Source organism: Enterobacter sp. WCHEn090032 (assembly GCF_003986875.1).
Classification (GTDB): Bacteria; Pseudomonadota; Gammaproteobacteria; order Enterobacterales; family Enterobacteriaceae; genus Enterobacter; species Enterobacter sichuanensis.
The window spans coordinates 1-92,688 of record NZ_RXRN01000016.1; the positions used below are offsets into that span (position 1 = coordinate 1).

A 92,688-nucleotide genomic window follows, 5' to 3' on the forward strand; every position below is an offset into this window, starting at 1 on the left:
AAGCAATGAATTTTGTAGGCCGGGTAAGGCAAAGCCGCCACCCGGCTAGTCAGGCCGCACTCCACGCCACAATAAATTCCGCAATCCCATCCACATCATTTAAATTCAGTACCGGAACCTCAAGCGGCAACATAACATCACTGGCGACGGCAATCACATGCTCATCAAGCGTTAATTCGCTGACATCATGCCCGGCGTCGCTTCTGAACAGCAGGATCTTTGGCACGGTCTCATGCTTAAACCCCTCAACCAGCACCAGATCCAGCGTAGAATGATCCATTCGACTCACCAGGTACGCGAGCTCCAGAGGCGGTTCATCCGGCGTTTCTGTCATTAATGCCCAGCGCTGAGAACTTGCCACCATCGTTTGCGCTGCACCCGCTTTACGCAACTCATAGCTATCTTTGCCCGGTTTATCGACATCCATATTATGGTGGGTGTGCTTAATCAGTCCGGGGCGGATACCTCTGGCACACAGCGCGGGAATGAGCTTTTTTAACAACGTGGTTTTCCCGGTGCCACTCCAGGCGGAAATAGCCAGAACAGGTCTCATCTTTTCTCCTGCATCATCTGCAACTCTTCACACGTATTCACGTTCACAAACGCTGCTTTCACATCGCTAAAATCAACGGAATGGCCGCCAGACTCGCGCATAAAGACCATCACTCTGCGTTCGCCTGCCGTGAGGTACTCCTGCAGGGCAGGTGCGAGCGATCGGTGCATCAATGCAATAGCAGGATGGTCACGCTCCCCGTCGTGTACCCAAACCACGGGTGCTGTACCACGAAGCCCGAACAGCCGCTCGACAAGACAGGACGGAATAAAGGGCGTATCGCAGGGGCAGAAGATAAACCACTCGCCCTGAGACTGTTGCATAACGGAAAGCATACCGGCCAGCGGTCCCGGATAATCTTTCAGGTTATCCGGGTAAACGGCATACCCGCTGCGCTGGTAAGTGTCGATATGCCTGTTCGCACTGATGACCATTGTTGTTACCTGGTCTGCGAGTGTATCTGCGACACATTGCCATAGAGGTTTGCCGTTCAGACATTGTAACCCCTTATCTTTCCCACCCATTCGTGTCGCCCGACCGCCAGCCAGAACGACCCCAATGATTTCCTGGTTAAGATTCACGAATATCGCCTCTTTTATTGTGGGATTGACCCTGCTAACGTGTCACTCTAAATGAAAGGAGCACCACCATGAAATGTAAACGTCTGAATGAAGTTATTGAACTCCTCCAGCCCGCCTGGCAAAAAGAGCCAGAGCTGAATCTGATGCAATTTTTACAGAAACTGGCGAAAGAGTCAGGTTTTGACGGCGAACTGGCAGACCTTTCTGACGACATCCTGATCTATCATCTTAAAATGCGTGACTCTGCCAAAGATGCTGTTATTCCTGGTATTCAGAAAGATTATGAGGAAGATTTTAAGACTGCGCTGTTGCGCGCCCGAGGCGTAATTAAAGAGTAAAAGCTTGTAAGCGGCGGCACCGAAATCGCCACAAGATGATATCCTGAATCATTCGTATAATTTCCGGATGATCGGATGAACGACCAGGCTTTTACTTTCCAGACATTACACCCGGACACCATTATGGATGCCCTGTTTGAACAGGGCATTCGGGTGGATTCCGGGCTAACACCGTTAAACAGCTACGAAAACCGCGTCTATCAATTCCAGGACGAGGATCGTCAGCGCTTCGTCGTAAAATTCTATCGTCCTGAACGCTGGTCCGCAGAACAGATTCAGGAAGAGCATCAGTTTGCCCACGATCTGCTGGATGACGATGTCCCCGTTGCCGCACCGCTAAAATTCAATAACCAAACGCTCCTGACGCACGAAGGGTTTTATTACGCGGTATTCCCGAGTCTGGGCGGTCGTCAGTTTGAAGCGGATAATATCGATCAGATGGAGTGGGTGGCTCGCTATCTGGGACGCATACATCAGACGGGGCGTAAAAAAGCCTTTATTGCCCGCCCGACTATCGGCATTCAGGAATACCTTCTTGAACCACGTGGCATATTCGAAACATCAGCCATGATCCCCACTGCGCTAAAGGATGATTTCCTCAACGCTACCGATAAGCTTATTGCTGCGGTGAAAACCTACTGGCGTGACGATATTTCCGTCCTGCGTCTGCATGGCGATTGTCACGCCGGAAATATTCTCTGGCGCGATGGCCCGCTCTTTGTCGATCTTGATGATGCGCGTATGGGGCCAGCGGTTCAGGACCTGTGGATGCTGCTCAATGGCGACAAAGCCGAGCAACGCATGCAGCTTGAAACCATTATTGAAGCCTATGAAGAATTTAGCCCATTTAATTCAGACGAAATTGCCCTGATTGAGCCTTTACGTGCTATGCGTTTTGTTTATTATCTCGCATGGTTAATCAGGCGTTGGGACGATCCCGCATTTCCTCGAAATTTCCCGTGGCTTACCGGAGAGGATTACTGGCGTAGCCAGATATCTACATTTACTGAGCAGGTCAAGGTTCTTCAGGAGCCCCCTCTGCAATTAACGCCGATGTATTAATTGGACACACCCAGGAGAGAGTTAATCATGAAAAAAATTTGGCTGGCGCTGGCAGGTATGATTCTGGCATTTAGCGCTTCTGCTGCGCAGTTTACCGACGGCAAACAGTACATCACGCTGGACAAACCGGTCGCTGGCGAGCCACAGGTTCTGGAGTTCTTCTCGTTCTATTGCCCACACTGCTATCAGTTTGAGCAGGTGCTGCATGTATCTGACAACGTGAAGAAAAAACTGCCGGAAGGCACCAAAATGACCAAGTACCACGTTGAGTTCCTGGGTCCATTGGGCAAAGACCTGACTCAGGCATGGGCGGTGGCTATGGCATTGGGCGTGGAAGATAAGATCACGTCGCCAATGTTTGAAGCCGTACAGAAAACCCAGACCGTTCAGACCACTGCGGATATCCGTAAAGTTTTCGTTGATGCTGGCGTGAAAGGTGAAGAGTACGATGCAGCATGGAACAGCTTCGTAGTGAAATCACTGGTTGCCCAGCAGGAAAAAGCGGCGGCTGACCTCCAGCTTCAGGGCGTTCCGGCGATGTTTGTTAACGGCAAATATCAGCTGAACATGCAGGGTATGGACACCAGCAGCATGGATATCTTCGTACAGCAGTATGCAGATACCGTGAAATACCTGGTTGAGAAGAAGTAATCTCACTGATGTAAAAACGCCGGTCACTGACCGGCGTTTTTGTATGAAGATTTTATAATGTCTATCTGTTCGTCTTTCTCTTTCCAGAGCGTATTAAGCCACTGCTGGAAACGACGTTTGAAATTCTTATCGTTTACGTAGTCACCGTGCAGTTCAGCGTCTATCGGCACCAGCTCAACACGGACAACAATGCGCGTCAGTTTGCCGCTGAGCATATCGAAGAACGGCGTCTTATCGTTTTCCGGATAGCAGAGCGTGACGTTCAGCAGTTTATCGAACTGTGCGCCCAGCACATTCAGCGCCATCGCTATGCCCGCGGCCTTTGGCGGCAGCAGGTTCTGATAAGGGGAGCGCGTTTGCTGGCGCTTCTCTTGTGTAAACCGGGAGCCTTCAACGAAGTTTACGATGGTGGTGGGATGCGCGCGAAATTTTTCACAGGAACGGCGTGTTGTCTCCACGTCCTTACCGCGACGTTCTGGATGACGAATCAAATAGCTGCGCGAATAGCGTTTCATAAACGGCATATCGAGCGCCCAGCAGGCCAGTCCGATAAAAGGCACCCACGCGAGCTGCTGTTTCAGGAAGTATTTGTTCATGGGGATGTGCTTGCGGAAAAGCACACACAACACCACGATATCAGCCCAACTGTGATGATTACAGATCAGCAGATACCAGTTCTTTTTATTAAGGTTTTCCAGCCCTTCGACGTCCCACTTCAGATGCGGGTTCAGGCGCAGCAGGATCGCCAGACCTTCGCACCAGCAGTACATCATGAAGTTACAAAATGCGGATACGGCTCGCCACACCACAGGGACAGGCAGCAGCAGTTTAATGATCCCGGCGATAATGATCGGCACAGAGCAGGCGATAGTCACCAGGATAGTTAAAATGATGCTTAACAGTAAAGTTATTGCAGCGAGCAATCTCGACATGATGAGTCTTTTCAAGTAATTAGCTTTAAATGAGCGGCCGGCTATTTGGCGCTGGGCGCTGATTTTACCAGAAAACAGACAAAGTAATGGCGCTTTCATGTCAGGAGTGGGCCGCTTTTACCCTGGCGCAGAAGATTTCTCTATGATTCTTCGCTTATCAAGGCTTATATCCACATAGACTAAATTGTCATCAGTTGGCTCTATAGATAGGATCCAACACACTAACAATATGATTATTAAGATCTAAATATCATCCCATATGTCTTTTTTGCGTCTGTTATTCATATGAAGTGAAAATATACACAAACTTATCCACAGTTTTATTTTTGCGAGCGATCCTGACGATCGCAAAATCTTTTCCTGTATCTGGCGCTAATACCTGATGTTTTCATCCTTCTGTGGCATCCTTTAGGCATAAATTGATTAAAGGCACGGACATTATGGTTCAGATCCCAGAAAACCCTCTTATTCTCGTCGATGGCTCTTCTTACCTGTATCGGGCGTACCATGCGTTTCCTCCTCTGACCAACAGCGCAGGGGAACCTACCGGCGCAATGTACGGCGTGCTGAATATGCTGCGCAGCCTGATCCTTCAGTATCAGCCAACCCATGCGGCCGTCGTTTTCGATGCGAAAGGTAAAACGTTCCGCGATGAGTTGTTTGAGCATTACAAATCCCACCGTCCGCCAATGCCTGACGATCTGCGTGCGCAGATTGAGCCGCTGCACGCCATGGTGAAAGCGATGGGTCTGCCGCTGCTGGCTGTCTCAGGCGTTGAAGCGGATGACGTCATCGGTACGCTGGCGCGTGAAGCAGAAAAGATGGGCCGTCCGGTACTGATCAGCACCGGTGATAAAGATATGGCGCAGCTGGTGACGCCAGGGATCACCCTGATTAACACCATGACCAACACCATTCTGGGGCCGGAAGAGGTGGTCGCAAAGTATGGCGTGCCGCCAGAGCTGATTATCGATTTCCTCGCGTTGATGGGCGACTCCTCGGATAACATCCCTGGTGTGCCGGGCGTCGGTGAAAAAACGGCACAGGCGCTGCTGCAGGGGCTGGGCGGCCTGGATACGCTCTACGCGGAGTCGGATAAAATCGCCGGGCTCTCCTTCCGTGGGGCAAAAACCATGGCCGGAAAACTGGAAGAGAACAAAGAGGTGGCTTATCTCTCTTATCAGCTGGCGACCATCAAAACCGATGTCGAACTGGAACTGGGCTGTGAACAGCTGGAGGTACAACAGCCTTCCGCTGACGCGCTGCTGAGCCTGTTTAAGAAATACGAATTTAAACGCTGGACCACTGACGTGGAAGCCGGTAAATGGCTGCAGGCAAAAGGGGCCAAACCTGCTGCAAAGCCGAAGGAAACCATTGTTATTGATGCCGAAGAGCAGGCGGAAGAAGAAGCCGTGGCGCTTTCCTTCGACAACTATGAAACCATTCTTGAAGAATCGCAGCTTATCGCCTGGATTGAGAAACTGAAAAAGGCACCTGTCTTCGCTTTTGATACCGAAACGGACAGTCTCGATAACATCTCTGCCAATATGGTGGGCCTCTCCTTTGCGACAGAGCCGGGTGTTGCGGCCTATGTTCCTGTGGCGCATGATTATCTGGATGCGCCGGAGCAAATCTCGCGCGACCGTGTGCTTGAGTTGCTGAAGCCAATCCTGGAGGACGAAAAGGCGCTGAAGGTCGGGCAGAACCTCAAGTATGACCGCGGCATTTTGCAAAACTACGGCATTGAACTGCGTGGAATTGCCTTTGACACTATGCTCGAATCCTACATTCTGGATAGCGTCGCGGGCCGCCACGATATGGATTCCCTCTCTGACCGCTGGCTTAAGCACAAAACCATCACGTTTGAAGAGATTGCTGGTAAAGGGAAAAATCAGCTTACCTTTAACCAGATTGCTCTCGAAGAAGCCGGACGCTACGCGGCGGAAGACGCTGATGTCACGCTGCAGCTACACCTGAAGATGTGGCCAAAACTGCAGAAGCATGAAGGGCCGCTGAACGTATTCCAGAACATCGAGATGCCGCTGGTTCCCGTGCTTTCACGCATCGAACGTAACGGTGTCAAAATCGACCCGACGGTACTGCATAACCACTCCGGGGAGCTTGCCCAGCGCCTGACCGAGCTTGAGCAAAAGGCGCATGAGCTTGCCGGTGAGCCGTTTAATCTCTCCTCTCCGAAACAGCTGCAAACCATTCTGTTTGAAAAGCAGGGGATCAAACCGCTGAAGAAAACCCCTGGTGGCGCACCTTCAACTTCAGAAGAGGTTCTGGAAGAGCTGGCGCTGGATTATCCGCTGCCAAAAGTGATTCTGGAGTACCGCGGTCTGGCGAAGCTGAAATCGACCTACACCGATAAGCTGCCGCTGATGATCAACCCGAAAACGGGTCGTGTACACACCTCCTATCATCAGGCTGTCGCGGCAACGGGTCGTCTCTCGTCAACCGATCCAAACCTGCAGAACATCCCGGTACGTAACGAAGAAGGCCGCCGTATTCGCCAGGCCTTCATTGCACCCGATGACTATCTGATTGTTTCTGCGGACTACTCGCAAATTGAGCTGCGTATTATGGCGCACCTGTCCCGTGACAAGGGGCTGTTGACGGCGTTTGCCGAAGGGAAGGATATCCACCGGGCGACCGCGGCGGAAGTCTTCGGTCTGCCACTGGAGAGCGTGACAAACGAACAGCGCCGCAGCGCGAAAGCGATCAACTTCGGGCTGATTTACGGCATGAGTGCATTTGGTCTTTCTCGCCAGCTTAATATCCCGCGCAAAGAGTCGCAGAAGTATATGGATCTCTACTTTGAGCGTTATCCGGGCGTACTGGACTATATGGAACGCACCCGTGCTCAGGCGAAGGAGAAAGGCTACGTTGAAACCCTGGATGGCCGTCGCCTCTATTTACCGGACATCAAATCCAGCAACGCGGCACGCCGTGCGGGCGCAGAACGTGCAGCAATCAACGCCCCGATGCAGGGAACCGCAGCGGACATTATCAAGCGCGCCATGATCGCGGTGGATGCGTGGCTGGAACAGGAGAAGCCACGCGTGAAAATGATCATGCAGGTACACGATGAACTGGTATTCGAAGTGCACAAAGACGATCTTGATACCGTGTCGAAGAAGATCCACGAACTGATGGAAAGCAGCATGACACTTGACGTGCCGTTGCTGGTGGAAGTGGGAAGTGGTGAAAACTGGGATCAGGCTCACTAACGGTTCGGGCAATAACGCGCTTTTTATGTAAGTTAGCAACATAACGATGTGCGTTTTGTGACGATCATTAGAATTCCCTATGTAAAGAATGAAAAAAAACTACAAAAAGTGCTTTTTCTGCAGCAAAAAAAGGGGTAGAGTTAGCGACGTAGGGTACAGAGGTAAGATGTTCTATCTTTCAGACCTTTTACTTCACGTAATCGGATTTGGCTGAATATTTTAGCCGCCCCAGTCAGTAATGACTGGGGCGTTTTTTATTGTGGCAAAGAAAAATTCAGGTAAAAAAAAGCGCGGCCATTGCCGCGCCCGGTATCACTCTTCTTCCGCTTCCGTCGCGGGTTCCAGCTCGCTAAACCAGGTGTCGAGCTTCTGACGCAGCTTGTCCACGCCCTGCTTTTTCAGCGAGGAGAACGGCTCAACCTGTACGTCACCGTTGAAGGCCAGCACCGCTTCGCGAACCATATTCACCTGCGCTTTGCGCGCACCGCTCGCCAGCTTATCCGCTTTTGTCAGCAGCACCAGAACGGCAATATCACTTGCGACAGCCCAGTCGATCATTTGCTGATCGAGGTCTTTCAGCGGGTGGCGAATATCCATCAGCACCACCAGACCCTTCAGGCACATGCGTTTTTCCAGATATTCACCGAGCGCACGCTGCCACTTGATCTTCATCTCTTCCGGTACCTGGGCGTAACCGTAACCCGGTAAGTCGACCAGGCGTTTGCCATCGGCCACTTCAAACAGGTTAATCAGCTGGGTACGGCCAGGTGTTTTTGAGGTACGCGCCAGGTTCTTCTGATTGGTCAGCGTATTCAGTGCGCTGGATTTTCCCGCGTTTGAACGGCCAGCAAAGGCCACTTCGATACCGGTATCAGAAGGCAGGTGGCGAATATCGGGCGCACTGGTGACAAAATGCGTCTGTTGGTAGTTCCAGGTAGTCACGTGGTCGTCTCCAAAAATCGTAATCTGCGGGGGATTATACCTGAATGCGGGCAAAAGACTTTTTTCATTGCACTCCGCCTGTAGGCTTAAGCCCTGGCCGCTGTGAGAGATCGGCTATAAGTACTATGGGAGATTTCAGAGAAATCGCAGGAGTAAAAAAAGACAAACTGTTTTAAATCATAATCTTATTTCCAGGTAATTATCTGAAAATCCGTTTTTGTACCGTTTCGTTGCTTGTTAGTTTAAGCGAACACGGTAAAGTATGCGGCAAGGCGAGGAAGCCAACAGGATAATGACTTAAGGATAAGGGTCAGGAGCGCCAGGAGGCGAAGACGCAGGATTGTCAGGATGACAAACGCCTGGAGGCGTTTTAACAGGAAAGGGAACCGTATCACGGACGGTAGTAGCCAAGGGATAAACAGGGTTTGTTGTTGGCAAACAAGGAATGTCTGACCCGCTAAGGGTTGTGAGTCAGGAAAAAAGGCGACAGATTGCTCTGTCGCCTTTTTTCTTTGCTTGCTTTCTGCTAGATTTCGCCGCAATTCTATACTGAAGAAAACGACTTAAAGATAAAACATCATGAAAAAACCGACCTCCGCAGCGGGCGCTAAACGCCCTGCCAAAGCACGCCGCAAAACGCGCGAAGAACTGAACCAGGAAGCGCGCGATCGCAAACGCGATAAAAAACATCGCGGTCATGCGGCGGGTAGCCGTGCAAACGGTGGCGGTACAGCAGGTGCTTCTGCGAAAAATAAGCCGCAGAAAGATCCACGTATCGGCAGTAAAACTCCCATTCCACTGGGCGTGACAGACACCCCGGTTACTAAGCAGCACAAACCAAAGAGCGAGAAACCTATGCTTTCACCGCAGGCTGAGCTGGATTTGCTGGAGAACGATGAGCGCCTGGACGCGCTGCTGGAACGTCTTGAAGAGGGGGAAACCCTGACTGCGGAAGAGCAGTCATGGGTGGATGCTAAACTGGATCGCATCGACGAGCTGATGCAGAAGCTGGGCCTGTCATACGACGATGACGAAGATGAAGAAGAAGAAAAGCAGGAAGATATGATGCGTCTTCTGAAGGGTGGAAACTAACATTTGCACCCGGCAGGAACGATAGTCCTGCTTATAACCCTTCCGGTTGTATGTTATCTGGTGTGGTTATTCGTTAAACTACGGCGGTTGTCGCGGCGACAAAAGTGGCTGCGCACCCGATTAATGGCCCGCAATGGGGTCAGAACGGGCCGCCGTAAACGAACGCGACACCAACGGAAGGAGTGAGCATGTCTGTACCATCTATCGACTGGGATTTGGCCCTGATCCAGAAATATAACTATTCCGGGCCGCGTTATACGTCCTACCCTACCGCGCTGGAGTTTTCCGACGCCTTCGGCGAGGATGATTTTCAGCAGGCTGTCGCGCGCTATCCTGAGCGTCCGCTGTCGCTCTACGTCCATATTCCGTTCTGCCACAAGCTCTGCTACTTCTGCGGCTGCAATAAAATTGTGACCCGTCAGCAGCACAAAGCCGACCAATACCTTGATGCGCTCGAACAAGAAATTGTGCATCGCGCGCCGCTGTTTGCCGGTCGTCACGTCAGCCAACTTCACTGGGGCGGCGGCACGCCAACCTATCTGAATAAAGCGCAGATCAGCCGTTTGATGACGCTTCTGCGCGGGCACTTCCATTTTAACGATGATGCTGAAATCTCGATCGAGGTCGATCCCCGCGAAATTGCGCTGGATGTGCTGGATCATTTACGCGCCGAAGGCTTCAATCGCCTGAGTATGGGCGTGCAGGACTTCAACAAAGAGGTCCAGCGTCTGGTCAACCGCGAGCAGGACGAAGAATTTATCTTTGCCTTACTCAACCATGCGCGTGACATTGGCTTCACCTCGACCAATATCGATCTGATTTACGGCCTGCCAAAGCAAACGCCGGAAAGCTTCGCCTTCACGCTGAAGCGCGTGTCAGAACTCAACCCGGACCGCCTGAGCGTCTTTAACTATGCGCATCTGCCGACGCTCTTTGCGGCTCAGCGCAAAATCAAAGACGCCGATCTCCCTTCCGCCCAACAGAAGCTGGATATCCTGCAGGAGACCATCACCTCGCTGACCGGGGCCGGCTATCAGTTTATTGGTATGGATCACTTTGCCCGTCCGGATGACGAGCTGGCTATTGCTCAGCGCGACGGGGTACTGCACCGTAACTTCCAGGGCTATACGACCCAGGGCGATACCGATCTGTTGGGGATGGGCGTCTCCGCCATCAGCATGATTGGCGACTGTTACGCGCAGAACCAGAAAGAGCTGAAGCTGTACTATCAGCAGGTGGATGAGACCGGAAACGCGCTGTGGCGCGGTATAGCGTTAACGCGTGACGACTGCATTCGTCGTGATGTGATTAAGGCACTGATCTGCAATTTCCGCCTCGATTTCAGCGATGTTGAGTCGCAGTGGGATCTGCAGTTCAGCGATTATTTTGCAGAGGACCTGAATCTTCTGGCACCGCTGGCGAAAGACGGGCTGGTGGCGGTATCGGAGAGTGCGATTGAGGTCACGCCGAAAGGGCGTCTGTTGATTCGTAACATTTGCATGTGTTTTGACGCCTACCTGCGGCAGAAAGCGCGTTTGCAGCAGTTCTCGCGGGTGATTTAAGCCGCAAAAGCACGAAAGGTAGGCCGGGTAAGGCGTAACCGCCACCCGGCTTTTCATTGACAGCTCGTTAGCTAAACAGCCCAACCAGCGCCGCACACAGCACAGCCGCAACGGCGGTTTGTGGCGTGTGGCTTTCAGCGGCTCCGCTAGAGAGCATATTCACCAATGTTTCCAGCATGATGTTCACCCCCAATTTCCGGGCACGATCATACAAAACTCAATGAAACAGTAAAGCGCAAAATAACGGCAATTTGCGCTCAATTAATAACCTTTACACAAGAGCGGACATTATTCCATACCCAGCTCTTTAAGCTTGCGCGTCAGGGTATTACGTCCCCATCCCAACAGGCGAGCGGCTTCCTGCTTATGGCCCTGGGTATGACGAAGCGCGGTGGTTAACAGCGTACGTTCCATCTCTGGCTGAGCTTCAGAAAGCAGGTTTTGATGACCGGAACGCAGCGCGCGGTCGGCCCACTGTGCCAGCAGCGTCGCCCAGCTGTCCGGCAGCGCGTGCCCGGTACTGCTTTCGGGGGCCGTCGCTTCAAACAGCTCAGCCGGTAAATCCTGAATCAATACTTCCTGCCCGGCGGCCATCACGGTGAGCCAGCGGCAGGTATTTTCCAGCTGACGTACGTTGCCTGGCCACGCCAGACGCGTAAGCGCGGCATCGGTTTCCGGATGAAGCTGTTTGGCCTCCACGCCCAGCTCACGGGCGGCCACCTGCAGGAAATGACGCGCCAGGCGAGGGATATCTTCACGACGTTCACGCAGCGGTGGCAGATGAACGCGAATCACGTTCAGGCGATGGAATAAATCCTCACGGAATTTACCTTCCTGCACCCGCTGCTCCAGGTTCTGGTGGGTCGCGGCAATAATACGCACATCCACCTTCACCGGCGCATAGCCGCCCACGCGATAAAACTGCCCGTCGGCCAGCACGCGCAGCAGGCGGGTCTGGACATCCAGCGGCATATCGCCGATCTCATCCAGGAACAGCGTGCCGCCGTCAGCCTGTTCGAAGCGCCCCTGGCGAATGGTATTCGCACCGGTAAATGCCCCTTTTTCATGGCCGAACAGTTCGGACTCAATCAGGTCCTTCGGGATTGCCGCCATATTCAGGGCAATAAACGGCGCTTTTGCCCGCGGGCTGTGGCGATGTAATGCATGCGCTACAAGCTCTTTACCGGTTCCTGATTCCCCGTTAATCAATACGCTGATGGATGAGCGGGACAAACGGCCAATAATGCGAAACACATCCTGCATCGCCGGCGCTTCGCCGATGATGTCTGTCGTTGGGCCAAAATCGGGCGTATGGCGCGGCTGTTGCTGCTCCTGATAATGGCTAATCGCGCGCTCAACCAGCGCCACGGCTTCGTCGATATCAAACGGTTTGGGCAGGTAATCGAACGCCCCTTGCTGATAGGCGCTCACCGCGGCATCCAGATCGGAGTGTGCCGTCATGATGATGACCGGAAGCATGGGGTGGCGTTGTTTGATCTGCTTTAACAGCGCCAGCCCGTCCATACCCGGCATACGAATATCCGAAAGCAGCACGTCCGGCGTTTTAGTGGTGAGTGCGTCGAGCACTTCACTGCCGCTCTCAAACGTCGTGCAGCTTAATCCTGCCCCTGTGAGCGCGCGTTCAAGCACCCAACGGATGGAGCTATCGTCATCGACTACCCAGACTATCCCTCGTTGCATAAACGTCACCTTTATTTTTTAATCGGCAGGAAAACCGAAAACTCGGTATGTCCCGGCCAACTGGTAAATTCAATTTTTCCAGAGTGTTGGTCGATCAAACTGCGGGCAATGGATAAGCCCAGGCCGGTCCCGCCTTCGCGCCCGCTGACCATCGGGTAGAACAGGGTATCCTGCAGATGCGAGGGAATACCGGGCCCGTTATCCTCAACGTCGATTCGGGCTGCCAGACGGTAGCGCACGCCGTGTAACGTCAGCTGGAAAGCGGTGCGGGTGCGTAAAACAATCTCGCCCCCTTCCGGCCCCAGCGCCTGCAGCGCATTGCGCACAATGTTCAACAGGACCTGTTCTATCTGGTCCGGGTCATGCGCCAGTTCCGGCAGGCTTGGGTCGTAATCACGCACCAGCGTGACGTTCTCCGGCAGCTCCATAGAGACGAGTTTCACCACCCGTTCAGCCACTTTATGGATGCTTTCTGTGACATGCATTCCCGGCTGTTGCGGCCCGAGAAGACGATCAACCAGATTACGCAGACGGTCTGCCTGCTCAATGATGACGTTGGTGTACTCCGCCAGCGCAGGGTCGGGCAGCGCCTTGGTCAGAAGCTGCGCTGCGCCGCGTAACCCACCCAGCGGGTTTTTGATTTCATGCGCCAGGCCCCGTACCAGATCGCGGGCGGCAATTTGCTGCGCATGCTGAAGCTGTTCCTGGCTCAGTCGACGCTGATTATCCATCGGCGCCATTTCCAGCAGGATCAATCCTTCAGGAAGACGTTGCGCGGTAAGCGACAAAATATGCGAGCGCCCGTCGATCACCAGCGTTACTTCGTTATCGGTGAACCCCTGGCCCGCCTGCAAACTTTCCTGCATCAGGCCAATATTCAGTGAAAAATAGCTCAGGAGTTCCGGAAGCGGGGTGCCAAACAGTTTACGCGCGCTTTGGGCAAGCAGCTGCTGCGCCGCCGGGTTGGCGTAATGCACGGCCAGCTCGTCATCGACCAGCAAAATGCTGTTAATCAAAGAATTGAGGATCTGCCCAGCATCGGGCAGCGTGCCAGTTGCCATTCAGCAGTCTCCTGGAGTTGTTTGCACTAATTTAGTGCAGTATAGCGTTTTCGGCGTAAAAAGCGCGTGAGATCAGGTTGTTGGTGGAGAAAAAAGCCCATCCGGAGATGGGCTAAAAGTTTCCACGGCAACTACTCCCGGCGCTTGTCACGCCGGGTAAAACAACTTAATTAAACGCTGTAGTACAGTTCGAACTCAACCGGATGCGGAGTCATGCGCACGCGGTCGTTCTCTTCGGTACGCAGGGCGATGTAAGCATCGATAGCGTCGTCAGTGAATACGCCACCTGCAGTCAGGAACTCGCGGTCTGCGTCCAGCGCCTGCAGGGCTTCTTCCAGAGAGCCAGCAACCTGTGGGATCTCTTTCGCTTCTTCTGGCGGCAGGTCGTACAGGTTTTTGTCCATCGCTTCGCCTGGGTGGATCTTGTTCTTGATACCGTCCAGACCCGCCATCAGCAGTGCTGCGAAGCACAGGTATGGGTTAGCCGCTGGATCCGGGAAGCGAACTTCGATACGACGCGCTTTAGGAGACGCCACCACCGGTATACGGATAGAAGCAGAACGGTTACGCGCAGAGTAAGCCAGCATCACTGGCGCTTCGTAGCCCGGGACCAGACGCTTGTAGGAGTTAGTGGTTGGGTTCGCCAGGGCGTTGATCGCTTTAGCATGCTTGATTACGCCGCCAATGTAGTACAGCGCCTGCTCAGACAGACCGGCATACTTGTCGCCAGAGAACAGGTTGGTACCGTTCTTGGACAGAGACATGTGGCAGTGCATACCGGAACCGTTATCGCCAAACATCGGTTTTGGCATAAAGGTCGCGGTTTTACCGAAACGGTGCGCAACGTTGTGCACAACGTATTTGTAGATCTGAATTTCGTCCGCTTTTTTGGTCATGGTGTTGAAACGGGTAGCCACTTCGTTCTGACCAGCAGTTGCCACTTCGTGGTGGTGCGCTTCAACAACCAGGCCCATCTCTTCCATCACCAGACACATGGTGGAACGAATGTCCTGTGCAGAGTCGACCGGAGGAACCGGGAAATAGCCGCCTTTCACGCCAGGACGGTGACCTTTGTTACCACCTTCGTATTTGGTGGAAGAGTTCCATGCGCCTTCGATGTCATCGATAGCAACGTGGGAACCAGAAATAGACGCGCCGAAACGGATGTCATCGAACAGGAAGAATTCTGGCTCTGGCCCGAACAGAACGGTGTCTGCGATGCCGGTAGAACGCAGGTACTCTTCAGCGCGTTTCGCGATAGAACGTGGGTCGCGGTCGTAGCCCTGCAGGGTGCCTGGCTCGAGGATGTCGCAACGGATAATCAGAGTAGGTTCTTCGAAGAACGGATCAATGACCGCAGTGGTTGCATCTGGCATCAGAACCATGTCGGATTCGTTAATGCCTTTCCAGCCACCAATGGAGGAGCCGTCAAACATTTTGCCTTCTTCGAAGAATTCGGCGTTCACCTGATGAGCAGGGATTGTGACGTGCTGTTCTTTACCTTTGGTATCGGTGAAGCGCAGATCAACAAACTTCACTTCATGTTCGTTCAGCATCGTCAAAACGTGTTCAGCGGACATACTTAACTCTCCAGATTGGTCATTGTCGTCGTGGTAACGAGGTCTTCAGTTTCTGTTTGTACTGGCTGTTGCCATGTATTTTTTATAAAGCGAAATCTGTGCCAACTTTTAAAACACCCCAAAAAGGCGTTATCATGCGCACCATAGTGCAAAAGGGCTGCACCACAATGGTTATGTTGCACCAGTATAGTGCTTCAGTGTGAACACCGAGCACCATATTGGTGCAATTTTCGTTAAAGTGCCCTTTTTCGCTCCGTGAAAGCGATCACAAAGCATCTCTGCGATACTTGTTTGCGGAGGATGTTTGTGATCCTGTTTTGTAGTGCGATTAATCCGTGTACAATAACGCGCTATTTCTAATGCCTGAGGCAAAGTTGTGATCGAAAATTTGCGTAACATCGCCATCATCGCGCACGTTGACCATGGTAAAACTACCCTGGTTGATAAGCTGCTGCAGCAATCCGGTACGTTTGATGCGCGTGCCGAAACTCAAGAGCGTGTGATGGACTCCAACGATTTGGAGAAAGAGCGTGGGATTACCATCCTCGCGAAAAACACCGCTATTAAATGGAATGACTACCGTATCAACATCGTTGATACCCCAGGGCACGCCGACTTCGGTGGTGAAGTTGAGCGCGTGATGTCCATGGTGGATTCCGTGCTGCTGGTGGTTGACGCCTTTGACGGCCCTATGCCGCAAACGCGCTTCGTGACCAAAAAAGCATTTGCCCATGGCCTGAAACCTATTGTTGTTATCAACAAGGTTGACCGTCCTGGCGCACGTCCTGACTGGGTTGTTGATCAGGTATTCGACCTGTTCGTTAACCTCGACGCGACCGACGAACAGCTGGACTTCCCTATCATTTACGCTTCGGCGCTGAATGGTATCGCGGGTCTGGATCACGAAGATATGGCGGAAGACATGACCCCGCTGTATCAGGCGATTGTCGATCACGTACCGGCACCGGATGTTGATCTGGATGGTCCACTGCAGATGCAGATCTCCCAGCTGGACTACAACAACTACGTTGGCGTCATCGGTATCGGCCGTATCAAACGCGGTAAAGTGAAGCCAAACCAGCAGGTTACTATCATCGATAGCGAAGGCAAAACCCGTAACGGTAAAGTCGGCAAAGTGCTGACTCACCTGGGTCTGGAGCGTATCGACAGCGATCTGGCTGAAGCGGGCGACATCATCGCTATCACCGGTCTGGGCGAGCTGAACATCTCTGACACCATCTGCGATCCGCAGAACGTGGAAGCGCTGCCAGCCCTGTCTGTTGATGAACCCACCGTTACCATGTTCTTCAACGTCAACACCTCTCCGTTCTGTGGTAAAGAAGGTAAATTCGTTACCTCTCGTCAGATCCTTGACCGCCTGAACAAAGAGCTGGTGCACAACGTTGCGCTGCGCGTTGAAGAAACCGAAGACGCTGATGCATTCCGCGTTTCTGGCCGTGGTGAGCTGCACCTGTCTGTTCTGATCGAAAACATGCGTCGTGAAGGTTTCGAAATGGCGGTTTCCCGTCCGAAAGTTATCTTCCGCGAAATCGACGGCCGTAAACAAGAGCCGTTCGAAAACGTGACGCTGGACGTTGAAGAGCAGCACCAGGGTTCTGTGATGCAGGCGCTGGGTGAGCGTAAAGGCGACCTGAAAAACATGAATCCAGATGGCAAAGGCCGCGTACGTCTCGACTACGTGATCCCAAGCCGTGGCCTGATCGGCTTCCGTTCTGAGTTCATGACCATGACCTCTGGTACCGGTCTGCTGTACTCTACCTTCAGCCACTACGACGACGTGCGTCCGGGTGAAGTGGGCCAGCGTAACAACGGCGTACTGATCTCCAACGGTCAGGGTAAAGCGGTTGCGTTTGCGCTGTTCGGTCTGCAGGATCGCGGTAAGCTGTTCCTGGGCCACGGTGCTGAAGTCTATGAAGGCCAGATCATCGGTATTCACAGTCGTTCAAACGACCTGACCGTAAACTGCCTGACCGGTAAGAAACTGACCAACATGCGTGCGTCCGGTACTGACGAAGCAACGGTTCTGGTTCCACCGATCAAGATGACCCTGGAGCAGGCTCTGGAATTCATCGACGACGACGAACTGGTAGAAGTGACGCCACTGTCTATCCGTATCCGTAAACGTCACCTGACCGAGAACGATCGTAAACGTGCTATGCGCGGTGCGAAAGAAGAGTAATTTACTCCTCTCTGGTCAACAAAACCCCGTCCTTGTGGCGGGGTTTTTCTTTTTCTACCCGGCGTGGACTTCATAGCCAAACCTTATCTTTCCCGCTACAGTTACTTTTCCACGGCGAGCAGGAGATAAACATGCTTTATATCTTTGATTTAGGAAACGTAATCGTCGATATCGATTTCAATCGGGTGCTGGGCGCATGGAGCGATTTTAGCCGTGTTCCGCTGGCGACGTTAAAGCAGAATTTCACAATGGGCGAGACCTTCCACCAGCATGAACGCGGTGAGATCAGCGATGAAGAATTCGCGGAACGTTTCTGCCAGGAGATGGATCTCCCGTTAAGCTATGAGCAGTTTTCCCACGGCTGGCAGGCGGTTTTTGTCGCCATACGGCCCGAGGTGATCGACATCATGCATAAATTACGCGAGCAGGGCCACCGGGTGGTTGTGCTGTCGAATACCAACCGCCTGCACACCACGTTCTGGCCTGAGGAATACCCTGAGGTTAAGGCCGCCGCAGACAAAATCTACCTCTCTCAGGAGATGGGGATGCGTAAACCTGAAGCGCGAATTTATCAGGCTGTTCTCCAGGCGGAAGGATTTACCGCGGCCGATGCGGTCTTTTTCGACGACAATGCCGATAATATAGAGGGAGCTAACCAGTTGGGTATCACGTCTGTTCTGGTGACCGGAAAAGAGACGATACCAAACTACTTTGCGAAGCAGTTATGCTAAAAACCGTTCATCAAAAAGCCACGCACCATACTCGCCCGCTCAGGGCCTGGCTGAAACTGCTCTGGCACCGCATTGATGAGGACAACATGACCACGCTGGCAGGTAACCTCGCCTACGTGTCGTTGCTGTCGTTAGTGCCGCTGGTGGCGGTTATCTTTGCTCTGTTTTCCGCTTTTCCGATGTTTGCCGACGTGAGCCTGCAGCTTCGCCATTTTGTCTTCGCCAATTTCATTCCCGCAACCGGGGATGTCATACAGAACTACATTGAGCAGTTTGTGGCTAACTCCAGCAAGATGACGGCAGTGGGGGCGTGTGGCCTTATCGTGACGGCGCTGTTGTTGATGTACGCCATTGATAACGCGCTGAACACTATCTGGCGGAGTAAAAAGACACGGCCAAAGGTGTATTCCTTTGCCGTGTACTGGATGATCCTTACGCTTGGGCCGTTGCTGGCCGGGGCGAGTCTGGCGATCAGTTCGTATCTGCTTTCACTGCGTTGGGCCAGCGATCTCAACGGCGCCATCGATAACGTGTTGCGTATCTTCCCGCTGATTTTATCGTGGCTCTCTTTCTGGCTGCTCTACAGCGTGGTGCCGACCACGCGCGTGCCGAACCGTGATGCGGTTGTTGGCGCGCTGGTGGCAGCGGTACTCTTCGAACTGGGCAAAAAGGGTTTTGCCCTTTACATCACCATGTTTCCCTCCTATCAGCTGATTTACGGCGTACTGGCGGTGATCCCAATTTTGTTTGTCTGGGTTTACTGGACCTGGTGTATCGTCTTGCTTGGTGCGGAAATAACTGTCACTCTCGGCGTATACCGCGAACTTAAAAAAGCAGCAGAAGCTGAAAAACAACAAGAAGCAGACCAACCATGATTGCATTGATACAGCGCGTAACCCGTGCCAGCGTCACCGTGGAGGGAGAGGTGACGGGTGAAATTGGCCCAGGACTTTTGGTGTTGTTAGGTGTCGAAAAGGATGATGACGAACAAAAAGCCAACCGCTTATGTGAGCGCGTGCTGGGCTACCGTATTTTCAGCGATGCGGAAGGCAAGATGAACCTGAACGTCCAGCAGGCGGGCGGCAGCGTGCTGGTGGTTTCCCAGTTTACGCTGGCCGCCGATACCGAGCGCGGCATGCGCCCGAGTTTCTCTAAAGGCGCCGCGCCGGATCGTGCAGAAGCACTTTATGAATACTTTGTTGAGCGTTGTCGCCAGCAGGAAATGAATACGCAAACCGGACGATTCGCTGCAGATATGCAGGTTTCGCTGGTGAACGATGGCCCCGTCACATTCTGGCTCCAGGTATGAGCCAGCTGGCGGCGTGGCCGCGGGTAACAAGAGAGAGTACAGCTATGTATCACCTTCGAGTACCGCAAACGGAAGAAGAGTTAGAAGCTTATTACCAGTTCCGCTGGGAAATGCTGCGCAAGCCATTACATCAGCCTAAAGGGTCTGAACGTGACGCCTGGGACGCGATGGCCCACCATCAGATGGTAATGGACGAAGAGGGGAACCTCGTCGCCGTCGGGCGTTTGTATATCAACGCCGATAATGAAGCCTCTATTCGCTTTATGGCGGTTCATCCCTCCGTTCAGGACAAAGGTCTGGGAACGCTGATGGCGATGACCCTGGAGTCCGTCGCCCGCCAGGAAGGCGTTAAGCGCGTCACCTGTAGCGCCCGTGAAGATGCTGTCGAGTTCTTTGCCAAGCTCGGTTTTGTGAATCAGGGGGAGATCACGACCCCGCAAACCACGCCGATTCGCCACTTTTTGATGATTAAACCTATCGCCACGCTGGATGATATTCTCCACCGCGCCGACTGGTGCGGACAGCTCCAGCAGGCCTGGTATCAGCACATTCCGCTCAGTGAAAAAATGGGCGTGCGTATTCAGCAGTACACCGGGCAAAAATTCATTACCACCATGCCGGAAACCGGCAATCAGAACCCGCACCACACGCTGTTTGCCGGCAGCCTGTTTTCGCTCGCCACGCTCACCGGCTGGGGGCTTATCTGGCTAATGCTGCGCGAGCGCCATCTGGGCGGCACGATCATTCTTGCCGATGCGCACATCCGTTATAGCGCTCCGATAAGCGGCAAGCCAAGCGCCGTGGCCGATCTGGGTTCACTGGGTGGCGATCTGGACCGTCTGGCACGCGGTCGCAAGGCCCGCGTACAGATGCAGGTTGAACTGTTTGGCGATAAAACACCGGGCGCGGTGTTTGAAGGCACCTATATCGTTCTTCCGGCGAAGCCTTTTGGCGCATATGAAGAGGGTGGGAACGAGGAGGAGTAATTTCTCCAGCGTTATCGCCGGGCGGAGCTTATCCGCCAGGCGATGTCCCGCATAACGTCTCGCGCTGACGGGCTGATGCCGCCAAGCTGGAAGAAGCCGTGGATGACACCCAGCCAATGCTGCGCTGTGCACATAACGCCTTGTTCTGTCATATGTTGATAAAGCGCCTGACCTTCGTCGCATAGCGGATCGTACTCGGCGGTAATAATATGTACCGGCGGCAGGCCGTTGAAATCATCCCGCCAGAGTGGGCTGGCTTCAGGGTCCCGGCGGTCTGTCTCTGCCAGGTACATGTCATAACCACTCAGCAGCGTATCGCGCGTGATAACGTAGTCCTGCCCATTATGGGTATAGCTTGCAAAGCTGGCTGTAGCGTCGAGCATAGGGTAGATGAGGATAAGCTGGGCCGGATTCCACTGTGTTTTAGCCTTGAGCCGCAGCGCGGTGACCAGCGCCAGATGGCCGCCTGCACTGTCACCACAAAGCGTGATGCGGTTTTTATCCACGCCTACTTTTTCTGCATGTTGCCAGACAAGATTCGCCGCTCTCTCTGCATCGTCATGCGCTGCGGGGAAGGTATGCTCCGGTGCCAGCCTGTACTGAACCGCAATCACACGACACTGACCGTAATACGCCAGCTGGCGGAGCTGATTGTCATGGGTTGCAAACCCACCGCTGACAAAACAACCGCCATGGTAGTAGAGGGCACAAGGTAACGTTTCAGAGACATTGAGAGGCGAAAATACCCGAAAGGTAAGACAATCAATGACAAGCGTTTCAACCTGCACGCGGGTTTCGGTCTCGCCGGCAAGTACAGTGCTGGCTACATATCCGGCTCTCCGGTCATCAATACTCTGCTTACGCGCGCAAGGTCGGCCTGCAGCGATAAAATCCTGCACAAGCTTATCAATATCCTTTTCCAGTGCCATGGTGATGTCCTTTTGCTGTATGTATATACAGATTTATAGCCTGATTTAGTGTAGATGAAAACAGCGAAATCTGAGGATGCGAACGATATGGAAAGCGGCTCGCAAAATTGGTTACTCTCGAAAAAATGCCCTTTAACCCTAAATTGATAAGGTGTATTTTGCCTGAAAATTAACCGCAGATGATATACTAAGGTGATATATGAGTGTTTTGGCGGAACTGGATATGGGCAGAATACTGATCGATTTATCTGATGACGTGATTCAACGGCTGGATAACCTCAAGCAACTGCGAAATCAGCCGCGCGCTGAGCTGCTACGGGAGGCGATAGAGCTGTATCTCGACCAGCAAAGTTCGTCTGTTATCCGCGCTGCGCTTGGCTTGTGGGGAGACAAGAAAGAAGACGGGCTGGAGTATGAACGTAAGCTGCGTGAGGAGTGGTGATCATGAATAATATGGCCGTGTTTGATACCAATATTCTCATTGATCTCTTCAACAACCGTGTCGAAGCCGCGGATGCGATTGATCATGCCGCGTCACATCGAGCCATTAGCTTAATTACCTGGATGGAGGTGATGGTGGGCGCACGCAAGCATGGTCATGAAGCGAAAACGGCAGCCGTGATGGGCGCTTTCGAAATTATTGATGTGTCTCGGGATATCGCGGAAAGAAGCGTTTTACTGCGTGAAAAGCATGGAATGAGACTGCCTGATGCCATCATTCTGGCCACAGCCCAGAGCAGAAAATGTCCGTTGATTTCTCGAAATACGAAAGATTTTTCGGGTATTGATGAGGTCGTTACGCCTTATCAACTGTAGGCCGGGCAAGCACGCGCCGCCCGGCACTGTCACAGGGAATTACTCCCCTTCACCCGGGAACAGGAACGGGTTGATAGAGCTGCGGGCAAAACCCTCCTGCTCCATTTTCGCATCCAGGATTAGCGAGGCGAGATCGTCAGCGACCGCTTCAACTTTCGGGTCTTTTTCCTGATACAGAATCTTGAGATAGGTCCCGCAGTCACCGCAGCTTTCGGCTTTCACCGCCGCGTCTTCATTTTCCAGCGACCAGTAGTTCAGATCGCGGGTCTGCTCGCAGTTGCTGCATTTCACACGCACCACATGCCACTCGGTTTCACACAGATTGCAGTGCAGGTAACGTAGCCCCTGGGTGGTGCCAATTTGTACCATGCTTGAGACCGGCATGGAGCCACACACCGGGCAGAACTGACGCGCTTCACCGTATTCGGCGCGTGCTTTGCCGGGGATCAGGCTTGCCATTTGCGCCCAGTAAAGCGACAGCGCAGCCCAGATGAACGGCGCTTTATCGCTGCTGACCTGTGAGAAGTCGGACGCGAACAGCGCGCTTGCCATCTCTTCCAGCTCCTGCTCGGACGCTTTCTCCAGATTCTCGATGACCGCCAGCGCGGTACCGCTCATCTCGGGCTTCAGCTCGGCAATCAGCGAATGCAGCAGCTTATGCCAGTGCTTGTCGCGCGGCAGGACGTGGATATCGAGCGGCGGCTTGCCCTGCGCGTTGGCTTCTTTGATGCGCGCGGTCAGATCCATTTGCAGCGGATGGTCGTACAGCACCACTTCCTGCGCATGGGCAACCAGCGCGGCAAAACGCAGAAAATCGCCCAGCGGGTTGTTCTCTGCCAGCTCGCGCAGACGCTCTGCGCGGCGGTTATAGAGGTTCTTGAGTCTGGGGAATAACAACGGCGGAATATATTCCGCCGTGCGTTTCTCGCTCGACCCCAGCTCATCTTGCGGGATTATGCGAATACTCATTCAGATGACTTTTCCTGTTTCTGGCGAACTTCTCGGTACCAGCGCGGGTGATGTTTCTTCGCCCACGTGCTGGTTACCCAGCCTTCCACCATCGCGGTAATGGTGCCTTTTACCCAAAGGGCGGCGTAGATATGCACCATGATAACCACAATTAACGCCACTGCGGCAAATGAATGCAGCATCAGCGCGAATCGGATCACCGGGATTGAGAAAGCAGGCGCAAAGTACGGACGCCAGATGATCACGCCGCTGACCAGCAACAGGACCAGGAAGATAATCGCCGCCCAGAATACGCATTTCTGGCCGAAGTTATAACGCCCGGTGTCACCTACTTCCTCGTTGACGACGATCTTACGAATATTCTTCGCCCAAAAGATATCATCCCGATTGATTAGGTTATGGTGCCAGTAGCGGAAAAACATGATGATAAACGAGGCAAACATCACCACACCCACGAACGGGTGAAGGATGCGCGCCAGCTGTGGCGTTCCCAGTACCTGCATCAGCCAGTTGAAGGAGGGGAAGAAGAACCCCAGCCCGCTTATCGCCGCCAGCATGAAGCAGAAGGCGGTGATCCAGTGGTTGATGCGTTCCGGCGCGGTGTAGCGCACGATGGTGTCACGTTTTTTCATTTGCGCACCTCGTCTTTCTCTTCATGCAGGTTGTCGTCTTCCTCTTCCGCGCGGTTCGGCCCGACGCCGACGTAGTGGAAGATGCTCGCTGCGAAGGTGGCAGCAAAACCAACCGCTGCCAGCGGTTTCCAGATGCCTTTCCAGAATTTCACGGTGGCGCTGATCTCCGGGTTCTCCGGCAGGCCGTGATACAGATTCGGCTTGTCGGCGTGATGCAGAACGTACATCACGTGTGTACCGCCAACCCCGGCCGGATCGTACAGGCCTGCGTTGTCGTAACCACGGGTTTTCAGCTCGCCCACGCGCTCTGCCGCCAGCGTTTTCATATCCTCTTTTGAACCAAAGTGGATAGCGCCGGTTGGGCAGGTCTTCACGCAGGCAGGCTCCTGACCGACGTTAACGCGGTCGACGCACAGCGTACATTTGTAGACGCGGTTGTCTTCCGGGTTCAGTCGCGGCACGTTGAACGGACAGCCCGCAATGCAGTAGCCGCAGCCAATGCACTGCTCAGACTGGAAGTCGACGATACCGTTCGCATACTGAATAATAGCCCCTTCTGACGGGCACGCCTTCAGGCAGCCCGGATCCGCGCAGTGCATACAGCCATCTTTGCGGATAAGCCATTCCAGTTTGTCGTTCTGCTCTACTTCAGAGAAACGCATCACCGTCCAGGACTTGGCGGTCAGATCCGCCGGGTTGTCGTACACCCCGACGTTATGACCCACTTCGTCACGGATGTCGTTCCACTCCGAGCACGCCACCTGACAGGCTTTACAGCCAATACAGGTGGTCACGTCGATGAGCTTAGCCACTTCCTGCTGGTGGTCCCGCGCCTGAGGCGCGGGCGTGAAACTGTTAGTCGCGGAACGACGGATAATGTCCTGAGATTGATAAGCCATAAGTCGTCTCCGTTACACCTTTTCCACGTTCACGAGGAAGGCCTTAAACTCCGGCGTCTGCGTGTTCGCATCGCCGACGAACGGCGTCAGGGTGTTCGCAATGAACCCTTTCTTCGCCACGCCCTCATAACCCCAGTGAATCGGAATACCGATGGTATCCACCTGCTGGCCGTGAACGTTCAGCGTGCGAATACGCTTGGTCACTACGGCCTTGGCTTTGATGTAGCCACGGTTAGAAGAGACCTTAACGGTATCGCCATGGGCAATGCCGAGCTTGTTCGCCAGCTTCTCGCCGATCTCCACAAACTGTTCCGGCTGCGCGATGGCGTTAAGCAGCGCGTGCTTGGTCCAGTAGTGGAAGTGTTCGGTCAGACGATAAGTGGTGCCCACATACGGGAACTTGTCTTTTTTACCCAGCGCGTCGAAATCGCCCTTGAAGATACGGGCTGCCGGGTTAGAGACCACGTTCGGGTGCAGCGGGTTGGTGCCCAACGGCGTTTCAAACGGCTCGTAGTGTTCCGGGAACGGCCCTTCTGCCATCTTATCGATAGCAAACAGACGTCCCATCCCTTCAGGCTGCATAATAAACGGCCCGACATCGCTACCCGGCGGTGCAGTGCTGTAGTCCGGAATATCCACGCCGCCCCATTTCGCGCCGTCCCACTTCAGCAGCTGACGCTTCGGATCCCATGGGTTGCCCTGCGGGTCAGCAGATGCGCGGTTATAGAGGATACGGCGGTTGAGCGGCCACGCCCATGCCCAGCCCAGCGTATTGCCCAGGCCTGACGGGTCGGCGTTATCGCGGTTGGCCATCTGGTTGCCTTTCGGCGTCCAGCTACCGGCAAAGATCCAGCAGCCGCTGGAGGTGGTACCGTCATCACGCAGGTGCGCGAAGGTACTGAGCTGATCGCCTTTCTTCGCCAGCACGGCGCCGGTGGCCGGGTCGATAACGTCCGCCAGCGCCTTACCGTTGCTCTCCATCGCCACTTCTTCCGGCGCTGGATTTTCTGGCGTTGAGTAGTTCCAGGTCATGTTCAGGACCGGTTCCGGGTTCGCGCCGCCTTCTGCCGCGTACATCTTACGCAGGCGTAAGAAGATACCGGCCAGGATTTCGCCGTCGTTCATGGCGATACCCGGGGCGTCCGCGCCTTTCCAGTGCCACTGCAGCCAGCGTCCGGAGTTGACGATAGAGCCGTTCTCTTCCGCGAAGCAGGTCGATGGCAGGCGGAACACTTCGGTCTGAATCTTCGATGGGTCGACATCGTTCGATTCACCGTGGTTCTGCCAGAACGTTGAGGTCTCGGTATTGAGCGGGTCAATCGTCACCAGGAACTTCAGTTTCGACAGCGACTCAACAACCTTGTTCTTGTTCGGGAACGACGCAACCGGGTTAAAGCCCTGGCACAGATAGCCGTTCACTTTGCCCTGGTGCATCATCTCGAAGTACTGCAGAACGTCGTAACCTTTGTCCCACTTCGGCAGCCAGTCAAAGCCCCAGCTGTTTTCCGCCGTCGCTTTGTCGCCGAAGAAGGCTTTCATCATCGAGACGAAGAACTTCGGATAGTTGCCCCAGTAGTTCACCTGGCCTTCGAGCAGCGGTTTAGGCGTGCTGGCCGTCAGGTAGGTTTGCAGGTCGGTCTGTTTCTCGCTTGGCAGGTTCATATAGCCCGGCAGGCTTTGAGACAGCAGGCCGAGGTCGGTCAGGCCCTGAATGTTGGAGTGACCGCGCAGGGCGTTCACGCCGCCGCCTGCCATTCCCATGTTACCGAGCAGCAATTGAACCATCGCCATGGTACGGATGTTCTGTGCGCCGATGGAGTGTTGCGTCCAGCCGAGGGCGTACAGGAACGACGCGGTTTTATCTTTCGCGCTGGTTTCGGCGATAAGCTCGCACACCTTCAGGAAGTCCGCCTTCGGTGTACCACAGATGTTCTCGACAACTTCCGGCGTGTAGCGGGAGACGTGCTCTTTCAGCAGGTTCCACACGCAGCGTGGGTGTTGCAGGGTGGTATCGCGCTTCGCAAAGCCTTTCTCGTCCAGCTCGTAGTTCCAGCTGGTTTTGTCGTATTTGCGTTTTTCGGCGTCATAACCGCTGAACAGGCCATCTTCGAAGTGGTAATCCTCACGCACGATCAGGCTGGCGTTGGTATAGGCTTCGGTGTATTCGCGGTTATATTTTTCGTTGGTCATCAGGTACAGCAAGACGCCTGACAGGAAAGTGATGTCAGTACCTGAACGAATAGGGGTGTAGAAATCCGCCACCGACGCAGTACGCGTAAAGCGGGGATCGATCACAATCAGTTTCGCACCGTTGTGGATTTTGGCTTCCATCGCCCAGCGGAACCCGACAGGGTGCGCTTCAGCGGCGTTACCGCCCATCACCACAATGAGGTTGGCGTTCTTGATGTCGACCCAGTGGTTGGTCATCGCACCGCGACCAAATGTTGGAGCAAGACTTGCTACCGTTGGTCCGTGTCAGACACGCGCCTGGTTGTCGACCGCGAGCATACCGAGTGCGCGCGTGAATTTCTGGGTTAAATAACCGGTTTCGTTGCTGGAAGCAGAGGCGCACAGCATCCCGGTGGAGAGCCAGCGGTTGACCGTAACGCCGTCGGCGTTCTTCTCAATAAAGTTGGCATCGCGGTCTTCTTTAATCAGTTTAGCGATGCGGTCGAACGCCTCTTCCCAGCTGATTTGCTGCCATTTGTCGGAGCCAGGCGCGCGATATTCAGGGAATTTCAGGCGACTTTCGGAGTGGATAAAGTCCACCAGACCCGCCCCTTTCGGGCACAATGCGCCGCGGTTGACCGGATGATCCGGGTCGCCTTCGATATGGAAAATAGACGCTTTGGCGTTTTTAGCACCGTCGCCGAGGCTATACATCAACAGCCCGCAACCGACAGAGCAGTACGTACAGGTATTACGGGTTTCGCGGGTGCGCAGCAGTTTATACTGCCGCGTTTCCGCCAGCGCTACGCCGGGCGCAAAGCCCAGTGCCGCTGCCGTGGTGCCTGCCATACCGCCAGCGCAGATCTTAAAGAACTGCCTTCTGCTGACCTGCATGGGTCACTCCTTGTTTCGACATTGCTTACATATAGTGTTTTGACTTCGCGGTTGAAGAAGGACCGCAAAGGAAAAAATTTGCGTTAATCCCTCAATTCCACGAGGGATATCATCAGAATACCACAATGTTGGTACCGCTGTTCTAATGGCGTTAATACAAAGTGAACGTATTATCACCATGCTGATTATAAAGTGTGATATTGATCACATTAACAGCGCTGCATGTTAAAGCGGTGTAGCGGGCGCCAGGTTGCACCCCTTCTGAATGAGTAGGAGAATGGTTGCCGAATAGTTGATCCATACTATGCGTAAAGCCTGTGGTTTGTGCTGCAATAGCAGGCTTACCTTCGTGGTTGTTCAGGAATAGCGCTGTGTCTAAACAAAATCGTGCCCCCCATTCATCACCCCTGCCTGCCGGCATTGTGGAATTGTCGGTACACAGGCCGCCCCACATTGCCCACGCCACGCCTGATTATCTGGCGGAAGAGGTGCCTGTTGCACTCGTTTACAACGGCATCTCGCATGTGGTGATGATGGCTTCGCCAAAAGATCTCGAACTGTTCGCGACAGGATTCTCCCTTTCGGAAGGCATCATTGAGCACCCGCAGGAGATCTACGGCATGGACGTGGTGCAGGCATGCAACGGCCTTGAGGTGCAAATCGAACTCTCCAGCCGCCGCTTTATGGGATTAAAAGAGCGCCGTCGCGCACTGGCCGGGCGCACCGGCTGCGGCGTGTGCGGTGTTGAGCAGCTCAACGATATTGGCAAGCCTGTTGTACCTCTGTCGTTCACGCAGACCTTTAATCTGGCACACCTCGACCATGCGCTTGAGCATCTCAACGATGTTCAGCCCATCGGCCAGCTGAGCGGCTGCACGCACGCGGCAGCGTGGGTATTGCCATCGGGCGATATCGCCGGGGGACATGAGGACGTGGGCCGCCACGTGGCGCTGGATAAGCTGCTGGGTCGTCGTGCGCGGGAAAGTGAGGTCTGGCTGCAGGGCGCCGCACTTGTTTCCAGCCGCGCCAGCTATGAGATGGTGCAAAAATCGGCGATGTGCGGGGTGGAGATCCTGTTTGCCGTATCGGCGGCAACCACGCTGGCGGTAGAGGTGGCGGAGCGCTGCAACCTGACGCTGGTGGGCTTCTGCAAGCCGGGAAGGGCAACCATTTATACCCATCCACAGCGATTAATAGTTGATCAGTAATTTTGAATGATAATAGCAAATCCTTCCGCTTTTAGTTGTTCGTGATGAGGTCTACTATTTATCACATCAAGGCACGGTGCCTTATCTAAACAACTTAATGAAAGGGTTTAAATCATGAAAAGCATCAAAACTTTTGTCGCTGTAATCGCTCTGGCTGCTTCTTTCGGTTCTTTCGCTGCGCAGACCGTGACTGCAACCGCCTCTACCATTGACGGCGCAGAAGCGAAAATCGCGGCTCAGGCTCAGGAAGCGGGCGCATCATCTTACAAAATTACTCAGGCGTTCTCGGGTAACCGCGTTCACATGACCGCTGAACTGAACAAATAAGTGATATTGCCGCTGTCCCTGCTCTTCGGAGCCGGGACAGGTTTACTTCCACGACTCCTTCCTCGATTCTCCCGCACATCTTCCAGGCATTTTCTTATTAACGAAACAATAACTGTAAAAATTTCCCCTCTTTGGTTACCTTTGTTTGAAATTAATCATATTAATACACAGTTTTAATAGAGGGTCAGGCCAGATTCCTACATATATTTATCAATTATATATTCAATAAAAATATGAATAATTTCAGCTCTTAGGATTTCCTCAGGCGCAAATCCTAAAATCATTTTGAATTATTGTTCGCGTTAATTTGTGGTGCTATTTTCCAGACGCAAATTTTGTAGTGCTGATATCCAGACCAGATATTCATTATTTGGTTTGTTTTGTATTTCACTCACATAAGGAAATAAAATGAACGCGATGTTTAAAAAAGGGGTGCTGGCCTCCGTGCTGGCTGTCGCGGCGTCTTCGGCAATGGCGGGAACCAGCCTTGATCTTCAGGTGAGCGGTAAAGTTGTTCCATCCTCCTGTACGCCTTCTGTTGTCAGCGGCGGTAGTAATGCGGATTTTGGTACGGTTAAAGCAACGTCTTTAAACTACAACACGGTAACTTCTCTTCCGGATACTAAAATTATCCCTATTTCTATTACCTGCGAAACCCCTACGCGTGTTGGTGTGACGTTTAACGATGCGCATGCGGACTCCGCGCCAACCGAATATTTGTCTACCGAGTTTAGCGATCCTGAGTTTTTGTTAACCTCTCAAAGTACAGCAGGATTGGGCATGTTTAACGGTAAGAAGATCGGTGCTTATGCCATGGGTATTCAAAGGGATAAGGGTACCGCGACAGACGATACGGGTGCGACGCTATACCCCGTATTTTCACAGGATGCTACCGCGACTTCGGGCTGGCATATCAAATCCGGAATCCATTATCTGCCGGTTGTTACGGATAAAAGTGAGACCTACTCTTTCACCAAAGATTCTGGTGCTGATACACCTGCTGCGCTGAAACAGATTAATTTTAATGTCGGCATCGTGGCGCAGATCAACCCCGCTGGCGAGCTGAATATTACCGACGAATTAACGCTGGACGGTTTAACCAACGTTGAGCTGGTTTATCTGTAATAGCCTCAAAATGAACACTCCACATCTGTGGAGTGTTTTTTCAGTATTACTGGACTACTATTATGCTGCTTTTGAAAAGAACGCTGATTTGTGCCTGCCTGTTAGCCTCGTTTAATACACTGGCTGCTGGAATGGTGCCAGAAACCCCACTGTTGATCGTTAAAGAAGACGAGCAGGGCGCCAGTATGGACGTCAAAAATACGGATGCCGACGCCCAATTGCTGTATACCAAACTGGTTGATCTACCCGACGACCCAAAACCTGGCCTGATTGTGACACAGCCGGTGGTACGTGTAGACGCGGGCAAAACCCAGCGCGTGCGCTTTGTACTAAAAAACAGCGCGGAGCCGCTGAAGGTGGAACACATCAAGCGCGTTATTTTTACCGCTATTCCGCAGCGTGAAAAAAATAAAGTAAAAGTCGCATTCAGCCAGAATTTGCCCGTTATTATTCGCCCGGCCGGGCTGGCGGTTAATCTCGAACCCTGGAAAGACTTAACATGGCAAATGAACAACGGCAACGTCACTGTCGAGAATAAAACCCCTTACGTTGTTCGCATGGAACAAAAAGCTAAATTATTGCCATCCGGTACGACGGTTCAATTCGCTAAGACGTATATTTTGCCGGGTGAAAAAATGACAGCGAGCGCGAAAACTAAAATAACGTCGGCAGATAAACAGATTGAAATATATCCTGTATCCCGTTATGGCTATCAAGTGCAAAGTTATCTTACTGATCTGAAAGAATAACAATTTATATCTCAGCGCATGGAGTCGTCATGTTAACGGTTTCCTGTAAAAAGGGAATGCTGGCGTTTTGCTTTACGGCGCTCGCTTTTAATAGTCGGGCGGAAATAAACCCTATAGCGAATGAACCAGTGGAGTCAGATCGGGCGAAATTTGACACCGAAGCGTTAAAATCCCACGGTCTTGATCCAGCCATTGCTGAATACTATTCCATGGCTGCCCGTTTTGCTCCCGGAAACCATAACGTGACCGTTAATATTAACGGTAATCAGCGTACGCTTATGTCGGTGAAATTTAATGAAGAAGGTACGCCCTGTATTAATGACGAGTTTCTGAAAAATGCGGGCCTGATTAAGAAAACCGCACAGGGCACCTGCCCTCAAATTAGTCAATACTGGCCCGGGTCGACTCTTCAGTCTTCCCCGGAAATTGAAGAAATAACAGTCGTGGTTCCTCCGGAAGCGTTGGATCCTGATTTCGGACGTCAACGGGTGGAAGTGCAGGGTGGCCGTGCGGCAATGCTGAATTACGCCATGTTCGGTACCCACAACCAGTATGACGACAACAACGCAGACCGTTTCCAGTCGAGTTTAGAACTGGGCTTTAACGCCGGGGACTGGATTGTACGCAGCACGCAGTTCATCAGCGACGGCAGCGATCAGCGCTTCGACTTTTCCTCACTCAATACCTACGCCCAGCGTACCTTCACCGATTATGGCGTGATGGTACAGGGCGGCCAGATTAACGTGGCCAATAGCCGCTTCAGTATTCCGGTGATATACGGTGTACAGATGATGCCAGATAACGCGCTTGTGCCGCTGGCAGGTACGGGCGTGGAAGTGAGCGGTATCGCCCGAAACCCTCAGGCCCGTGTCGATATTCGCCAGGGCGGACAGCTGATTTACTCGACGCTGGTGCCTGCCGGGCCGTTTAACCTGGACGATGTACCGCTGTCTAACCTCAACACCGACCTGAACGTCACGGTGACCGAGACCGACGGTAGCGAAAACCGCTTTACCGTGGCGGCGAGTACTTTCCGCAGCAGCCACGTGGGACGTGCGCCGGGCTTTACCCTGGCGGCAGGCCGTGTTGAAAACGACATGGAATCGCGCCTCGAAAAACCGTGGGTGGTCTCTGCCAACAACGGCTGGTCCATCAACAGGCGCATGAATGTCGTCGCCGGTATGTTGATGGCGGATAACCACTATTACGGTTTCTCCGGCAACCTCGATACCACGCCGATGCAGAACCTGTATGCCTCGCTCGGTTTTCTGGCGTCGTTAGACAACCAGACGCAAACGAAGGGCAACAAAACGACGCTGGATGTAGGCTATGCGCTGCCGTGGGGCATCGGCATTTCAATGGGCGGCAGCTACGGCACGCCGGGTTACCGTGAAATGACGGAGCTTTACGGGGATGACGACGATATGTCGCAAACCAAATACGACACCAATGTCGGTATTAACTGGTCCAACACCACACTCGGCCACTTTTCTCTTAGCTTTTACCGCAACAAGAGCTGGAACAGCGAAAACGATAGCCGCCGTTTTGTCTCTTCATGGTCGCAAAGCTTCACATACTTCAACGTAAGCGTGAACTGGGAATCGGATGTCAGCCGTAACGACGACAGTGATAACGATCTGTTTTACGTGAATGTGTCGATCCCGCTCGGACGTACCGGCGTCAGCACCAGCTCCTGGTATCGTGAGGGCGAAGGCAAGCGTTTCTACGGCACGCGTGCGATGGGATCGCTTAATGAGGCGAACGATTACGCGCTTGGCGTCTCCCAGGATCATGATGAAAACACCACCAGCTGGGACGGCTCACTGAACAGCAATCTGCATTACACCAGCCTGGCGCTGGCGGCAGGAGGTGATAACAACAGCAACACCAACTACTCCGCGTCGCTGAGCGGCGGGATTGTGGTGCACGGCGACGGCGTGACTTTCTCGCCTTATCGCGTGGCTGACACCTATGCCATCGCTAAGCTGGATAAACCGGTGTCAGGCGTTGAGATTGGCACTACACGTGGCCCGGTATGGACGGATAAATGGGGCCAGGCGGTGATCCCGGTGTTGTCCCCGTTCCACGAAAGCACGATTGAGGTCAACACCGAAAAGCTGCCTGGCAACCTGGATGTCAGAAACGGCAGAACGGCGATCAAGGCCTCTCATGGCGCTGTGGCGAAGTGGGAGTTTGAGATGCTAAGCCAGCGCCGCGTGCTGTTGACTATCAGCCGCGCGGACGGTACGCCGCTGCCGGAAGGTATTCCGATTGTGGACGAAGCGGGTGAATACATCACTACGGCACCCGAAGACGGCGTGATCTTCCTGAACGATATCTCCGCTAACCAGCAGCTCTTCGCGACGGTGGAGGGAGAGCGTTGCAAGCTGACGTATACCCTGCCGGAGGAAGAACCGAATACATTCTACGAAGAGGTGACAGGGAAGTGTCTTTGAATAACATTCATAAGTACGTGATGTTGGTCGTGTTGCTCTGCGGACCGGCAGCCGTGCAGGCCGATGATGGCGAATGCAAAATGATGTCTGCCGTGAAGACAATCGACTACGGTCGTTATCGTAAAGACGATATGCGAAAGGGTTCTGCTGAACATGTGGGCAAAGTTTATAACGGTTATGCCTCGGTAACGCGGGAACTGCGGGTGTCGGTGATGTGTCCGGATGCGCGTAAAATGCGGATCTCCATCAACGGCGCTGCCCGACAAAACAGGGCCTGGCGATACACCGATAACGGCGCGATGAAGATCGCATTCAAGGATGGCCGCATGGACGGGAAGAGTGTGCAACTGGCCGCTGTCGATATTGGTGCGGTGGTGGTTCAGGGCGGGGCGCCAGAAGTGACATTGCCGCCAGAAAAAGCGCTGGCTGCCGTTAACGGGATAGAAGTGGCGGGAGAGCAGTTCACCGCGACCATGATGGTGACGACCTACCTGTCAGAGAAAGCCTTCAGCGTGACCAACGCCACCGATCTTACCGAGACACTGACGCTGAGCGTCGATACCCTTCCAGCGCAATAATCCTTTTGATACCCGGCTGAGGAGTATGCCGGGCATCACTCTTAGTGGATCCCCGCCACACGCAGCAGTGCGGTGACCACTGCCGCCGCTATGATGACCACAATTAACGGCATTTTTCGCCAGGCCAGAAACACCGCAAACGCGACGCCCAATACGCGTGCCATGCCGGCAAAATGGTCACCTTCATAAAAGGTGGTCGCCAGCGCCACGGAAAACAGCAACACCGTTGCCGCATCTGACAGCAGCGCCTGTGAACGCTCCGATAATGCCAGCCTGCTGCCGAGTTTCGCCCCGCCGAGACGCATCAGATAGGTTCCCGCAGACAAAATTGCGATACCAAGAATAAAAAACGTCATATTTCCCATTATTTTTTCCTCGCCGCGAGACCCAGTAAAGAGAGCAGAACCGGTAAGCCCACCGGGGCAAACGGCACGGCGGCCAGCGACAGAACGGCACCGCTGCAGGCGCGGATGAGCGTGGTACGGTTTTTAAACGCGGGAACCACAAGTGCCAGCAATATGGCCGGGAAGACCGCATCCAGGCCAATGGTTTCCGGATCCGGGAGCAATTTGCCGACCATGGCGCCCAACAGGGCCCCCAGTGGCCAGATAATCGCCACCCCTAAACCGCATAGCCAGTAGGCCGCCTTGCGCTGTTCGGGTGTTTTTTGCGACAGGCCAAACACCACGCTTTCGTCGTTCATGATGTGGCAGCCAAGAAGGCTCAGCCCCCGTTTGCCCACCAGTTCACGCACCGTCACGCCAAACGGCACATGGCGCGCGTTGACCAGCAACCCCGCCGCCGCCGCTGCCAGCGGGTTACCGCCGCTCGCCACAATACCAATAAACATAAATTCGGACGCGCCCGCGAGCACGGTAATGGAGAGCACAAACGGGACCCAGACCGGAAAACCGTAGGCCATTGCCAGGGAGCCGTATGACATCCCGACCACGCCGACCGCGAGGCAAACCAGGATGATCGCTTTAATGGTGTCGCCTTTCAGACAAGAGAGATGATGCTTCATACAATTTTAGCCATATCGAACGTTTATCCATTATAATGAACGCAACTGAACTGTTTTTCAAGATGAACGATTCGTTCGATTTATAGAACAAGAGGCCGTTTTATGACGCAGCCAATCAGCGTGATCGCCAAAAGTCTGGTGCGAGAACGCCTGCGAACCGGACTTTCACTGGCGGAAATTGCCCGTCGTGCCGGGATCGCTAAATCCACACTTTCCCAGCTTGAGTCCGGCAACGGTAACCCTAGCCTGGAAACGCTGTGGTCGCTCTGCGTGGCGCTGGATATTCCTTTTGCCCGCTTGCTTGAGCCACAGCTTCCGACCACGCAGGTGATCCGACGCGGCGAGGGGACGAAAGTGGTCGCCGGGCAGGCGAACTACGAAGCCATTTTGCTGGCGGCATGCCCCCCCGGTGCACGCCGTGATATCTACCTTCTGATGACCCAACCGGGTGCCGATCGTCTCTCTCAGCCACATTCACCTGGCTCGGTTGAACATATTATTGTGACGCAGGGACGCGCGCTGGTCGGGTTGCTCGACGCCGCGGAAGAGCTTGGGGCAGGGGACTACATTTGCTACCCCGCAGACCAGCCGCATATCTTTAAAGCCCTGGAGCCAGACACCTACGCGCTGCTGGTGGCGGAACAAAATTAACGAAGATACGGAAAATCATGTCGCTTAAAGCTATTGCTAAAGAACTGGGGCTGTCTGTCACCACCGTCAGCCGGGCGCTTAACGGGTATGATGACGTCTCCGCCGAGACGCGCGCCCGCGTGGAAGCGGAGGCCCAGCGCCGTGGCTATCGACCAAATACGTTTGCCCGCCGCCTGAAGATGGGCAAAATTGACGCCGTCGGGCTCGTTTTTCCGGTGCATCCTGTTCCGCTCAATAACAGCGTTTTTATGGACATGGTCGGCGAAATTAGCCACGAACTGGCACGACATGAAATCGACTTACTGCTCATCGCCGATGATGATCTGGCGGACAAGCACAGCTATATGCGCATGGTCCAAAGCCGGCGCGTGGATGCGCTGATTGTGGCGCATACGCTGGATCACGATCCGCGTCTTGAGCAACTTCAGGCCGCCGGGTTCCCGTTTCTGGCGCTCGGGCGCAGCCAGCTGCCGCAGCCGTATGCGTGGTTCGATTTCGACAACTATGCCGGCACGTATCACGCCACCCGCTGGCTGATCGAGAAAGGGCATCAACGCATTGCGCTACTGGGCGAAAGCAACAATCAGGCATTTATCACCCAGCGTCGGCAGGGCTATCTGGACGCGTTACGGGAAGCCGGGCTGTCCAGCGAGTGGCTGCGCGCCATGCCCCCTTCGCGCCGCATGGGGTATGCCACCACGAAAGCGCTGCTCGCTCTGCCGCAGCCTCCCACGGCCATCATTACCGACTGCAACACCCACGGCGACGGCGCGGCAATGGCCCTGGCGCAGATGGGACGCCTTACTGGCGAAAACGCCGTCTCGCTGGTGGTCTACGACGGCTTACCCCAGGACAGCATTGTTGATATCGACGTGGCGGCAGTGATCCAGTCAACCCGTCAGGGCGTCGGGAAGCAGATTGCCGATATGGTGCGCCAGTTGATTAATGGCGACGATATCGACGCGCTTCAGGTGCTCTGGCAGCCGGAATTCTTCCCAGGCCAGACGGCTTAAATCTCGTAAAATTCCAAACCCGATCACAGATCCGAAACGTTTTGGTTTGTATCCGAAACGTTTCGGATCAACACTCAGGTCATTCCGATAACAGGAGATGTCTGATGCACGATCCCATTTTACGACTTGTAAGCGACACGGTAGACGTGGTGATTAAAACGCACCCGTTTGCAGAAATTCTCTACTGGGGGCCGCACCTTCACCACTTTTCGCCGCAGGATGTCGCTACGCTCGCACGTCCGGTGGCCAACGGCAGGCTGGACGTTGATTCTCCGGTCACGCTGATGGCTGAACTGGGGCACGGCCTGTTTGGATCGCCCGGCATTGAGGGGCACCGACAGGGGCTGGACGGTTCCCCGGTTTTCACCACCACGGATGTACAGCAGCAGGGACAAACCCTGACAATTACGGCAGAAGATGAACATGCGGGCCTGCGCCTGACCAGCGAAATGGCGCTGGATGCCAGCGGCGTGCTGGCGGTGCGTCATGGCTTAACCAACCTGAAATCCCAGGCGTGGCAGGTGGACCGTTTCGCCGTCACGCTGCCGGTGGCCGAGCGAGCGCGGGAGGTGCTGGCCTTCCACGGACGCTGGATCCGTGAATTTCAGCCGCACCGCGTCATGCTTGAGCACGACAGTTTCGTGATTGAAAATCGCCGGGGTAAAACGTCCCACGAACACTTCCCGGCGCTGATTTCGGGTACGCCATCGTTCAGTGAAATGCACGGCGACGTCTGGGGTGTGCATCTGGGCTGGAGCGGCAACCACCGCCTGCGCGCGGAAGCGAAAACCGATGGTCGCCGTTATATTCAGGCCGAAGCGCTCTACCTGCCGGGTGAGGTGGCGATTGAAGAGGGCGACACGCTCTGGACGCCGCGTCTGTATGCCAGCTACTCCGCGCAGGGACTGAACGGCATGAGCCAGCAGTTCCACCGTTACCTGCGCGACAACGTCATCCGCTTTCCGGAAAACAAACCGCGTCCTGTCCACCTCAACACCTGGGAGGGGATCTACTTCAGTCACGACCCGGACTACATCATGCGTATGGCCGACGAGGCCGCAGCGCTGGGCGTGGAACGCTTTATCATTGACGACGGCTGGTTTAAAGGCCGCAACGACGATCGTGCCGCGCTGGGTGACTGGTATCTGGACGAAAAAAAATACCCTGATGGCCTGACGCCGGTGATCAACCACGTCAAACAGCTTGGCATGGAGTTTGGCATCTGGGTTGAGCCGGAGATGATTAACCCCGATTCTGATTTGTATCGCGCGCACCCTGACTGGGTTCTGGCGCTACCAGGCTACCCCCAGGTGACCGGGCGACACCAGCTGGTGCTTAACCTGAACATTCCGGACGCGTTTGATTACCTGCTGACGCGCATGAGCTGGCTGCTGGGCGAGCATGCGGTCGACTACGTGAAATGGGACATGAATCGCGAGCTGGTGCAGCCGGGACATAACGGCAAAGCCGCGGCCGACGCTCAAACCCGTCAGTTTTATCGTCTGTTAGACGTGCTGGGCGAACGCTTCCCGCACATCGAATTCGAATCCTGCTCCTCTGGTGGTGGACGAATCGATTATGAGGTCCTGACCCGCTGCCACCGCTTCTGGGCGTCCGACAATAACGATGCGCTGGAGCGAAACACTATCCAGCGCGGTATGAGCTATTTTTTCCCGCCGGAAGTGATGGGCGCGCATATCGGTCATCATAAATGTCATGCCACCTTCCGCCAGCACAGCATTGAATTCCGCGGTTTGACGGCGCTGTTTGGCCATATGGGGCTGGAGCTGGATCCACTCACCGTGGATGAGAAAGAGCGCGAGGGATATCGTCACTATGCCGCGTTGCACAAGCAGTGGCGCGAGGTGATCCATCGCGGTACCCAGTGGCGCGTGGATATGCCGGACGCCACCACGATGGCGCAGGGCATCGTGAGCGAAGATAAGACGTACGGACTGTTTATGGTCAGCCAGCTCGCGATGCCGGATTACACCCTGATGATGCCGCTGCGTATGCCGGGGTTAGAAGCCAGCGCGCAGTACCGCATCACGCTGCTCGATCACCCGAATATTCAGATTACGGGTGAGGGTGGGCACACCATGCGCAGGCTGCCGGCGTGGATGGACGCGCCGCAAACGGTGAGCGGTGAGTGGCTGATGCAGGCAGGGATTGCGCTGCCGATTCTGGATCCGGAAACCGCCATTCTGATTGGCGTGGAACGCGTGTAAGGGTGACGGGCCGGAGACCCGGCCCTCCGTTGAGGATAAAAATAATGAACACAACAACCTGTACCCACAAAGACAACCCTAACTTCTGGATTTTCGGGCTGTTCTTCTTTCTCTACTTCTTCATCATGGCCACCTGCTTTCCGTTCCTGCCCATCTGGCTGTCGGACATCATCGGGCTAAACAAAACCCATACCGGGATTGTTTTCTCCTGCATCTCGCTGTCGGCTATCGCCTTCCAGCCGGTGCTGGGGGTGATTTCGGACAAGCTGGGGCTAAAAAAACATCTGTTGTGGATTATCTCCGTGCTGCTGTTTCTGTTTGCCCCCTTCTTCCTGTACGTTTTCGCACCGCTGCTGAAAACCAATATCTGGCTGGGTGCGCTGAGCGGCGGGCTGTACATCGGCTTTGTTTTCTCGGCGGGATCGGGGGCGATTGAGGCCTATATCGAACGCGTAAGCCGCAACAGCTTCTTTGAATACGGCAAGGCGCGCATGTTCGGCTGTCTTGGCTGGGGGCTATGCGCCTCAACGGGGGGCATCCTGTTCGGCATCGATCCGTCGTATGTCTTCTGGATGGGGTCGGGGGCGGCGCTGCTGTTGATGCTTTTGCTGGTGGTCGCGAAGCCGAAGCCCAACCAGACGGCGCAGGTAATGAACGCCCTGGGCGCCAACCAGCCGCAGATTACAGCCAGAACCGTCTTTAACCTGTTTCGCCAGCGCAGAATGTGGATGTTTATCCTGTACGTGATTGGCGTGGCCTGCGTCTATGACGTCTTCGACCAGCAGTTTGCCACCTTCTTCAAAACCTTCTTCGCGACGCCTCAGGAGGGAACCCGCGCTTTTGGTTTTGCGACGACGGCCGGGGAAATTTGTAACGCCATCATCATGTTCTGCTCACCGTGGATCATTAACCGTATCGGCGCGAAAAACACGCTGCTGATCGCCGGGGTGATAATGGCGACGCGCATTATCGGCTCGTCATTTGCCACCACCGCTGTAGAAGTGATTGCCCTGAAGATGCTGCATGCGCTGGAGGTGCCGTTTCTGCTGGTGGGGGCGTTCAAATACATCACCGGGGTGTTTGACACCCGTCTGTCGGCCACTATCTACCTGATTGGCTTCCAGTTTGCCAAGCAGTCGGCGGCGATTTTCCTTTCTGCCTTTGCCGGTAATATGTACGACCGAATCGGCTTCCAGGAGACGTACCTGATGCTGGGCTGTTTCGTGCTGGCGATTACGGTGGTGTCAGCCTTTACGCTGAGCAGCAGGCGTGAGATTGCGGCAGGCAATAAGGCGGTAGAAGTTCATTAACGTCCTGATCCCATTCACCCTTTTAGCTTTGGTCAGAAAATGAATAACCTTATAAAAACTACGGCATTGATAATCATTTTCAATATCATTTAATTAACTATAATGAACCAACTGCTTACGCGGCATTAACAGCTGTGCCGCCCGACAATAATGGAGAGGATTATGAGTTATACACTGCCATCCCTGCCGTATGCCTACGACGCACTGGAACCGCATTTCGACAAGCAGACGATGGAAATCCATCACACTAAACACCACCAGACCTATGTGAACAACGCGAATGCTGCGCTGGAAAGCCTGCCAGAGTTCGCTAACCTGCCTGTTGAAGAGCTGATCACCAAGCTGGACCAACTGCCAGCAGACAAGAAAACCGTTCTGCGCAACAACGCTGGCGGTCACGCGAACCACAGCCTGTTCTGGAAAGGCCTGAAAACCGGTACCACTCTGCAGGGCGACCTGAAAGCGGCTATCGAGCGCGATTTTGGTTCCGTTGACAACTTCAAAGCGGAATTCGAAAAAGCCGCTGCCACCCGTTTCGGCTCTGGCTGGGCGTGGCTGGTACTGAAAGGTGACAAACTGGCCGTGGTTTCTACCGCTAACCAGGACTCCCCGCTGATGGGTGAAGCGATCTCTGGCGCATCCGGTTTCCCAATCCTGGGCCTGGACGTATGGGAACACGCTTACTACCTGAAATTCCAGAACCGTCGCCCGGACTACATCAAAGCGTTCTGGGACGTGGTGAACTGGGACGAAGCAGCAGCGCGTTTCGCCGCGAAAAAATAAGGTTGCATTGACGCCTGTGAGAAGCGAGTCTGATGACTCGCTTTTTTTGTATCTGCAGAAAGGAGCAGCGATGCATTATCCGGTGAATGTATTTACAGGCAAGGTAAGGGAGTACGACGGCAGCCGCCCGAGCGCCATCGCCAAAACTCAGGTCGACGGCGAGCTGACGTTAACCGACCTCGGACTTGCGGGTGACGAGCAGGCCGAAAAGAAAATCCACGGCGGACCCGATCGCGCGCTGTGTCACTACCCGCGCGAACACTATCAGCACTGGAGAACCGAGTTCCCCGAGCAGGCGGACCTCTTTGTCGCCCCCGCGTTTGGCGAGAACCTCTCCACCGAAGGGCTGACTGAAAAGAACGTGTTTATTGGCGATATCTACCGCTGGGGCGATGCCCTGATCCAGGTCACCCAACCGCGCTCGCCGTGCTTCAAGCTCAACTACCATTTCGGCATTCATGACATGTCCGCTCAACTGCAAAACACGGGTAAAACCGGCTGGCTGTACCGGGTGGTGCTGGCGGGGCAGGTGTCAGCGGATGCGCCGCTGGAACTGGCATCACGTCTGAGTGAGGTGTCTGTTTATGACGCCTGCGCCATTGCCTGGCATATGCCGTTTGATGACGAGCAATATCATCGCCTGCTGTCGGCGGCGGGATTATCGACCAGCTGGACGAGAACGATGCAGAAGCGGCGTTTACACGGCAAGATCGAAGATAATTCGCGGAGATTGTGGGGGAAATAACGGCACCCCTCACCCTAACCCTCTCCCCAAAGGGGAGAGGGGACGGCTTGGTGCGGTCTTTTCACCCTCGCCCCTTTGGGGAGAGGGCCGGGGTGAGGGGGGATTACGAACGCTTATACAACGGCAGCCACAGCGTTAACCGCAACCCGCCCAGCGGGCTGTCGTCGGCTTTCACCCAGCCACGGTGTTGCTGCATGGCGGTTTCCACAATCGCGAGGCCTAATCCCGTACCGCCGGATTCACGGTCGCGCGCCTCGTCGGTGCGGTAGAATGGACGGAAAATCTGTTCGCGGTCTTCCGGGCTGACGCCAGGACCGTCGTCATCCACAATAACGGTAATCCCGTCTTTATCCACCGAGAAGGCGACCTCAATCTTCGTGTGCGAGTAGCGCAGGGCGTTACGCACGATATTCTCCAGCGCGCTTTCCAGCGTGTTGGGGTTTCCGTACAGCGGCCATGGCCCCGGCGGGAAGTTGACGGTGAAGGATTTGCCCATCTGTTCCGCTTCAAACGCCGCGTTATCTAGCACTTCATGCCACAGGTGATTGGCTTTCACCGTTTCGCTCACCAGAGCGTTTTTCTGCTGATTGCGCGACATGACCAGCAGGTCGTTGATCATACTGTCCAGACGCTGGGCTTCCGTCTCGATGCGCTCCAGCTCTTTACTCTCACCGCTGCGGCGACGCAGCAGCGCGGTGCCAAGCTGCAAGCGCGTAAGCGGAGTTCGCAGTTCGTGCGAGATATCTGACAGCAGGCGTTGCTGGGCCGTCATCATGCGATCGAGGGCGCTGACCATCTGGTTAAAACTGGTTCCGGCGGCAAGAAACTCCTGCGGTCCGGCTTCCAGTTCGGGGTGTTGTCTCAGGTTACCCTGCGCCACTTCATCGGCGGCATTTTTCAGCTTACGGGCCGGTTTTGCCAGGCTCCACGCCAGCCATAACAGCAGCGGCGAGCTGACGAGCATCGTCACAATCAGCAGCAGGAGAGGACGGTCAAACAGCAGGTTGATAAAATCGGACTGGGAGTTGCTCGCCGGACGGATCAGGTAGAGCTGATAATTGTCCTCCCCGTCTCTGACGGAGAAAGGCCCCACCATCTCTACGCGGCCATATTTCTTCTTCTGGGGGTGATCGGCGTTATCCGCCTGACCAATGAAGTTGCGGATGATCTGCATTTCGTTGCGATCGGCCCCAATCACGCGGCCTTCGCTGGTGACCAGCAAAAGGCGTTGTCCGGGCGGAGCCCACTTGTCGATAGCGCGAAACAGCCTGCGCCACCACATCAAATCGTTTGGCGGATCGTTTGCCAGCTCGGCTTCCACGTGCTGCTCGATCATCACGCCCTGACGTTGCTCGCTGTCGAGAAGCTCCGTCATCTGGCGTGAGTCGAGTTTTGGCAACATCAGTACGAGCATTAAAACCAGTGCCAGCGTCAGCCAGAAGATGGCGAAGATGCGGGCGGTTAAGCTTCCAATCATGAAGCGGAAACCATCAGATAACCGCGACCACGCAGGGTTTTAAACCACGGGTGACCGTCTTTACGCTCCGGCAGCTTACGGCGCAGGTTAGAGATGTGCATATCAATGGCGCGGTCAAACGGGGTGAGGCGTTTGCCCAGCACTTCCTGACTCAAATGTTCACGCGATACCACCTGGCCGAGGTGCTGCGCCAGCAGATACAGCAGGGTGAACTCCGTACCGGTCAATTCCAGCGTCTGGCCATCGAAGCTCGCTTCCTGACGGCCCGGGTTCAGGCTCAGGGAGTCCACTTCCAGGGTCGGTGAGCTATTCTCGGTATTTTGCTGCTGCTCGCTCCAGTGGGAACGACGCAGGATAGCGCGAATACGGGCAACCAGTTCACGGTCGTTAAACGGCTTGGGTAAATAGTCATCCGCGCCCAGCTCCAGGCCGAGTACGCGGTCAAGTTCGCTGCCGCGCGCGGTCAGCATAATAACGGGGGTCTGGTGTGTCTGGCGAAGCTCTTTCAGCGTATCGATACCGTTTTTCTTCGGCATCATGACGTCGAGCAAAAGTAAATCGATGCTGTCGTCAAGGAGACTCAGCGCCTGCTCGCCATCATGGGCAACCAGGACGTTGAAACCTTCCATGTCGAGCAACTCCTTTAAAAGGGATGTGAGCTCTCGGTCATCATCAACTAACAGGATTTTATTCATTGTTTAAATACCTCCGAGGCAGAAATTACGACATCAAGGCTGTCTAATCCATGACTTTACGTTGTTTTACACCCCCTGACGCATGTTTGCAGCCTGAATCGTAGACTGTCTCTCGTTGAATCGCGACACGAAAGATTTTGGGAGCAAGTGATGCGCAAAGTTACCGCTGCCGTCATGGCCTCAACGCTGGCGTTCAGTGCGTTTAGCCAGGCTGCTGTAGCTATCATCAGCGATAACGGTTCCTCACAAGAGGACACAACGCAGCACAGTAGCCAGAGCCATATGTTTGACGGCATAAGTTTAACCGAACATCAGCGTCAACAGATGCGAGATCTGATGCAGAGGGCACGACACGACCAGCCCCCTGTTAATGTTAGCGAAATGGAGACAATGCATCGCCTTGTCACCGCAGAAAATTTTGACGAAAGCGCTGTACGCGCTCAGGCCGAAAAAATGGCACAGGAACAGGTTGCTCGCCAGGTTGAAATGGCGAAGGTCCGCAACCAGATGTTCCATCTGCTAACGCCTGAGCAGCAAGCGGTTTTGAACACCAGACATCAGCAGCGAATGGACCAGCTGCGTAAGGTTGCACGGATGCAGCGAAGCTCAGAAACGACGTTTTTCAGTAGCAATAGCAGTACCCGAAGTAACCAGTAAACCCTGTTTTCCTTGCCATAGACACCATCCCTGTCTTCCCCCACATGATGTGGGGGTTTTTTTTGCCCCGCATTCTGATTTGTTAACCGTTTATTCATCCTTAGACCCCTCCTGCTTCCGTTATACTAGCGGCATGACATGACAGGAGCGTTTATGAATCAATCCTATGGAAAACTGGTCAGCCGGGCCGCCATCGCGGCGACCGTCATGGCATCCAGCCTGTTACTGATTAAAATCTTTGCCTGGTGGTATACCGGCTCGGTCAGTATTCTGGCGGCGCTGGTAGACTCGCTGATGGACATTGCCGCCTCGTTGACCAACCTGCTGGTGGTGCGCTACTCGCTGCAGCCGGCGGATGAAGAGCACACCTTTGGGCACGGTAAAGCGGAGTCGCTGGCCGCGCTGGCGCAAAGTATGTTCATTTCCGGGTCTGCGCTGTTCCTCTTTTTAACCGGTATTCAGCACCTCGTCTCGCCGACGCCGATGAACGATCCCGGCGTAGGGGTGGTGGTGACGGTCGTTGCACTTATATGCACACTTGTTCTGGTAACGTTCCAGCGCTGGGTGGTTCGCAAAACGCAAAGCCAGGCTGTACGGGCAGATATGCTTCATTATCAATCTGATGTTATGATGAATGGGGCTATTCTTATTGCGCTCGGTCTGGCCTGGTATGGCTGGCATCGGGCCGATGCGTTGTTTGCGTTAGGGATTGGCATCTATATTTTATATAGCGCCTTGCGGATGGGGTATGAAGCGGTGCAATCACTGCTTGACCGCGCCCTCCCGGACTCAGAACGCAATGAAATTTTTTCTATCGTGACCTCCTGGCCTGGTGTCAGCGGTGCACACGATCTGCGAACGCGGCAGTCAGGGCCGACCCGCTTTATTCAGATTCATATTGAAATGGAAGACAACCTGCCACTGGTTCAGGCTCACGTTATTGCTGAGCAGGTCGAGCAGGCGATATTGCAGCGTTTTCCTGGTTCAGACGTCATCATTCACCAGGATCCCTGCTCGGTTGTACCCGGACATGTGGGGCTTTCGTAATTCGTTGTAAAAAAGTGAGCCAGGCCGGCATTTTGTGTATAAATTACCGCCATTTGGTCTGACCTGAATCAATTCAGCTGGAAGGGATTGATATACTATTTGCAGTATTCGTTGGTCGATAAGTTTCTTCCGGCAACAGATTTCAATTTTGCATTCCTAAGTTCAGAGGTAGTCATGATTAAGAAAATCGGTGTGTTGACAAGCGGCGGTGATGCGCCGGGCATGAACGCGGCAATTCGTGGGGTTGTCCGTTCAGCGCTGACGGAAGGTCTGGAAGTTTTTGGTATCTATGATGGTTACCTGGGTCTGTATGAAGACCGTATGGTACAGCTCGACCGTTACAGCGTGTCTGACATGATCAACCGTGGCGGTACCTTCCTTGGGTCTGCGCGCTTCCCGGAATTCCGTGACGAACACGTGCGTGAAGTGGCTATCGAGAACATGAAGAAACGTGGCCTGGACGCCCTGGTGGTTATCGGTGGTGACGGCTCGTACATGGGTGCAAAACGTCTGACGGAAATGGGCTTCCCATGCATCGGTCTGCCAGGCACCATCGACAACGATATCAAAGGCACTGACTACACCATCGGTTACTTCACCGCGCTGGGTACCGTTGTGGAAGCGATTGACCGTCTGCGTGACACCTCTTCTTCTCACCAGCGTATCTCTATCGTTGAAGTGATGGGGCGTTACTGTGGTGACCTGACCCTGGCCGCGGCGATTGCGGGGGGATGTGAATTCGTGGTGGTTCCGGAAGTGGAATTCAGCCGTGAAGATCTGGTGGCTGAAATTAAAGCGGGCATCGCGAAAGGGAAAAAACACGCGATCGTGGCCATCACTGAGCATATCTGTGACGTTGACGAGCTGGCGAAGTACATCGAAACCGAAACCAAACGTGAAACGCGCGCAACTGTACTGGGTCACATCCAGCGCGGTGGTTCCCCGGGTCCTTATGACCGTATTCTGGCGTCACGTATGGGCGCATATGCTATCGAACTGCTGCTGCAGGGTCACGGCGGCCGCTGCGTCGGTATTCAGAACGAAAAACTGGTTCACCACGACATCATCGACGCCATTGAAAACATGAAGCGTCCGTTCAAAGGTGACTGGCTGGACTGCGCGAAAAAACTGTACTGATCGGCGTTTGTATTGTGCCGGGTGGCGGCTTCGCCTTACCCGGCCTACAAAAGCACGGTTCGTAGGCCCGGTAAGCGAAGCGCCACCGGGCTTTTTTTGTCCGCAAAGTTTGTCTTTTTATTCCTCAAAGTTATAGCCAATCTTTTTTTATTCTTTAATCCTCGATTCCGTTTCTGGCACGCTGCAATCATCAAAACACTACACAAGAGAGCTGGGCGATGAATAAATGGGGCGTGGGTTTAACATTATTGCTGGCATCGACCAGCGTTCTGGCTAAGGACATCCAGTTACTGAACGTGTCATACGACCCGACGCGTGAGCTGTACGAGCAATACAACAAAGCGTTTGCGGCGCACTGGAAGCAGGAAACTGGCGACAACGTGGTGGTTCGCCAGTCTCACGGTGGGTCCGGTAAACAGGCGACCTCCGTCATCAACGGCATTGAAGCCGACGTGGTGACCCTCGCGCTGGCCTACGATGTCGACGCTATTGCCGAGCGTGGCCGCATCGACAAAAACTGGATCAAACGCCTGCCGGATAACTCCGCACCATACACGTCGACCATTGTTTTCCTCGTGCGTAAAGGCAACCCAAAACAGATCCACGACTGGAACGACCTGATCAAACCTGGCGTGTCAGTGATCACCCCGAACCCGAAAAGCTCTGGCGGTGCGCGCTGGAACTACCTGGGTGCGTGGGGCTACGCACTGCATCACAACAATGGCGACCAGGCCAAAGCGCAGGAGTTCGTAAAAGCGCTGTATAAAAACGTTGAGGTGCTGGACTCCGGCGCGCGTGGCGCCACCAACACCTTCGTAGAGCGTGGAATTGGCGACGTGCTGATTGCATGGGAAAACGAAGCCCTGCTGGCCACCCACGAACTGGGCAAAGATAAATTCGAGATTGTGACCCCAAGCGAGTCGATTCTGGCTGAGCCGACCGTCTCTGTGGTCGATAAGGTGGTTGAGAAAAAAGATACCAAAGCGGTGGCAGAAGCTTACCTGAAGTATCTCTACTCACCAGAAGGGCAGGAAATTGCGGCGAAAAACTTCTATCGCCCACGCGATCCGGCGGTGGCGAAGAAATACGAAACCGTCTTCCCTAAACTGAAACTCTTCACCATTGATGACGTGTTCGGTGGCTGGACGAAAGCGCAGAAAGAGCACTTCTCTAACGGCGGCACCTTCGATCAAATCAGCCAGCGCTAAAAATCAATCAATGACACGGCAACCCGGCGTGAGAAATCCGCCGGGTTTTTTATTTGGTCATTATTTTGCGTTACTCTTTTGCCTCTATCGAAAACAGGGAACGCGTTGTGAAAAAAATTATCTTACTGATCCTGATTGTTATCGCCCTTGTCGCGGGTGGCGTGTACTGGATGAAAGCGGGTAATCCGAATGCGTTGCGACATATCGTTCTCGACCAGTGTTTGCCGAATCAGCTCCAGCACCGTAAGCCGGCGCCGTGTGCGCAGGTGAAAACAGATGCAGGCTACGTGGTGTTTAAAGACCGCAACGGACCGCTGCAGTATCTGCTGATGCCAACCTACCGCATCAACGGCACCGAAAGTCCGCTGTTGACCGAACCTCATACGCCGAACTTTTTCTGGCTGGCCTGGCAGTCGCGAAGCTTTATGACCCTGAAGCGCGGATCCGAGGTACCTGACAGCGCCATTTCGCTGACGATTAACGCCCCGACGGGCCGTACGCAGAATCATTTTCATATTCATATCTCCTGCCTGCGCCCGGACGTGCGCGAAAAGCTCAATGCGGCTCAGGGAGAAATCACCACTCAGTGGCTCCCGTTCCCGGGTGGGCTGGAAGGGCATGAATATCTTGCTCGTCGGGTGACGGAGAATGAGCTGGTCCAGCGCAGCCCGTTTATGATGCTGGCAGAAGAGGTGCCCGAAGCGCGTGACCATATGGGGCGCTTCGCGCTGGCGATGGCGCAGCAGTCGGATGGTTCGTTTGTTTTGCTGGCGACGGAGCGCAACCTGCTGATGCTGAACCGCGCATCGGCAGAGGAATTGCAGGATCATCAATGCGATATCCTGAAGTAACCCCACCATAAATAGCGTTTACTCAACCTGCCTGTCGCCGTAGACTTGCTGAAAAATTCTACAGGAGACAGGTATGTCGCTCTGGTCAACGTATCCTCTGCTGCTGCCCTCGCTGATCGTTGGCGTCACCATCGTGCTATGGGCGACGTCGCTCTTGCCGGAGTTTATCACCGCCCTGCTGTTCTTCACCGCAGCGATGACGGCGAAAATTGCTCCGCCTGAGGTCATCTTCGGCGGTTTTGCCTCGTCGGCTTTCTGGCTGGTGTTCAGCGGTTTTGTGCTCGGCGTGGCGATCCGCAAAACCGGGCTGGCGGACAGGGCCGCCCGGGCGCTGTCCGCAAAGCTTACCGACTCCTGGGTATTGATGGTGGCGAGCGTGGTGGTGCTGAGCTACGCGCTGGCGTTTGTCATGCCGTCGAATATGGGGCGTATTGCGCTGCTGATGCCGATTGTCGCCGCGATGGCAAAGCGCGCCGGTATTGCTGACGGCTCCCGCGCCTGGTTTGGTCTGGCGCTGGCGGTGGGGTTCGGGACGTTCCAGCTTTCGGCGACGATCCTGCCTGCAAACGTCCCTAACCTGGTGATGAGCGGCGCGGCGGAAGGCTCGTACGGTATCCACCTGAACTATGTCCCGTATCTGCTGCTGCACACGCCGGTGCTGGGTATTCTCAAAGGCCTGATCCTGATTGGCCTTATCTGCTGGCTTTTTCCCGGTCATCCAAAACCCCCGAAGGAACAGACGTCATCTGAACCCACGGGCCGGGATGAAAAGCGTCTTGCCTGGCTGCTGGCGATAGTGCTGGGGATGTGGGTGACGGAGAGCTGGCACGGTGTGGGGCCCGCGTGGACGGGGCTGGCAGCATCGGTCATCGTTATGCTGCCGCGCGTGGGCTTTATCACCGGCGAGGAGTTTTCTGCCGGTGTGAATATGCGTACCTGTATCTATGTTGCCGGTATTCTGGGGCTGGCGATTGTCGTCACGCAAACCGGGATTGGAACGGCGGTGGGCGAGGCGTTGCTCCGCATTATGCCGCTGGATGCAGAGAGACCGTTCACCAGCTTCCTGGCGCTGACCGGTATTACCACCGCGCTCAACTTTATTATGACCGCCAACGGCGTTCCGGCGCTGTATACCACCCTGGCGCAGAGTTTTTCGGATGCGACAGGTTTCCCTTTGCTGTCAGTGATCATGATCCAGGTACTGGGTTATTCCACGCCGCTGCTGCCGTATCAGGCGTCGCCGATTGTGGTGGCGATGGGGTTAGGGAAGGTGCCTGCAAAGGCGGGGATGGTGCTCTGTCTGGCGCTGGCAATTGCCACGTATCTGGTGCTGCTGCCGCTGGATTATTTGTGGTTTAGCGTTTTAGGTCGTTTGTAGCGATTTTGTAGGGCGGGTAAGCGCAAGCGCCACCCGCCACAACAGCATTACGCCTGCTTAGCCGCTTCTGCCGCTTTAACGATCACCGCGAAAGCGTCAGCTTTCAGGGATGCACCGCCAACCAGCGCGCCATCAATGTCTGGCTGGGTGAACAGCTCAGCAGCGTTGGATGCGTTAACGGAACCGCCGTACTGGATAATCACTTGCTCAGCCACTTTCGCGTCGGCTTTAGCAATGTGGTCACGGATGAATTTGTGAACCGCCTGAGCCTGTGCAGGGGTAGCTGATTTACCGGTACCGATCGCCCAGACTGGCTCGTATGCGATAACCGCACCTTCGAACGCTGCCGCGCCCTGGGTTTTCAGCACCGCGTCGATCTGACGTGCGCACACTTCTTCGGTTTTGCCTGCTTCGTTTTCTGCTTCGGTTTCACCGATGCACAGAACCGGAATCAGACCCTGCTCTTTCAGCACAGCGAATTTCTTCGCGATGAACTCGTCAGATTCTTTGTGGTAGGTGCGACGCTCAGAGTGGCCGATGATGATGTATTTCGCGCCGATATCTTTCAGCATTTCAGCGGACGTTTCACCGGTGAACGCGCCAGACAGGTTAACGTCAACGTTCTGCGCGCCCAGCACGATGTGGCTGCCGTCAGCGGCACGTTTAGCCAGATCCAGATACATATCCGGCGGAGCGATAGCAACCGCGCAGCCCGTCACGCCAGCCAGCTCTTTACGCAGGTTCGCAACCAGCTCGTTTACCATGTGGCGGCTGCCGTTCAGTTTCCAGTTACCCATCACTAAAGGATGTCGCATTTCAATTCTCCACGCTAAGTAAGCGAATTAAGGAATATGGCCACCCTGACGGGCAGCATGGTCTGTGAATCAGTATAGAGATTTTCCCCCGAAAGGCTTTGCTTTTTGTCATTAATTCGCCCCGCCGAGGGTGTCAGATAGTGCCAGCTTAATCGGTTCAACTGCGAAGGTCAGTCCTTTTTCGCCGTTGTCCGCCACAACATAGCGAATCGCGCCTTCGGTATCGGCGTAGTAACGCTTGTTTTTACCGGCAGTGAGGAGTTTTTGCAGCTTTTGCTGGCTTTGTTTTTTCGTCAGCGCGGGGGTAAAAGCCTGCAACACAGCGCTCATATACTCCAGCGCCTTTGCCTTAGCGGCTTTCTGCTCCGGCCCCTGTATCGGCAGCCAGGTGATTTGCATGCTTTTGATTTTTAACGTACCGCGCTCCAGCGCCGTGGAGGCATACAAATTCTCGTTAATCTTGCTGGCTGCACGGGTCAGGGTAGGGGTATCGCGGGAACCATCAATGGCGCGAAATTCATCCAGTGGCAGCGTTGGGTTGGCCTGATTGAAGGTTTCACGAAACTGGCTGATGGACTGATCGAACGACGGCGCACCCGCCAGCAGATACGGTGCGGTGGTCGGGGCCGTCGTTTCAGCGGCGTGCAGGGGAAAACCCGCGCTGAGCAGTGCTAAACACAGGAAGAGAGAACGTGCCGAACTTTTCATCAACATTGCCCCTGGCCGTAAGTGCTCATGATTAAAACGATATCTGGTCGGCTTGTCAAAAGGTCACAACTCCAGGGTAAAATGCGCGCAATACGATAATAAGGAACCTTACATGACCATACAGCAGTGGCTGTTTTCATTCAAAGGGCGTATTGGACGCCGTGATTTCTGGATCTGGATGGTGACGTGGGTTGTCGCCATGCTGCTTCTGTTTTTTGTTGCTTATAACGCCTGGCTAAGCACGCAAACGGCGGCCTTTGCGCTGGTCTGCCTGCTATGGCCAACGGCCGCCGTGGTGGTGAAACGTCTGCACGATCGTGGTCGTTCCGGCGCGTGGGCATTTCTGATTATTCTGGCGTGGATGCTGGTGGCGGGAAACTGGGCGATGCTGCCGTCCATCCTGCCGTGGGTGGTGGGCAGGCTGCTGCCGTCGGTCATCTTCGTGATGATGGTTATCGATCTGGGCGCGTTTATCGGCACCCAGAGCGAAAACAAATACGGTAAAGATACCGTTGAGGTGAAGTACCGCTGATCACCAGTAGTGTTCAGCAGTCATATGACCCGGCCGGCGGCGGAGGTGTTTCGTCATCTGTCGGGTATCCTTCAGAAGCTGCTGCGTGTCGCGAACCATCTGCGGGTTGCCGCACAGCATCACGTGGCTGGTTTCGGCGCTCATTGGCAAACCCACTGCCTCTTCCAGGGCACCATTTTCAATTAACGCTGGAACGCGGCCAGTCAGCGTTCCTGCTACGGTTTCGCGGCTGACCACCGTCTGAATCTTTAACTTTCCGCCATACTGCTGTTCCAGCGCCTGCATCTGCGGCAAATAGCTCAAGTCTGCAGCGTAGCGCGCAGCGTGAACCAGCACGATGTTTTTAAAGCGTTCCAGGTCTTTGCCGTACTGCAGAATAGAGAGGTAGGGGCCAATGGCCGTACCGGTGGCCAGCATCCAGAGGGTGTCACAGTCAGGGATTTCCTCGAGCACAAAGAAGCCGGCGGCTTCACTCACAATTTGCACCTCGTCTCCGGGCTTAAGGGCGGCAAGGCGCGGGCTGAGTTTGCCGTCCGGAACGGTGACCAGATAAAACTCGAGGTCCGGGTTATCAGGGGCGTTAACGTATGAGTAGGCGCGCTGTACGCGCTCGCCGTCGACATCCAGCCCCAGCTTCGCAAATTGCCCGGCTTTAAACGGGTGGACGGGAGCATGCAGGGTGAGACTAAATAGCGCATCGGTCCAGAACTGTATTTTTGTGACTTTACCTGTTACCCAGTCCGCCATGATCTTCTCCTGTGCTGTTTCTCTGTTCTATCTTCCGTACTTACCGGGGAGATTTCCAGCCCCTTTGGGCCGGAAAGCTCTATCGATCAAACGGTTTTACAGAATGTGCGTCTGCACGTCCGGGTCTTTGCGGTCGAGATAGTGGATTGACTGAATGCGACGAATGGTGCGCGATTTACCGCGGATGAGCAGCGTTTCAGTGGTCGCCATATTGCCTTTGCGGGTAATGCCGTCCAGCAGGTCGCCTTTAGTAATACCGGTTGCCGAGAAGACAACATTATCGCTACGAGCCATCTCGTTCAGCGCGAGCACTTTATTGGCCTCGATGCCCATCGCTTCGCAGCGTGCCAGCTCATTTTCCCCAATACGGCGGTTTTCTTCGCTGTCGCCTTTCACCTCATGACGTGGCAGCAGACGGGCCTGCATATCGCCATCCAGCGCGCGGATCACTGCCGCTGATACCACGCCTTCCGGCGCGCCTCCGATGCCGTACAGCACATCCACTTCGCTGTCTGGCATGCAGGTCAAAATGGAGGCGGCAACGTCGCCATCCGGAATGGCAAACACCCGCACGCCGAGCTTTTGCATCTGCGCGATGGTGGCGTCGTGGCGCGGTTTGGCCAGAATAGTCACGGTAAGTTCGCTAAGGGGTTTGGCCAGCGCTTTGGCGATGTTGCGCAGGTTCTCTTCCAGCGGCAGGCTGAGGTCGATAGCGCCCTTCGCGCCAGGACCGACAATCAGCTTCTCCATATACATATCCGGCGCGTTGAGGAAGCAGCCTTTATCGCCTACAGCCAGCACCGCCAGGGCATTGGCCTGACCCATCGCCGTCATGCGGGTGCCTTCGATCGGGTCGACGGCGATATCCACGGCATCGCCGTTGCCGGTACCCACTTTTTCACCGATATAGAGCATCGGCGCTTCGTCGATCTCGCCTTCGCCGATCACGATAGTACCGTCGATGTTGACCTGGTTAAGCACAATGCGCATGGCATGGACGGCCGCGCCGTCTGCGGTATTTTTGTCACCACGACCCAGCCATTTATAGCCTGCAAGGGCGGCGGCTTCGGTGACGCGGGAAAACTCGATAGCAAGTTCACGTTTCATGAGGTACTCGTGCAATCAAAAGGAATTGCACGAAGTTTATCACAGAGTGGGGAGGGTGCGGTCTGAGCCCCTCACCCCAAAGGGGAGAGGCTGTTTTTAGTCCCCTCGCCCCTTTGGGGAGAGGGTTAGGGTGAGGGGGGAGTTCTTACTCGTCGTGCTCTTCCCACGCCAGGGCGCGTTTCACCGCTTTTTTCCAGCCGCTGTAGCGGAAGTTACGTTCGGTGGTTTCGATGCCAGGACGGAATTCGCGTTCGATAACCGCTTTCTCCTGCAGCTCGTCCAGGTTCTGCCAGAAGCCGACGGCCAGACCGGCAAGGTACGCCGCACCCAGCGCAGTGACTTCACGCACTTCAGGACGCTCGACGCGGGTGCCCAGAATGTCGGACTGGAACTGCATCAGGAAGTTGTTCGCCACCGCGCCGCCGTCCACGCGCAGGGCGTGCAGACGAATGCCGGAGTCCGCCTGCATCGCTTCCAGCACGTCACGCGTCTGGTAGGCGATGGATTCCAGGGTGGCGCGAATAATGTGGTTAGAATTCACACCACGCGTCAGGCCGAAAATCGCGCCGCGCGCATACGGGTCCCAGTACGGTGCGCCCAGACCGGTGAACGCAGGCACCACGTACACGCCGTTGGTGTCTTTCACTTTGGTCGCGAAGTACTCGGAGTCGAATGCATCGCTGATCAGCTTCATCTCGTCACGCAGCCACTGGATAGACGCACCGGCCATGAACACCGCACCTTCCAGGGCATAGTTCACTTCGCCGCGTGGGCCGCAGGCGATGGTGGTCAGCAGGCCGTTTTCTGATTTCACTGCTTTCTCGCCGGTGTTCATCAGCATAAAGCAGCCGGTGCCGTAGGTGTTCTTCGCCATCCCTTCCTTAACGCACAGCTGGCCGAACAGCGCCGCCTGCTGGTCACCGGCGATACCGGCGATAGGAATACGCGTACCGCCTTTACCGCCGATGTTGGTCTGGCCGTACACTTCAGAAGATTTACGCACTTCTGGCAGCATCGCGCGTGGGATATCCAGCGCGTCCAGCATCTTGTCATCCCACTCCAGGGTGTTGATGTTGAACAGCATGGTACGCGAGGCGTTGGTGTAGTCGGTGACGTGAACGCGTCCCTGGGTCATCTTCCAGATAAGCCAGGTATCGACGGTGCCGAACAGCAGCTCACCGCGTTTGGCACGCTCGCGTGACCCTTCCACGTGGTCGAGGATCCACTTCACTTTGGTGCCGGAGAAATACGGGTCAACCACCAGACCCGTGGCGCTGCGGACGTACTCTTCCATGCCATCACGCTTCAGCTGCTCGCAGATCTCAGAAGTACGACGGCACTGCCAGACGATGGCGTTATAAATCGGTTTTCCGGTTTCACGCTCCCAGACAATCGTTGTTTCACGCTGGTTGGTGATACCAATTGCGGCGATCTCGTCGGAACTGATATCGGCTTTCGCCAGCACTTCGACCAGCGTGGAGCTTTGTGATGCCCAAATCTCCATCGGGTCGTGTTCTACCCAGCCTGGACGAGGATAAATTTGTTCAAATTCGCGCTGTGACACGCTGACGATGTTCGCGTCATGATCCATTACGACAGCGCGGGAGCTGGTAGTGCCCTGGTCGAGCGCAACGATATATTTTTTTTCGGTCATGGTATGTGTCCCGTAGTCAGATTACAGCGAAGCTTTTTGTTGTGCGGTAGAAGTCGTCTCCTTCTCCTCTTCCACACAGGTGTCGCACGGTAAGTGGCGACCAATTAATTTGCGGTAGCTAAATGCGCCCAGCGCAGCCCCGACAACCGGCGCAAACAGCGGTACCAGGAAGTAAGGAATGTCTTTGCCACCGGTAAAGGCGACGTCGCCCCAGCCTGCGATAAAGGCGAACGCTTTCGGTCCGATATCACGCGCCGGGTTCATCGCGAATCCGGTCAGTGGGCCCATGGATGCGCCAATTACCGCAATCAGCAGGCCAATCAGCAGAGGAGCCAGCGGGCCGCGCGGAATGCCGTTTCCGTCGTCGGTCAGCGCCAGGATTACGCCCATCAGAATAGCGGTAATCACCATTTCAACTGCGAATGCCTGCACAAAATTGATATGCGGGTTTGGATAGGTTGAGAAGATGCCTGCCAGATCCAGACTTTCGACGCTGCCGCGCACCATATGATGCGTCTGTTCGAAGTCGATGAAAAGATTGTAATAAAGCCCGTAAACTAACGCCGCTGCGCAAAACGCGCCGGCAAACTGAGAAAGAATGAAAGGAACAACTTTGCGTCCGTCGAAGCACGCGAACAGCCACAGTGCGATAGTCACCGCCGGGTTAAGATGTGCACCAGAAACCCCTGCAGTCAGGTAGATGGCCATCGCCACGCCCAGACCCCAGATGATACTGATTTCCCACTGACCAAAACTGGCACCCGCCACTTTCAGTGCAGCGACACAACCCACTCCGAAGAATATCAACAACCCGGTACCAAGGAACTCGGCAATGCACTGGCCTTTTAAGGTTGATGTCTGACTCATAATCGGAATCCTGAAGAAATTGATGTTTATTGTTAGCATGGCCGCCCGTGACAGCCACGATGTCCTGTAGACATAGTGTTAATTTATCGTTAACGAGCAAAAACGAGAAATATCGAAATCAAAATGTGTGGTCTGCGTCAATAAAATGAGCGTTTTCGCGCCATAAAGCACATTTTTACAACAGCGCCGGAATGTGAGCTGAATCATTTCATTAACGAATGAGTTAACAATTTAGGGGTATATGACGCGAACGCACCAGGACCAGACCTAAAAGTGTTGCAAACCGCGATCTGCGCGGCGTGTCGCTGGACACAGAGCGCCGCGCTCCATACAATCGATGGAATATGTCGTGCGCGTTTATGTTAAAGCGTCGCCTTGCAATTCAGGAGAGGTAGCATCATGTCTTTAGAAGTGTTTGAGAAACTGGAATCGAAAGTACAGCAGGCGATTGACACCATCACGCTGCTGCAGATGGAAATTGAAGAGCTGAAAGAGAAGAACAACAGCCTGGCGCAGGAAGTTCAGAATGCGCAGCACAGCCGCGAAGAACTGGAGCGCGAAAACAACCAGCTGCGCGAGCAGCAGAACGGCTGGCAGGATCGCCTGCAGGCGCTGCTGGGACGTATGGAAGAAGTCTGATTCCCATAGAGAAGAACAGAGTAGGCCGGGTCAGGCGAAGCCGCCACCCGGCTTTTTTTATGGTTTTCGCTGACTGACATCAAACCATAAAAAAGGCCGCCAATGGCGGCCTTAACGCTACTTGTCCTGCGCTGTCATAGCATAAGCAACAAACCCACCAGGTTCATCACTCTTTACCACGAGTACGCTGGCGACAATGAACGCGATACATAAATAGCGTTTCATTATGCGGTCCCTGCAGCTAACCGCTCCACCGTTCACCACCGGTGATAAGTCGGTGGACACAAGCCCTGGCGTGGGCTGCACTACGGTTGTGAATATACCTTTCCCTGGACCGATGCCCATTTGCGAGATGGCGGAAAGGGACGCTGCATCATAGTTAACATCAGCCTCGCCGTTAAGATGTGCAAATAAAATTAAGATTTTATAAAGAGTCTGAGGGATTGCCTGCCGCTTATTGAGGGGTATGATAAAAGTCCCTGGTGTGGAGCTGTAAATTCTCCCAACGGACCGCGAATCCCGAGGGACAAAAAAACCGCCACATTGCTGTTGGCGGTTTTTTTATGGTTCACGCTGACTGTTTTACTACTCAATATCCAGCGGATCTTCGGACAGGATAATGCCGGTATTATCGGCGTAGAGATGGTCCCCGGAGAAGAAGGTCACGCCGCCGAAGTTAACGCGCACGTCGCTTTCGCCGATGCCGTCACCTGCCGCACCTACCGGAATCGCCGCAATGGCCTGAATCCCGATATCCAGCTCCTCCAGATCGTCCACCTGGCGCACGGAACCGTACACCACAAGGCCTTCCCACTCATTCTGGACGGCAATTCCGGCCAGCTCTGCATCAATCAAGGCGCGCCGCACGGAACCGCCGCCGTCGATCACCAGAACGCGGCCGCGGCCGTTCTGCTCAAGCAGATCGTACAGCAACCCGTTATCCTCGAAACATTTCACCGTGACGATTTGACCGCCAAACGACGACCGCCCACCAAAGTTGGAGAATAACGGTTCAACGACGTTGACATCTTCCTGGTAGATGTCACAAAGCTCGGAGGTATCGTATTTCATAGGGTTAACGCTCAGTTGCTGCGAATGTGTTCAGTATATCGTGCGAAATGCGTTGTTGGCAAAATCATCAATTGTTAATTGATATTTGTCAGCTAACGCAGCGTCTGGCTTAAGATAATCCCGATGACGAACAACAGGTTAGTCAGCAGCGCGCCTTTTACCGTGCGCTCCAGCATCGGCGGCATGGCAGCCGGGCTGCGTTCACGCATGACAAAGCGGGCCTGGTTAATCAACAGCGGCGCGGCAAGCAAAAACAGCCAGCCCCACAGACTGTGCAGGGAAATCAGGTTAAACAGCGCGAGACAGACCAGGGCACCCAGCAGCAGGCAGGCATGGTAGCGACGCGCATTCACTGGCCCCAGACGGACCGCCAGGGTGTTTTTGCCGTTCTCGCGATCGCTGTCGATGTCGCGCAGGTTGTTGATGTTGAGCACTGCTGTCGCCAGCAGACCGCAGGCGGTCGCGGGCAGGAACAGGGCCGGGATCACCGTATGCGCCTGCAGATACCAGCTTCCCATCACGCTCAGCCAGCCGAAGAACACCAGCACGGAGATATCCCCGAGACCAATATAACCGTAGGGGCGCGTACCGACGGTATAAGTGATGGCGGCAATAATGGCCAATAGCCCCAGCACCAGGAAGCCAATAAAATCGCTGGTGGTATTAGACGCCACCGTCACCAGTGCCAGGCCGGATAGGCAGATCAGCACCACGGTGATTATCAGCGCACGTTTCATCTGCGCCTGAGTAATCACCCCTTTTTGCATTCCACGCAGTGGCCCGATACGGTCCGGCTTGTCACTGCCTTTCACCGCATCGCCATAATCGTTGGCAAGGTTGGAGAGGATCTGCAGCAGACCCGCGGTAATCAATGCCAGTGCGGCCACCAGGGGATCAAAATAACCTTGCCACCAGGCAAGCGCCGTACCGACAATAATCGCGGCAAAGGCCAGAGGAAGGGTTTTAGGGCGCAAACTTTCGAGCCACGCCTGAGTACGGCTGATGTCAGTCATAAGTATTTAGCCAATAAAAATGGGGGCATTAGCCCCCATTAAACGTGATGAGAATGCAGTAACCGCGATTATAGGATAAAACGGCTCAGATCTTCATCTGCCACTAACGCATCCAGATGTTTACTCACATAGTCTGCGTCAATGGTAACGGTTTGACCGCTGAGGTCGCTCGCGTCATAAGAGATATCTTCCACCAGGCGTTCCAGCACGGTGTGCAGACGACGCGCACCGATGTTCTCGGTGGTTTCGTTCACCTGCCATGCGGCCTGAGCAATACGCTTGATACCGTCTTCGGTGAATTCGAGGTTCACGCCTTCGGTCGCCATCAGCGCTTTGTACTGAACGGTAGCAGAAGCGTTTGGCTCGGTCAGGATACGTTCGAAATCTTCGGTGGTCAGCGCCTGCAGCTCAACGCGGATGGGCAGACGTCCCTGCAGTTCCGGGATCAGATCCGACGGGCTGGCGACCTGGAACGCACCTGAAGCGATAAACAGGATGTGGTCCGTTTTCACCATGCCGTGCTTGGTTGAGACGGTGCAGCCTTCCACCAGCGGCAGGAGGTCGCGCTGAACGCCTTCGCGGGAAACATCCGGGCCGGAACTGTTGCCGCCACGCTTACAAATTTTGTCGATTTCGTCGATAAACACGATACCGTGCTGCTCAACCGCGTCGATAGCGTCCTGCTTCAGCTCTTCCGGGTTCACCAGCTTCGCCGCTTCCTCTTCAATCAACAGCTTCATCGCGTCTTTGATTTTCAGCTTACGCGCTTTTTGCTTCTGGCCGCCCAGGTTCTGGAACATGGACTGCAGCTGGCTGGTCATCTCCTCCATTCCCGGAGGCGCCATGATTTCCACACCCATTGGCGCGGCAGCGAGATCGATCTCAATCTCTTTGTCGTCCAGCTGACCTTCACGCAGTTTTTTACGGAACGCCTGACGTGCCGCAGACGGTTCAGCCTGCTGTTCAGCCTGGCCCCAGTTATTTTTCGCCGGTGGGATCAGCACGTCGAGAATGCGCTCTTCAGCCATCTCTTCTGCGCGATAGCGGTTTTTCTCAATCGCCTGGACGCGCACCATTTTGATCGCCGAATCGGTCAGATCGCGGATGATGGAGTCCACTTCTTTGCCTACATAGCCCACTTCGGTGAACTTGGTGGCTTCCACTTTGATGAACGGCGCATTAGCCAGTTTTGCCAGGCGACGGGCGATCTCGGTTTTACCGACGCCGGTCGGGCCGATCATCAGAATGTTTTTTGGCGTCACTTCATGGCGCAGCTCTTCGTCGAGCTGCATGCGGCGCCAGCGGTTACGCAGGGCAATCGCCACGGAACGCTTCGCGTTGTCCTGGCCGATAATATGTTTGTCCAGTTCGCTGACAATTTCGCGTGGGGTCATTTCAGACATGGGAGATCCTTACGCTTTGGAGGTCAATTCTTCGATGGTGTGATTGTGGTTGGTATAGATGCAGATATCACCTGCAATATCCAACGCCTTCACCGCGATATCACGCGCGTTCATGTCGGTGTTCTCCAACAGCGCGCGGGCTGCAGCCTGGGCATAAGGGCCGCCAGAGCCGATGGCAATCAGGTCATTTTCCGGCTGAATCACGTCACCGTTACCGGTGATGATAAGCGAAGCGGTTTCATCGGCCACCGCCAGCAGCGCTTCGAGCTTGCGCAGCATGCGGTCGGTACGCCAGTCTTTTGCCAGCTCCACGGCGGCTTTCACCAGATGACCCTGGTGCATTTCCAGTTTGCGTTCAAACAGTTCAAACAGCGTGAAGGCATCAGCCGTGCCGCCTGCAAAACCGGCGATCACTTTGTCGTTATAGAGACGACGCACTTTCTTCACGTTGCCTTTCATGACGGTATTACCCAGCGTGGCCTGGCCATCACCGGCGATTACCACATGGCCGTTACGGCGTACACTTACTATTGTTGTCACGAGCAGACCCCCTGGTTACAGAATCGGGAAACAGGAGCCCTGAGCCTGTGCCCAGGGCTGAATAGAATGATAGATGGGGGGGAATTTGGGGGTTTCAACCCCCGGATGCGAGTCGAATGCAGTTTGTGTGACCGGCGAGTTTCAAACGAGAAATGGTGCCATCGGCATTTTCTTTGCCTTTGACCGGACCAATCACCACGCGATTCCAGCCGTTATTGGTGGTAATTCGCGAGTCAAACCCTTCAAAAGCCAGCTGCGCACGCACCGTTTCCGCCTGCTCGGCGCCTTTGAACGAACCACACTGAACCATCCAGCGACGTTCGTCTTTTTTCTCTGCCGTCTGCTTAGGTGCTTCGGTCTCTTTGGTGATCGGCGCGGCCTGCTGCGTTTTCGGCTGCTGTGCGGTGGTATGCGCAGGCGTCTGCAGCAGATCCTGATACGGCTGAGCCGCCTGCTTCTGCGGCTGGGCCTTTGGCTGTTGCTGAGCAGGCTGGGACTGCGCCGTGCGCGTCTGCTGCTGGTACGGCTGTTCCGTGACCCGCGGCTGCGCTTTAGGCTGCTGTACCGGCTGGGTTTGCGCCCACTGCTGTTGTTGCTGCTGCTGAATCTGCTGTTGCGCCTGACGTCGCTGCAGCGTCTGCTGGCGCTGTTCCGGCGTCTGCTCATTCCACGGCACTTCATTCAGCTGCGTAGGCTGCTGGCGCATATCGGCCTGCATTTGTGCCAGCAGCTGACGCTGTTCATCCGTCAGTTGATTCGCATTCTGCACTTCACCACCTGCAGAAGGTTCGGTTGGCGCACGTACCCCAGGCTGACGGCTTTCCAGCTCTTTGATATAGCGCCAGCGCTCTTCAGGCTTCGGAGGAAGGCCATTTCCGGCCACTTTACTGGCCTGAAGCGCCTCAGACTCTTCTTTTTTATGGTGCGTGATAAAGTACAGGCCACCAATAAAGGCGACGACTACAGCCGCAGCAATAGCGACCATTGCTGGCGAGACAGCAGGCAGGTTACGTTGCTTTTTCCTTGAGCTACTCTTTTTGCGTCGCGAAGGTGCCGGCTGGCCGCGACGTACATAATCTCGTTGTGCCACTATCGTTTCGCTGTATTTATTCGTTCGTCAGTCCGCCATGTTACTTAAGCGGCGGGGCTTTGACCAGATAAGGGTGTCCTAAAGACGTTTACTTTAAGTCAATGCCTGGGTCGTGCCACGGACAATCAGTTCGCAGTCCAGCAACCGTGAGCCGCTGCTAACTGTTTGACCGTGAAGCTGATCCAGCAGAAGAAGCATCGCTTCACGACCGATTTGGTAGCGCGGCTGAGAAACCGTTGAGAGCGGCGGATCGCAAAATTCTGAAAGCGAAATATTATCGAATCCGATGATAGATAAATCTTTCGGTATCCGCAGGCCGCGGCGTTTGGCGTACGAAAGCGCGCCCAGCGCCATCACATCGCTGTGACAAAATACGGCGGTTGGCGGCTCTGGCAGATCCAGCAGCCTTTCCAGTGCTTGACCACCGGCTGCGAAGGTAAAGTCACCGCGCGCAATGTAGTGCGGATCGACGATGGCGCCGGTACGGCGCAGCGCCTGCACGTAGCCCTGCAGACGGTAGTGACACAGCGGCATCTCTTCCGGCCCGGCAATGCAGCCAATCCGTTTATGTCCCAGTTCCTGGAGATAGTTCACGGCGTTGAACGCGGCGGTGAGGTTATCGATATGGACCGTCGGCAGCTCCAGCTCTGGCGCAAACTCGTTGGCCATCACCATCGGTGGTAAATTCCGCTGTTCTTCAATGCTGGCGTCGAACGGCAGGCGCGAGCCAAGCAGCAGCATACCGTCAATCTGCTTGGTGATAATGAGGTCGATAAAGGTTTTTTCTTGCTGGTTCTGGTGGGCACAGTCGCCAATCAGCACCAGGTAGCCCTGTTCCGCCGCGGTGACTTCAATTCCGCGAATAATCTCGCTGAAGAAGGGGTCGCAGATGTCCGGCACAATCACCAGAATGGTACGCGACTCGTTGCGCTTCACGTTACGCCCCATTGCCTGCGGAAAATAGCCCACTTCCAGCGCAGCCTGCTCCACCCGGTTACGGGTCGCCTGGGAGACTTTATCCGGGTTCATTAATGCGCGGGACACGGTTGCCGTTGAGACTTGTGCTTTCTCGGCAACGTCTTTCATGGTCGCCGCAGCAACCTCTTTCCTGGACTTCAACGTCTTCTCCTCGCCTGAACACCGAACTTCTGACGTCACCATTTTTACAGATAGTTAATGGAATCGGTTACAGAATTTTCATAAAAAGTGTGAGGAGCGTTAAATTTTTCGATCCGCCTTCAGCCTTCGATGGGATCGACATCCAGAACCCACTTCACTTTTCGCGCTTCGGGCAGGGTGTTAATCAGCACCAGCGCGCCGCTGACGATATGCTGAAGACGAACCCGCGAGGGGTGCTGGAGCAAAATTTGCCAGCGAAAACGTCCCCCGCGCTTGGGCGCCAGCGCCGGAACCGGACCTAAAATCCACAGTTGATTATCCACCAGCGGGCTGGCCTGCAGGAGGTTTCTCAGCTGCTGCAGGAAAAGCGGCGCCTGCTGGTTGTTATGGTCTTCCGCGCGGATGATAACGTGGCTGGTCCACGGGGGAAGCTGCATGGTCTGGCGTTCGGCCAGCGCCTGCTCGGCGAAGGCGTCATAGCCTTTGTGCAACAGGGTTTGCAGCAACGGGTGCTCCGGGTGGTGCGTTTGCAGAACGACTTCTCCCTGCTTGCCGGCGCGTCCTGCACGTCCCGCCACCTGGGTATAGAGCTGGGCAAAACGCTCGGCTGAGCGGAAATCGGCAGAGAACAGCGCGCCGTCCACATCCAACAGGGCGACCAGCGTCACGTCCGGAAAGTGATGGCCTTTGGCCAGCATCTGGGTGCCAATCAGTATGCGTGCGCCTCCGCGATGCACTTCCGCCAGCTGCTGTTCCAGCGCCCCTTTGCGGCTGGTGGTATCTCTGTCGATACGGGAAATGGGCACATCCGGGAAGAAGGGGGCCAGAGACTGTTCCAGCTGCTCCGTCCCCAGACCAACCGGCACAATATGCGTAGACCCGCACGACGGGCACTGGCGCGGCACCGGTCGCTGGCTGTCGCAGTGGTGGCAGCGCAAATGACGCTGGGCCTGGTGGAAGGTGTAGTAATGGTCACAGCGCGGGCACTCGGCAATCCAGCCGCAGTCGTGGCACAGCAGGGCGGGGGCAAACCCGCGTCGGTTAAGGAACAGAATGACCTGGTTCCCCGCCTGCAAATGCTGGCGCATGCGGGTAATAAGCGCGGGCGCTAACCCTGCCTGCACCTGCTGACCTTTCAGATCCAGAACGTGCTGAATGGCCGGACGGGCATTCCCCGCGCGGCGCGTCAGGCGCAGCATATGGTATTTACGCTGGCGCACGTTGTGCAGCGTTTCGAGCGCAGGCGTGGCGGAGCCAAGAATGATGGGGATTTGCTCGCTGTGGGCGCGATAAACCGCCAGATCGCGGGCGTGATAGCGCCAGCCTTCCTGCTGTTTATAGGAGCTGTCGTGCTCTTCGTCGATCACGATAACGCCAAGGTTTTTAAACGGCGTAAACAGCGACGAGCGGGTGCCGATGACAATCGCCGCTTCGCCGTTCTTCGCTTTCAGCCAGGCGCTGAGCCGTTCGCTGTCGTTCAGGCCGGAGTGCAGCACTTCAACCGGCGCATTGAAGCGTTCGCGAAAGCGGGCGATGGTTTGCGGCGTCAGGCCAATTTCCGGCACCATCACCAGCGCCTGCTTGCCCTGAGCGAGCACGTTTTCCAGCACGCTCAGATAGACTTCGGTCTTGCCGGAGCCGGTGACCCCCGCCAGCAGCCAGGCAGAGAAATGGTCGGAGGCGCTATGGATCGCGCCGACGGCGGTGGCCTGCTCGGTATTCAGACGCAGGCGATCCCCTGAGACGGAGAAACGCTCCCGCCAGTCGTACAGGGCAGGTGCTTCGCTTGCCAGTTCGCTCAGCCCTTTCTTTCTTAAGGCCTGTAGCGCCGTTTCGCTGACCTCGAGCTCATCAACCTGGTGACGCCAGATTTTTCCCTGACGCAGGGCCGCCAGCGCCTGCTGCTGTTTCTGCGAGCGCTTCAGGCTGTTGATATCCACCGCCTGGCCCTGCTCGGTCGCAAACCAGTACCACACTGGCGCATGGGTGGCGCTCTTGCCCTGGCGCAGCATGATCGGCAGGGCGTGGAACAGAACATCGCCAATCGGGTGATGGTAGTAATCCGCCGCCCACAGCAGCAATCGCCAGGTGCTGAGGGAGTAAACCGGCTCGTTGTCCAGCACTTCAACAATCGATTTCAGTTCGTTAAGCGGTAATTCGCTTTTATCGCTGACGGAGACGACGATCCCCACACGCTGCTGTTTGCCGAACGGCACGGTCACGCGACAGCCCGCTTTTGCGCTCATGCTGTCAGGCAGCAGGTAGTCAAAGGTGCGGGGAAGCGGAACGGGCAGGGCAACGTGAGCGACGGGCATCGAATCTTCCTGACTTGAAAAGTGGCGCGTTAGTATACACATTAGTGAAAGCGGCGTGCGGATCAGTTTGCATACGTTGGTCAAATTCTGTATGATTCGCCGCCTTTGGTGTACTTTACGCCAAAGAACTTACAATCAACATCGCGTGGTGTCTGGCGTTAGGGCTGGAAGAGCGACGCGGCCTTAACTGAGGTTCTCCCATGAAAAAAGATATTCACCCGAAATACGAAATGATTACTGCAAACTGCTCTTGCGGTAACTCTATCCAGATCCGCTCTACCGTGGGTCACGATCTGAACCTGGACGTGTGCGGCAAATGCCACCCGTTCTACACTGGTAAGCAGCGTGATGTTGCAACCGGTGGCCGTGTTGACCGCTTCAACAAGCGTTTCAGCATCCCGGGCGCTAAATAAGTTTCCCGAAAAAAAGGCACCGCAAGGTGCCTTTTTTGTATCCGCTTCTCAGTATTCCCACGTCTCCGGGTCAATACCCAGTTCACGCATGATCACCTTCGCCTCTTCCGGGATTTCGTCACTACGCTCTTTGCGCAGGTCGTCATCGTTCGGCAACGGTTGACCGGTAAACGCATGCAGAAACGCTTCGCACAGCAGTTCGCTGTTGGTTGCGTGGCGCAGGTTGTTCACCTGACGACGCGTACGTTCATCGGTGAGGATCTTCAACACCTTCAGAGGAATGGAAACCGTAATTTTCTTTACTTGCTCACTCTTCTTACCGTGCTCAGCGTATGGGCTGATATATTCGCCGCTCCATTCAGCCATGAGATACCTTTAATCCTCTCAGTCATTTATTTAAAGGTGCAAAACCTGTAACCACCCGTTTTGAACCGCAATCTTGCCTAGTTTACCGTAGAGACGATACCGTGGCACGGATATTGCCGCTGCAGCGTGCACTAAAGCATATAATTTTAACGGCTATTTGCGCATTGCTCAATCTATACGCAAAGAAGTTTAGATGTCCAGATGTATTGACGTCCATACTTTCAATGTTTACTCTGGTGCCTGACTTTTCACCTCATTCGCCAGGAAGCCCTCACCATGACGCGTAAACAGGCCACTATCGCAGTGCGTAGCGGATTAAATGATGACGAGCAGTACGGCTGCGTTGTCCCGCCCATTCATCTTTCCAGTACCTATAATTTCACCGGATTTAATGAACCCCGCGCGCATGATTACTCGCGTCGTGGCAACCCTACGCGTGACGTGACCCAGCGCGCGCTGGCGGAACTGGAAGGTGGCGCAGGGGCAGTATTAACCAATACCGGGATGTCCGCCATTCATCTGGTCACCACCGTGTTCCTGAAACCGGGCGATCTGCTGGTGGCGCCGCACGATTGCTACGGCGGCAGCTATCGTCTGTTTGATAGCCTGGCGAAACGCGGCTGCTATCGCGTGCTGTTTGTCGATCAAAACGACGAACAGGCGCTGAAACAGGCGCTGGCAGAGAAACCGAAGCTGGTGCTGGTGGAAAGTCCAAGCAATCCATTGTTGCGCGTTGTCGATATTGCGAAAATTTGTCAGCTCGCAAGGGATGCGGGAGCGATAAGTGTAGTGGATAATACCTTCCTCAGTCCGGCCCTTCAGAACCCACTCGCACTGGGTGCCGATCTGGTATTGCATTCATGCACAAAATATCTTAACGGCCATTCTGACGTGGTTGCGGGCGTGGTGATTGCTAAAGATCCTGATGTTGTCACCGAACTGGCATGGTGGGCGAATAACATTGGCGTCACCGCCGGGGCTTTCGACAGTTATCTGCTGTTACGCGGCATTCGCACGCTGTCGCCGCGTATGGACGTGGCGCAGCGCAATGCCCAGGCGATTGTTGATTTCCTGAAAACCCAGCCGCTGGTGAAGAAGCTCTATCACCCGTCGCTACCTGAAAACCAGGGGCATGAGATTGCCGCGCGTCAGCAGAAAGGGTTTGGCGCGATGTTAAGTTTTGAACTGGACGGTGACGAGCAAACGCTGCGTCGCTTCCTGAGCGGGTTGTCATTGTTTACGCTGGCGGAATCCTTAGGTGGGGTTGAAAGCTTGATCTCCCACGCCGCGACCATGACGCACGCAGGTATGGCACCCGAAGCACGTGCCGCCGCCGGGATTTCTGAGACGCTGCTGCGGATCTCAACCGGTATTGAAGATTCTGAAGATTTAATTGCCGATCTGGAAAATGGCTTCCGGGTCGCAGCCAAGGGGTAATCATGAGTGTGATAGCGCAGGCAGGGGCGAAGGGTCGTCAGCTGCACAAGTTTGGTGGTAGTAGTCTTGCTGATGTGAAATGTTATCTGCGTGTCGCAGGGATCATGACCGAGTATTCGCAGCCGGGGGACATGATGGTTGTCTCTGCGGCAGGCAGCACCACCAACCAGTTGATTAGCTGGCTGAAACTGAGCCAGACCGATCGCCTTTCTGCGCATCAGGTGCAACAGTCCTTACGTCGTTATCAGAGCGAGCTGATTGCCGGCCTGCTGCCTGCGGACGTGGCTGACGGGCTGATCAGCGCCTTTACCCATGACCTTGAGCGTCTGGCTGCGCTGCTCGACAGCGGTATTACCGATGCGGTGTATGCCGAAGTGGTGGGCCATGGTGAAGTGTGGTCCGCGCGTCTGATGGCCGCTGTGTTGCAACATCTGGGGGTGGACGCCGCCTGGCTCGATGCGCGTGATTTCCTGCGCGCTGAACGCGCCGCACAGCCGCAGGTGGATGAAGGCTTGTCCTACCCGCTGCTGCAACAGCTGCTGGTGCAGCACCCGGGCAAACGGATTGTGGTGACTGGCTTTATCAGCCGCAGCAGTGCAGGCGAAACCGTACTGCTTGGCCGTAACGGTTCCGACTACTCGGCAACGCAGATTGGCGCCCTGGCGGGCGTCTCTCGCGTCACCATCTGGAGCGACGTGGCGGGTGTTTACAGCGCGGACCCGCGTAAAGTGAAAGATGCCTGCCTGCTGCCGCTGCTGCGTCTGGATGAAGCCAGCGAGCTGGCCCGTCTGGCCGCACCGGTGTTGCACACCCGTACGCTGCAGCCGGTTTCCGGTAGCGATATCGACCTGCAGCTGCGCTGCAGTTACACCCCGGATCAAGGCTCCACGCGCATTGAGCGCGTTCTGGCGTCCGGTACCGGCGCGCGTATCGTCACCAGCCATGACGACATCTGTCTGATTGAGTTCCAGGTGCCGGCGGGCCAGGACTTCAAACTGGCGCATAAAGAGATCGACCTGGTGTTAAAGCGTGCTCAGGTACGCCCGCTGGCTGTGGGGGTTCACAATGACCGCCAGCTGCTGCAGTTCTGCTACACCGCTGAAGTGGCGGACAGCGCCCTGAAAATCCTCGATGAAGCGGGTCTGCCGGGCGAGCTTCGCCTGCGTCAGGGACTGGCAATGGTGGCGATGGTGGGGGCGGGCGTCACCCGTAACCCGCTGCACTGCCACCGCTTCTGGCAGCAGCTGAAAGGCCAGCCGGTGGAATTTACCTGGCAATCGGAAGAGGGCATCAGCCTGGTCGCCGTCCTGCGCAAAGGTCCTACCGAAAGCCTGATTCAGGGCCTGCATACCTCTCTGTTCCGCGCCGAAAAACGTATCGGCCTGGTGCTGTTTGGTAAAGGCAACATCGGTTCCCGCTGGCTGGAGCTGTTTGCCCGTGAGCAGGTCACGCTCTCGGCGCGTACCGGCTTTGAATTCATTCTCGCAGGCGTCGTGGACAGCCGCCGCAGCCTGCTGAACTACGAGGGGCTGGATGCCAGCCGCGCGCTTGCCTTCTTTAATGACGAAGCCGTCGAGCAGGATGAAGAGTCGCTGTTCCTGTGGATGCGCGCGCACCCGTATGACGATCTGGTGGTGCTGGACGTCACCGCCAGTGAACAGCTTGCCGATCAGTATCTTGATTTTGCCAGCCACGGCTTCCACGTTATCAGTGCGAACAAACTGGCAGGGGCAAGCAGTACCGATAAATACCGTCAAATCCACGACGCGTTTGAAAAAACAGGACGCCACTGGCTCTACAACGCCACGGTTGGGGCTGGCCTGCCGGTTAACCACACGGTACGTGACCTGATTGAAAGCGGTGACAGCATTCTGGCGCTGAGCGGTATCTTCTCCGGCACGCTCTCCTGGCTATTCCTGCAGTTTGACGGCACCGTGCCGTTCACTGACCTGGTGGATCAGGCGTGGCAGCAGGGCTTAACGGAACCCGATCCGCGCGTTGACCTCTCCGGTAAAGACGTCATGCGTAAGCTGGTGATCCTGGCGCGTGAAGCCGGTTATGACATCGAGCCGGATTCCGTCCGCGTCGAGTCACTGGTGCCTGCTGGCTGTGAGGAGGGCTCGGTGGATCATTTCTTTGAGAATGGTGAAGAGCTTAACGAGCAGATGGTACAGCGTCTGGAAGCGGCGAACGAGATGGGGCTGGTGCTGCGTTACGTAGCGCGTTTCGAGGCGAATGGAAAAGCGCGTGTCGGTGTCGAGGCGGTGCGTCCTGAACATCCGCTGGCGGCGCTGCTGCCGTGCGATAACGTCTTTGCCATCGAAAGCCGCTGGTACCGCGACAACCCGCTGGTGATCCGCGGTCCTGGCGCGGGGCGTGATGTGACCGCCGGGGCAATCCAGTCCGACATTAACCGTCTGGCTAAGCTGCTGTAACGCCCCTCACCCCAGCCCTCTCCCCAAAGGGGAGAGGGTGTCATCGTTCCCTCTCCCCTTTGGGGAGAGGGTTAGGGTGAGGGGTCTTTCCACCCCATCATGAATTTCCTTCATCTTCCCTGAGCAAACCTCACCGTTATTGTTGATTATTTATGTTGACGTCCCTGCGCTTTTCCGTCATTTTTACATCTGGACGTCTAAACGTATAGAAGTTCAAAACACAACAGACAATGACAAGCGATTGATAGAGGTAAGGTATGAGCTTTTTTCACGCCAACCAGCGGGAAGCACTGAATCAGAGCCTGGCCGAAGTAAACGGCCAGATTAACGTCTCTTTTGAATTTTTCCCGCCGCGCACCAGTGAAATGGAGCAAACCCTGTGGAGCTCTATCGATCGTCTCAGCAGCCTGAAACCGAAGTTTGTCTCGGTGACCTACGGCGCGAACTCCGGTGAGCGTGACCGCACGCACAGCATCATTAAAGGCATCAAAGATCGTACCGGTCTGGAGGCGGCGCCGCACCTCACCTGTATTGACGCGACCCGCGACGAGCTGCGTGCCATCGCTCAGGACTACTGGAACAACGGCATTCGTCATATCGTCGCCCTGCGTGGCGACCTGCCGCCGGGTAGCGGTAAGCCGGAAATGTATGCGGCGGATCTGGTCGCGCTTTTGAAAGATGTCGCGGACTTTGATATCTCCGTTGCCGCTTATCCTGAAGTACACCCGGAAGCGAAAAGCGCCCAGGCCGATCTGCTTAACCTGAAGCGTAAAGTGGATGCCGGGGCAAACCGTGCCATTACGCAGTTCTTCTTTGATGTGGAAAGCTACCTGCGCTTTCGCGACCGCTGCGTCTCCGCGGGCATCGACGTTGAAATTATCCCGGGCATTTTGCCGGTCTCTAATTTCAAACAGGCGAAGAAGTTTGCCGATATGACCAACGTGCGCATCCCGCTGTGGATGTCCAAAATGTACGAAGGGCTGGACGATGATCCGGAAACCCGCAAGCTGGTGGGTGCCAATATCGCGATGGATATGGTGAAGATCTTAAGCCGCGAAGGGGTGAAAGACTTCCATTTCTATACCCTGAACCGCGCGGAGATGAGCTACGCCATTTGTCATACGCTCGGTGTTCGCCCGGCATAATAAGCATAAAGCCCTCATATCATGAGGGCTTTTTTAGTCGCGTGAAAAGTTAAAAGGTATTAGCTATCGAATCTGTGGATTAATTCAACTATATCTTATTGCTAGTGGTGTATATCGTAACGGTAACACTGTAAAAGGGAGCATAGCGATGAGCACGTCAGACGATTCCAATAAAGCGGCATCAGTCGGCAAATGCCCGTTCCATCAGGGCGGCGTCGATCACAGCGCGGGGGCAGGTACAGGCAGCCGTGACTGGTGGCCAAAACAACTCCGCATCGATCTTCTTAACCAACATTCCAACCGTTCTAACCCTCTGGGTGAAGACTTCGACTACCGCAAAGAATTCAGCAAGCTTGATTACTCTGCCCTGAAAGGCGACCTCAAAGCACTTTTAACCGACTCTCAACCGTGGTGGCCAGCCGACTGGGGCAGCTATGCGGGCCTGTTTATCCGTATGGCCTGGCATGGCGCGGGTACCTATCGCTCCGTTGACGGGCGCGGTGGGGCAGGACGCGGTCAACAGCGCTTTGCGCCACTGAACTCCTGGCCGGATAACGTTAGCCTGGATAAAGCGCGCCGTCTGCTGTGGCCCATCAAGAAAAAATACGGACAAAAAATTTCCTGGGCTGACCTGTTCATCCTCGCGGGTAACGTGGCGCTGGAGAATTCCGGCTTCCGCACCTTTGGTTTTGGTGCCGGGCGTGAAGATGTCTGGGAACCGGATCTGGACGTGAACTGGGGTGATGAAAAAGCCTGGCTGACCCACCGCGATCCGGAAGCGCTGGCGAAGCGCCCTCTGGCTGCCACCGAAATGGGGCTGATTTACGTTAACCCGGAAGGGCCAAACGCCAGTGGCGAACCGCTGTCAGCGGCAGCGGCGATCCGCGCAACCTTCGGCAACATGGGGATGAACGATGAAGAGACCGTCGCGCTGATTGCGGGCGGCCACACCCTCGGTAAAACCCACGGCGCAGGTGAAGCCACCCACGTGGGTACCGACCCGGAAGCCTCACCGATTGAAGCGCAGGGTCTGGGCTGGGCCAGCACGCATGGCACAGGGGTTGGCGCTGACGCCATCACCTCCGGTCTGGAAGTCATCTGGTCCCAAACGCCGACCCAGTGGAGCAACTACTTCTTCGAGAACCTGTTCAAATACGAATGGGTACAGACCCGCAGCCCGGCAGGCGCGATTCAGTTTGAAGCCGTGGATGCACCGGAAATCATGCCTGACCCGTTTGACCCGTCGAAAAAACGTAAGCCAACGATGCTGGTTACCGACCTGACGCTGCGTTTTGACCCGGAATTCGAAAAGATTTCTCGCCGTTTCCTGAACGATCCGCAGGCTTTCAACGAAGCCTTCGCGCGCGCGTGGTTCAAACTGACTCACCGCGATATGGGTCCAAAATCGCGTTACCTTGGTCCGGAAGTGCCGAAAGAAGATCTGATCTGGCAGGATCCGCTGCCGGAGGCGGTATTCAATCCGACCAAAGAAGACATTGAAAGCCTGAAGGCGGAAATTGCCGCGTCCGGCCTGTCTGTCAGCGAACTGGTTTCTGTTGCCTGGGCATCAGCCTCAACCTTCCGCGGTGGCGATAAGCGTGGCGGCGCCAACGGCGCGCGTCTGGCGTTGGCCCCGCAGCGTGACTGGGACGTGAACGCCGCAGCGGTTCGCGCACTGCCGGCGCTGGAAGCTATCCAGCGCACCACCAACAAAGCCTCCCTGGCCGATATTATCGTGCTGGCGGGCGTGGTAGGTGTTGAGCAGGCTGCCAAAGCTGCGGGCGTGTATGTCACCGTACCGTTCACGCCGGGCCGCGTGGATGCGCGTCAGGACCAGACGGATATCGAGATGTTTAACCTGCTTGAGCCGATTGCCGATGGCTTCCGCAACTACCGTGCGCAGGTGGATGTGTCCACAACGGAGTCACTGCTGATTGATAAGGCCCAGCAGCTGACGCTGACCGCACCGGAGTTGACGGTGCTGATCGGTGGTCTGCGCGTATTGGGTGCAAACTTTGATGGCAGCAAGAACGGTGTGTTCACCAACCGTGAGGGCGTGCTGAGCAATGATTTCTTCGTGAACCTGCTGGACATGAATACCCAGTGGAAGGCGACCGATGAATCCAATGAGCTGTTTGCCGGAAGCGATCGCGCCAGTGGTGAAGTGAAATATACCGCCACCCGCGCCGATCTGGTCTTCGGTTCTAACGCCGTGCTGCGCGCGCTGGCAGAGGTTTACGCCAGTGACGATGCGCATGAGAAGTTTGTCCGCGACTTCGTTGCAGCATGGGCGAGGGTGATGGATCTGGATCGCTTTGACGTGAAGTAACCATAATGCCGGGTGCGGTTACGCCTACCCGGCTTACGGGCAAAAAAATCCCCGCCGATGCGGGGATTTTTATTCATGCTATTTACTCCCACTCCTGCAGGAAACGCTGTCCATACTGGTCGGCCACCAGCAGTGCCGCGTAAACCTGATCCGGCGACACGCCGCCCGGCATGTTGTGGATGGTTTCCCCTTCCGCACAAGACGCTTCGGCAATCAGACGCATTTTGGCCGGAATGTCGTCTTTGATATTCAGCTGCGCCAGCGTAATGGGCAGCCCAACGCTGTGGCAAAGCGCCGCGACGGTCTCTATTTCTTCTACCGGCGCGTTTTCCAGCACCAGCTGCGTCAACGTCCCAAACGCCACTTTTTCACCGTGGTAGAAATGATGTGCGTCCGGTACCGCCGTCATACCGTTATGAATAGCGTGTGCCGCTGCCAGACCGCCGCTCTCAAAACCTACACCGCTGAGATAGGTATTGGCTTCGATAATGCGTTCCAGCGCCGGTGTGACCACATGCTGTTCTGCGGCCAGCATCGCTTTTTCACCTTCTTCAACCAGCGTGTTGTAGCACAGCTCGGCGAGCGCCAGTGCCGCCTGGGTACATTTACCGCCGGACATCGTGGTCGCGCCGCTGCGTGAGCAGGCGCGTGCTTCAAACCAGGTCGCCAGCGCATCGCCAATCCCGGCGGCCAGCAGACGCGCAGGCGCACCCGCAACCACTTTCGTATCCACAATCACCATGTTCGGGTTGTGCGGCAGCATCAGGTAGCGATCGAACTCGCCGCTGTCGGTGTAAATGACGGAGAGGGCGCTGCACGGCGCATCGGTGGAAGCGATAGTCGGCGCAATCGCAACGGGCACGTCCATAAAGTGAGCCAGTGCTTTGGCGGTATCCAGCGTTTTACCACCACCGATACCCAGCACCGCCATACAGTCGGCACTGTCAGCGAGTTTTTTCAGACGATCGATTTCATTTTGTGAACATTCGCCGCCAAAGGGTGCGATTTCGGCATGCAGCTCTGCTTTTTTAAAGCTTTGTCGCAAGGTCTCTTCGGCAAAACCCAGTACAAATTTATCACCGACGACCAGCCAGCGCTGTGCCAGAGGTTTCAGATAGTCGCCGAGACGGGTCAGCACATCCGCGCCCTGGATATATTTCCCAGGCGATTGAATGATACGGTCCATAACAATTCTCCCTTAGAGGTTGAGGTTACCAAACGCGTTTTTCCAGTCCTGCTCGAACTTCTCTATGGCTGACTCTACCGCCGGGGTGCCGAGCATGTGTTGCGCTACATCTAAAGGAAGCGTGATTGCCTCACATCCCGCGAGCAGACAGTCCAGCGCCTGACGCGGCGTTTTGAAACTGGCGGCCAGCACTTTACTGTCTGGCGCGTGCAGTTCCAGCAGGGTTTGCAGCTCCTGGACCATGCGGATGCCGTCACCGCCCTGCGCGTCGACACGGTTGACATACGGCGCGACATACTTTGCCCCTGCCAGCGCAGCGAGCAAGCCCTGGGCTGCGCTGTACACGGCGGTGCCCAGGGTGGTGATGCCCTCTTTTTTCAGCGCCTTAATCGCGATAAGCCCCTGTTCGGTCACCGGGATTTTCACCACGATACCCGGAATGGCGTTACTCAGACGTTTGGCTTCCGCCACCATGCCTTCTGCCTCGCGGCTCAGGGTCTGCGCAAACAGCGTGCCTTCCGGCCCGATGGCGTTTTGCAGGCGTGGCAGTACATCCCAGAGGGATTCACGGCTGGCGGCAATAATGCTCGGGTTGGTGGTGACGCCCGCGATGGGAAAAATGCGCGCCAGGCGTTCTACTTCCGCCACGTTGGCGGTATCCAGGTACAGTTCCATTATTTTTCCTTAAGTCAGAAAGGTTGATGACAGGATAAAGCGGGCTGCAGAGTGGAGATACAGGTCAATTTTGCCAAATACTGGACAAATGTAATGTGCTTAACGAAGTGAGATGCCGATCACAATGCTAGTTTTTGGCCGTCAACTGGCTGTGATACTGACGGCGATATTCGGAAGGGGAACGTTCTGTGTGTTTGCGAAAGAGACGGCAGAAATAGTTGCTGTCCATAAATCCGCAGCGCGCGGCAATATCCTTAATTTTTAAATCGTATCCCTTGAGCAGCTGGCGCGCGTGTTCCAGACGCGTTTGTGTCAGGTATTCATTGAACCCGACGTTCCCGGTCTTCTGAAAAAGATGGGAAAGATAGTTGGGGGAAATATAAAACGCCTCGGCAACGGAATCTCGGGTCAGCGCTGAGGCATGATGTTCGTCAATAAAGAGACGAATGGCTTCAAAGAGCGCGCGGCTGCGGCTATCAGTGTGGATCTCGCTGCCAAGCAGATCGCGGCAGTGGCTGAGCAGACTTAACACCACCAGCCTGGCCGTGTCCTGCTCAGTCGGTTGCATGTGCAGCTCATTGAGCGTTTGCAGGAGAAACGCGCCCGTTCTGGGACCTCGTCTGGCAACCTGCTGCTGTTGTAAAAGGGCATTATCCCGGTGGAGCTGAAGCGTCAGCTGCTGTTTACCGAAGCTTATTCTGAGAGAGTTTGAAGAATGAAGCGGAACGTACCCGGATGCGGAAAAGCATACCTCGCAGCGGGTTTCCAGGCTAACTGAGAGACAAGGTGATGTTCGGATATGCTTCCCGGCAGGCGCGACAAAGTGCACCTGATACAGGGGCAATGTGCCGTTAATCAGATCCGTCAGGATGTGCGTGATATCGTGGTACATGAGGTGGGAACCGGGATATTGCCGGGTGGCGCTAACGCTTTCCCGGCCTACGTGTCGTAGGCCCGTGCAAGCGTAGCGCCGCCGGCATAAAGCATTAACCGGTGTTACGCATACCCGCCGCAACACCCGCAATCGTCACCATTAGCGCCTGTTCAACGCGTGGATCTGGCTCTTTCCCTTCCTCTTCTGCCAGACGGGAACGGTGCAGCAGTTCTGCCTGCAGGACGTTCAGCGGGTCGGTGTAGATGTTACGCAGCTGAATAGACTCGGCAATCCACGGCAGGTCCGCCATCAGGTGTGAGTCGTTGGCGATATCCAGCACCACTTTAATGTCGCCTTCCAGCAGTTCGCGCAGCTCTTTACCCAGCGCCCACAGTTCAGGTTTCACCAGACGCTGATCGTAGTATTCCGCCAGCCACAGGTCCGCTTTCGAGAAGACCATCTCCAGCATACCCAGACGGGTAGAGAAGAACGGCCAGTCGCGGCACATGGTTTCCAGCTCGCTCTGTTTGCCATCTTCCACCACTTTTTGCAGCGCGGCACCGGCACCCAGCCAGGCGGGCAGCATCAGACGGTTCTGCGTCCAGGCGAAGATCCACGGAATCGCACGCAGGGACTCTACGCCACCGGTCGGGCGACGCTTGGCTGGACGTGAACCCAGCGGCAGTTTACCCAGCTCCTGCTCTGGTGTAGCTGAGCGGAAGTAAGGGACGAAATCTTTGTTTTCACGCACGTAGCCACGGTACAAATCGCAGGAAATGTCTGACAGCTCGTCCATGATATGGCACCAGGAGGCTTTTGGCTCCGGCGGTGGCAGCAGGTTCGCTTCCAGAATGGCACTGGTATAAAGCGACAGACTGCTGATGGTCACTTCCGGCAGGCCGTATTTGAAGCGGATCATCTCACCCTGCTCGGTCACGCGCAGGCCGCCTTTCAGGCTTCCCGGCGGCTGCGATAACAGTGCCGCATGCGCAGGCGCGCCACCGCGGCCAATGGAACCACCGCGTCCGTGGAACAGGGTCAGCTCAATACCGGCTTTCTCGCAGGTTTTGATCAGCGCATCCTGCGCCTGATACTGCGCCCAGGATGCGGCCATCACGCCCGCATCTTTTGCGGAGTCGGAATAGCCAATCATTACCATCTGTTTGCCCTGAATGAAGCCGCGATACCAGTCGATATTCAGCAACTGGGTCATGACGTCGTTGGCATTGTTCAGGTCGTCGAGGGTTTCAAACAGAGGAGCGACCGGCAGGGCATAGTCGATACCGGCTTCTTTCAGCAGAAGGTGAACGGCCAGCACGTCGGACGGGGTTTTCGCCATGGAGATCACATAGGCGGCCACCGATCCTTTTGGCGCATCCACGATCGCTTTACAGGTGTTAAGCACTTCGCGGGTTTCGTTGCTTGGCTCCCAGTTGCGCGGCAGCAGAGGGCGCTTCGAGTTCAGTTCGCGGATCAGGAAGGCCTGTTTGTCGGCTTCGGACCAGCTTTCATAGTCGCCGATACCGAGATAGCGGGTCAGCTCGCCCAGGGCTTCGGTATGGCGGGTACTCTCCTGACGCACGTCGATACGCACCAGCGGCACGCCAAAACACTTCACGCGACGCAGGGTATCGAGCAGTTCGCCGTTGGCGATGATGCCCATTCCACAGGCCTGCAGTGATTTATAACAGGCGTAGAGAGGCTCCCAGAGCTGCTCGTTCTGGCTCAGCAGACCTTCCGGCTTCGGCAGGCGTTGGCCTTTCAGGCGCGCTTCCAGCCAGGCCTGGGTGGCCATCAGCTGACTGCGCAGTTTTTTCATCAGGAAACGGTACGGTTCGCTGGCGCCTTCTTCTCCGGCCAGCGCGCGCAGTTCCGGCGTCGCTTCAACCATCGACAGTTCGGAGATCAGCACCTGAATGTCTTTCAGGAACAGATCGGTCGCTTTCCAGCGGCTTAGCAGCAGGACGTGACGGGTAATTTCCGCGGTGACGTTCGGGTTACCGTCGCGGTCACCGCCCATCCAGGAGGTGAAACGGACCGGAACAAAGTCGACCGGCAGGCGGTAGCCCAGATTTTCTTCCAGCTGCTCGTTCAGCTCGCGCAGATAGTTAGGTACCCCTTCCCACAGGCTGTTTTCCACCACCGCAAAGCCCCATTTGGCTTCGTCGACCGGGCTTGGGCGGTGCTTGCGAATTTCATCGGTGTGCCAGGACTGGGCAATCAGCTGGCGCAGACGGCGCATCAGCTGGTTGCGTTCGTAGTCGGCAATGTCTTTATTATCCAACTGCTTGAGGCAGTTATTCACTTCCACCATTTTGTGGATCAGGGTGCGACGGGTGATCTCGGTTGGGTGGGCGGTCAGCACCAGCTCCAGCGAAAGCGACTCTACCGCTTTTTTGATGGTGGCTTCGTTAAGATCTGGCTGCTCTTTCAGTTTACGAAGGGTGCGGGCAATGACTTCCGGGTTGCTGGCCGCTTCACCGTTTGGCGAAATGCTGTGGTATTGCTCAGCGGTGTTTGCCAGGTTCAGGAACTGGCTGAATGCGCGTGCAACGGGCAGTAGCTCATCGTTAGAGAGGTTCTGCAATGTGGTTAACAGCTCCTGACGACTGGCTTCGTTACCGGCACGGGAAGCTTTAGACAGCTTGCGGATGGTTTCAACGCGGTCGAGGATGTTCTCCCCCAACGCATCTTTGATGGTATCTCCAAGCACTTTGCCGAGCATACTGACATTACTACGCAACGCGGAATATTGTTCGTTCATAAAAACCCAGTCACCCCATCATTTTTGTTTATGCCCAGACGAAACGCATCCGGGCATTATTTTGTCATCTCCCTTTATAAAGCCACGTAAAACCCCCGTCGTCAATTGCTGCGAAAACGGTTCAGCAAACGAATAAATGCGGGTAATTTACGAAATTTAATTCGCATTGCGTCAGATAAGAGATGCTTATGGGAATGTGATGGAGATCGCGGGATTTACTCCCCTCACCCTGCCCTCTCCCCAAAGGGGCGAGGGTGTTCAAATTCCCTCTCCCCTTTGGGGAGAGGGTTAGGGTGAGGGGCAGTTTTTAATGCCAGCAGAAGTGATGTACAACCTGGGTGATCAGCTCGCGAGTAGGCTTGATAAAGCGGGTTTCCAGATATTCGTCCGGCTGGTGCGCCTGATTGATGGAGCCAGGGCCGAGTACCAGCGTCGGGCACAGGGTCTGAATAAACGGCGCTTCGGTGCAGTAGTTCACCACGTCGGTTTTTTCACCGAGTAATTTTTCTACCACTTCGACCAGCTGATGATCCGGCGGGCACTCATAACCCGGGATCGGCGGATGCAGTTCGGAGACCGTCAGGCGGCCCGGCCAGCGCTCGCTGACCGGGGCCAGCGCTTCATTCAGCAAGCCGTCGAGATCGCTCAGCGTCATGCCCGGCAGCGGGCGGATATCCATATGCAATTCACAGCATGCGCAGATACGGTTGGAGGCATCGCCGCCGTGCAGGCTGCCGAGGTTCAGGGTCGGATACGGCACGGTGAACGCGTCGTAGTGATAGCGCTCTTTCAGATCGTCGCGCAGGGTCATGATGCGGCCGATGGCGTCATGCATCAGCTCAATGGCGTTGACGCCGCGCGCCGGATCGCTGGAGTGACCGGACTGGCCCAGGACACGCACGGCGGTAGAGATATGGCCTTTATGCGCACGGATTGGCTGCAACGAGGTTGGCTCACCGATGATCGCGCAATCCGGGCGAATCGACGTGTTTTCCGAGAAGTAGCGTGCGCCCGCCATGCTGGTCTCTTCATCGGCGGTAGCCAGGATGTAGAGCGGCTTTTTCAGTTTTGTCACGTCCACGTCACGCAGCGCGTCGAGGATAAAGGCGAAGAAGCCTTTCATGTCGGCCGTGCCCAGCCCGTAGAGTTTGTTGTCATGCTCGGTCAGGGTAAACGGGTCCCGGGTCCAGCGGCCATCATCAAACGGCACGGTGTCGGTATGACCCGCAAGCAGCAGGCCGCCTGCGCCGGTTCCGGTGCTGGCGAGCAGGTTAAATTTGTGGCGGGTTCCGGGAACGGGCTGAACCTCAACGTTAAAGCCAAGATCGCTGAACCAACCCGCCAGCAGATTGATTAAAGACGCATTGCTCTGATCCAGTGCTTCTTCCGTTGCGCTGATGGACGGTGTGGCAATCAGGGCGCGGTAAATCTCGATAAATGGTGGTAAGTTCATTTTCATTGTTGACACACCTTAGGTCGTGATAGTATCAATATTCATGCAATAAATGTGAATAAAAATACATTATCGTTGAGCATAAAGGAACCCGATGTTGAATACGCTGATTGTAGGCGCTAGCGGTTATGCGGGCGCAGAGCTTGTAAGCTACGTAAATCGTCACCCTCATATGACCATAACCGCTTTGACTGTGTCAGCGCAAAGCAATGATGCGGGAAAGTTAATTTCCGATTTGCATCCGCAACTTAAGGGCATGGTTGATCTGCCTTTGCAGCCCATGTCTGACATCAGCGAGTTCACCGACGGCGTCGACGTCGTGTTTTTAGCCACCGCGCATGAGGTCAGCCACGACCTGGCGCCGCAGTTCCTGGCGGCTGGCTGCGTGGTGTTTGACCTCTCCGGTGCGTTCCGTGTTAACGACGGCGCGTTTTACGAAAAATATTACGGCTTCACTCACCAGCATCTGGATCTGCTTGAAAAAGCGGTGTATGGCCTGGCGGAGTGGAGCGCAGACAAGCTGAAAGAAGCGGATCTGATTGCCGTTCCGGGTTGCTACCCGACGGCGGCGCAGCTCTCTTTGAAACCGCTGATCGACGCCGGGCTGCTCGATCTGAACCAGTGGCCGGTGATCAACGCCACCAGCGGCGTGAGCGGAGCCGGGCGCAAGGCCGCTATCTCCAACAGCTTCTGCGAAGTGAGCCTTCAGCCGTATGGCGTGTTTAATCACCGCCATCACCCTGAAATCACCACGCATTTGGGCGCGGACGTGATTTTCACGCCGCATCTGGGCAGCTTCCCGCGTGGGATCCTCGAAACCATTACCTGCCGCCTGAAACCAGGTGTGACCAGCGAACAGGTGAAGGCGGTCTTCACGCAGGCGTATGCAGATAAACCGCTGGTGCGTCTGTATGACAAAGGCGTGCCGGCGCTGAAAAATGTGGTCGGTCTGCCGTTCTGCGATATCGGCTTTGCCGTTCAGGGCGAGCATCTGATCGTGGTGGCCGCAGAAGACAACTTACTCAAAGGCGCTGCCGCTCAGGCAATGCAATGTGCAAATATTCGTTTCGGTTTCCCGGAAACGCAGGCTCTTATTTAAGGTGTGATGATGAACCCATTAATTATCAAACTCGGCGGTGTACTGCTGGACAGCGAAGAAGCGCTGGAGCGTCTTTTTACCGCGCTGGTTAACTATCGCGAATCACACCAACGTCCGCTGGTGATTGTGCACGGCGGCGGCTGCGTGGTGGATGAGCTGATGAAAGGGCTCAACCTGCCGGTGAAAAAGAAAAACGGTCTGCGGGTGACGCCTGCCGATCAGATTGACATCATCACCGGTGCGTTGGCGGGCACGGCGAACAAAACGCTGCTCTCCTGGGCGAAGAAACACCATATTGCGTCCGTTGGCCTCTATCTGGGCGATGGCGATAGCGTAAAAGTGACCCAGCTCGACGAAGAGCTCGGCCATGTTGGACTGGCGCAGCCAGGTTCGCCTAAGCTGATAAACACGCTGCTGGAAGGCGGTTTCCTGCCGGTGGTGAGCTCTATCGGCGTGACCGAAGAGGGCGCGCTGATGAACGTGAATGCGGACCAGGCGGCAACCGCGCTGGCCGCGACGCTGGGCGCGGATCTGATCCTGCTCTCCGACGTGAGCGGTATTCTGGACGGCAAAGGCCAGCGCATCGCGGAAATGACTGCGGCAAAAGCCGAACAGCTGATCGCCCAGGGCATTATTACCGACGGGATGATTGTCAAAGTCAATGCGGCGCTGGATGCCGCACGCACGCTCGGTCGTCCGGTGGATATCGCCTCCTGGCGTCATGCGGAGCAGCTTCCGGCACTGTTTAACGGCACGCCGATTGGCACACGTATTTTAGCGTAAGTTTTTAATGAATGACCGTAGGCCGGGTAAGCGTAGCGCCACCCGGCGGAACTAACGAATAAAGGAACGATGTTATGGCACTTTGGGGTGGGCGTTTTACACAGGCAGCGGATCAGCGGTTCAAACAGTTCAACGACTCTTTGCGCTTCGACTACCGCCTGGCCGAACAGGATATCGTCGGCTCTGTGGCCTGGTCCAAAGCGCTGGTAACGGTGGGCGTACTGAGCGCAGAGGAACAGCTGCAGCTGGAAGAGGCGCTCAACAATCTGCTGGAAGAAGTGCGTCTGGATCCGCAGCAAATCCTGCAGAGCGATGCCGAAGATATTCATAGCTGGGTGGAAGGCAAGCTGATCGACAAAGTCGGCCAACTGGGTAAAAAACTTCACACTGGCCGGAGCCGTAACGACCAGGTCGCCACCGACCTGAAGCTGTGGTGTAAAGATACCGTTGGCGAACTGCTGGCGGCCAACCGTCAGTTGCAGAGCGCGCTGGTGGAGACCGCACAGAACAACCAGGATGCGGTGATGCCGGGTTATACCCATCTGCAGCGCGCGCAGCCGGTGACCTTTGCGCACTGGTGTCTGGCCTATGTTGAGATGCTGGCGCGCGATGAAAGCCGTCTGCAGGATACCCTGAAACGTCTGGACGTCAGCCCGCTGGGCAGCGGCGCGCTGGCCGGTACGGCGTATGAAATCGACCGTGAACAGCTGGCAGGCTGGCTGGGCTTTGCCTCTGCTACCCGCAACAGCCTGGATAGCGTCTCCGATCGTGACCACGTGCTGGAACTGCTCTCTAACGCGTCTATCGGCATGGTGCACCTGTCGCGCTTTGCGGAAGACCTGATCTTCTTTAACTCTGGCGAAGCGGGCTTCGTCGAGCTGTCTGACCGTGTGACGTCTGGCTCTTCGCTGATGCCGCAGAAGAAAAACCCGGATGCGCTGGAGCTGATCCGCGGTAAGTGTGGCCGTGTACAGGGTGCGCTGACCGGCATGATGATGACCCTGAAAGGGCTCCCGCTGGCGTACAACAAAGATATGCAGGAAGACAAAGAAGGGCTGTTCGACGCACTCGACACCTGGCTGGACTGTCTGCATATGGGCGCGCTGGTGCTGGACGGCATTCAGGTGAAGCGTCCACGCTGCCAGGAAGCGGCCCAGCAGGGCTACGCGAACGCGACTGAACTGGCGGATTATCTGGTAGCGAAAGGCGTACCGTTCCGTGAAGCGCACCATATTGTCGGTGAAGCGGTGGTGGAAGCGATTCGTCAGGGGAAACCGCTGGAAGAACTGGCCCTTGCTGACCTGCAGAAATTCAGCGCGGCGATCGGGGATGATGTGTATCCGATTCTTTCGCTGCAGTCCTGCCTGGATAAGCGTGCGGCGAAAGGCGGCGTGTCGCCGAAGCAGGTGGCGCAGGCGATAGCGGATGCGAAAAACCGGTTGGTTTGATTTGTGCGGGCTGGTGCCCTCATCCCGGCCCTCTCCCACAGGGAGAGGGAGAAAAACAAAGCCTGGCTTAGCGCCAGGCTTTTTTACGCAAAAAAAAAGCGGACCACGGGGTCCGCAAAAGTTCACGTTGGCTTTAGTTGTTCGAGTTTTGAGAGAAACTCGATGACGGGGCGGGGACGTCAAGGGTCAAACACGTGCCGCCTCGTCTATGTGATGTATTATTCAACAGAATGCTTGATAGGGATAATCGTTCGTTGCTATGCTATCTATCGCCATGAACTATCGTGGCGACGGAGGATGAATAATGAATATTCGTGATCTTGAATACCTGGTAGCGTTAGCCGAGCATCGTCACTTTCGCCGCGCGGCAGATTCCTGCCACGTCAGCCAGCCCACGCTGAGCGGTCAGATCCGCAAGCTGGAAGACGAGCTGGGCGTGATGTTGCTGGAGCGCACCAGTCGTAAGGTACTGTTCACACAGGCAGGTTTACTGCTGGTGGATCAGGCGCGCACCGTGCTGCGCGAGGTCAAAGTGCTCAAGGAAATGGCAAGCCAGCAGGGAGAGGCGATGTCTGGCCCACTGCATATTGGCCTGATCCCAACCGTTGGTCCGTACCTGCTGCCGCACATCATTCCGATGCTGCACCAGACGTTCCCGAAACTTGAAATGTACCTGCATGAAGCGCAAACCCATCAGCTGCTGGCACAGCTGGACAGCGGCAAGCTCGACTGCGCCATTCTGGCGCTGGTGAAAGAGAGTGAAGCCTTTATTGAAGTGCCGCTGTTCGATGAGCCAATGATGCTGGCGATCTACGAAGATCACCCGTGGGCGAACCGCGATCGTGTGCCGATGGCCGATCTCGCCGGTGAAAAGCTGCTGATGCTGGAAGACGGCCACTGCCTGCGCGATCAGGCGATGGGCTTCTGCTTCGAAGCGGGCGCTGATGAGGATACCCATTTCCGCGCAACCAGCCTGGAAACGCTGCGCAATATGGTCGCGGCGGGAAGCGGAATCACGCTGCTGCCTGCGCTGGCGGTACCGCGCGAACGCAAACGCGATGGTGTGGTTTACTTGCCGTGCATTAAGCCAGAGCCGCGTCGAACCATTGGTCTGGTCTATCGCCCGGGCTCACCGCTGCGCAGCCGCTATGAGCAGCTGGCAGAGGCCATCCGTGGTGCGATGGATGGCCATTTCGACAGTGCGTTAAAACAGGCGGTTTAAACCGTTTAAGGCAGCGACCCGATAGGCTTCGGCCATAGTCGGGTAGTTAAAGGTGGTGTTAACGAAGTACTCAATGGTGTTGCCACCACCTTTCTGCTCCATGATGGCCTGGCCGATATGAATGATTTCCGCGGCGCGTTCACCAAAGCAGTGAATCCCGAGGATCTCTTTCGTCTCGCGATGGAACAGGATCTTCAGCGTCCCCACGCTCATCCCCACGATTTGCGCCCGCGCCAGATGTTTAAACTGCGCGCGCCCTACCTCGTAAGGCACTTTCATTGAGGTCAGCTGCTGCTCGGTTTTGCCGACAGAACTGATTTCCGGGATGGTATAGATGCCCGTCGGGATATCTTCGATCAGATGCGCCGTCGCTTCGCCTTTTACCAGCGCCTGAGCCGCGATGCGCCCCTGGTCATAAGCGGCAGAGGCCAGACTCGGGTAGCCAATCACATCGCCAACCGCGTAGATATGCGGCAGGGCGGTTTGATACATGCTGTTGACCTTCAGCTGACCACGGCTGTCGGTTTCAAGCCCGATATTTTCCAGCTGCAGCGAATCGGTGTTACCGGTACGGCCGTTGGCATACAGCAGACAGTCAGCTTTCAGCTTCTTGCCGGACTTGAGGTGCATGATCACTCCGTCGTCACAGCCCTCAATCTTCTCATACTCTTCGTTGTGGCGAATCACCACGCCGCTGTTCCAGAAGTGGTAGGAGAGAGAGTCTGACATCTCCTGATCGAGGAACGCCAGCAGGCGATCGCGGGTGTTGATCAGGTCAACTTTGACATCCATTCCGCGGAAGATCGACGCATATTCACAGCCAATGACCCCCGCGCCATAGATAATGACGTGACGGGGTTCATGGTGCAGGCTCAGAATGGAGTCACTGTCGTAGACGCGCGGATGTGAGAAGTCCACGTCGGCCGGATGGTAAGGGCGTGAACCGCAGGCGATGACAAATTTTTCGGCGGTAAGGGTTTCAACCGAACCGTCGTGGCACTCGAGTGCCAGCGTGTGTTCATCCACAAAATGCGCGTTGCCCTGCAAAATCTCACAGTGGTTACGCTCATAAAATCCCTGACGCATACGTGTCTGCTGGTTAATGACGGTATCCGCGTGGTTCAGGATGTCAGCAAAGGATGAACGAAGAAGTCGGGAGTGGTCGCTGTAAAGAGGGTTCTGGTTAAATTCAATAATGCGGCTAACGGCGTGGCGGAGGGCTTTGGAAGGGATGGTGCCCCAGTGGGTGCAACCGCCGCCGACATTATGGTAGCGCTCAATGACCGCTACTCTGGCTCCCTGTTTCACCAGACCCATTGCAGCACCTTCACCGCCGGGACCGGAACCAATAACTATTGCGTCGTAATCGTAGGAATGTGGCATGGCAAGGCTTACCTGTTCTTATACATAAAAGCAACAGAATCATAACATCATTGCCCGAGTAACCCAATTATCGTTGTGCTTTTTTCCGGCAGTGGAGCACAAACCGCACGTAAACAATCATTCACAAAGCTGAGCAAACAGATTAATTTTATTCTCTGGTATAGTGCCATCAGGCCTTTGGAAGGATTCAACTATCGTGATGGGCGTAAGAGCACAACAAAAAGAGAAAACCCGGCGTTCGCTGGTGGAAGCCGCATTCAGTCAACTGAGTGCTGAGCGAAGTTTTGCCAGTTTGAGCCTGCGCGAAGTCGCACGCGAGGCCGGGATTGCGCCAACGTCCTTTTATCGTCATTTCCGTGATGTGGATGAACTGGGCCTGACCATGGTCGATGAAAGCGGTCTGATGCTGCGCCAGTTGATGCGCCAGGCGCGTCAGCGTATCGCCAAAGGGGGCAGCGTCATCCGCACCTCGGTATCGACCTTTATGGAATTTATCGGCAATAACCCCAACGCGTTTCGTCTGCTTTTGCGCGAGCGTTCGGGGACATCAGCGGCGTTTCGTGCCGCCGTCGCGCGTGAAATTCAGCACTTCATCGCGGAACTTGCCGACTATCTTGAACTCGAAAATCATATGCCGCGTGCGTTTACTGAGGCGCAGGCCGAGGCGATGGTGACGATTGTGTTCAGCGCGGGTGCCGAAGCGCTGGATGTCAGCATTGAACAACGTAAGCAGCTTGAAGAGCGACTGGTATTGCAGCTCAGGATGATCTCCAAAGGCGCATACTACTGGTATCGCCGTGAACAAGAGAAACTGGCACATCAAACCGAAGAGTGAAGGTGAGTAATGAAACAGTCAGGTCAGGATAAAGGGACGCTGTTGCTGGCATTGATCGCTGGCTTATCCATTAATGGGACGTTTGCCGCTATTTTTAGCTCCATTGTTCCGTTTTCAATTTTCCCGCTTATTGCGCTGGTGTTGACCGTTTACTGTCTGCATCAACGTTACCTGAACCGCACGATGCCGGTCGGGTTGCCGGGACTGGCGGCGGCCTGTTTTATTCTGGGTGTACTGCTCTACAGCACGGTGGTGCGCGCGGAGTATCCGGATATCGGCTCTAACTTCTTCCCTGCGGTACTGTCTGTTGCGCTGGTATTCTGGATCGGCGCTCGCATGCGTAGCCGCAAGAGCCAGTTGCCGGAGTAATGAATGATTTGTAGGGCAGGTAAGCGAAGCGCCACCTGCCAAAAACGCCGGATGGCGCTACGCTTATCCGGCCTGTAGATCACCGTGCGGTAAGTAAAACGCCGCACTCCATATGGTGGGTATACGGGAACTGATCAAACAGTGCCAGACGTTCAACTTTGTGCGTCTGGCCTAATGTTTCAAGGTTCTTGCACAGTGTCTCCGAGTTGCAGGAGATGTACAAAATACGCGGGTACGCCTGCACCATCTTTTCGGTTTCGCTGTCGAGTCCACTGCGCGGCGGGTCGACAAAAATCGTCTCACACTGGTAGCTCTTCAAATCGATCCCCTCCAGACGGTTAAACTGGCGTACGCCGTTCATGGCCTGGGTAAACTCTTCAGCGGCCATACGGATGATCTGCACGTTATCAATATGGTTGGCGGCAATGTTGTACTGCGCGGCGGCAACTGACGGCTTGGCAATTTCCGTCGCCAGCACGCGATCGAAGTTACGTGCCAGCGCCAGGGAGAAGTTGCCGTTACCGCAGTACAGTTCAAGCAGATCGCCCGTTGACCCTTCCGTTGCCTTCAGCGCCCACTCCAGCATCTGCACATTCATCGCGGCGTTCGGCTGGGTAAAACTGTTCTCCACCTGACGATAAATCATCTCTTTACCCGCCACCGGCAGACGCTCGTCGACGTAATCCTGATCGAGCATGATTTTGGTTTTTGTCGCGCGGCCAATCAGATGAACGTTGATGTTCTGCGCCCGCAGCGCATCACGCAGCGCTTCGGCCTGCTCGCGCCACTCGTCATTCAGCGCTTTGTGATACAGCAGGGAGACGATAGCCTGGTTACTTTGCGTGGTCAGATAGTCAATCTGGAACAGCTTGTGGCGCAGCACCGGGTTATCACGTACGCCGTCGATCATTAGCGTCATAAGCTGGTTGATAAGCTCACTCGCGGCCGGGAAGCTGTCCACGCGAATGCGGGATTTCGTCTGCTGATCGAAAATAATGTGGTACAGGTCATCCCCGTCATGCCAGATGCGGAACTCGGCGCGCATACGATAGTGGCTGACAGGCGAGCGAAACACCTCAGGAACGGGCGCGTTAAACGGCGTCATCATACTTTGCAGGCGGACAACTTTCTCTGCCAGCTGCGCGTCGTACTGTTCGGTCGGGAGGTGTTCGGGGGTCATGATGCGTCCTGAGTGATAAAGAATTACGCGGGGATTGTAGGGATTGTTCAGGGGATGTCCAGATTTAATGGCTAATAGCTGTCTGGACATCTATACGTGTCTAATTGTAGCATTCTGTTTCCGGTCTCATGAGAGTGAAAAGGGAATCCAGTGTAAATCTGGAGCTGACGCGCAGCGGTAACGACTGGCGGGATGAGCGTTGTAGACACTGTGAAAATGGGAAGTCTTCATCCTTATAAAGCCACCTAGCCCGAAGACCTGCCGGGATCACGTCGCATTTGGTTTCATCATCGCGTGCTATCGATGAGGCCTGCGGCATCCTTCTTATATTGTGGATGCTTTAACAATGATTAAAAAAGTATCGCTGTTGACGGCGTTGTCCGTCACGGCATTTTCGGGCTGGGCGCAGGATAGCGCAGACTCGTTGGTGGTGACGGCAAATCGTTTTGAACAACCGGAAAAAACAGTTCTGGCGCCGACGTCCGTGGTGACGCGTGAGGATATTGAGCGCTGGCAATCCACGACCGTTGTCGATGTTATGCGCCGCCTGCCGGGTGTGGATACCGCACAAAACGGCGGAATGGGGCAGTATTCTTCACTCTTTATCCGCGGTACAAATTCCAGTCATGTTCTCATCCTTGTCGACGGGATCCGACTTAACCAGGCGGGTGTCACAGGAGCATCGGATCTCAGCCAGTTTCCGATCGCACTGGTGCAGCGTATCGAATACATCCGTGGCCCGCGTTCGGCGGTGTATGGCTCCGATGCGATTGGTGGCGTAGTGAACATCATTACCACTCGCGCCAAAGATGGTACGACTCTGAATGCAGGCGTAGGCTCGCACGGTTACCAAAATTATGGCGGCAGTACTCAGCAGACGCTGGGTGAAACCACGCGTGTGACGCTGGCCGGTGATTACACGTATACCAAAGGCTTTGATGTGGTGGCGGACGGTAACAACGGCGGCGTTCCCCAAACCGATCGCGACGGCTACATGAATAAAACGATCTACGGTGCGCTGGAGCATGCGTTCTCCGATCAATGGAGCGGCTTCGTTCGCGGATATGGTTACAGCAACCGTACTGCCTATGACGCTTATTACAGTCCAAACGCGCTAGTTGATACCCGCCAGCTATATAGCCAGACATGGGATGCCGGACTGCGCTTCAACGAAGATATCTTCCATTCACAGCTGCTTTCCAGTTACAGCCACAGCAAGGATTTTAACTACGATCCGCATCTTGGACGTTATGACGCCACGGCAACGCTGGACGAAATCAAACAGTACAACGTTCAGTGGACAAACTCTGTGGACGTTGGCCATGGCAATATCGGCGCGGGTATCGACTGGCAAAAACAGAGCACAGAACCTAACACCAACTATGTGCCTAATGCCTACGACATTCGTAACACGGGCGTCTACCTGACGGCGTTGCAGAAGTTTGGCGATATTACGCTGGAAGGCGCAGCGCGCAGCGACGATAACTCGCAGTTTGGTCGTCATGGTACCTGGCAGAGCAGTGCGGGCTGGGAGTTTATTGACGGTTACCGTTTCATTGCTTCTTATGGTACGGCCTATAAAGCACCGAATCTGGGGCAACTCTACGGGCTCTACGGTAATGACCATCTTGATCCTGAAGAGAGCAAGCAGTGGGAGGGTGCGTTCGAAGGCCTTACCGCAGGCGTGAACTGGCGCGTGTCGGCCTATCGTAACGATGTTGATAACCTGATCGACTTCAACAATAACCTTCAGGAGTATTACAACGTTGGCAAGGCACGTATTAAAGGTGTCGAAGCGACGGCTTCGTTTGATACTGGCCCGGTCATGCATACTGTCAGTTATGACTATGTTGATGCGCGTAATGCGGCAACCAACCAGCTGCTGGATCGTCGCGCTAAACAGCAGGTGAAGTATCAGCTTGATACGCAGATCTATGATTTTGACTGGAGTCTGACCTATCACTATCTGGGGACGCGGTACGATACCGACTTCGGTACATGGCCGAGTCAGAAGGTCAAAATGGGCGGCGTAAGCCTGTGGGATGTCGCAGTTTCGTATCCTGTCACCTCACACCTCACAGTTCGTGGTAAAATAGCCAACCTGTTCGATAAAGATTACGAGACAGTTTATGGCTACCAAACTGCAGGACGGGAATACACCTTGTCTGGCAGCTACACCTTCTAATCCGCGTCCCACCGTGCTGGTATTTGATTCCGGCGTCGGTGGGCTTTCGGTCTATGATGAGATCCGGCATCTCCTGCCGGATCTTCATTACATCTACGCCTTTGATAACGTTGCTTTTCCGTATGGGGAAAAGAGCGAAGATTTTATTGTTGAGCGTGTGGTTGAAATCGTTACTGCAGTACAAAAGCGCTATCCCCTCGCGCTGGCCGTTATCGCCTGCAATACGGCGAGCACCGTTTCCCTTCCTGCCCTGCGTGAAAAATTCCAGTTTCCGGTTGTAGGGGTCGTTCCTGCGATAAAACCAGCAGCGCGCCTGACGGCGAACGGTATTGTGGGGTTGCTGGCAACGCGAGGCACGGTAAAGCGTCCTTATACCCGCGAGCTGATCGACCGTTTTGCCAACGAATGCCAGATTGCGATGCTCGGTTCGGCTGAGCTGGTGGAAATGGCCGAAGCGAAGCTGCATGGTAAGGCGGTATCACTCGAAGAGTTGCGTCGTATTCTTCGTCCGTGGCTGCGGATGCCCGAACCACCGGATACCGTTGTGCTGGGCTGCACCCACTTCCCGCTATTACAGGAAGAACTTTTAGCCGTGTTGCCGGAAGGGACACGTCTGGTGGATTCTGGTGCGGCTATCGCTCGTCGTACGGCCTGGTTGCTGGAGCATGAAGCGCCGGATGCGAAATCAGCCGATGCGAATATTGCTTTTTGTATGGCAATCACGAATGAGACCGAGCAACTTTTACCCGTTTTACGTCGTTACGGCTTTGAAACGCTCGAAAAACTGGCGCTGTAGCACGGTTTTGAGCAAAAAAGAGACGGTTGAACGTTTTTTTTAAAAGAGGGGTTGTCAACGTCTGAGAACTCCCTATAATGCGCCTCCACTGACACGGAACAACGGCTTACAGGCCGCCGGGTTAGCGGGGTTCAGAGATGAACGCCAGCAGAGAAAAGCGAAAATAATCACTTGACTCTGAATGAGGAAAACGTAATATACGGGACCTCGCAACGATGAGCT

At 55.1% G+C, this 92,688-nt stretch carries 85 protein-coding genes and 1 riboswitch; of the genes, 47 read left to right on the forward strand and 38 right to left on the reverse strand.

The window, feature by feature from the left end:
- Nucleotides 1–49: 49 nt before the first annotated feature.
- Nucleotides 50–553, reverse strand: a complete 504-nt coding sequence (gene mobB / locus EKN83_RS14665) for a molybdopterin-guanine dinucleotide biosynthesis protein MobB (protein WP_126801210.1) — start codon at nucleotides 551–553, stop codon at nucleotides 50–52.
- Nucleotides 550–1,134, reverse strand: coding sequence for a molybdenum cofactor guanylyltransferase MobA (gene mobA, locus EKN83_RS14670; RefSeq protein ID WP_126801211.1), 585 nt, complete (start codon nucleotides 1,132–1,134; stop codon nucleotides 550–552). Before mobA ends, mobB begins: the two co-directional genes overlap by 4 nt.
- A 68-nt stretch (nucleotides 1,135–1,202) precedes the next feature.
- Here mobA and EKN83_RS14675 point away from each other — a divergent pair, with 68 nt between their 5' ends.
- From EKN83_RS14675 to dsbA, 3 genes are all read left to right on the forward strand, one after another.
- Complete coding sequence (locus tag EKN83_RS14675; protein WP_003861904.1) at nucleotides 1,203–1,472, forward strand: YihD family protein; 270 nt, start codon at nucleotides 1,203–1,205, stop codon at nucleotides 1,470–1,472.
- 75 nt (nucleotides 1,473–1,547) lie between these two features.
- Complete coding sequence (locus EKN83_RS14680; RefSeq protein ID WP_126801212.1) at nucleotides 1,548–2,534, forward strand: serine/threonine protein kinase; 987 nt, start codon at nucleotides 1,548–1,550, stop codon at nucleotides 2,532–2,534.
- A gap of 27 nt (nucleotides 2,535–2,561) precedes the next feature.
- Entirely contained in the window at nucleotides 2,562–3,185 is a 624-nt protein-coding gene (gene dsbA, locus EKN83_RS14685; RefSeq protein ID WP_045285687.1) for a thiol:disulfide interchange protein DsbA, read from the forward strand.
- Nucleotides 3,186–3,208: 23 nt separating this feature from the next.
- Here the strand turns inward: dsbA and EKN83_RS14690 are convergent, their stop codons facing one another.
- Nucleotides 3,209–4,117: an acyltransferase gene (locus EKN83_RS14690; protein WP_126801213.1), complete on the reverse strand. Its 909-nt coding sequence runs from the start codon at nucleotides 4,115–4,117 to the stop codon at nucleotides 3,209–3,211.
- A 440-nt stretch (nucleotides 4,118–4,557) separates the two neighbouring features.
- Here EKN83_RS14690 and polA point away from each other — a divergent pair, with 440 nt between their 5' ends.
- Nucleotides 4,558–7,350 (forward strand): DNA polymerase I, encoded by a 2,793-nt coding sequence (gene polA / locus EKN83_RS14700; protein WP_025759567.1) that lies wholly within the window; start codon nucleotides 4,558–4,560, stop codon nucleotides 7,348–7,350.
- Between the two features lie 312 nt (nucleotides 7,351–7,662).
- On the opposite strand, the gene yihA is transcribed toward polA, so the two are convergent.
- Nucleotides 7,663–8,292 carry a ribosome biogenesis GTP-binding protein YihA/YsxC gene (gene yihA / locus EKN83_RS14705; protein ID WP_045285688.1) on the reverse strand — a complete coding sequence of 210 codons (630 nt, stop codon included), beginning with the start codon at nucleotides 8,290–8,292 and terminating at the stop codon, nucleotides 7,663–7,665.
- A 579-nt stretch (nucleotides 8,293–8,871) separates the two neighbouring features.
- Here yihA and yihI point away from each other — a divergent pair.
- Both yihI and hemN read left to right on the forward strand, forming a co-directional pair.
- Nucleotides 8,872–9,384 (forward strand): Der GTPase-activating protein YihI, encoded by a 513-nt coding sequence (gene yihI, locus EKN83_RS14710; RefSeq protein WP_025759565.1) that lies wholly within the window; start codon nucleotides 8,872–8,874, stop codon nucleotides 9,382–9,384.
- Nucleotides 9,385–9,572: 188 nt separating this feature from the next.
- Complete coding sequence (gene hemN, locus EKN83_RS14720) at nucleotides 9,573–10,946, forward strand: oxygen-independent coproporphyrinogen III oxidase (protein ID WP_025759564.1); 1,374 nt, start codon at nucleotides 9,573–9,575, stop codon at nucleotides 10,944–10,946.
- Nucleotides 10,947–11,013: 67 nt separating this feature from the next.
- Here hemN and EKN83_RS14725 read toward each other — a convergent pair whose 3' ends face one another.
- The 4 genes from EKN83_RS14725 to glnA form a co-directional block, all read right to left on the reverse strand.
- Nucleotides 11,014–11,124, reverse strand: a complete 111-nt coding sequence (locus EKN83_RS14725; RefSeq protein ID WP_032670298.1) for a YshB family small membrane protein — start codon at nucleotides 11,122–11,124, stop codon at nucleotides 11,014–11,016.
- A gap of 110 nt (nucleotides 11,125–11,234) precedes the next feature.
- Nucleotides 11,235–12,647, reverse strand: a complete 1,413-nt coding sequence (gene glnG / locus EKN83_RS14730) for a nitrogen regulation protein NR(I) (RefSeq protein WP_020883985.1) — start codon at nucleotides 12,645–12,647, stop codon at nucleotides 11,235–11,237.
- An 11-nt stretch (nucleotides 12,648–12,658) separates the two neighbouring features.
- Nucleotides 12,659–13,708 (reverse strand): nitrogen regulation protein NR(II), encoded by a 1,050-nt coding sequence (gene glnL / locus EKN83_RS14735; RefSeq protein ID WP_045285690.1) that lies wholly within the window; start codon nucleotides 13,706–13,708, stop codon nucleotides 12,659–12,661.
- A 170-nt stretch (nucleotides 13,709–13,878) separates the two neighbouring features.
- On the reverse strand, nucleotides 13,879–15,288 hold the full coding sequence (glnA, locus tag EKN83_RS14745; protein WP_008501856.1) for a glutamate--ammonia ligase: 1,410 nt from the start codon (nucleotides 15,286–15,288) through the stop codon (nucleotides 13,879–13,881).
- Between the two features lie 376 nt (nucleotides 15,289–15,664).
- Here glnA and typA point away from each other — a divergent pair, with 376 nt between their 5' ends.
- From typA to fabY, 5 genes are all read left to right on the forward strand, one after another.
- On the forward strand, nucleotides 15,665–17,488 hold the full coding sequence (typA, locus tag EKN83_RS14750; RefSeq protein ID WP_008501854.1) for a ribosome-dependent GTPase TypA: 1,824 nt from the start codon (nucleotides 15,665–15,667) through the stop codon (nucleotides 17,486–17,488).
- A 131-nt stretch (nucleotides 17,489–17,619) separates the two neighbouring features.
- Nucleotides 17,620–18,219 carry a glucose-1-phosphatase gene (gene yihX, locus EKN83_RS14755; RefSeq protein ID WP_047959731.1) on the forward strand — a complete coding sequence of 200 codons (600 nt, stop codon included), beginning with the start codon at nucleotides 17,620–17,622 and terminating at the stop codon, nucleotides 18,217–18,219.
- The gene (locus tag EKN83_RS14760; RefSeq protein WP_045285692.1) at nucleotides 18,213–19,094 is read left to right on the forward strand and encodes a virulence factor BrkB family protein; all 882 of its coding nucleotides are present in this window, start codon (nucleotides 18,213–18,215) and stop codon (nucleotides 19,092–19,094) included. Before yihX ends, EKN83_RS14760 begins: the two co-directional genes overlap by 7 nt.
- Entirely contained in the window at nucleotides 19,091–19,528 is a 438-nt protein-coding gene (gene dtd / locus EKN83_RS14765) for a D-aminoacyl-tRNA deacylase (protein WP_008501836.1), read from the forward strand. The genes EKN83_RS14760 and dtd overlap by 4 nt, the downstream gene beginning before the upstream one ends.
- A 44-nt stretch (nucleotides 19,529–19,572) precedes the next feature.
- The gene (fabY, locus tag EKN83_RS14770; protein WP_025759561.1) at nucleotides 19,573–20,514 is read left to right on the forward strand and encodes a fatty acid biosynthesis protein FabY; all 942 of its coding nucleotides are present in this window, start codon (nucleotides 19,573–19,575) and stop codon (nucleotides 20,512–20,514) included.
- An 11-nt stretch (nucleotides 20,515–20,525) separates the two neighbouring features.
- Here fabY and EKN83_RS14775 read toward each other — a convergent pair whose 3' ends face one another.
- Nucleotides 20,526–21,443, reverse strand: a complete 918-nt coding sequence (locus EKN83_RS14775; RefSeq protein WP_126801214.1) for an alpha/beta hydrolase — start codon at nucleotides 21,441–21,443, stop codon at nucleotides 20,526–20,528.
- Nucleotides 21,444–21,642: 199 nt separating this feature from the next.
- Between EKN83_RS14775 and EKN83_RS14780 the strand changes: the two genes are divergently transcribed.
- Together EKN83_RS14780 and EKN83_RS14785 are read left to right on the forward strand one after the other, a co-directional pair.
- Nucleotides 21,643–21,885: a ribbon-helix-helix domain-containing protein gene (locus EKN83_RS14780; RefSeq protein ID WP_020686881.1), complete on the forward strand. Its 243-nt coding sequence runs from the start codon at nucleotides 21,643–21,645 to the stop codon at nucleotides 21,883–21,885.
- Nucleotides 21,886–21,887: 2 nt separating this feature from the next.
- Complete coding sequence (locus EKN83_RS14785; protein ID WP_126801215.1) at nucleotides 21,888–22,259, forward strand: type II toxin-antitoxin system VapC family toxin; 372 nt, start codon at nucleotides 21,888–21,890, stop codon at nucleotides 22,257–22,259.
- Nucleotides 22,260–22,298: 39 nt separating this feature from the next.
- On the opposite strand, the gene fdhE is transcribed toward EKN83_RS14785, so the two are convergent.
- The 4 genes from fdhE to fdnG are packed head-to-tail and all read right to left on the reverse strand — an operon-like array spanning nucleotide 22,299 to nucleotide 27,822.
- The gene (gene fdhE, locus EKN83_RS14790) at nucleotides 22,299–23,228 is read right to left on the reverse strand and encodes a formate dehydrogenase accessory protein FdhE (RefSeq protein ID WP_025759557.1); all 930 of its coding nucleotides are present in this window, start codon (nucleotides 23,226–23,228) and stop codon (nucleotides 22,299–22,301) included.
- Complete coding sequence (gene fdoI / locus EKN83_RS14795; RefSeq protein ID WP_045285696.1) at nucleotides 23,225–23,860, reverse strand: formate dehydrogenase cytochrome b556 subunit; 636 nt, start codon at nucleotides 23,858–23,860, stop codon at nucleotides 23,225–23,227. Before fdoI ends, fdhE begins: the two co-directional genes overlap by 4 nt.
- Nucleotides 23,857–24,759, reverse strand: a complete 903-nt coding sequence (fdxH, locus tag EKN83_RS14800) for a formate dehydrogenase subunit beta (RefSeq protein ID WP_025759554.1) — start codon at nucleotides 24,757–24,759, stop codon at nucleotides 23,857–23,859. The genes fdoI and fdxH overlap by 4 nt, the downstream gene beginning before the upstream one ends.
- A gap of 12 nt (nucleotides 24,760–24,771) precedes the next feature.
- Complete coding sequence (fdnG, locus tag EKN83_RS14805) at nucleotides 24,772–27,822, reverse strand: formate dehydrogenase-N subunit alpha (RefSeq protein WP_126801216.1); 3,051 nt, start codon at nucleotides 27,820–27,822, stop codon at nucleotides 24,772–24,774.
- Between the two features lie 371 nt (nucleotides 27,823–28,193).
- Here fdnG and fdhD point away from each other — a divergent pair, with 371 nt between their 5' ends.
- The 6 genes from fdhD to EKN83_RS14835 all read left to right on the forward strand — a co-directional run bounded on the left by fdhD (nucleotide 28,194) and on the right by EKN83_RS14835 (nucleotide 34,265).
- Nucleotides 28,194–29,030, forward strand: a complete 837-nt coding sequence (gene fdhD / locus EKN83_RS14810; protein WP_045285699.1) for a formate dehydrogenase accessory sulfurtransferase FdhD — start codon at nucleotides 28,194–28,196, stop codon at nucleotides 29,028–29,030.
- A gap of 114 nt (nucleotides 29,031–29,144) precedes the next feature.
- Nucleotides 29,145–29,357, forward strand: a complete 213-nt coding sequence (locus EKN83_RS14815; RefSeq protein ID WP_021242795.1) for a DUF1471 domain-containing protein — start codon at nucleotides 29,145–29,147, stop codon at nucleotides 29,355–29,357.
- A gap of 408 nt (nucleotides 29,358–29,765) precedes the next feature.
- A complete protein-coding gene (locus EKN83_RS14820; RefSeq protein ID WP_025760211.1) occupies nucleotides 29,766–30,482 on the forward strand; it encodes a DUF1120 domain-containing protein in 717 nt (238 codons plus the stop codon).
- A 62-nt stretch (nucleotides 30,483–30,544) separates the two neighbouring features.
- A complete protein-coding gene (locus tag EKN83_RS14825; RefSeq protein WP_126801217.1) occupies nucleotides 30,545–31,231 on the forward strand; it encodes a fimbria/pilus chaperone family protein in 687 nt (228 codons plus the stop codon).
- Nucleotides 31,232–31,260: 29 nt separating this feature from the next.
- Nucleotides 31,261–33,687, forward strand: a complete 2,427-nt coding sequence (locus EKN83_RS14830) for a fimbrial biogenesis usher protein (protein ID WP_126801218.1) — start codon at nucleotides 31,261–31,263, stop codon at nucleotides 33,685–33,687.
- Nucleotides 33,678–34,265 carry a hypothetical protein gene (locus tag EKN83_RS14835; protein WP_126801219.1) on the forward strand — a complete coding sequence of 196 codons (588 nt, stop codon included), beginning with the start codon at nucleotides 33,678–33,680 and terminating at the stop codon, nucleotides 34,263–34,265. The genes EKN83_RS14830 and EKN83_RS14835 overlap by 10 nt, the downstream gene beginning before the upstream one ends.
- Before the next feature lie 41 nt (nucleotides 34,266–34,306).
- Here the strand turns inward: EKN83_RS14835 and EKN83_RS14840 are convergent, their stop codons facing one another.
- Nucleotides 34,307–34,630, reverse strand: coding sequence for an AzlD domain-containing protein (locus EKN83_RS14840; RefSeq protein WP_025760215.1), 324 nt, complete (start codon nucleotides 34,628–34,630; stop codon nucleotides 34,307–34,309).
- A complete protein-coding gene (locus EKN83_RS14845) occupies nucleotides 34,630–35,289 on the reverse strand; it encodes an AzlC family ABC transporter permease (RefSeq protein ID WP_032644337.1) in 660 nt (219 codons plus the stop codon). Before EKN83_RS14845 ends, EKN83_RS14840 begins: the two co-directional genes overlap by 1 nt.
- Nucleotides 35,290–35,391: 102 nt before the next feature.
- Between EKN83_RS14845 and EKN83_RS14850 the strand changes: the two genes are divergently transcribed.
- From EKN83_RS14850 to yiiM, 6 genes are all read left to right on the forward strand, one after another.
- Nucleotides 35,392–35,940 (forward strand): helix-turn-helix domain-containing protein, encoded by a 549-nt coding sequence (locus tag EKN83_RS14850; protein ID WP_025760217.1) that lies wholly within the window; start codon nucleotides 35,392–35,394, stop codon nucleotides 35,938–35,940.
- Nucleotides 35,941–35,957: 17 nt separating this feature from the next.
- Nucleotides 35,958–36,953 carry a LacI family DNA-binding transcriptional regulator gene (locus tag EKN83_RS14855; protein ID WP_025760218.1) on the forward strand — a complete coding sequence of 332 codons (996 nt, stop codon included), beginning with the start codon at nucleotides 35,958–35,960 and terminating at the stop codon, nucleotides 36,951–36,953.
- Between the two features lie 104 nt (nucleotides 36,954–37,057).
- Nucleotides 37,058–39,181 (forward strand): alpha-galactosidase, encoded by a 2,124-nt coding sequence (locus EKN83_RS14860; protein WP_126801220.1) that lies wholly within the window; start codon nucleotides 37,058–37,060, stop codon nucleotides 39,179–39,181.
- 44 nt (nucleotides 39,182–39,225) lie between these two features.
- Nucleotides 39,226–40,491, forward strand: coding sequence for an MFS transporter (locus EKN83_RS14865; protein ID WP_025760219.1), 1,266 nt, complete (start codon nucleotides 39,226–39,228; stop codon nucleotides 40,489–40,491).
- Between the two features lie 162 nt (nucleotides 40,492–40,653).
- Complete coding sequence (sodA, locus tag EKN83_RS14870; protein WP_003861999.1) at nucleotides 40,654–41,274, forward strand: superoxide dismutase [Mn]; 621 nt, start codon at nucleotides 40,654–40,656, stop codon at nucleotides 41,272–41,274.
- A 70-nt stretch (nucleotides 41,275–41,344) separates the two neighbouring features.
- Entirely contained in the window at nucleotides 41,345–42,019 is a 675-nt protein-coding gene (gene yiiM / locus EKN83_RS14875; RefSeq protein WP_390889228.1) for a 6-hydroxyaminopurine reductase, read from the forward strand.
- A gap of 103 nt (nucleotides 42,020–42,122) precedes the next feature.
- Here yiiM and cpxA read toward each other — a convergent pair whose 3' ends face one another.
- Both cpxA and cpxR read right to left on the reverse strand, forming a co-directional pair.
- Nucleotides 42,123–43,496: an envelope stress sensor histidine kinase CpxA gene (cpxA, locus tag EKN83_RS14880; protein ID WP_025758806.1), complete on the reverse strand. Its 1,374-nt coding sequence runs from the start codon at nucleotides 43,494–43,496 to the stop codon at nucleotides 42,123–42,125.
- Entirely contained in the window at nucleotides 43,493–44,191 is a 699-nt protein-coding gene (gene cpxR, locus EKN83_RS14885; protein WP_025758808.1) for an envelope stress response regulator transcription factor CpxR, read from the reverse strand. Before cpxR ends, cpxA begins: the two co-directional genes overlap by 4 nt.
- Nucleotides 44,192–44,341: 150 nt before the next feature.
- Here cpxR and cpxP point away from each other — a divergent pair, with 150 nt between their 5' ends.
- The 6 genes from cpxP (at nucleotide 44,342) to EKN83_RS14915 (ending at nucleotide 50,469) form a co-directional block, all read left to right on the forward strand.
- Complete coding sequence (gene cpxP, locus EKN83_RS14890; RefSeq protein WP_025758810.1) at nucleotides 44,342–44,848, forward strand: cell-envelope stress modulator CpxP; 507 nt, start codon at nucleotides 44,342–44,344, stop codon at nucleotides 44,846–44,848.
- Between the two features lie 153 nt (nucleotides 44,849–45,001).
- Entirely contained in the window at nucleotides 45,002–45,895 is an 894-nt protein-coding gene (gene fieF / locus EKN83_RS14895; protein ID WP_025758811.1) for a CDF family cation-efflux transporter FieF, read from the forward strand.
- 174 nt (nucleotides 45,896–46,069) lie between these two features.
- Complete coding sequence (gene pfkA, locus EKN83_RS14900; RefSeq protein ID WP_014172210.1) at nucleotides 46,070–47,032, forward strand: 6-phosphofructokinase; 963 nt, start codon at nucleotides 46,070–46,072, stop codon at nucleotides 47,030–47,032.
- Nucleotides 47,033–47,250: 218 nt separating this feature from the next.
- On the forward strand, nucleotides 47,251–48,240 hold the full coding sequence (locus EKN83_RS14905; protein WP_025758814.1) for a sulfate ABC transporter substrate-binding protein: 990 nt from the start codon (nucleotides 47,251–47,253) through the stop codon (nucleotides 48,238–48,240).
- 107 nt (nucleotides 48,241–48,347) lie between these two features.
- Nucleotides 48,348–49,091, forward strand: coding sequence for a CDP-diacylglycerol diphosphatase (locus EKN83_RS14910; RefSeq protein WP_126801222.1), 744 nt, complete (start codon nucleotides 48,348–48,350; stop codon nucleotides 49,089–49,091).
- A gap of 73 nt (nucleotides 49,092–49,164) precedes the next feature.
- On the forward strand, nucleotides 49,165–50,469 hold the full coding sequence (locus EKN83_RS14915) for an SLC13 family permease (RefSeq protein WP_126801223.1): 1,305 nt from the start codon (nucleotides 49,165–49,167) through the stop codon (nucleotides 50,467–50,469).
- Nucleotides 50,470–50,516: 47 nt separating this feature from the next.
- Here the strand turns inward: EKN83_RS14915 and tpiA are convergent, their stop codons facing one another.
- On the reverse strand, nucleotides 50,517–51,284 hold the full coding sequence (gene tpiA, locus EKN83_RS14920; protein WP_006808674.1) for a triose-phosphate isomerase: 768 nt from the start codon (nucleotides 51,282–51,284) through the stop codon (nucleotides 50,517–50,519).
- A gap of 111 nt (nucleotides 51,285–51,395) precedes the next feature.
- Nucleotides 51,396–51,992, reverse strand: a complete 597-nt coding sequence (locus EKN83_RS14925) for a DUF1454 family protein (RefSeq protein ID WP_025758819.1) — start codon at nucleotides 51,990–51,992, stop codon at nucleotides 51,396–51,398.
- Between the two features lie 112 nt (nucleotides 51,993–52,104).
- Between EKN83_RS14925 and EKN83_RS14930 the strand changes: the two genes are divergently transcribed.
- Nucleotides 52,105–52,524, forward strand: a complete 420-nt coding sequence (locus EKN83_RS14930; RefSeq protein WP_025758820.1) for a DUF805 domain-containing protein — start codon at nucleotides 52,105–52,107, stop codon at nucleotides 52,522–52,524.
- Here the strand turns inward: EKN83_RS14930 and fpr are convergent, their stop codons facing one another.
- The 4 genes from fpr to EKN83_RS14950 form a co-directional block, all read right to left on the reverse strand.
- Nucleotides 52,525–53,271 carry a ferredoxin--NADP(+) reductase gene (gene fpr, locus EKN83_RS14935; protein ID WP_095450637.1) on the reverse strand — a complete coding sequence of 249 codons (747 nt, stop codon included), beginning with the start codon at nucleotides 53,269–53,271 and terminating at the stop codon, nucleotides 52,525–52,527.
- Nucleotides 53,272–53,367: 96 nt separating this feature from the next.
- Nucleotides 53,368–54,378: a class II fructose-bisphosphatase gene (gene glpX, locus EKN83_RS14940; protein WP_059386306.1), complete on the reverse strand. Its 1,011-nt coding sequence runs from the start codon at nucleotides 54,376–54,378 to the stop codon at nucleotides 53,368–53,370.
- 145 nt (nucleotides 54,379–54,523) lie between these two features.
- Nucleotides 54,524–56,032 (reverse strand): glycerol kinase GlpK, encoded by a 1,509-nt coding sequence (gene glpK / locus EKN83_RS14945; protein ID WP_014885706.1) that lies wholly within the window; start codon nucleotides 56,030–56,032, stop codon nucleotides 54,524–54,526.
- A gap of 21 nt (nucleotides 56,033–56,053) precedes the next feature.
- Nucleotides 56,054–56,899 carry an MIP/aquaporin family protein gene (locus EKN83_RS14950; protein WP_014885705.1) on the reverse strand — a complete coding sequence of 282 codons (846 nt, stop codon included), beginning with the start codon at nucleotides 56,897–56,899 and terminating at the stop codon, nucleotides 56,054–56,056.
- Nucleotides 56,900–57,298: 399 nt separating this feature from the next.
- On the opposite strand from EKN83_RS14950, the gene zapB reads away from it, so the two are divergent.
- Nucleotides 57,299–57,538 (forward strand): septal ring assembly protein ZapB, encoded by a 240-nt coding sequence (gene zapB / locus EKN83_RS14955; RefSeq protein WP_008501806.1) that lies wholly within the window; start codon nucleotides 57,299–57,301, stop codon nucleotides 57,536–57,538.
- 585 nt (nucleotides 57,539–58,123) lie between these two features.
- On the opposite strand, the gene rraA is transcribed toward zapB, so the two are convergent.
- The 7 genes from rraA to priA all read right to left on the reverse strand — a co-directional run bounded on the left by rraA (nucleotide 58,124) and on the right by priA (nucleotide 66,089).
- Nucleotides 58,124–58,609 carry a ribonuclease E activity regulator RraA gene (gene rraA / locus EKN83_RS14960; protein ID WP_045285714.1) on the reverse strand — a complete coding sequence of 162 codons (486 nt, stop codon included), beginning with the start codon at nucleotides 58,607–58,609 and terminating at the stop codon, nucleotides 58,124–58,126.
- 92 nt (nucleotides 58,610–58,701) lie between these two features.
- Nucleotides 58,702–59,622, reverse strand: a complete 921-nt coding sequence (menA, locus tag EKN83_RS14965; protein WP_126801224.1) for a 1,4-dihydroxy-2-naphthoate polyprenyltransferase — start codon at nucleotides 59,620–59,622, stop codon at nucleotides 58,702–58,704.
- Between the two features lie 68 nt (nucleotides 59,623–59,690).
- Nucleotides 59,691–61,025, reverse strand: a complete 1,335-nt coding sequence (gene hslU, locus EKN83_RS14970; protein WP_025758829.1) for an HslU--HslV peptidase ATPase subunit — start codon at nucleotides 61,023–61,025, stop codon at nucleotides 59,691–59,693.
- Between the two features lie 9 nt (nucleotides 61,026–61,034).
- Nucleotides 61,035–61,565, reverse strand: coding sequence for an ATP-dependent protease subunit HslV (gene hslV, locus EKN83_RS14975; protein WP_008501802.1), 531 nt, complete (start codon nucleotides 61,563–61,565; stop codon nucleotides 61,035–61,037).
- A gap of 94 nt (nucleotides 61,566–61,659) precedes the next feature.
- A complete protein-coding gene (gene ftsN / locus EKN83_RS14980; RefSeq protein ID WP_025758830.1) occupies nucleotides 61,660–62,655 on the reverse strand; it encodes a cell division protein FtsN in 996 nt (331 codons plus the stop codon).
- Between the two features lie 93 nt (nucleotides 62,656–62,748).
- The gene (cytR, locus tag EKN83_RS14985; protein WP_025758831.1) at nucleotides 62,749–63,774 is read right to left on the reverse strand and encodes a DNA-binding transcriptional regulator CytR; all 1,026 of its coding nucleotides are present in this window, start codon (nucleotides 63,772–63,774) and stop codon (nucleotides 62,749–62,751) included.
- Between the two features lie 119 nt (nucleotides 63,775–63,893).
- A complete protein-coding gene (priA, locus tag EKN83_RS14990) occupies nucleotides 63,894–66,089 on the reverse strand; it encodes a primosomal protein N' (RefSeq protein ID WP_126801225.1) in 2,196 nt (731 codons plus the stop codon).
- 200 nt (nucleotides 66,090–66,289) lie between these two features.
- On the opposite strand from priA, the gene rpmE reads away from it, so the two are divergent.
- Nucleotides 66,290–66,502: a 50S ribosomal protein L31 gene (gene rpmE / locus EKN83_RS14995; protein WP_003862040.1), complete on the forward strand. Its 213-nt coding sequence runs from the start codon at nucleotides 66,290–66,292 to the stop codon at nucleotides 66,500–66,502.
- Nucleotides 66,503–66,550: 48 nt separating this feature from the next.
- On the opposite strand, the gene metJ is transcribed toward rpmE, so the two are convergent.
- Complete coding sequence (gene metJ / locus EKN83_RS15000) at nucleotides 66,551–66,868, reverse strand: met regulon transcriptional regulator MetJ (RefSeq protein ID WP_003862042.1); 318 nt, start codon at nucleotides 66,866–66,868, stop codon at nucleotides 66,551–66,553.
- A gap of 276 nt (nucleotides 66,869–67,144) precedes the next feature.
- On the opposite strand from metJ, the gene metB reads away from it, so the two are divergent.
- From metB to katG, 4 genes are all read left to right on the forward strand, one after another.
- A complete protein-coding gene (gene metB / locus EKN83_RS15010) occupies nucleotides 67,145–68,305 on the forward strand; it encodes a cystathionine gamma-synthase (protein ID WP_021242813.1) in 1,161 nt (386 codons plus the stop codon).
- A 2-nt stretch (nucleotides 68,306–68,307) separates the two neighbouring features.
- Nucleotides 68,308–70,740: a bifunctional aspartate kinase/homoserine dehydrogenase II gene (locus EKN83_RS15015; RefSeq protein ID WP_047959715.1), complete on the forward strand. Its 2,433-nt coding sequence runs from the start codon at nucleotides 68,308–68,310 to the stop codon at nucleotides 70,738–70,740.
- Between the two features lie 257 nt (nucleotides 70,741–70,997).
- Entirely contained in the window at nucleotides 70,998–71,885 is an 888-nt protein-coding gene (gene metF / locus EKN83_RS15020) for a methylenetetrahydrofolate reductase (protein WP_023331596.1), read from the forward strand.
- A gap of 148 nt (nucleotides 71,886–72,033) precedes the next feature.
- On the forward strand, nucleotides 72,034–74,214 hold the full coding sequence (gene katG, locus EKN83_RS15025; protein WP_025758836.1) for a catalase/peroxidase HPI: 2,181 nt from the start codon (nucleotides 72,034–72,036) through the stop codon (nucleotides 74,212–74,214).
- A gap of 82 nt (nucleotides 74,215–74,296) precedes the next feature.
- Here the strand turns inward: katG and EKN83_RS15030 are convergent, their stop codons facing one another.
- From EKN83_RS15030 to EKN83_RS15040, 3 genes are all read right to left on the reverse strand, one after another.
- Nucleotides 74,297–75,400 carry a glycerol dehydrogenase gene (locus EKN83_RS15030; RefSeq protein ID WP_059386302.1) on the reverse strand — a complete coding sequence of 368 codons (1,104 nt, stop codon included), beginning with the start codon at nucleotides 75,398–75,400 and terminating at the stop codon, nucleotides 74,297–74,299.
- Nucleotides 75,401–75,412: 12 nt separating this feature from the next.
- Nucleotides 75,413–76,075 (reverse strand): fructose-6-phosphate aldolase, encoded by a 663-nt coding sequence (gene fsa, locus EKN83_RS15035; RefSeq protein ID WP_025758839.1) that lies wholly within the window; start codon nucleotides 76,073–76,075, stop codon nucleotides 75,413–75,415.
- 127 nt (nucleotides 76,076–76,202) lie between these two features.
- The gene (locus EKN83_RS15040) at nucleotides 76,203–76,919 is read right to left on the reverse strand and encodes a helix-turn-helix transcriptional regulator (RefSeq protein ID WP_229235385.1); all 717 of its coding nucleotides are present in this window, start codon (nucleotides 76,917–76,919) and stop codon (nucleotides 76,203–76,205) included.
- Between EKN83_RS15040 and EKN83_RS23565 the strand changes: the two genes are divergently transcribed.
- Nucleotides 76,899–77,027 carry a hypothetical protein gene (locus tag EKN83_RS23565; RefSeq protein WP_255220609.1) on the forward strand — a complete coding sequence of 43 codons (129 nt, stop codon included), beginning with the start codon at nucleotides 76,899–76,901 and terminating at the stop codon, nucleotides 77,025–77,027. The genes EKN83_RS15040 and EKN83_RS23565 overlap by 21 nt on opposite strands.
- 34 nt (nucleotides 77,028–77,061) lie before the next feature.
- On the opposite strand, the gene ppc is transcribed toward EKN83_RS23565, so the two are convergent.
- Both ppc and argE read right to left on the reverse strand, forming a co-directional pair.
- Nucleotides 77,062–79,713 (reverse strand): phosphoenolpyruvate carboxylase, encoded by a 2,652-nt coding sequence (gene ppc, locus EKN83_RS15045; RefSeq protein WP_025758842.1) that lies wholly within the window; start codon nucleotides 79,711–79,713, stop codon nucleotides 77,062–77,064.
- 307 nt (nucleotides 79,714–80,020) lie between these two features.
- A complete protein-coding gene (gene argE, locus EKN83_RS15050; RefSeq protein WP_025758843.1) occupies nucleotides 80,021–81,172 on the reverse strand; it encodes an acetylornithine deacetylase in 1,152 nt (383 codons plus the stop codon).
- An 88-nt stretch (nucleotides 81,173–81,260) separates the two neighbouring features.
- On the opposite strand from argE, the gene argC reads away from it, so the two are divergent.
- The 4 genes from argC (at nucleotide 81,261) to oxyR (ending at nucleotide 85,718) form a co-directional block, all read left to right on the forward strand.
- Entirely contained in the window at nucleotides 81,261–82,265 is a 1,005-nt protein-coding gene (argC, locus tag EKN83_RS15055; protein ID WP_126801226.1) for an N-acetyl-gamma-glutamyl-phosphate reductase, read from the forward strand.
- Between the two features lie 6 nt (nucleotides 82,266–82,271).
- Nucleotides 82,272–83,048, forward strand: coding sequence for an acetylglutamate kinase (gene argB, locus EKN83_RS15060; RefSeq protein ID WP_094919457.1), 777 nt, complete (start codon nucleotides 82,272–82,274; stop codon nucleotides 83,046–83,048).
- A 74-nt stretch (nucleotides 83,049–83,122) separates the two neighbouring features.
- A complete protein-coding gene (gene argH / locus EKN83_RS15065; protein WP_126801227.1) occupies nucleotides 83,123–84,496 on the forward strand; it encodes an argininosuccinate lyase in 1,374 nt (457 codons plus the stop codon).
- A 304-nt stretch (nucleotides 84,497–84,800) separates the two neighbouring features.
- The gene (gene oxyR / locus EKN83_RS15070) at nucleotides 84,801–85,718 is read left to right on the forward strand and encodes a DNA-binding transcriptional regulator OxyR (RefSeq protein WP_025758848.1); all 918 of its coding nucleotides are present in this window, start codon (nucleotides 84,801–84,803) and stop codon (nucleotides 85,716–85,718) included.
- On the opposite strand, the gene sthA is transcribed toward oxyR, so the two are convergent.
- Nucleotides 85,701–87,101 (reverse strand): Si-specific NAD(P)(+) transhydrogenase, encoded by a 1,401-nt coding sequence (sthA, locus tag EKN83_RS15075; protein ID WP_025758849.1) that lies wholly within the window; start codon nucleotides 87,099–87,101, stop codon nucleotides 85,701–85,703. The two genes, oxyR and sthA, sit on opposite strands and share 18 nt — an antisense overlap.
- 196 nt (nucleotides 87,102–87,297) lie before the next feature.
- Here sthA and fabR point away from each other — a divergent pair, with 196 nt between their 5' ends.
- Both fabR and EKN83_RS15085 read left to right on the forward strand, forming a co-directional pair.
- The gene (fabR, locus tag EKN83_RS15080) at nucleotides 87,298–87,936 is read left to right on the forward strand and encodes an HTH-type transcriptional repressor FabR (protein ID WP_008501784.1); all 639 of its coding nucleotides are present in this window, start codon (nucleotides 87,298–87,300) and stop codon (nucleotides 87,934–87,936) included.
- 9 nt (nucleotides 87,937–87,945) lie between these two features.
- Nucleotides 87,946–88,305 carry a YijD family membrane protein gene (locus EKN83_RS15085; RefSeq protein WP_025758852.1) on the forward strand — a complete coding sequence of 120 codons (360 nt, stop codon included), beginning with the start codon at nucleotides 87,946–87,948 and terminating at the stop codon, nucleotides 88,303–88,305.
- A 79-nt stretch (nucleotides 88,306–88,384) separates the two neighbouring features.
- Here the strand turns inward: EKN83_RS15085 and trmA are convergent, their stop codons facing one another.
- Nucleotides 88,385–89,485, reverse strand: a complete 1,101-nt coding sequence (trmA, locus tag EKN83_RS15090) for a tRNA (uridine(54)-C5)-methyltransferase TrmA (protein ID WP_126801228.1) — start codon at nucleotides 89,483–89,485, stop codon at nucleotides 88,385–88,387.
- Nucleotides 89,486–89,589: 104 nt separating this feature from the next.
- A riboswitch (cobalamin riboswitch) is annotated at nucleotides 89,590–89,766 on the forward strand.
- A gap of 65 nt (nucleotides 89,767–89,831) precedes the next feature.
- Between trmA and btuB the strand changes: the two genes are divergently transcribed.
- Both btuB and murI read left to right on the forward strand, forming a co-directional pair.
- The gene (btuB, locus tag EKN83_RS15095) at nucleotides 89,832–91,670 is read left to right on the forward strand and encodes a TonB-dependent vitamin B12 receptor BtuB (protein ID WP_126801229.1); all 1,839 of its coding nucleotides are present in this window, start codon (nucleotides 89,832–89,834) and stop codon (nucleotides 91,668–91,670) included.
- Nucleotides 91,615–92,466, forward strand: a complete 852-nt coding sequence (murI, locus tag EKN83_RS15100; RefSeq protein WP_025758856.1) for a glutamate racemase — start codon at nucleotides 91,615–91,617, stop codon at nucleotides 92,464–92,466. The genes btuB and murI overlap by 56 nt, the downstream gene beginning before the upstream one ends.
- Nucleotides 92,467–92,688: the final 222 nt, after the last annotated feature.

Excerpts from the sequence above, each read along its gene's own strand:
- mobB (WP_126801210.1), bottom strand. The coding sequence starts at position 553 with ATGAGACCTGTTCTGGCTATTTCCGCCTGGAGTGGCACCGGGAAAACC.
- EKN83_RS14675 (WP_003861904.1), top strand. The coding sequence starts at position 1,203 with ATGAAATGTAAACGTCTGAATGAAGTTATTGAACTCCTCCAGCCCGCC.
- EKN83_RS14680 (WP_126801212.1), top strand. The coding sequence starts at position 1,548 with ATGAACGACCAGGCTTTTACTTTCCAGACATTACACCCGGACACCATT.
- dsbA (WP_045285687.1), top strand. The coding sequence starts at position 2,562 with ATGAAAAAAATTTGGCTGGCGCTGGCAGGTATGATTCTGGCATTTAGC.
- EKN83_RS14690 (WP_126801213.1), bottom strand. The coding sequence starts at position 4,117 with ATGTCGAGATTGCTCGCTGCAATAACTTTACTGTTAAGCATCATTTTA.
- polA (WP_025759567.1), top strand. The coding sequence starts at position 4,558 with ATGGTTCAGATCCCAGAAAACCCTCTTATTCTCGTCGATGGCTCTTCT.
- yihI (WP_025759565.1), top strand. The coding sequence starts at position 8,872 with ATGAAAAAACCGACCTCCGCAGCGGGCGCTAAACGCCCTGCCAAAGCA.
- hemN (WP_025759564.1), top strand. The coding sequence starts at position 9,573 with ATGTCTGTACCATCTATCGACTGGGATTTGGCCCTGATCCAGAAATAT.
- EKN83_RS14725 (WP_032670298.1), bottom strand. The coding sequence starts at position 11,124 with ATGCTGGAAACATTGGTGAATATGCTCTCTAGCGGAGCCGCTGAAAGC.
- glnG (WP_020883985.1), bottom strand. The coding sequence starts at position 12,647 with ATGCAACGAGGGATAGTCTGGGTAGTCGATGACGATAGCTCCATCCGT.
- glnL (WP_045285690.1), bottom strand. The coding sequence starts at position 13,708 with ATGGCAACTGGCACGCTGCCCGATGCTGGGCAGATCCTCAATTCTTTG.
- glnA (WP_008501856.1), bottom strand. The coding sequence starts at position 15,288 with ATGTCCGCTGAACACGTTTTGACGATGCTGAACGAACATGAAGTGAAG.
- yihX (WP_047959731.1), top strand. The coding sequence starts at position 17,620 with ATGCTTTATATCTTTGATTTAGGAAACGTAATCGTCGATATCGATTTC.
- EKN83_RS14760 (WP_045285692.1), top strand. The coding sequence starts at position 18,213 with ATGCTAAAAACCGTTCATCAAAAAGCCACGCACCATACTCGCCCGCTC.
- dtd (WP_008501836.1), top strand. The coding sequence starts at position 19,091 with ATGATTGCATTGATACAGCGCGTAACCCGTGCCAGCGTCACCGTGGAG.
- fabY (WP_025759561.1), top strand. The coding sequence starts at position 19,573 with ATGTATCACCTTCGAGTACCGCAAACGGAAGAAGAGTTAGAAGCTTAT.
- EKN83_RS14775 (WP_126801214.1), bottom strand. The coding sequence starts at position 21,443 with ATGGCACTGGAAAAGGATATTGATAAGCTTGTGCAGGATTTTATCGCT.
- EKN83_RS14780 (WP_020686881.1), top strand. The coding sequence starts at position 21,643 with ATGAGTGTTTTGGCGGAACTGGATATGGGCAGAATACTGATCGATTTA.
- EKN83_RS14785 (WP_126801215.1), top strand. The coding sequence starts at position 21,888 with ATGAATAATATGGCCGTGTTTGATACCAATATTCTCATTGATCTCTTC.
- fdhE (WP_025759557.1), bottom strand. The coding sequence starts at position 23,228 with ATGAGTATTCGCATAATCCCGCAAGATGAGCTGGGGTCGAGCGAGAAA.
- fdoI (WP_045285696.1), bottom strand. The coding sequence starts at position 23,860 with ATGAAAAAACGTGACACCATCGTGCGCTACACCGCGCCGGAACGCATC.
- fdxH (WP_025759554.1), bottom strand. The coding sequence starts at position 24,759 with ATGGCTTATCAATCTCAGGACATTATCCGTCGTTCCGCGACTAACAGT.
- EKN83_RS14815 (WP_021242795.1), top strand. The coding sequence starts at position 29,145 with ATGAAAAGCATCAAAACTTTTGTCGCTGTAATCGCTCTGGCTGCTTCT.
- EKN83_RS14820 (WP_025760211.1), top strand. The coding sequence starts at position 29,766 with ATGAACGCGATGTTTAAAAAAGGGGTGCTGGCCTCCGTGCTGGCTGTC.
- EKN83_RS14825 (WP_126801217.1), top strand. The coding sequence starts at position 30,545 with ATGCTGCTTTTGAAAAGAACGCTGATTTGTGCCTGCCTGTTAGCCTCG.
- EKN83_RS14830 (WP_126801218.1), top strand. The coding sequence starts at position 31,261 with ATGTTAACGGTTTCCTGTAAAAAGGGAATGCTGGCGTTTTGCTTTACG.
- EKN83_RS14840 (WP_025760215.1), bottom strand. The coding sequence starts at position 34,630 with ATGGGAAATATGACGTTTTTTATTCTTGGTATCGCAATTTTGTCTGCG.
- EKN83_RS14845 (WP_032644337.1), bottom strand. The coding sequence starts at position 35,289 with ATGAAGCATCATCTCTCTTGTCTGAAAGGCGACACCATTAAAGCGATC.
- EKN83_RS14850 (WP_025760217.1), top strand. The coding sequence starts at position 35,392 with ATGACGCAGCCAATCAGCGTGATCGCCAAAAGTCTGGTGCGAGAACGC.
- EKN83_RS14855 (WP_025760218.1), top strand. The coding sequence starts at position 35,958 with ATGTCGCTTAAAGCTATTGCTAAAGAACTGGGGCTGTCTGTCACCACC.
- EKN83_RS14860 (WP_126801220.1), top strand. The coding sequence starts at position 37,058 with ATGCACGATCCCATTTTACGACTTGTAAGCGACACGGTAGACGTGGTG.
- EKN83_RS14865 (WP_025760219.1), top strand. The coding sequence starts at position 39,226 with ATGAACACAACAACCTGTACCCACAAAGACAACCCTAACTTCTGGATT.
- sodA (WP_003861999.1), top strand. The coding sequence starts at position 40,654 with ATGAGTTATACACTGCCATCCCTGCCGTATGCCTACGACGCACTGGAA.
- yiiM (WP_390889228.1), top strand. The coding sequence starts at position 41,345 with ATGCATTATCCGGTGAATGTATTTACAGGCAAGGTAAGGGAGTACGAC.
- cpxA (WP_025758806.1), bottom strand. The coding sequence starts at position 43,496 with ATGATTGGAAGCTTAACCGCCCGCATCTTCGCCATCTTCTGGCTGACG.
- cpxR (WP_025758808.1), bottom strand. The coding sequence starts at position 44,191 with ATGAATAAAATCCTGTTAGTTGATGATGACCGAGAGCTCACATCCCTT.
- cpxP (WP_025758810.1), top strand. The coding sequence starts at position 44,342 with ATGCGCAAAGTTACCGCTGCCGTCATGGCCTCAACGCTGGCGTTCAGT.
- fieF (WP_025758811.1), top strand. The coding sequence starts at position 45,002 with ATGAATCAATCCTATGGAAAACTGGTCAGCCGGGCCGCCATCGCGGCG.
- pfkA (WP_014172210.1), top strand. The coding sequence starts at position 46,070 with ATGATTAAGAAAATCGGTGTGTTGACAAGCGGCGGTGATGCGCCGGGC.
- EKN83_RS14905 (WP_025758814.1), top strand. The coding sequence starts at position 47,251 with ATGAATAAATGGGGCGTGGGTTTAACATTATTGCTGGCATCGACCAGC.
- EKN83_RS14915 (WP_126801223.1), top strand. The coding sequence starts at position 49,165 with ATGTCGCTCTGGTCAACGTATCCTCTGCTGCTGCCCTCGCTGATCGTT.
- tpiA (WP_006808674.1), bottom strand. The coding sequence starts at position 51,284 with ATGCGACATCCTTTAGTGATGGGTAACTGGAAACTGAACGGCAGCCGC.
- EKN83_RS14925 (WP_025758819.1), bottom strand. The coding sequence starts at position 51,992 with ATGAAAAGTTCGGCACGTTCTCTCTTCCTGTGTTTAGCACTGCTCAGC.
- EKN83_RS14930 (WP_025758820.1), top strand. The coding sequence starts at position 52,105 with ATGACCATACAGCAGTGGCTGTTTTCATTCAAAGGGCGTATTGGACGC.
- fpr (WP_095450637.1), bottom strand. The coding sequence starts at position 53,271 with ATGGCGGACTGGGTAACAGGTAAAGTCACAAAAATACAGTTCTGGACC.
- glpX (WP_059386306.1), bottom strand. The coding sequence starts at position 54,378 with ATGAAACGTGAACTTGCTATCGAGTTTTCCCGCGTCACCGAAGCCGCC.
- glpK (WP_014885706.1), bottom strand. The coding sequence starts at position 56,032 with ATGACCGAAAAAAAATATATCGTTGCGCTCGACCAGGGCACTACCAGC.
- EKN83_RS14950 (WP_014885705.1), bottom strand. The coding sequence starts at position 56,899 with ATGAGTCAGACATCAACCTTAAAAGGCCAGTGCATTGCCGAGTTCCTT.
- zapB (WP_008501806.1), top strand. The coding sequence starts at position 57,299 with ATGTCTTTAGAAGTGTTTGAGAAACTGGAATCGAAAGTACAGCAGGCG.
- rraA (WP_045285714.1), bottom strand. The coding sequence starts at position 58,609 with ATGAAATACGATACCTCCGAGCTTTGTGACATCTACCAGGAAGATGTC.
- menA (WP_126801224.1), bottom strand. The coding sequence starts at position 59,622 with ATGACTGACATCAGCCGTACTCAGGCGTGGCTCGAAAGTTTGCGCCCT.
- hslU (WP_025758829.1), bottom strand. The coding sequence starts at position 61,025 with ATGTCTGAAATGACCCCACGCGAAATTGTCAGCGAACTGGACAAACAT.
- priA (WP_126801225.1), bottom strand. The coding sequence starts at position 66,089 with ATGCCCGTCGCTCACGTTGCCCTGCCCGTTCCGCTTCCCCGCACCTTT.
- rpmE (WP_003862040.1), top strand. The coding sequence starts at position 66,290 with ATGAAAAAAGATATTCACCCGAAATACGAAATGATTACTGCAAACTGC.
- metJ (WP_003862042.1), bottom strand. The coding sequence starts at position 66,868 with ATGGCTGAATGGAGCGGCGAATATATCAGCCCATACGCTGAGCACGGT.
- metB (WP_021242813.1), top strand. The coding sequence starts at position 67,145 with ATGACGCGTAAACAGGCCACTATCGCAGTGCGTAGCGGATTAAATGAT.
- EKN83_RS15015 (WP_047959715.1), top strand. The coding sequence starts at position 68,308 with ATGAGTGTGATAGCGCAGGCAGGGGCGAAGGGTCGTCAGCTGCACAAG.
- metF (WP_023331596.1), top strand. The coding sequence starts at position 70,998 with ATGAGCTTTTTTCACGCCAACCAGCGGGAAGCACTGAATCAGAGCCTG.
- katG (WP_025758836.1), top strand. The coding sequence starts at position 72,034 with ATGAGCACGTCAGACGATTCCAATAAAGCGGCATCAGTCGGCAAATGC.
- EKN83_RS15030 (WP_059386302.1), bottom strand. The coding sequence starts at position 75,400 with ATGGACCGTATCATTCAATCGCCTGGGAAATATATCCAGGGCGCGGAT.
- fsa (WP_025758839.1), bottom strand. The coding sequence starts at position 76,075 with ATGGAACTGTACCTGGATACCGCCAACGTGGCGGAAGTAGAACGCCTG.
- ppc (WP_025758842.1), bottom strand. The coding sequence starts at position 79,713 with ATGAACGAACAATATTCCGCGTTGCGTAGTAATGTCAGTATGCTCGGC.
- argE (WP_025758843.1), bottom strand. The coding sequence starts at position 81,172 with ATGAAAATGAACTTACCACCATTTATCGAGATTTACCGCGCCCTGATT.
- argC (WP_126801226.1), top strand. The coding sequence starts at position 81,261 with ATGTTGAATACGCTGATTGTAGGCGCTAGCGGTTATGCGGGCGCAGAG.
- argB (WP_094919457.1), top strand. The coding sequence starts at position 82,272 with ATGATGAACCCATTAATTATCAAACTCGGCGGTGTACTGCTGGACAGC.
- argH (WP_126801227.1), top strand. The coding sequence starts at position 83,123 with ATGGCACTTTGGGGTGGGCGTTTTACACAGGCAGCGGATCAGCGGTTC.
- oxyR (WP_025758848.1), top strand. The coding sequence starts at position 84,801 with ATGAATATTCGTGATCTTGAATACCTGGTAGCGTTAGCCGAGCATCGT.
- sthA (WP_025758849.1), bottom strand. The coding sequence starts at position 87,101 with ATGCCACATTCCTACGATTACGACGCAATAGTTATTGGTTCCGGTCCC.
- EKN83_RS15085 (WP_025758852.1), top strand. The coding sequence starts at position 87,946 with ATGAAACAGTCAGGTCAGGATAAAGGGACGCTGTTGCTGGCATTGATC.
- trmA (WP_126801228.1), bottom strand. The coding sequence starts at position 89,485 with ATGACCCCCGAACACCTCCCGACCGAACAGTACGACGCGCAGCTGGCA.
- btuB (WP_126801229.1), top strand. The coding sequence starts at position 89,832 with ATGATTAAAAAAGTATCGCTGTTGACGGCGTTGTCCGTCACGGCATTT.
- murI (WP_025758856.1), top strand. The coding sequence starts at position 91,615 with ATGGCTACCAAACTGCAGGACGGGAATACACCTTGTCTGGCAGCTACA.